The sequence below is a fragment of the Mesorhizobium sp. BR1-1-6 genome (assembly GCF_020165355.1).
Taxonomy (GTDB): Bacteria; Pseudomonadota; Alphaproteobacteria; order Rhizobiales; family Rhizobiaceae; genus Mesorhizobium.
In genome coordinates, this window is the sequence record NZ_JAIUHZ010000013.1 from 1 (window position 1) to 111,613 (window position 111,613).

At 63.9% G+C, this 111,613-nt stretch carries 113 protein-coding genes (1 of these 113 cut by a window edge); 55 read left to right on the top strand and 58 right to left on the bottom strand.

The annotated features are described in order from the left end of the window. Positions 1-925: nucleoside hydrolase (locus LB545_RS21540; protein WP_224705811.1), on the bottom strand; the 925-nt coding region annotated here is incomplete at its 3' end. 301 nt (positions 926-1,226) lie between these two features. Here LB545_RS21540 and LB545_RS21545 point away from each other — a divergent pair. Both LB545_RS21545 and LB545_RS21550 read left to right on the top strand, forming a co-directional pair. Next, complete coding sequence (locus tag LB545_RS21545) at positions 1,227-1,652, top strand: Hsp20 family protein (RefSeq protein ID WP_013893014.1); 426 nt, start codon at positions 1,227-1,229, stop codon at positions 1,650-1,652. A gap of 76 nt (positions 1,653-1,728) precedes the next feature. Then, complete coding sequence (locus LB545_RS21550; protein ID WP_140685808.1) at positions 1,729-1,986, top strand: DUF1150 family protein; 258 nt, start codon at positions 1,729-1,731, stop codon at positions 1,984-1,986. A 69-nt stretch (positions 1,987-2,055) separates the two neighbouring features. On the opposite strand, the gene ptsN is transcribed toward LB545_RS21550, so the two are convergent. From ptsN to lptC, 6 genes are all read right to left on the bottom strand, one after another. Continuing rightward, complete coding sequence (gene ptsN, locus LB545_RS21555) at positions 2,056-2,520, bottom strand: PTS IIA-like nitrogen regulatory protein PtsN (RefSeq protein WP_135898701.1); 465 nt, start codon at positions 2,518-2,520, stop codon at positions 2,056-2,058. Positions 2,521-2,578: 58 nt separating this feature from the next. Beyond that, positions 2,579-3,157, bottom strand: coding sequence for a ribosome hibernation-promoting factor, HPF/YfiA family (hpf, locus tag LB545_RS21560; RefSeq protein WP_140500197.1), 579 nt, complete (start codon positions 3,155-3,157; stop codon positions 2,579-2,581). A gap of 264 nt (positions 3,158-3,421) precedes the next feature. Further along, the gene (rpoN, locus tag LB545_RS21565) at positions 3,422-4,948 is read right to left on the bottom strand and encodes an RNA polymerase factor sigma-54 (protein ID WP_140558403.1); all 1,527 of its coding nucleotides are present in this window, start codon (positions 4,946-4,948) and stop codon (positions 3,422-3,424) included. A 195-nt stretch (positions 4,949-5,143) separates the two neighbouring features. Next, positions 5,144-5,962, bottom strand: coding sequence for an LPS export ABC transporter ATP-binding protein (gene lptB / locus LB545_RS21570; RefSeq protein ID WP_140500202.1), 819 nt, complete (start codon positions 5,960-5,962; stop codon positions 5,144-5,146). Next, complete coding sequence (locus tag LB545_RS21575) at positions 5,962-6,546, bottom strand: LptA/OstA family protein (protein WP_140560248.1); 585 nt, start codon at positions 6,544-6,546, stop codon at positions 5,962-5,964. The genes lptB and LB545_RS21575 overlap by 1 nt, the downstream gene beginning before the upstream one ends. Continuing rightward, positions 6,533-7,246, bottom strand: a complete 714-nt coding sequence (gene lptC, locus LB545_RS21580; RefSeq protein ID WP_140560247.1) for an LPS export ABC transporter periplasmic protein LptC — start codon at positions 7,244-7,246, stop codon at positions 6,533-6,535. Before lptC ends, LB545_RS21575 begins: the two co-directional genes overlap by 14 nt. A gap of 383 nt (positions 7,247-7,629) precedes the next feature. Here lptC and sppA point away from each other — a divergent pair, with 383 nt between their 5' ends. From sppA to LB545_RS21600, 4 genes are all read left to right on the top strand, one after another. Further along, the gene (gene sppA / locus LB545_RS21585) at positions 7,630-8,586 is read left to right on the top strand and encodes a signal peptide peptidase SppA (protein WP_140522514.1); all 957 of its coding nucleotides are present in this window, start codon (positions 7,630-7,632) and stop codon (positions 8,584-8,586) included. An 80-nt stretch (positions 8,587-8,666) separates the two neighbouring features. After that, a complete protein-coding gene (locus LB545_RS21590) occupies positions 8,667-8,951 on the top strand; it encodes an integration host factor subunit beta (RefSeq protein WP_006200394.1) in 285 nt (94 codons plus the stop codon). Between the two features lie 53 nt (positions 8,952-9,004). Further along, positions 9,005-9,337: a DUF1049 domain-containing protein gene (locus LB545_RS21595; protein WP_140500210.1), complete on the top strand. Its 333-nt coding sequence runs from the start codon at positions 9,005-9,007 to the stop codon at positions 9,335-9,337. A gap of 54 nt (positions 9,338-9,391) precedes the next feature. Further along, positions 9,392-10,357: an ornithine cyclodeaminase family protein gene (locus LB545_RS21600; RefSeq protein ID WP_224705813.1), complete on the top strand. Its 966-nt coding sequence runs from the start codon at positions 9,392-9,394 to the stop codon at positions 10,355-10,357. 1 nt (position 10,358) lies between these two features. Here the strand turns inward: LB545_RS21600 and LB545_RS21605 are convergent, their stop codons facing one another. From LB545_RS21605 to LB545_RS21615, 3 genes are all read right to left on the bottom strand, one after another. Continuing rightward, positions 10,359-10,790, bottom strand: coding sequence for an EVE domain-containing protein (locus LB545_RS21605; protein WP_140632940.1), 432 nt, complete (start codon positions 10,788-10,790; stop codon positions 10,359-10,361). Next, entirely contained in the window at positions 10,787-11,182 is a 396-nt protein-coding gene (locus LB545_RS21610) for a VOC family protein (RefSeq protein WP_224705816.1), read from the bottom strand. Before LB545_RS21610 ends, LB545_RS21605 begins: the two co-directional genes overlap by 4 nt. 92 nt (positions 11,183-11,274) lie before the next feature. Continuing rightward, positions 11,275-11,970, bottom strand: a complete 696-nt coding sequence (locus LB545_RS21615) for a helix-turn-helix transcriptional regulator (RefSeq protein ID WP_224705818.1) — start codon at positions 11,968-11,970, stop codon at positions 11,275-11,277. Positions 11,971-12,104: 134 nt separating this feature from the next. Here LB545_RS21615 and LB545_RS21620 point away from each other — a divergent pair, with 134 nt between their 5' ends. From LB545_RS21620 to LB545_RS21645, 6 genes are all read left to right on the top strand, one after another. After that, complete coding sequence (locus LB545_RS21620) at positions 12,105-13,178, top strand: class I SAM-dependent rRNA methyltransferase (RefSeq protein ID WP_140897255.1); 1,074 nt, start codon at positions 12,105-12,107, stop codon at positions 13,176-13,178. Next, positions 13,178-14,038, top strand: a complete 861-nt coding sequence (locus LB545_RS21625; RefSeq protein WP_140624417.1) for a TrmH family RNA methyltransferase — start codon at positions 13,178-13,180, stop codon at positions 14,036-14,038. The genes LB545_RS21620 and LB545_RS21625 overlap by 1 nt, the downstream gene beginning before the upstream one ends. A gap of 13 nt (positions 14,039-14,051) precedes the next feature. Further along, positions 14,052-14,540 (top strand): signal peptidase II, encoded by a 489-nt coding sequence (lspA, locus tag LB545_RS21630; protein ID WP_140500223.1) that lies wholly within the window; start codon positions 14,052-14,054, stop codon positions 14,538-14,540. Positions 14,541-14,602: 62 nt separating this feature from the next. Further along, positions 14,603-15,595: an MDR family oxidoreductase gene (locus LB545_RS21635; RefSeq protein WP_140513760.1), complete on the top strand. Its 993-nt coding sequence runs from the start codon at positions 14,603-14,605 to the stop codon at positions 15,593-15,595. Positions 15,596-15,680: 85 nt separating this feature from the next. Then, positions 15,681-17,990: a PAS domain-containing hybrid sensor histidine kinase/response regulator gene (locus tag LB545_RS21640; RefSeq protein ID WP_140657284.1), complete on the top strand. Its 2,310-nt coding sequence runs from the start codon at positions 15,681-15,683 to the stop codon at positions 17,988-17,990. 183 nt (positions 17,991-18,173) lie between these two features. Next, positions 18,174-19,061: a GNAT family N-acetyltransferase gene (locus LB545_RS21645; protein WP_140500229.1), complete on the top strand. Its 888-nt coding sequence runs from the start codon at positions 18,174-18,176 to the stop codon at positions 19,059-19,061. 110 nt (positions 19,062-19,171) lie between these two features. Here LB545_RS21645 and LB545_RS21650 read toward each other — a convergent pair whose 3' ends face one another. Both LB545_RS21650 and grpE read right to left on the bottom strand, forming a co-directional pair. Then, complete coding sequence (locus LB545_RS21650; protein WP_224705820.1) at positions 19,172-19,804, bottom strand: trimeric intracellular cation channel family protein; 633 nt, start codon at positions 19,802-19,804, stop codon at positions 19,172-19,174. A 135-nt stretch (positions 19,805-19,939) separates the two neighbouring features. Next, positions 19,940-20,575 carry a nucleotide exchange factor GrpE gene (gene grpE / locus LB545_RS21655; protein WP_140549492.1) on the bottom strand — a complete coding sequence of 212 codons (636 nt, stop codon included), beginning with the start codon at positions 20,573-20,575 and terminating at the stop codon, positions 19,940-19,942. A gap of 239 nt (positions 20,576-20,814) precedes the next feature. Here grpE and LB545_RS21660 point away from each other — a divergent pair, with 239 nt between their 5' ends. Further along, entirely contained in the window at positions 20,815-21,015 is a 201-nt protein-coding gene (locus tag LB545_RS21660) for a hypothetical protein (RefSeq protein ID WP_224705822.1), read from the top strand. Positions 21,016-21,180: 165 nt separating this feature from the next. After that, positions 21,181-22,203 carry a fatty acid desaturase gene (locus tag LB545_RS21665; protein WP_140500460.1) on the top strand — a complete coding sequence of 341 codons (1,023 nt, stop codon included), beginning with the start codon at positions 21,181-21,183 and terminating at the stop codon, positions 22,201-22,203. A 107-nt stretch (positions 22,204-22,310) separates the two neighbouring features. On the opposite strand, the gene LB545_RS21670 is transcribed toward LB545_RS21665, so the two are convergent. The 5 genes from LB545_RS21670 to cysG form a co-directional block, all read right to left on the bottom strand. Then, positions 22,311-22,844, bottom strand: a complete 534-nt coding sequence (locus LB545_RS21670; RefSeq protein ID WP_224705823.1) for a DUF934 domain-containing protein — start codon at positions 22,842-22,844, stop codon at positions 22,311-22,313. 161 nt (positions 22,845-23,005) lie between these two features. After that, on the bottom strand, positions 23,006-23,770 hold the full coding sequence (locus LB545_RS21675) for a phosphoadenylyl-sulfate reductase (protein ID WP_140500238.1): 765 nt from the start codon (positions 23,768-23,770) through the stop codon (positions 23,006-23,008). Further along, entirely contained in the window at positions 23,745-25,415 is a 1,671-nt protein-coding gene (locus LB545_RS21680) for a nitrite/sulfite reductase (protein WP_224705824.1), read from the bottom strand. Before LB545_RS21680 ends, LB545_RS21675 begins: the two co-directional genes overlap by 26 nt. 48 nt (positions 25,416-25,463) lie before the next feature. Continuing rightward, a complete protein-coding gene (locus tag LB545_RS21685; RefSeq protein WP_140500242.1) occupies positions 25,464-25,757 on the bottom strand; it encodes a DUF2849 domain-containing protein in 294 nt (97 codons plus the stop codon). Beyond that, positions 25,754-27,199 carry a siroheme synthase CysG gene (gene cysG, locus LB545_RS21690; protein WP_140500244.1) on the bottom strand — a complete coding sequence of 482 codons (1,446 nt, stop codon included), beginning with the start codon at positions 27,197-27,199 and terminating at the stop codon, positions 25,754-25,756. Before cysG ends, LB545_RS21685 begins: the two co-directional genes overlap by 4 nt. A gap of 432 nt (positions 27,200-27,631) precedes the next feature. Here cysG and LB545_RS21695 point away from each other — a divergent pair, with 432 nt between their 5' ends. Then, positions 27,632-28,081, top strand: a complete 450-nt coding sequence (locus LB545_RS21695; protein ID WP_140500246.1) for a host attachment protein — start codon at positions 27,632-27,634, stop codon at positions 28,079-28,081. A gap of 215 nt (positions 28,082-28,296) precedes the next feature. Continuing rightward, entirely contained in the window at positions 28,297-30,099 is a 1,803-nt protein-coding gene (locus tag LB545_RS21700; RefSeq protein WP_140500248.1) for a cation:proton antiporter, read from the top strand. A gap of 102 nt (positions 30,100-30,201) precedes the next feature. On the opposite strand, the gene LB545_RS21705 is transcribed toward LB545_RS21700, so the two are convergent. Both LB545_RS21705 and LB545_RS21710 read right to left on the bottom strand, forming a co-directional pair. After that, positions 30,202-30,639, bottom strand: coding sequence for a VOC family protein (locus LB545_RS21705; protein ID WP_140500250.1), 438 nt, complete (start codon positions 30,637-30,639; stop codon positions 30,202-30,204). A gap of 90 nt (positions 30,640-30,729) precedes the next feature. Beyond that, the gene (locus LB545_RS21710; protein ID WP_140558379.1) at positions 30,730-31,539 is read right to left on the bottom strand and encodes an AraC family transcriptional regulator; all 810 of its coding nucleotides are present in this window, start codon (positions 31,537-31,539) and stop codon (positions 30,730-30,732) included. Between the two features lie 143 nt (positions 31,540-31,682). Between LB545_RS21710 and LB545_RS21715 the strand changes: the two genes are divergently transcribed. Next, the gene (locus LB545_RS21715) at positions 31,683-32,603 is read left to right on the top strand and encodes a zinc-binding dehydrogenase (RefSeq protein ID WP_140566069.1); all 921 of its coding nucleotides are present in this window, start codon (positions 31,683-31,685) and stop codon (positions 32,601-32,603) included. A gap of 27 nt (positions 32,604-32,630) precedes the next feature. Here LB545_RS21715 and LB545_RS21720 read toward each other — a convergent pair whose 3' ends face one another. The 7 genes from LB545_RS21720 to LB545_RS21750 all read right to left on the bottom strand — a co-directional run bounded on the left by LB545_RS21720 (position 32,631) and on the right by LB545_RS21750 (position 38,808). Continuing rightward, positions 32,631-33,383 (bottom strand): SDR family NAD(P)-dependent oxidoreductase, encoded by a 753-nt coding sequence (locus tag LB545_RS21720; protein ID WP_140500256.1) that lies wholly within the window; start codon positions 33,381-33,383, stop codon positions 32,631-32,633. Positions 33,384-33,433: 50 nt separating this feature from the next. Then, positions 33,434-35,698 (bottom strand): transglycosylase domain-containing protein, encoded by a 2,265-nt coding sequence (locus LB545_RS21725; RefSeq protein ID WP_140522540.1) that lies wholly within the window; start codon positions 35,696-35,698, stop codon positions 33,434-33,436. 136 nt (positions 35,699-35,834) lie between these two features. Then, positions 35,835-35,981 (bottom strand): hypothetical protein, encoded by a 147-nt coding sequence (locus LB545_RS21730; RefSeq protein ID WP_140500260.1) that lies wholly within the window; start codon positions 35,979-35,981, stop codon positions 35,835-35,837. Positions 35,982-36,004: 23 nt separating this feature from the next. Next, positions 36,005-36,259 carry a GlsB/YeaQ/YmgE family stress response membrane protein gene (locus LB545_RS21735; RefSeq protein ID WP_140500262.1) on the bottom strand — a complete coding sequence of 85 codons (255 nt, stop codon included), beginning with the start codon at positions 36,257-36,259 and terminating at the stop codon, positions 36,005-36,007. A gap of 110 nt (positions 36,260-36,369) precedes the next feature. Then, positions 36,370-36,573 (bottom strand): hypothetical protein, encoded by a 204-nt coding sequence (locus tag LB545_RS21740; RefSeq protein ID WP_140522542.1) that lies wholly within the window; start codon positions 36,571-36,573, stop codon positions 36,370-36,372. Positions 36,574-36,656: 83 nt separating this feature from the next. Next, positions 36,657-37,277: a ribonuclease D gene (locus LB545_RS21745; RefSeq protein ID WP_140500266.1), complete on the bottom strand. Its 621-nt coding sequence runs from the start codon at positions 37,275-37,277 to the stop codon at positions 36,657-36,659. A gap of 148 nt (positions 37,278-37,425) precedes the next feature. Further along, complete coding sequence (locus LB545_RS21750) at positions 37,426-38,808, bottom strand: M20/M25/M40 family metallo-hydrolase (protein WP_140513772.1); 1,383 nt, start codon at positions 38,806-38,808, stop codon at positions 37,426-37,428. Between the two features lie 474 nt (positions 38,809-39,282). Between LB545_RS21750 and polA the strand changes: the two genes are divergently transcribed. Further along, on the top strand, positions 39,283-42,234 hold the full coding sequence (polA, locus tag LB545_RS21755) for a DNA polymerase I (RefSeq protein ID WP_224705858.1): 2,952 nt from the start codon (positions 39,283-39,285) through the stop codon (positions 42,232-42,234). A 44-nt stretch (positions 42,235-42,278) separates the two neighbouring features. On the opposite strand, the gene LB545_RS21760 is transcribed toward polA, so the two are convergent. The 8 genes from LB545_RS21760 to LB545_RS21795 form a co-directional block, all read right to left on the bottom strand. Beyond that, positions 42,279-42,683 (bottom strand): Fur family transcriptional regulator, encoded by a 405-nt coding sequence (locus LB545_RS21760; RefSeq protein ID WP_140500273.1) that lies wholly within the window; start codon positions 42,681-42,683, stop codon positions 42,279-42,281. Between the two features lie 166 nt (positions 42,684-42,849). Then, complete coding sequence (gene mgrA, locus LB545_RS21765; RefSeq protein WP_140558370.1) at positions 42,850-43,896, bottom strand: L-glyceraldehyde 3-phosphate reductase; 1,047 nt, start codon at positions 43,894-43,896, stop codon at positions 42,850-42,852. Positions 43,897-44,030: 134 nt separating this feature from the next. Next, positions 44,031-45,173: a Gfo/Idh/MocA family protein gene (locus LB545_RS21770; RefSeq protein ID WP_140558368.1), complete on the bottom strand. Its 1,143-nt coding sequence runs from the start codon at positions 45,171-45,173 to the stop codon at positions 44,031-44,033. An 11-nt stretch (positions 45,174-45,184) separates the two neighbouring features. Further along, entirely contained in the window at positions 45,185-45,931 is a 747-nt protein-coding gene (locus LB545_RS21775) for a sugar phosphate isomerase/epimerase family protein (RefSeq protein WP_140500279.1), read from the bottom strand. Between the two features lie 39 nt (positions 45,932-45,970). Continuing rightward, positions 45,971-47,065 carry an ABC transporter ATP-binding protein gene (locus tag LB545_RS21780; protein WP_140500461.1) on the bottom strand — a complete coding sequence of 365 codons (1,095 nt, stop codon included), beginning with the start codon at positions 47,063-47,065 and terminating at the stop codon, positions 45,971-45,973. 5 nt (positions 47,066-47,070) lie between these two features. Continuing rightward, positions 47,071-48,006 carry a carbohydrate ABC transporter permease gene (locus tag LB545_RS21785; protein ID WP_140513776.1) on the bottom strand — a complete coding sequence of 312 codons (936 nt, stop codon included), beginning with the start codon at positions 48,004-48,006 and terminating at the stop codon, positions 47,071-47,073. Then, positions 47,999-48,892 (bottom strand): carbohydrate ABC transporter permease, encoded by an 894-nt coding sequence (locus LB545_RS21790; protein ID WP_140558367.1) that lies wholly within the window; start codon positions 48,890-48,892, stop codon positions 47,999-48,001. Before LB545_RS21790 ends, LB545_RS21785 begins: the two co-directional genes overlap by 8 nt. Positions 48,893-48,991: 99 nt before the next feature. Continuing rightward, positions 48,992-50,230, bottom strand: coding sequence for an ABC transporter substrate-binding protein (locus LB545_RS21795; protein ID WP_140513777.1), 1,239 nt, complete (start codon positions 50,228-50,230; stop codon positions 48,992-48,994). A 403-nt stretch (positions 50,231-50,633) separates the two neighbouring features. Between LB545_RS21795 and LB545_RS21800 the strand changes: the two genes are divergently transcribed. Further along, positions 50,634-51,677 carry a LacI family transcriptional regulator gene (locus LB545_RS21800; RefSeq protein ID WP_224705825.1) on the top strand — a complete coding sequence of 348 codons (1,044 nt, stop codon included), beginning with the start codon at positions 50,634-50,636 and terminating at the stop codon, positions 51,675-51,677. Between the two features lie 102 nt (positions 51,678-51,779). On the opposite strand, the gene gndA is transcribed toward LB545_RS21800, so the two are convergent. The 6 genes from gndA to LB545_RS21830 form a co-directional block, all read right to left on the bottom strand. Then, positions 51,780-53,228, bottom strand: coding sequence for an NADP-dependent phosphogluconate dehydrogenase (gene gndA, locus LB545_RS21805; protein WP_281405859.1), 1,449 nt, complete (start codon positions 53,226-53,228; stop codon positions 51,780-51,782). Positions 53,229-53,343: 115 nt separating this feature from the next. After that, a complete protein-coding gene (locus LB545_RS21810; protein WP_224705826.1) occupies positions 53,344-54,978 on the bottom strand; it encodes a copper resistance CopC/CopD family protein in 1,635 nt (544 codons plus the stop codon). Between the two features lie 53 nt (positions 54,979-55,031). Beyond that, positions 55,032-55,550, bottom strand: coding sequence for a YcnI family protein (locus LB545_RS21815; protein WP_224705828.1), 519 nt, complete (start codon positions 55,548-55,550; stop codon positions 55,032-55,034). A 34-nt stretch (positions 55,551-55,584) separates the two neighbouring features. Further along, positions 55,585-56,127, bottom strand: a complete 543-nt coding sequence (locus LB545_RS21820) for a copper chaperone PCu(A)C (RefSeq protein ID WP_140522558.1) — start codon at positions 56,125-56,127, stop codon at positions 55,585-55,587. A 102-nt stretch (positions 56,128-56,229) separates the two neighbouring features. Further along, a complete protein-coding gene (locus LB545_RS21825) occupies positions 56,230-56,586 on the bottom strand; it encodes a DUF2946 family protein (protein WP_140549462.1) in 357 nt (118 codons plus the stop codon). A gap of 138 nt (positions 56,587-56,724) precedes the next feature. Further along, complete coding sequence (locus LB545_RS21830; RefSeq protein ID WP_140513783.1) at positions 56,725-57,627, bottom strand: GntR family transcriptional regulator; 903 nt, start codon at positions 57,625-57,627, stop codon at positions 56,725-56,727. A gap of 252 nt (positions 57,628-57,879) precedes the next feature. Here LB545_RS21830 and LB545_RS21835 point away from each other — a divergent pair, with 252 nt between their 5' ends. The 6 genes from LB545_RS21835 (at position 57,880) to LB545_RS21860 (ending at position 65,486) form a co-directional block, all read left to right on the top strand. Beyond that, positions 57,880-59,385 (top strand): UxaA family hydrolase, encoded by a 1,506-nt coding sequence (locus tag LB545_RS21835; protein ID WP_140500299.1) that lies wholly within the window; start codon positions 57,880-57,882, stop codon positions 59,383-59,385. A 110-nt stretch (positions 59,386-59,495) separates the two neighbouring features. Next, complete coding sequence (locus LB545_RS21840; protein WP_140522562.1) at positions 59,496-60,494, top strand: aldo/keto reductase; 999 nt, start codon at positions 59,496-59,498, stop codon at positions 60,492-60,494. A gap of 334 nt (positions 60,495-60,828) precedes the next feature. Further along, complete coding sequence (locus LB545_RS21845; protein WP_140500303.1) at positions 60,829-61,824, top strand: ABC transporter substrate-binding protein; 996 nt, start codon at positions 60,829-60,831, stop codon at positions 61,822-61,824. 62 nt (positions 61,825-61,886) lie between these two features. Next, entirely contained in the window at positions 61,887-63,440 is a 1,554-nt protein-coding gene (locus LB545_RS21850) for a sugar ABC transporter ATP-binding protein (RefSeq protein WP_140500305.1), read from the top strand. Continuing rightward, entirely contained in the window at positions 63,437-64,405 is a 969-nt protein-coding gene (locus tag LB545_RS21855; protein ID WP_140500307.1) for an ABC transporter permease, read from the top strand. Before LB545_RS21850 ends, LB545_RS21855 begins: the two co-directional genes overlap by 4 nt. 61 nt (positions 64,406-64,466) lie before the next feature. After that, positions 64,467-65,486 (top strand): zinc-binding alcohol dehydrogenase family protein, encoded by a 1,020-nt coding sequence (locus LB545_RS21860; protein ID WP_140676609.1) that lies wholly within the window; start codon positions 64,467-64,469, stop codon positions 65,484-65,486. Between the two features lie 119 nt (positions 65,487-65,605). Here LB545_RS21860 and phnF read toward each other — a convergent pair whose 3' ends face one another. Beyond that, positions 65,606-66,340 (bottom strand): phosphonate metabolism transcriptional regulator PhnF, encoded by a 735-nt coding sequence (gene phnF, locus LB545_RS21865; RefSeq protein ID WP_411971089.1) that lies wholly within the window; start codon positions 66,338-66,340, stop codon positions 65,606-65,608. A gap of 131 nt (positions 66,341-66,471) precedes the next feature. On the opposite strand from phnF, the gene phnG reads away from it, so the two are divergent. From phnG to phnE (LB545_RS21920), 11 genes are all read left to right on the top strand, one after another. Continuing rightward, positions 66,472-66,933, top strand: a complete 462-nt coding sequence (gene phnG / locus LB545_RS21870) for a phosphonate C-P lyase system protein PhnG (protein ID WP_140500313.1) — start codon at positions 66,472-66,474, stop codon at positions 66,931-66,933. After that, positions 66,933-67,544 (top strand): phosphonate C-P lyase system protein PhnH, encoded by a 612-nt coding sequence (phnH, locus tag LB545_RS21875; protein ID WP_140676612.1) that lies wholly within the window; start codon positions 66,933-66,935, stop codon positions 67,542-67,544. The genes phnG and phnH overlap by 1 nt, the downstream gene beginning before the upstream one ends. Before the next feature lies 1 nt (position 67,545). Continuing rightward, positions 67,546-68,658 (top strand): carbon-phosphorus lyase complex subunit PhnI, encoded by a 1,113-nt coding sequence (locus LB545_RS21880; protein ID WP_140676615.1) that lies wholly within the window; start codon positions 67,546-67,548, stop codon positions 68,656-68,658. Beyond that, on the top strand, positions 68,655-69,620 hold the full coding sequence (locus LB545_RS21885; RefSeq protein WP_224705830.1) for an alpha-D-ribose 1-methylphosphonate 5-phosphate C-P-lyase PhnJ: 966 nt from the start codon (positions 68,655-68,657) through the stop codon (positions 69,618-69,620). Before LB545_RS21880 ends, LB545_RS21885 begins: the two co-directional genes overlap by 4 nt. Beyond that, on the top strand, positions 69,617-70,393 hold the full coding sequence (gene phnK / locus LB545_RS21890; RefSeq protein WP_056577906.1) for a phosphonate C-P lyase system protein PhnK: 777 nt from the start codon (positions 69,617-69,619) through the stop codon (positions 70,391-70,393). The genes LB545_RS21885 and phnK overlap by 4 nt, the downstream gene beginning before the upstream one ends. A gap of 64 nt (positions 70,394-70,457) precedes the next feature. After that, entirely contained in the window at positions 70,458-71,165 is a 708-nt protein-coding gene (gene phnL / locus LB545_RS21895) for a phosphonate C-P lyase system protein PhnL (RefSeq protein WP_224705832.1), read from the top strand. Continuing rightward, positions 71,162-71,779 carry a DapH/DapD/GlmU-related protein gene (locus LB545_RS21900; protein ID WP_140500366.1) on the top strand — a complete coding sequence of 206 codons (618 nt, stop codon included), beginning with the start codon at positions 71,162-71,164 and terminating at the stop codon, positions 71,777-71,779. Before phnL ends, LB545_RS21900 begins: the two co-directional genes overlap by 4 nt. Before the next feature lie 261 nt (positions 71,780-72,040). Next, positions 72,041-72,889, top strand: a complete 849-nt coding sequence (phnC, locus tag LB545_RS21905; protein ID WP_140500368.1) for a phosphonate ABC transporter ATP-binding protein — start codon at positions 72,041-72,043, stop codon at positions 72,887-72,889. A gap of 91 nt (positions 72,890-72,980) precedes the next feature. Further along, a complete protein-coding gene (phnD, locus tag LB545_RS21910) occupies positions 72,981-73,889 on the top strand; it encodes a phosphonate ABC transporter substrate-binding protein (protein ID WP_224681368.1) in 909 nt (302 codons plus the stop codon). 58 nt (positions 73,890-73,947) lie between these two features. After that, positions 73,948-74,904, top strand: a complete 957-nt coding sequence (phnE, locus tag LB545_RS21915; protein WP_224705834.1) for a phosphonate ABC transporter, permease protein PhnE — start codon at positions 73,948-73,950, stop codon at positions 74,902-74,904. 2 nt (positions 74,905-74,906) lie between these two features. Then, positions 74,907-76,265 carry a phosphonate ABC transporter, permease protein PhnE gene (gene phnE / locus LB545_RS21920; protein WP_224705837.1) on the top strand — a complete coding sequence of 453 codons (1,359 nt, stop codon included), beginning with the start codon at positions 74,907-74,909 and terminating at the stop codon, positions 76,263-76,265. Positions 76,266-76,616: 351 nt separating this feature from the next. Here the strand turns inward: phnE (LB545_RS21920) and LB545_RS21925 are convergent, their stop codons facing one another. From LB545_RS21925 to LB545_RS21935, 3 genes are read right to left on the bottom strand one after another with little or no spacing between them, the layout of a single operon-like run. Next, a complete protein-coding gene (locus LB545_RS21925; RefSeq protein ID WP_140513798.1) occupies positions 76,617-77,468 on the bottom strand; it encodes a sugar phosphate isomerase/epimerase family protein in 852 nt (283 codons plus the stop codon). 40 nt (positions 77,469-77,508) lie between these two features. Then, entirely contained in the window at positions 77,509-78,696 is a 1,188-nt protein-coding gene (locus LB545_RS21930; protein WP_224705839.1) for a Gfo/Idh/MocA family protein, read from the bottom strand. Between the two features lie 55 nt (positions 78,697-78,751). After that, a complete protein-coding gene (locus tag LB545_RS21935; protein ID WP_224705841.1) occupies positions 78,752-79,807 on the bottom strand; it encodes a sugar phosphate isomerase/epimerase family protein in 1,056 nt (351 codons plus the stop codon). 399 nt (positions 79,808-80,206) lie between these two features. Between LB545_RS21935 and LB545_RS21940 the strand changes: the two genes are divergently transcribed. The 5 genes from LB545_RS21940 to LB545_RS21960 are packed head-to-tail and all read left to right on the top strand — an operon-like array spanning position 80,207 to position 84,456. After that, a complete protein-coding gene (locus LB545_RS21940; RefSeq protein ID WP_140513800.1) occupies positions 80,207-81,094 on the top strand; it encodes a sugar phosphate isomerase/epimerase family protein in 888 nt (295 codons plus the stop codon). Positions 81,095-81,150: 56 nt separating this feature from the next. Next, positions 81,151-82,320 (top strand): mandelate racemase/muconate lactonizing enzyme family protein, encoded by a 1,170-nt coding sequence (locus tag LB545_RS21945; protein WP_140500381.1) that lies wholly within the window; start codon positions 81,151-81,153, stop codon positions 82,318-82,320. A gap of 2 nt (positions 82,321-82,322) precedes the next feature. Continuing rightward, entirely contained in the window at positions 82,323-83,039 is a 717-nt protein-coding gene (locus tag LB545_RS21950; RefSeq protein WP_140500383.1) for a FadR/GntR family transcriptional regulator, read from the top strand. 5 nt (positions 83,040-83,044) lie between these two features. Then, positions 83,045-84,025 carry a hydroxyacid dehydrogenase gene (locus tag LB545_RS21955; protein WP_224705843.1) on the top strand — a complete coding sequence of 327 codons (981 nt, stop codon included), beginning with the start codon at positions 83,045-83,047 and terminating at the stop codon, positions 84,023-84,025. A 41-nt stretch (positions 84,026-84,066) separates the two neighbouring features. Further along, on the top strand, positions 84,067-84,456 hold the full coding sequence (locus LB545_RS21960) for a hypothetical protein (protein WP_140500387.1): 390 nt from the start codon (positions 84,067-84,069) through the stop codon (positions 84,454-84,456). An 18-nt stretch (positions 84,457-84,474) separates the two neighbouring features. On the opposite strand, the gene LB545_RS21965 is transcribed toward LB545_RS21960, so the two are convergent. Next, on the bottom strand, positions 84,475-85,770 hold the full coding sequence (locus tag LB545_RS21965; protein ID WP_140500389.1) for an amidase: 1,296 nt from the start codon (positions 85,768-85,770) through the stop codon (positions 84,475-84,477). Positions 85,771-85,890: 120 nt separating this feature from the next. Here LB545_RS21965 and LB545_RS21970 point away from each other — a divergent pair, with 120 nt between their 5' ends. Then, positions 85,891-86,238 carry a GFA family protein gene (locus LB545_RS21970; protein ID WP_140676627.1) on the top strand — a complete coding sequence of 116 codons (348 nt, stop codon included), beginning with the start codon at positions 85,891-85,893 and terminating at the stop codon, positions 86,236-86,238. Positions 86,239-86,358: 120 nt separating this feature from the next. On the opposite strand, the gene LB545_RS21975 is transcribed toward LB545_RS21970, so the two are convergent. Next, a complete protein-coding gene (locus tag LB545_RS21975) occupies positions 86,359-87,573 on the bottom strand; it encodes an MFS transporter (protein ID WP_224705845.1) in 1,215 nt (404 codons plus the stop codon). A 91-nt stretch (positions 87,574-87,664) separates the two neighbouring features. On the opposite strand from LB545_RS21975, the gene LB545_RS21980 reads away from it, so the two are divergent. The 3 genes from LB545_RS21980 to LB545_RS21990 all read left to right on the top strand — a co-directional run bounded on the left by LB545_RS21980 (position 87,665) and on the right by LB545_RS21990 (position 90,307). Continuing rightward, a complete protein-coding gene (locus LB545_RS21980) occupies positions 87,665-88,651 on the top strand; it encodes an AraC family transcriptional regulator (RefSeq protein WP_140500395.1) in 987 nt (328 codons plus the stop codon). A gap of 106 nt (positions 88,652-88,757) precedes the next feature. Continuing rightward, a complete protein-coding gene (locus LB545_RS21985; protein WP_140566001.1) occupies positions 88,758-89,729 on the top strand; it encodes an AraC family transcriptional regulator in 972 nt (323 codons plus the stop codon). 146 nt (positions 89,730-89,875) lie between these two features. Further along, complete coding sequence (locus LB545_RS21990) at positions 89,876-90,307, top strand: DUF4437 domain-containing protein (RefSeq protein WP_224705847.1); 432 nt, start codon at positions 89,876-89,878, stop codon at positions 90,305-90,307. Between the two features lie 328 nt (positions 90,308-90,635). On the opposite strand, the gene LB545_RS21995 is transcribed toward LB545_RS21990, so the two are convergent. From LB545_RS21995 to LB545_RS22025, 7 genes are all read right to left on the bottom strand, one after another. After that, on the bottom strand, positions 90,636-91,721 hold the full coding sequence (locus LB545_RS21995; protein ID WP_140500400.1) for an ABC transporter ATP-binding protein: 1,086 nt from the start codon (positions 91,719-91,721) through the stop codon (positions 90,636-90,638). After that, entirely contained in the window at positions 91,721-92,824 is a 1,104-nt protein-coding gene (locus tag LB545_RS22000; RefSeq protein WP_140500402.1) for an ABC transporter ATP-binding protein, read from the bottom strand. The genes LB545_RS21995 and LB545_RS22000 overlap by 1 nt, the downstream gene beginning before the upstream one ends. Continuing rightward, a complete protein-coding gene (locus tag LB545_RS22005) occupies positions 92,821-93,054 on the bottom strand; it encodes a hypothetical protein (protein WP_140513808.1) in 234 nt (77 codons plus the stop codon). Before LB545_RS22005 ends, LB545_RS22000 begins: the two co-directional genes overlap by 4 nt. Continuing rightward, on the bottom strand, positions 93,051-94,010 hold the full coding sequence (locus tag LB545_RS22010) for a carbohydrate ABC transporter permease (RefSeq protein WP_140500406.1): 960 nt from the start codon (positions 94,008-94,010) through the stop codon (positions 93,051-93,053). Before LB545_RS22010 ends, LB545_RS22005 begins: the two co-directional genes overlap by 4 nt. Position 94,011: 1 nt before the next feature. After that, positions 94,012-94,917: a carbohydrate ABC transporter permease gene (locus tag LB545_RS22015; RefSeq protein ID WP_140500408.1), complete on the bottom strand. Its 906-nt coding sequence runs from the start codon at positions 94,915-94,917 to the stop codon at positions 94,012-94,014. Between the two features lie 69 nt (positions 94,918-94,986). Next, positions 94,987-96,303, bottom strand: coding sequence for an ABC transporter substrate-binding protein (locus LB545_RS22020; RefSeq protein WP_140500410.1), 1,317 nt, complete (start codon positions 96,301-96,303; stop codon positions 94,987-94,989). 357 nt (positions 96,304-96,660) lie between these two features. Continuing rightward, positions 96,661-97,344, bottom strand: a complete 684-nt coding sequence (locus tag LB545_RS22025) for a TetR/AcrR family transcriptional regulator (RefSeq protein WP_140632865.1) — start codon at positions 97,342-97,344, stop codon at positions 96,661-96,663. Positions 97,345-97,465: 121 nt separating this feature from the next. Between LB545_RS22025 and LB545_RS22030 the strand changes: the two genes are divergently transcribed. From LB545_RS22030 to LB545_RS22045, 4 genes are read left to right on the top strand one after another with little or no spacing between them, the layout of a single operon-like run. Next, positions 97,466-98,662, top strand: a complete 1,197-nt coding sequence (locus tag LB545_RS22030) for a Tm-1-like ATP-binding domain-containing protein (protein WP_140558328.1) — start codon at positions 97,466-97,468, stop codon at positions 98,660-98,662. Positions 98,663-98,672: 10 nt separating this feature from the next. Further along, entirely contained in the window at positions 98,673-99,542 is an 870-nt protein-coding gene (locus tag LB545_RS22035; protein ID WP_140500416.1) for a phosphoenolpyruvate hydrolase family protein, read from the top strand. A gap of 2 nt (positions 99,543-99,544) precedes the next feature. After that, positions 99,545-99,979: a cupin domain-containing protein gene (locus tag LB545_RS22040; protein WP_140522601.1), complete on the top strand. Its 435-nt coding sequence runs from the start codon at positions 99,545-99,547 to the stop codon at positions 99,977-99,979. A 48-nt stretch (positions 99,980-100,027) separates the two neighbouring features. Then, the gene (locus tag LB545_RS22045; RefSeq protein ID WP_140500419.1) at positions 100,028-100,501 is read left to right on the top strand and encodes a hypothetical protein; all 474 of its coding nucleotides are present in this window, start codon (positions 100,028-100,030) and stop codon (positions 100,499-100,501) included. A 123-nt stretch (positions 100,502-100,624) separates the two neighbouring features. Here the strand turns inward: LB545_RS22045 and LB545_RS22050 are convergent, their stop codons facing one another. Then, positions 100,625-101,812 carry a M24 family metallopeptidase gene (locus tag LB545_RS22050; RefSeq protein WP_224705849.1) on the bottom strand — a complete coding sequence of 396 codons (1,188 nt, stop codon included), beginning with the start codon at positions 101,810-101,812 and terminating at the stop codon, positions 100,625-100,627. A gap of 367 nt (positions 101,813-102,179) precedes the next feature. Here LB545_RS22050 and LB545_RS22055 point away from each other — a divergent pair, with 367 nt between their 5' ends. From LB545_RS22055 to LB545_RS22080, 6 genes are all read left to right on the top strand, one after another. Continuing rightward, a complete protein-coding gene (locus tag LB545_RS22055) occupies positions 102,180-103,790 on the top strand; it encodes an ABC transporter substrate-binding protein (protein WP_224705851.1) in 1,611 nt (536 codons plus the stop codon). 258 nt (positions 103,791-104,048) lie between these two features. Next, positions 104,049-105,035, top strand: a complete 987-nt coding sequence (locus tag LB545_RS22060; protein WP_140650429.1) for an ABC transporter permease — start codon at positions 104,049-104,051, stop codon at positions 105,033-105,035. Beyond that, on the top strand, positions 105,032-105,862 hold the full coding sequence (locus LB545_RS22065) for an ABC transporter permease (RefSeq protein WP_140584095.1): 831 nt from the start codon (positions 105,032-105,034) through the stop codon (positions 105,860-105,862). The genes LB545_RS22060 and LB545_RS22065 overlap by 4 nt, the downstream gene beginning before the upstream one ends. Continuing rightward, positions 105,859-106,860 (top strand): ABC transporter ATP-binding protein, encoded by a 1,002-nt coding sequence (locus LB545_RS22070; protein WP_318012557.1) that lies wholly within the window; start codon positions 105,859-105,861, stop codon positions 106,858-106,860. The genes LB545_RS22065 and LB545_RS22070 overlap by 4 nt, the downstream gene beginning before the upstream one ends. After that, on the top strand, positions 106,857-107,648 hold the full coding sequence (locus LB545_RS22075) for an ATP-binding cassette domain-containing protein (protein ID WP_224705853.1): 792 nt from the start codon (positions 106,857-106,859) through the stop codon (positions 107,646-107,648). Before LB545_RS22070 ends, LB545_RS22075 begins: the two co-directional genes overlap by 4 nt. After that, on the top strand, positions 107,645-108,151 hold the full coding sequence (locus LB545_RS22080; RefSeq protein ID WP_140624445.1) for an L-2-amino-thiazoline-4-carboxylic acid hydrolase: 507 nt from the start codon (positions 107,645-107,647) through the stop codon (positions 108,149-108,151). The genes LB545_RS22075 and LB545_RS22080 overlap by 4 nt, the downstream gene beginning before the upstream one ends. 12 nt (positions 108,152-108,163) lie before the next feature. Here LB545_RS22080 and LB545_RS22085 read toward each other — a convergent pair whose 3' ends face one another. From LB545_RS22085 to LB545_RS22100, 4 genes are all read right to left on the bottom strand, one after another. Beyond that, positions 108,164-108,910: an ATP-binding cassette domain-containing protein gene (locus LB545_RS22085; RefSeq protein ID WP_140500435.1), complete on the bottom strand. Its 747-nt coding sequence runs from the start codon at positions 108,908-108,910 to the stop codon at positions 108,164-108,166. After that, positions 108,903-109,964 carry an ABC transporter permease subunit gene (locus tag LB545_RS22090; protein WP_140500436.1) on the bottom strand — a complete coding sequence of 354 codons (1,062 nt, stop codon included), beginning with the start codon at positions 109,962-109,964 and terminating at the stop codon, positions 108,903-108,905. The genes LB545_RS22085 and LB545_RS22090 overlap by 8 nt, the downstream gene beginning before the upstream one ends. A gap of 99 nt (positions 109,965-110,063) precedes the next feature. Continuing rightward, a complete protein-coding gene (locus tag LB545_RS22095) occupies positions 110,064-111,041 on the bottom strand; it encodes an ABC transporter substrate-binding protein (RefSeq protein ID WP_140584091.1) in 978 nt (325 codons plus the stop codon). 427 nt (positions 111,042-111,468) lie between these two features. Further along, positions 111,469-111,613, bottom strand: the 3' end of a protein-coding gene (locus LB545_RS22100; protein ID WP_140500440.1) for a sugar-binding transcriptional regulator. The gene runs 761 nt beyond the window's last position; the window shows 145 of its 906 coding nt (coding positions 762-906); the start codon falls outside the window, past its right edge; its stop codon occupies positions 111,469-111,471.

Genomic DNA, 111,613 nt, shown 5'->3' on the forward strand with positions numbered 1-111,613 from the left:
GTTCCAGCAACAGCGCGAAGAAGCCGTCATGGTCGATGTCGCCCATCACCTTGGCGTTCTTTTCCCGCTTGGTGACGCCCCACCAGTCGATCACGGTCATGCCCATAGTCAGTTCCGAGCTGGTTTCTACGCTGACATTGCAGTTGCGGCCTTTGAACAGCTCCGGTTTCAACAGGTAGGCGATGACGCAGGGGTCATGCAGCGGCCCACCATCGGTGCCGTATTTCTCCTCGTCGAAACGCTCGAAAAACTCCAGCATCTCGGCCGTTGCGGTACCGACCTTGGTGCCGAGCTTGCGAAAGGCCTGGGTGCGCTTGGCGGTGGTCAGCGCCTTGTGGGTGACGTCGAGCGGCATCAGCACGATCGGAATGCCGGATTTCAACACCACCTCGGCCGCGTGCGGATCGACATAAATGTTGAATTCGGCCGCCGGCGTGACATTGCCGCCTTCGAAGAAGCCACCGCCCATCAGGATGATTTCCTTGATGCGCGGCGCGATCCTCGGCTCGCGGATCAGCGCCAGCGCGATATTGGTGAGCGGCCCGAGAGCGCACAGCGTGATGCTGCCGCTCTCTTCCTTCATCAGCGTCTCGACGATGAAATCGACGGCGTACTTATCCTGCAGCTTCATCGTCGGTTCGGGCAATCGTGGCCCGTTGAGGCCAGTTTGGCCATGCACCGCCTCGGCCGTAACCAGTTCACGCGCCAGGGGACGGACGGCGCCGGCATAGACCTTGATGTCGGGTCGGCCGGCCAGTTCGCAGATCTTGCGGGCGTTCTTTTCGGTAAGGTTCAGCGGCACGTTGCCGGCTACGGCTGATATGCCGACGATCTCCAGCTCGGGGCTGCCAAGCGCCAGCAATATGGCGACGGCATCGTCCTGGCCAGGATCCGTGTCGATGATGATCTTGCGTGTTTGGGGCATTTCAATTCCTTGTTTGGCCATGAGCCCATGCGTCCGAGCGAGCATGCGAAACGCATCGAACCGGCCTTGAGCTGCCGAACCGCTCCGCCCGGGGGACGAATCCCGGCGCAGCGCTTCTCCTTGCATCTCACTGCCGTTTCAAGCGCCATGTCGATCATTCTTGTGAGTCCACGACGTGGTCTTTTTGGGCGGGTGTTTTGATGGCTTGAACTTGGTCGTGGGGCGGACCATATCAAGACCATCGGGAAAAATGCCATCTGGGTTTTTCCAGTTTATGTCGCTCTTGAGAGGACAATGTAACATGAGCCGAATGACGCCTTTCTCCAGTCCGCTTCTCCTGGGTTTCGACGCCATGGAAAAGACGCTGGAGCGCTTGGCGAAATCCGGTGACAGCTATCCTCCTTACAACATCGAGCGGCTCAGCGGCGCCGACGGCAAGGCCGAAAGGCTGCGCATCACGCTCGCTGTCGCCGGTTTCGCCGAAAGCGATCTCGATGTCACCACGGAGGAAAACCAGTTGGTCGTGCGCGGTCGTCAGACCGACGATACCGAGCGCGAATTTCTTCACCGCGGCATCGCCGCACGCCAATTCCAGCGCTGCTTCGTGCTGGCCGACGGCATGCGGGTGATCGCGGCGGAGCTGAAGAACGGCCTTTTGTCGATCGATCTCGATCGGCCCGAGTCCGAGCGGCTGGTACGGAAAATAAACATATCGGTGAAAGACTGATCTTTGCCGATGGCTCTCATGCGGGATGGCCTACTGCCCAGGACCAGGGCGGCGTCTCGCGCCAAGGAGGCTTGAAATGACCAGAACTGACCAAAATCCCACCATGACCAGCGGTGAATTCGCCCATCTCGGCGAGGGCTCGGTCGCTTATCTGCGCAAGGTAACGAGCGAGGAACTGCTCGGCCGTTTCCCGGGCATTGGCGAAATCGCGCCCGGCATGGAATTGTGGGCGCTGTTTGCCGCCAACGGCCAGCCGATCCTGCTTTCGGATGCGCGCGATCGCGCGCTGGCCGGCGCCATGGAAAACGACCTGACCACGGTCGCCATTCATTAAGGCGATTTTCCGCTGAAAACGAACGGGGCCGCCCGTGGCGGCCCTCGACCATCGTTTGTCCAGAAAACGTCAGGCCGCGTGCGAGGCCTGGGTGTCCGATAAAAGCGCGTGGATCGCCACGGCGTCGCGCGTTCCCCTGATCTTGGCCACCGTATCGGCGTCGCGCAGCACCCGCGCGATGCGCGACAGCGCCTTCAGATGATCGGCGCCGGCCCCTTCAGGGGCCAGCAGCAGGAACACCAGGTCGACCGGCTGGTCGTCGAGCGCCTCGAAATCGACCGGCGTCTCCAGGCGGGCGAACACGCCGGCGATGCGCTTCACGCCGGCCAGCTTGCCGTGCGGAATGGCGATGCCGTTGCCGACCCCGGTCGAGCCGAGCCGCTCGCGCTGCAGGATGGTGTCGAACACTTCCCGCTCCGGAATGCCGGAAATCGCGGCCGCCCTCTCCGACAGCAATTGCAGAAGCTGCTTCTTGGAGTTCGCCTTCAACGCCGGCAATATCGCCGGAACGTTGATGAGATCGCTCAGATCCATACTTGAAAATCCCTTGTTCGCCTGCCGTCACCAGTCCCCACCCCTCGTGCGGCCGGTTTTATCCCTGTGCGACCTTGGTCGTGGACGGATCGATCCAGCCGATGTTCCCATCCGGCCGGCGATAGACGATGTTGACGTGATTGTTTCCGGCGTTGCGGAAGACGAAGACCGGACTGTCCTTTGTGTCGAGTTCTATGACCGCCGACGCCACCGACATGGTCTTCAGCGTCATGGTCGATTCGGCGACGATGGCCGGCGCAAAATCCTCCGGAATGTCCTCGTCGTCATCGGCGAGTGGCGCCATCACCGTGTAGGCGATATCGGTGAGCTCGCCATTGCCCGAATTGTGCGATTTCAGCCGGCGCTTGTAGCGCCGAAGCCGGGTTTCCAGACGATCCGCCGCGGCCTCGAAAGCCAGCGTCGGGTCCTGGGCATCGCCGGTCGCCTGCAGCGAAGCGCCGGAATCCAGCCGGATCATGCAATCCGCCGAATAGCGCGAGCCCGATTTGATGACGGTGACATGTCCGGCAAAGCCGCGGTCGAAATATTTGCCGATCGCCTCGCCGACACGATCGTTGATGCGCGTACGGAACGCATCGCCGATATCCATGTGTTTTCCCGATATGCGCAGATTCATCTGAAAACTGACCTTCCTTGCTCAGGCTTCAAACTGGCCGGAGTTTATACTCGTGGTCCGTGCGCACAAGCTTTGCGGCGTCACTCGCGCCGATTTAAATCCAAACTTTCCGGTTGATCACAAGCCGCCTTCTTGACCATCCCTAGGCCATTGTCGTGACGGACCATCCGCTAGCGGGCGCCGAGCCCGTCTCATGCGGGCGGGCTTCTAGCCACTTCACCGCAGCTTGTCAATGAAGCACGAACCCTGTGGAAATCGCCGAACCTAGCGCCCGGCGCTGGCAAGGGCCCGCTTCTCGCGCCGGCGCTGCACCGAGGACGGGATATTCATGCCTTCCCTGTATTTGGCGACCGTACGCCTGGCGATATCGACGCCGCTTTCGCGCAACATGTCGACGATCGCGTCGTCGGACAGGACGTCGACGGTTTTTTCCTCGTCGATCAATTGCTTGATGCGGTCACGCACCGCTTCCGACGAATGCGCCTCGCCACCGCCCGACGAGGCGATCGAGGCGGTGAAGAAATAGCGCAGTTCGAACACGCCGCGCGGCGTCAGCATGTACTTGTTCGCGGTGACCCGGCTGACGGTCGATTCGTGCATGCCTATGGCGTCGGCCACCGTGCGCAGGTTGAGCGGCTTCAGCTGGCGCACGCCATGGACGAGGAAGGCATCCTGCTGGCGCACGATCTCCGATGCGACCTTGAGAATGGTCTTTGCCCTCTGATCGAGGCTGCGCGTCAGCCAATTGGCGTTCTGCAGGCACTCGGCCAGGAAATCCTTTTCGGCCTGGTTCTTGGCGTGCGGCGAAACCTGGGCGAAATAGATGTGGTCGACCAGCACGCGCGGCAGCGTTTCGGCGTTGAGCTCGACCGTCCAGCTGCCGTCATTGGCCGCGCGCACCTCGACATCGGCAATGACGGCGTCGCTGGCGCCCCCCGAAAATGCCATGCCCGGCCGCGGATCGAGCGCCCGGATCTCGGCCAGCATGTCCAGCAGGTCCTCTTCGTCGACGCCGCAGATCCGCTTCAGCGTGTGGAAATCGCGGCGCGCCAGGAGTTCGAGATTGGCAATCAGCGCCTTCATCGCCGGATCGAGCCTGTCGCGCACGGCAAGTTGCAGCGACAGGCATTCGGCAAGGTCGCGGGCGAACAGGCCGGCCGGCTCGAAGGTCTGGCACACCGACAGCACCTTGGCCACGGCGTCGGCGCCGCTACCAAGGCGCGAGGCTATCTCAGCCATATCGGCGCGCATATAGCCGGTCTCGTCGAGGCCGTCCGCGAGTTCGCCGGCGATCAGGCGCGCCGCCGGATCGGCGAAAGCGAGCGCGATCTGCTCGCTGACATGATCGCGCAGCGTGATCGCCGTCGCCGCCATGTCGCCGGCATCGAAGCCTTCGGACGAGGACGTGCCGCCATTGCCGGTCGCCGATTTCCACTGTGCCGTGAGGTCTGGTCCGAGCCGCTCGCTGGTGCCCGGGTCGTCCGGGAACAGGTTCTCCAGCGATGTGTCGAGCTTTTCCGAGATCGCCTCGGCGCTCCATCCCGCTTCGGTCTCGAACCAGTCGCCGTCGTCGGCCGTTTCCGGTGCCGCCTCGGTCCTCGGCGCCTGGTCGCTGGCGGCGTCGTCCTGCGGCTCGGCGCGCTCCAGCAACGGGTTGCGCTCGATCTCCTCGTCGATGAAGTGCTCGAGTTCGGCATGGGTGAACTGCAGCAGCCGGATCGACTGCATCAGCTGCGGCGTCATCACCAGCGACTGCGACTGTCGTAGCTGTAGTTTCGCCGCCAACGCCATGGTTCGGTTTCAAACGCCTCGTCTGCATCCGGACTGCCGGAAGGAATTTTCGCGAACCGATAGAAACTGGCCCGGCTTTTGCTTGTCAAGGCAAACGCTAGCAAAACCCGCTTACCGGAGCGTTATCCCGGAGCAAAATCGCGAGAAAGCGGCCCCTGACAGGAAAAAAATCGCGTCAGGAAACAAATTTCACGCTCAAAGCGTGAATCCCTCGCCCAGATAGAGCCGCCGCACGTCGGGATTTGCGACCACTTCATCGGCCCGGCCATGAGTGAGCACCTGGCCGGCATGGATGATGTAGGCGCGGTCGATCAGGCCGAGCGTCTCGCGCACATTGTGATCGGTGATGAGCACGCCGATGCCGCGCGCCGTCAAATGACGCACCAGTTGCTGGATGTCGGCGACGGCGATCGGGTCGATGCCGGCGAAAGGCTCGTCGAGCAGCATGTAGGCCGGGCGCGTGGCCAGCGCACGCGCGATCTCCAGGCGCCGACGTTCGCCGCCGGAAAGCGACATCGACGGCGCCTTGCGCAAATGGCTGATATGGAACTCCTCGAGCAGTTCGTCGAGGCTGCGCTCGCGCTCCTTGCGGCTCTTTTCGACCACTTCCAGCACGGCGCGAATGTTCTGCTCGACGCTGAGGCCGCGGAAGATCGAGGCCTCCTGCGGCAGATAGCCGATGCCCAGACGCGCACGCCGGTACATCGGCATGGAGGTGACATCGAAGCCGTCGATCTCGATCGTGCCCTCGTCCACCGGCACCAGGCCGGTGACCATGTAGAAACAGGTGGTCTTGCCGGCACCGTTCGGACCGAGCAGCCCGACGGCCTCGCCGGCACGCACCCCGAGCGTGACGCCGCTGACCACCTTGCGACCCTTGTAGCTCTTGGTCAGGCCCTTGGCGATCAAGGTTCCCTTGAACTTCGCCTTATCGGCGGTGACCGTGGCCGGAGCCGAAACCTTGCCGGCGGCCCGCCCCGGAAGACGCGCCGTCAGCGACGACAGGCTGGCCATCAGGGGTTCGTCGCTCCCGATTTCGGCGGTGGCGTCATCGACATGATGACACGTCCGCCGCAGCCGTCGACATTGGCGAGGCCGGTCTTCATCTGCACGGTGAGCTTGCAGCCCTTGAGGACATTGGGGCCTTGCGACAGCACCACTTCCTTGCCGGACAGGACCAGCACCTGCGTCTTCATGTCGAAGGTGCCATTGTCACCGGTCGCGATCTGGTCATTCGACTTGATGTAAACTTTTCCGCTGACTTCAAGGTGGTCGATGTTGGCGGAGCCGGTCATCGCCGCTCCCGCTGCTTCCGTCCCCTTTGCGGCCGCGTTCGGGTCCTTGACGTAGTAGACCATCATCTTGCCGGACTTGAGCAGGGTCGGTCCCTGCACGACCGTGACGTTGCCGGTGAACACGGCGACGTTGTCCGCCTGCCGGACCTCCAGCTTGTCGCTCTCGATCTGGATGGGCTTGTCGCCCGACAGTTTGAGCCCGGACGCGCTCTCGGCGCTGGATTGCGCCTGCGCCGGCGCAAGCCCCAGCAAGAGCAGCGCCGAAGCTGCGGCGGCAAGCCGTGTCGAACTAATGAGCCACATTCGCTTCTTCGCCCTTTGCCTCTGCCGCCTTCAGATTGGCGGGATCGATATTGACGCGCACCTTGTTCTCGAACACCAGAACCTTGCCATTGTCCTGCACCGACAAGGAATTCGCGGTGATCTGCGACCCGTCACGGCTGACGTCCACGGGGTCATCCGTCTTCATAGTGCCTTTGCCCATGTCGAGGAAGACCGATTTGAACTTGGCCTGAAGGCCGTCGGTCGTGGCGATCGTGACGTCGCTGGTCAGGTGCATCGTATTGCCGTCGCGATCGTAGGTGCCATGCGTGGCTTTGATCGCAGCGACATTGTCGGCCGCGATCGGCACCTTGGCGTCGATGCCGTCGAGTTCGATGATGCCTTGCGTGCTGACGTCCTGTATGGCGCGCAATGCCGTCATGGAATAGGGCAATTTCTGCTTGGTGAAGCCGTTGAGCTTGGGGTTGGCCATCACCAGCTTGCCGTTGGAAAAGGCGGTGCCTTCCGCCTGGACCGCGACGGACACCGGTGCGGCGAGGTAGGAATAGACCGGGAAGGCAATGGCGATCAACGCCGCCAGCACCGGCACGGCGAATTTGAGCACGCGCACCCGGCGCGAATGCCGCCGTGCGCGATCGAACGCGTCCCCCCTCGCCGGGCCGTCCGCCGGGGGAGCCAACTCCGTCTCGGTGCTGCTCGCTTCACTCGTTCGCGCTAACATAACTGCTTTCTTCTAAAACCCCTGCCCCGCCGGGCAACACCGCCTATAGGTGGGACGTCGGCGCTTTCAAGCAAGCACAAGCCGACGAAAACCGCGAAAATGTGACAGTTGCTGTCGTGCAGATCAGAACGGATCAACACCGACAGCCCTGCTTCATAGCAGAAATAGACGTCTGGCGTACATTTTTCGTTACCATCGGCTCTCCCCTTATCTGCCGTTCGTTTCACGGACCAATCACGAAACCGACGTCTTGGCGGACGCTGACGCGCACTTGCCTCGCGTGCGCCGCGCGCGGATTGCCGCGTCATGCGCAGACGGAACTGCTTCCAGACCGGGACGTCATGGTCTAAAAGCATCTCTTTCCATCGACCGTGAGGCTGACCATGGCATTGAGAGCCGACGACCTGATCGACCGCCGCCGCTTGCGGCGTAAGCTGACCTTCTGGCGCGCTGCGGCCATCGCCATCGTTGCGCTCGGCGTCATTGCGATCTCGGCCTGGTTCTATCGCGACGATTTCGGCGGCTCGGCCGTCGATCATATCGCCAAGGTCAGGATCGAAGGCACCATAACCGAGGACGACGAACTGATCGAGCGGCTGGAAGCCATCCGCAAGTCGCCGAGGGTGAAAGGCGTGATCCTCGCCATCGATTCCCCCGGCGGTACCACCGTCGGCGGTGAATCGATCTATGAGGAGGTGCGCAAGCTCGCCGCCGACAAGCCTGTCGCGGCCGAGGTCGGCACGCTCGCCGCGTCGGCCGGCTACATGATCGCGAGCGCCACCGATCACATCGTCGCCCGCAAGACCTCGATCGTCGGCTCGATCGGCGTGTTGATCCAGTATCCTGATGTCAGCGGCCTGATGGACAAGCTCGGCGTCAAGCTGGAGGAAGTGAAATCCTCGCCGCTCAAGGCCTCGCCCTCGCCTTTCAAGCCGACCAACGACGACGAGCGCGCCATGGTCCGCAAGCTCATCCTCGACAGCTACGACTGGTTCGTCGGCATCGTCGCCGAACGCCGCAAGATGACCCGCGAGCAAGCGCTGGCGCTCGCCGACGGATCGATCTTCACCGGTCGCCAAGGGGTCGCCAACGGCCTGATCGACGCCGTCGGCGGCGAGACCGAGGCGATCGACTGGCTGGCGACCAAGGGCGTCGACTCGAAACTCAAGGTGGTCGAATGGAAGGACACGGAGCGGCGCGGCGGCTTCCTGTTTTCCAAAGCGATGGTGCGCACGATCGCCGGCGCGCTCGGCCTGCCGGACTACAGCGGCGATATCATCCATGAACTTGGCGCCGACCGCTTGTTTCTTGACGGTCTCGTTTCCGTCTGGCACCCTTGAGATGCCGTTTGGGGTGGATGAAAAAGCAAACAAAATCATCCTCATAATTTCGACCGCACCGATTTCAGGGGACCCGTCCGATGATCAAGTCCGAACTTGTGCAGATTATTGCCACGCGCAATCCGCATCTTTTCCTGCGCGACGTTGAAAACATCGTCGGCGCGATTTTCGACGAGATCACCGACGCGCTCGCCGAAGGCAACCGGGTCGAATTGCGTGGCTTCGGCGCCTTTTCGGTGAAAAACCGCCCCGCCCGCACCGGCCGCAACCCGCGCACTGGTGAATCCGTCGAGGTCGAGGAGAAATGGGTGCCTTTCTTCAAGACCGGCAAGGAACTGCGCGAAAGGCTGAATGGCGGAAAGTAGGCGCGACGCCAGACCGGCCCTTCCCGGGAGGTCGGTTTCCGACGGAAAACATCATGCTCAATCGCTTCATGCTCATCGTGGTCTTCGTGCCCCTGGCGATCATCCTGATCGCGTTGGCCGTCGCCAATCGCGAACTCGTCGCCTTCACGCTGGATCCATTCAATCCCGGCAATCCGGCGCTGACGCTCACTTTGCCGCTGTTCATCTTCCTGTTCCTGGCCCTCGCCGTCGGCATGGTCGTCGGCAGCCTGGCGACCTGGGTCAAGCAGGGACGCTACCGCAAGCTGGCGCGCCAGCGCGGCGTCGAGGCCGAGAACCTGCGCCAGGCGATCGGCCGCACCCCGTCGACACCGCAGGGACCGGTGCTGCCGAAGCCGACCAACTGACCGCCGCACGGGCTGTGGGTTCTCGGGCCCGCGATTTTCTTCACGGAGTTTCCCATGCTGACCATTTCGGCCGCAGAGGTCGACCAGTCGTTGACCTTCCCGGGCCTAGTGGAGACGCTGCGCGTGGCTTTCCGTGACGGCGCGGTGCAACCTGTCCGGCACCATCACACGGTCGAACGGCCGGACGGTGCGGCCTCGACCTTGCTGCTGATGCCGGCCTGGACCGACTTCAACGCAGCCGGCATCTCGGCCGGGGGACACATCGGCGTCAAGATCGTTACCGTCTCGCCCGACAACAATGCCATCGGCAAACCGGCGGTGATGGGGGTCTATCTCCTGCTCAACGGCGCCACCGGCGAACCGGAGGCCCTGATCGACGGCCAGCGGCTGACGCAATGGCGCACGGCCTGCGCCTCGGCGCTCGCCGCATCCTATCTGGCGCGCGAAGACGCTTCCCGGCTGCTGGTGATCGGGGCCGGTGCGCTGTCGCCATTCCTCGCCAAGGCGCATTGCGCCGTGCGGCCGATCAGGACCATCCGCATCTGGAATCGCACCTTGGACAACGCCGAGAAGGTCGCCGCCGGACTGCGCGCCGAGGGCTTCGCGGCGAGCGCAGCGACCGATCTCGACGCCGAGCTCGGCCAGGCCGATATCGTCTCGTCGGCGACGATCGCCACCGATCCGCTGATCAAGGGCGCCCGCCTGAAGCCGGGAAGCCATGTCGACATGGTCGGCGGCTTCACCCCGACAATGCGCGAAAGCGACGACGAGGCGATAGGGCGCGCCCGGGTCTATGTCGACACCCGCGCCGGCGCCACCAAGGAAGCGGGCGACATCGTCATACCGCTCGCTTCCGGCGTGCTGAAATCGGAAGCCATCATAGCCGATTTGCACGAGCTGGCGCGCGGTCAGAAGCAAGGGCGCCGGAGCGCCGACGAGATCACGCTGTTCAAGTCGGTCGGCGCCGCGCTCGAGGACCTTGCCGCCGGCATTGCCGTCTACAAGGCGCTCAGGACCTAGCTTACTGTCCCGGCTGGTTAGCGCCCATAGCTTCGGCGATTACGGCGAAATCGGCCGCGCTTATCGAGAACAGGCCGAAGCGCAGTTGATACCCCCAATTCGGCTTGCCGGCCGTGAAGTCCAGCCTGTCGAGCAATGGCTTGATCGGCGCTTCCCCGGCCGCCGCCCAGTCGACGTCGCGGCGAAAGGGCGTGAAGCCGCCGCCCATGTCGCCTTGATAGGGTTCTCCCTCCCGTACCGTGCCGATCGCCGTGAACACCCGCAGCCCGTCTTTCTCGCCCAAAATCGTTGTCGGCGAATAATAAACAATGCCGTCCCCGGGCTGCATCCGCCGCAGCGGCGCCGCCTTGCCGTGGTTGACCTGCATAAAGCCGCCCTCGCGGCCGCGCCGGACGTGCTGCGCCGACGCCACCGCGATCCAATACGCGCTCATTCCTGCTCCCCGTCGGCCTGCTGCCCGTCCGACAGCCAGTAGACCCGCAGGCGATGGTTGTCGGGATCGAGCGCAACGAAGGTGCGGCCGAAATCCATGTCGGTCGGCGCCTGCAGGATTTTCAGCCCACGTCCGGACCAGTCGGCATGGGCGGCATCGACTGCCTCGGGCGTATCCAGGGCAAAGACGATCTCGGCGCCGCCACCGGTCGCTGCCGCCGCCGGTTCCACCGTATGCCTCGACCAGAGACCGAGTTTGAAACCGTTGGCGAGCACGAACAGCACGAATGTCGGCGCGCTTTCGACCGGCTCGCGGCCGAGCAGAGCGCTGTAGAAGGCGCCGCTACGCTGCGGCTGGTCGACGTAGAGGATGACGAAATTGGGGGTGACCATGTCTGTTCTCCAGGGGTTTCGACCAGGACAGACATAAAGCGCGCCACTGTCAGATTCTGGCAGTATGCGTAACGAGAGGCGCCGTAGACAGCTTACAACCGCTCCTGCCGTGGGGTGTCGAGCGTCGCCCGCCATTCCTTCAGCAGCGCCTGACGGCGGCGCGGATAGCGCAGATCCGTCGTCTTGAGCTCGGCTATGCGGTCGGCGCGAAAATGCCGGAAATCCTGCCGTATTTCGCACCACGCCACCACGACCCGCACCTTGTCGAAGAACCCAAGCGCGAACGGCCACACGATGCGCCGCGAGCCCGCGCCACCGGCATCGCGATAGAAGAAGTCCAGCTTGCGCTCGTTGCGGATCGCCTGCCGCACCAGGCCGAGATCGATGCCTTCGACAGTCCCGCTGGGCGGCCCGACCAGCAGTGCGGTGGCGTCGAGATCCTCGCGCAGATCATCCGGCAGCACCGACGCGATCTTGGCAAGCGCGTTGACGGCCGCTACCGAAAGCCGCGAATCCGGCTGCTTGGCGACCCAGCGCGAACCGAGCACAATTGCCTCGATCTCCTCGTCGCTGAACATCAACGGCGGCAGCATGAATCCGGGCTTCAGCACATAGCCGAGCCCCGCCTCGCCATCGATCGGCGCCCCCTGGCCCTGCAGCGTTGCGATGTCGCGGTAAAGCGTGCGAATTGAAATCCCGAGTTCGTCGGCGAGCGACTGCCCGCTCACCGGCATGCGATGCCGGCGTAATGTCTGGATCAGGTCGAGCAGGCGTTCGGAGCGGGACATATCGAAGATTTGCCTGTTTCTTTGACATTGGTCCATCGCAAGCCGACATGATCAGGCGACGCTTGCGCGGCGGACTTGGTTGCGAAGCCGGTTGCCCTATGTCAAAAGCGGCCACGCCTCGGAGATGCTCCTGCTTGAAATCTTTTCGCGACAAACGCCGCGACAGCCGTCCGCCCGCAAAAAGCGGTGCACAACGGGTGCGTCCGCATGAAGGCCGTGGAACGGCCAGGCCGCAGGAGCGGCCCGAGGCCAAGGTCGACGAGCGCCCCGAGCAGAAGTCGGCGCCCCGCATCCTGGCCCGTCGCGACGGCGCTCTTCCGGCCGAACAGCTTCCGCTGATCCTCGAAGTGGCGCCCAATGCCGATTATGCGCTGCTTGACAGCGGCGCCGGCCAGAAGCTCGAACAATACGGTCCTTATCGGATCGTCCGCCCCGAGGGCCAGGCGATCTGGCAGAAGGCGCTACCGGCAAGGGAATGGGACCGCGCCGACGCTGTCTTCACCGGCGATACCGACGAGGAAGGCATTGGCCGCTGGCGCTTCCCCGGGACGCCGCTCGGCGAGACCTGGCCTATGAAGCACGACGGCATCGACTATCTCGGCCGCTTCACCTCGTTTCGCCACGTCGGCGTGTTTCCCGAGCAGGCCTCGCACTGGGATCACATGGCCGGACTGATCGCGGCGGCCAGGCGGCCGGTCAAGGTGCTCAACCTGTTCGGCTATACCGGCCTTGCCTCGCTGGTGGCGGCGCGCGCCGGCGCCGAGGTCACTCATGTCGATGCCTCGAAAAAGGCGATCGGCTGGGCCCGCGAAAACCAGGAGATGGCCGGGCTTGGCAACAAGCCGATCCGCTGGATCGTCGAAGACGCGGTGAAATTCGCCGAGCGCGAGGAGCGCCGCGGCAGCCGCTATGACATCGTTCTGTTCGACCCGCCCGCCTATGGCCGCGGCCCCAAGGGCGAGGTCTGGCAGTTGTTCGAGGACCTGCCGGCATTGACCGATCTCTGCCGATCGATCCTGACCCCGAAACCGCTTGCCGTGGTGCTGACCGCTTATTCGATCCGCGCCTCCTTCTTCGCCATCCATGCCCTCATGCGCGACACCTTTGCCGGCATGGGCGGCAGGGTTGAATCGGGCGAATTGATCATCCGCGAAAAATCGGCGGGCCGCGCGCTGTCGACCTCGCTGTTCTCGCGCTGGGTGGCCTGATGAGTGGATATGACGGCGCCCGTCCGGTCGGGCAGGTGAAAGAGGTCACCAGCCTCGCCAATCCGCTGGTCAAGGACATCAAGGCGCTAGCCTTGAAAAAATTCCGCGACCAGCAGAACGCCTTCATGGCCGAGGGACTGAAGCTGGTCATCGATGCGCTCGACCTCGGCTGGCAGATCAGGACCCTGGTCTTCGCCAAGGCCGGACGCGGCAACGCGGCGGTTGAGAAGGTCGCTGCGCGCACGGTGGCTTCCGGCGGCACGGTGCTTGAAGTCTCGGAAAAAGTGCTTGTCGCCATAACCCGCCGCGACAATCCGCAAATGGTGATCGGCGTTTTCTCGCAGAAATTCCTGGCCCTGAAGGATATCCGCGCCGACAATGGCGATGTCTGGGTGGCGCTCGACCGGGTGCGCGATCCCGGCAATCTCGGCACCGTCATCCGCACGGTGGACGCCGTAGGCGCGAAGGGCGTGATCCTGGTCGGAGACACCACCGATCCCTTTTCGGTGGAGACGGTGCGCGCCACCATGGGCTCTATCTTCGCCGTTCCGGTGGCCAAGGCGACGACCGAGGCATTCCTCGCCTGGCGCGGCGGGTTTTCGGGCCTCGTCGCCGGCACGCACCTCAAAGGCGCGGTCGACTACCGCTCGGTGGATTTTTCCCGGGGGCCGGTGCTGCTGATGATGGGCAATGAACAGCAAGGCCTGCCCGAAAGCCTGGCGGCGAGTTGCGACAGGCTGCTCAGGATTCCGCAGGCAGGGCGTGCCGATTCGCTCAATCTTGCCGTCGCCACCGGCGTCATGCTGTTCGAGATCCGCCGCGGCGCGCTGAAACTGGACCCTATGGTGGATTCGCAATGAGGGTTGCCCAATCGTGAAATCATGGTCTCCCTATGCGCTGCTGGTCGTCGCGGCCATCGCGCTCGACCAGTGGATAAAACATTTGGTCGAGATCGGCCTTCCCTTTCAGGAAAAGCTCGATCTCCTGCCCTTCCTGGCGCTGTTTCGCACCTATAATACCGGCATCGCCTTCTCGATGTTCTCATCCTTCGGCGATACCGGGCTGGTGATCATCGCCGTTCTCGTCGTCGCCTTCGTGCTCTATCTGGCCACGCACACGCCAGCGGGCCATGTTATTGCCCGCACCGGCTTTGCCCTGATCATCGGTGGCGCGCTCGGCAATCTGATCGACCGCGCCGTCTACGGCCACGTCATCGACTACATCCTGTTCCACACTCCGGTCTGGTCCTTCGCCGTGTTCAATCTCGCCGATGCCTTCATTTCGGTCGGCGCCGCGCTGGTCGTGCTTGACGAAGTTTTGGGCTGGCGGCGCCAGCCCAAGCCCCAGGGTCCCGACGCCTGACCGATTGACCCGGCGCGGCCGCCGCAGCAGAGTCCAAACGTCGATAGATCGAGGAGAGAAAAATGCCCGAAACCTTCAAAGCCATCCTCGTTTCGCGCGACGCCGAAAAGAAACAGTCGGTGGCGGTGACCGACCTCACCGAAGCCGATCTCATGGACGGTGACGTCACCGTCGCAGTCGAAGCGACGACGGTGAACTACAAGGATGGGCTCGCAATATCAGGCAAGGCGCCGGTCATTCGCCGCTGGCCCTTGGTGCCAGGCATCGATTTCGCCGGAACGGTCTTATCCTCTTCCCATCCCGACTGGCGCAAGGGAGACAAGGTCATCCTGAACGGCTGGGGTGTCGGCGAGACGCATTTTGGCGCCTATGCCGGGCGCGCCCGCGTCAACGGCGACTGGCTGGTGCCGCTCCCCGACGGCATCAGCGCGCATGACGCGATGGCGGTCGGCACCGCCGGCTATACCGCAATGCTGTGCGTCATGGCACTGGAGCGGCACGGCATCGTGCCCGATCGCGGGCCCGTGGTGGTGACGGGCGCGGCCGGCGGCGTCGGCTCGGTCGCGGTCTCCATCCTGTCCAGCCTGGGCTATCACGTCATTGCCTCGACAGGGCGCAATGCCGAAAGCCCGTATCTCATCGATCTTGGCGCCGCGGAGGTGATATCGCGCGACGAACTCAGCCAGCCGACCAAGCCGCTCGCCAAGGAGCGTTGGGCGGGCGGCATCGATTCCGTCGGCAGCCACACACTGGCCAATGTGCTCTCTATGACCTCCTATGGCGGTGCCGTCGCGGCCTGCGGCCTGGCCGGCGGCATGGACCTGCCGTCGAGCGTGGCACCTTTCATCCTGCGCGGCGTTTCGCTGCTCGGCATCGATTCGGTGATGGCGCCGAAACCGGTGCGGCTCGAGGCCTGGCGCCGCATCGGCGCCGACCTGGATCTGCGCAAGCTCGCCAGCCTGTCCACGACCATCGGCTTCGACGACATCATCGACGCCGCGCGCGACATCGTCGACGGCAAGATCCGCGGCCGCGTCGTCGTAGACATGCAGTGAGTTCGCCGGGGTAAAACAACCTATCCGCTAAAATTCGAACGATCCCCCGTAGGCTTCCATAATTTCTGTCCGGTAGGGTTTTCGCATGGTCGCGGAATCCGGCATCCAGGAAGCGGAGACTGGCGAAGACGTCGATGCGGTACCCGCGCCGGCGTCGGCGCGGCGGTTCGTCGCCGCACCGCCGCTGGCGCCTGAGCCGCAACAGGCCAGGAATCAGCCGCGATTGGCCGGCCGCGAAGGCTTGCCGCTGTTGACCTTCGTCGCCATCATCATGCTGGCGGGGCTGACGCACCTGACCGGCGCACCGATCTTCATCAGCCTCGCTTTGCTGGCGACCGGCCTTGCCGGCTTCGGCCTGCACCTGCGCGCCAGAAGGAACGAATACCGCACCGCCGCGCTGCTTGATGAAACCACGGCTCGCAGCCGTGCCGAGATCGAGACGCTGGCCGATCGCATGTGGGAGATGCAGGAGAGCGAAGAGCGCTTTCGCGGCCTGATCGACGCGCTTGGCGATCTCGTCATTCATCGCGACCGCGACGGCTATATCGTCTATGCCAACAAGGTGTTCGCCGATCTCGTCGAGCTCGACCAGCGCGACCTCGCCGGCAAGACCCTGGCGGAACTTGGCATCGAAGTCGGTATCGTTCCCGACGCCGCCTTTTCCGACCATGAATGCCTGAGTTCCACCGACGTCGCCATCCGCACCCCTGGCGGTTCGCGCTGGTTCTCGTGGATCGAACTGTCGGTGCGCGACAAGGACAGCGGTTCTGTCTCGCATCGCGCCATCGCCCGCGACATCACCGCCCGCAAGCGTGCCGAATCCTCGCTGATCACCGCGCGCGAGCGGGCCGAATACGCAAGCCAGGCCAAATCGCGCTTCCTCGCCACTGTCAGCCATGAAATCCGCACGCCGATGAACGGCATCATGGGCATGGCCAGGCTGTTGGCCGATACCAGCCTGTCGCCGGAGCAGCAGACCTATGTCGGCGCCATTTCGACCTCGGCCAGCGCGCTGCTGGCCCTCATCGAGGACCTGCTCGACTATTCCAAGATCGAGGCGGGACGCTTCGATCCCGAACCGCAGCCAATGTCGGTGCGCGAGATCGCCGACAACGTTGTCGAGCTCCTCGCCGCGCGCGCCTTCTCCAAGGATATCGGCCTCGGCTGCCATGTCGAGCCCGACGTGCCGCAATTGATCACCGCAGATCCGGGCCGGGTCAGGCAGGTGCTGCTCAACCTGATCGGCAACGCCATCAAGTTCACCGACAGCGGCGGCGTGCTGGTGAGTATAGCGCGCGCCCGCACTGAAACCACCGACCGCATATGCTTCACCATCGCGGATACCGGGCCAGGCCTGCATGAAGACGACATGGAGCGCATTTTCGAGGAGTTCGAGCAGGCCGACGGTACCTCGACGCGCGCGCATGGCGGAGCCGGTCTCGGTCTTGCCATCTCCAAGCGCCTGGTGACCGCCATGGGCGGCACGATTTCCGTCTCCAGCCGGTTGGGTCAGGGTTCGGAATTCGTCTTCGATATCCCGGCCATCTCCGCGAGCGAGCCACCACCCGGCCGGGTGGACGCGCTTCAGGGCAGGCACGCGGTAATCCTGTCGAGAAATATCGTCGAGGCCGACGCCATCGCCCGCAGCATCCGCGCCAACGGCGGCGCGGTCGATATCGCCACCACCGTGGCGCAGGCGGCATCGTTCTCCGGCGATTGCGACGTGCTGCTGGTCGACGCGGCCATGGAAGAGGGCGACGGAAGACTGCTCAAGCGGCTGCGCCAAAGCGGTTTTTCCGATTGCGAAGCCATCACGCTGATCGCCCCGACCGATCGCGGCATGCTCGGCGAGTTCCGCGCCAGCGGCTACGCGACCTTCCTCGCCAGACCGGTGCGAGGCGGAACACTTTTGCGTGTGCTTCTGAGCAGTCATGCGCCGGCGCTTGCCCCGACACGGCCGGAAAAGCCCCACCCGCCGGCGCTTCGCGCCGCCAGTGATCGCCAGCGTGGCCTGTCGGTGCTGATCGCCGAGGACAATGACATCAACGCCATGCTCGCTCGCGCCACGCTGCTGAAGGCCGGTCATCGCGTCAAGGTTGTCGGCAACGGCAAGGCGGCGGTCGAGGCCGTTACCGGTGCCGGACACAAACACCGCTTCGACGTGGTGCTGATGGACCTGCACATGCCGGTGATGGATGGGATGGACGCCATCGCCGCCATCCGCCGTCATGAGGAGGAGACCGCCGTGCCGCCAGTGCCCATCATGGTGCTGTCGGCCGACAGCCAGGAAAAGACCCGCCATGCGGTGCTCGCCCACGGCGCCAGCGGCTTTGTCACCAAGCCGCTCGACCCCGATGCACTGGTCGACGCCATCGAGGGGCAGGTCGCCGCCTGAGACTTTTTTTCATCCATCTCCTGCCGAGCGGCGCCACCTTGCTTTTGCATAACGTAGCCGGTTGACCGTATTCGCCAGCCGACGAAGTATTGCCCGCGACGCCGTATCACGGTACTGTCACAATCCTGTTGCACCTACACCGTATCCCCGTGCCAAGAGGGATGGCTCGAAGGAGAATCACTCGTGCATACAGTTATGCCGGAATGTGACACTCGGCCGAACGCCGGCGGCGCCTTGCTTGCCGGGCGCAATGTCGATTCCGTCACAAAGGGCGCAGCGCTCGGCCGTATCGGCAACCTCGAAGTGCGGCTGGCCCGCAACGAGGCCGAGATCGCGGCCGCGCAGGAAGTGCGCTACCGGGTATTCTACGACGAGCTTGGCGCCAGGAAGAACCTGTTTCAGGTGCAGGACCGCCGTGATGCCGACCGCTTCGATCCGCACTGCGATCACCTGCTCGTCTTCGATACCTCGCTTTCCGGCCCCGAACATCGCCGCATCGTCGGGACCTACCGGCTGCTGCGGCAAGAAATCGCTGCGGCCGCCGGCGGCTTCTATTCCGAAGGCGAGTTCGAGCTGACCAAGCTCATCGCCCGTCACCCCGGCCAGCGCTTTCTCGAGCTCGGCCGCTCCTGCGTCCTGCCGGAATACCGTTCGAAGCGCACCATCGAGGCATTGTGGCAAGGCATCTGGGCCTACATCAACCACTACGGCATTGGCGTGATGACCGGCTGTGCGTCTTTCCAGGGCACGGTGCCGGCGGCCCATGCCGAGGCGCTCACCTATCTGGCGCATCACTGCCGCACGAATTCGGCCTGGGACGTGCGCGCCGTCGCCGGGCGCTATTGTTCCATGGACCTGATGCCGATCGAGGCGGTCAATGCCAAGGCAGCGATCGCTGCGATGCCGCCCTTGGTCAAGGGCTATCTCAGGGTCGGCGCCCGCATCGGCGACGGCTGCGTCATCGATCGTGAATTCTCGACGGTCGATGTGTTCGTGGTGATGCCGGTCAAGGAGATCGGCGCCCGCTACGTCAATTATTACGGCGGGGAAGCGCAGCGTTTTGCGGCGTGATCGGTAGTCAGTAGTCAGTAGTCAGTAGTGAAGACATCATAATTTACACCTACTGATTAACCCTAATCACTACTCACTACTCACTAATCACTAACCCCTAATCCCTTCTCTCACGAAATATCCTCCGGCCGCCTGCCGGGCCGGCTCTTGTAGGACGCAAACGACCAGCCGAATTTGAGCGCGCCGCCGCGCACGGCGAATGCCGCGGCGAAACCGGCCAAGCCTGACACGATCTGCGGCAGTCCGGCGACATCGCCCAATGTGAAGATCGACGCGCCAACCAGGGCGGCCGTAACATAGATTTCCGGCCTCAACAGCACCGAAGGCTCCCCTGCCAGCACGTCGCGCAGGATGCCGCCGAATGTGGCGGTCAGCACGCCGGTGATGACGGAAACGACCGGCGAACCGGTGATGGCCAACCCTTTGGCCGCACCCATCACCGAAAAAGCGGCCAGCCCGACGGCGTCGAGCCAGAGCAGCCACTTCCAGCGGGATTCGACACGGTGCGCGCTGAAAAAGACCAGCACCGCAACCGCCGCGCAGATCAGCACATAGCTGGAATTGGCGATCCAGAAAACCGGCAGGTTAAGGATGAGGTCGCGAAGAGTGCCGCCGCCGATGCCGGTGACGCACGCCAGGAAAAGGAAGCCGATAACGTCGAGCTGCTTGCGCGACGCGGCAAGCGCACCTGTCGCCGCGAAGACCGCAACGCCGGCATAGTCGAGAAGCGCGATGGGGTTCAAGGGCGGGACCAGGGAGTAAGGCAGCAGGGGAGTAGGGGAGTAGGGGAGTATGTTTAGCACGAAGCCGTACTGTTGATACGCCCCTTACTGCCTTACTGCCTTACTGCCTTACTGCCCTATTCCCTATTCCGCCAACTACGCATCCTTCTCCGCCTGCTCGTTGACGGGCCCCGGCTCGACCGGCGCTTCGCCAGCGGCGAGTTTCGGGCCGCCCTTGGCAACGCCGACCATGGCCGGGCGCAGCACCCGCTCCCCGATCGAATAGCCCGGCTGCACGACCTGCACCACCGTGTTGGCCGGCACATCGGGATTGGGCACTTCGAACATGGCCTGGTGGAAATTGGGATCGAACTTCTCGCCTTCCGGCGCGAGCTTCTTGACGCCGTGCCGCTCCAGTGCGGACAGCATGGCACGCTCGGTGAGATCGACGCCGTCGATCAGCGCCTTGAAACCCGCATCGCCGGACGCCTTGGCCTCGGCGGGAATAGCGTCCAGCGCGCGGCGCAGATTGTCCGAAACCGACAGCATGTCGCGGGCGAAGTTCGCGACCGCATAGGTACGCGCGTCATGCACGTCGCGCGCGGTGCGGCGACGCAGGTTCTCCATCTCGGCCGCAACGCGAAGCGCCCTGTCCTTCAGCTCTTCATTCTCCTTCAGGAGCCGCACAACCGCTTCATAATCGCCATCGACGCCACCTTCCGTGCGCTCGGCATTGGCTTCGGTCGCCTCAATTTCGTCGGGCGCGCGTTCGTCTTTTGCCTGGTCGCTCATCGCCGTTTCCCATCATCTCGAATAGTGTGGATTTTGAGCCCGATATCGAGGTTTGGTGGGCAAAAATCAAGGGGTAAGCGAAGGCACGCGCCCAGCCGTTCAAACCGAATGGCGATCAGTGCGATGCTTCGATTTTAATTCAAACTTTACCATAGCTTCCACCTTTGCTTGCCCCGGCGGCGCGATCGGGGAACCATTTGCTGGCTGGAGGATTTTCGAACCGACACAGGATTTTTGAAATGACACCCCGCGACAAGGGCGAAAAGAAAGATCGGATCGCCGCCGAAATCCGGCGCCAGCTAGGCACGGCGGCGGTGAGACGCTTTCTGCATGCGCTGCCGGCCTTTCGCGCCGAGAAAGACATTCCCGACCGCTTCCGGCACCAGCTCGAACGTCTCGACGGCCTGGAAAACAGCATGGCTGGCGGCGCGCGCCATTGATGCATGTGACCGGATGCGATCCGGGTTGGCAGAGTTGCAAGGGTTAGAACAGAACCTGAAGTCGCGGGCTGGATCGAGGATCCCGCGCCCCATCGCGACAATTACGCGCGGTAATTTCTCGTGATTAGCCTTGCGGGAGCCGGGCCCCTCCGCCTATGCTTCATGATGAACATGATTTCCCCTGAGACTGCCGCCAACAGTAAGCGCGCCTGGTTGAAGATCCTGGCGCGCTACAAGAAGCCGGACAGGCGGCGCAGCGCCGTCGAACTGGCGATCACCCTGATCCCTTTCGCAGCACTCTGGGCGCTGTCCTCGATCGCCTTTGCCTATGGCCATTGGTGGGGGCTGGTGCTGATCTTGCCGGCGGCGGGCTTCCTGGTGCGGATTTTCATGATCCAGCACGATTGCGGGCACGGATCTTTCTTCGCCAACCGCACCGCCGATGACTGGATAGGCCGCGTCCTGGGCGTGCTTACGCTGACGCCTTATGATTGCTGGCGGAGTGCTCATGCCACCCATCATGCCAGCGCGGGTAATCTCGACGAGCGCGGCGTTGGCGATATCAAGACGTTGACGGTCGCGGAGTACCGGCGGATGTCCTGGAGAGGTCGCCTCGCCTATCGTCTCTATCGCCATCCCTTGGTCATGTTCGGACTGGGGCCGATATGGCTCTTCATCTTCGAGCAAAGGCTGCCGGTCGGGATGATGCGCGGTGGCCTGAAGCCCTGGGTATCCTCGATGGCCACCAACCTCGCCATCGTTCTGGCAGCGTCGATCCTGATATGGTTCGTCGGTATTGGCGCTTTTCTGGTCGTCCACCTGCCGATCGTCATCCTTGCCGGATCCGCCGGCATCTGGCTGTTCTATGTCCAGCACCAGTTCGAGGAGACCGAATGGGCGAAGGACGATGAGTGGGAGTTCCAGCGTGCCGCCTTGCACGGATCCTCCTATTATGACCTGCCGCCGGTGCTGAACTGGTTCACCGGCAACATCGGTGTCCATCATGTCCATCACCTCTCCGCGAAGGTGCCAGGCTACCGCCTGCAGGAAGTGCTGCGCGATTATCCGGAACTGCGCGGCATAGGCCGCATCACCCTTCTTGAGAGCCTGCGCTGCGTCAAGCTGGCGCTGTGGGATGAAAACAGCGGCAAGCTGGTGTCGTTTCGCCAGGCACGGATGGCGGCGTAGCCATCTTCTGCCTGGCTCTGCTGTCCCCGATCCGCCGGCGGCACCTCCTGTCGTCGTGACGGGAGAGGACAGGCGGCCGCAAACCTGTCGCTGGAAGTGTCGTGACGTCAGCCGGCACGCAGCCGACGCCAGGAGTATTTTGGTCCCTTGGGCTTCGGCACGGCGGCAGGCTGGTAGTAGAGTCCCAATCCGCCGGTGCGGCCTTCGTCCAGCCGCTTCAAGAGCACGGGATTGGAGATTTCGAATTCATCGAAACCGAGCCGCAGCATATGCGGCAGTTGGTCGACCAGCACCTGGCCGGTGGCGCGCACGGCACCTTCGAAATGATGTCGGCTGCACAGCAATTCGCCCTTTGAGAAGGAGCGGCCATCGCTGAACGACGGAAAAGCCAGCGCCACCAGCGACAGTTGGTCGAGCAGGCCAGCAATCCTTTCGAGCTGATCGCCGGGTTGCAGCACGACACCGATCCTTTCCTTGGCCGACCGGCGCACCTCCGGATCGAGATCGAGAAACGCCTGCAGCGGCAGGATGAAGCGGCCATTGCCGGACAGCGCTTCCGCGCCTTCGGCATGAGCCCACTCATCCTCCCGAAAACCCGTCGGGGTCCAGAGGCGGGTCTCCGGTATCGTCGGTTCAGTCATCGAAATTTCCTAAAATTCAAAGAGCTCAAGGGGGTGTGGAGATTCAAGCAGGCCCGAGTCGAAAACGGTAGCTTCCGAGAGCCGGAGCGGAGCGTACTTGTAGTACGTGAGCCCCCGAAGCCGCCGTTTGCAGGCCGGCCTCACCTGAATATCAGCATACCCTATAACGATGCGTCGGTCAGCGACTTCTCCAGTCCCGACAGGTGAATGCCGCACTCGGTCTTGGCATGGCCGGCCCAGCGGCCGCTGCGCGCGTCCTCGCCCGGCTGCACCGGCTGGGTGCACGGGAAGCAGCCGATCGACAGATAGCCATAGGCGACCAGCGGATTTTCCCGCAGTGCATGCGCGCGCATGTAGTCCGCCTGGTCCGACGTCGTCCAGTGCGCCAGCGGATTGATGCGGATACGTGGGCCGACCGCCTCGAACACCGGAAGTGCTGCGCGCGTCGAGGCCTGGAAGCGTTTGCGGCCGGTGAACCAGGCGCGGAAAGGCGCCACGCCCCGTGCCAGCGGCTCGACCTTGCGCACGTCGCAGCAGGCGTCGGTGTTGGTCTGGTGCAGATTGCCGGTCGGATCGATCCGCTCGAGTGCTGCCTCGTCGGGCTTGATCACCTGGATGTTGGTCAACCCGAAATCGGCGACCAGGGCGTCGCGATAGCCGAGCGTCTCCTCGAAATGCTTGCCAGTATCGAGAAAGATGACCGGCAGCGAGCGATCGACTTCGGAAATCATGTGCAGTAGCACGGCCGAATCGGCACCGAAGGAAGACACCGCGGCAATCTCATCGTGAAACAGGTCGCCTGCCGCGCGTTCGATGATGTCGAGCGGATTCAGGTGGCCGTAAAGCGCGTCAAACCCCGCCGCTTTGGCGGCGATGCCGTCATCGGCGTCGACGATAGGGTCAAGCGGCCTTGGCTTCGCCAGCATAGAGCGCCTCCTTGAACGGCGCGGGACCGACACGGCGGTAGGCGTCGATGAATTTCTCTTGTGAGTTGAGCCGAAGGCCGAGATAGGTCTCGACGATCTGCTCGATGGCGTCGGTGATCTCTTCCGACGAGAAGCCGCGGCCGATGATCTCGCCCACCGAAGTGTTCTCGTCGGCCGAACCGCCAAGCGTCACCTGGTACAGCTCGGTGCCTTTCTTTTCGACTCCGAGAATGCCGATATGTCCGACATGGTGATGGCCGCAGGCATTGATGCAGCCGGAGATCTTCAGCTTCAACTCGCCGATCTCGCGCTGCCGCTCCAGCGAGGCGAAGCGACGCGAGATCTCCTGCGCGATCGGGATCGAACGCGCTGTGGCCAGCGCGCAATAGTCGAGGCCCGGGCACGAGATGATGTCCGATATCAGGTTCGAATTGGCGGTCGCCAGGCCGATATCGACCAGCGCGTCATAGACCGCCTTCAGGTCGGCGCGCGCCACATGCGGCAGGATCAGGTTCTGCTCGTGGCTGACGCGCAACTCGTCGTATCCATACTTCTCGGCGATATCGGCAATCGCTTCCATCTGGCTGTCGGTCGCATCGCCCGGCACTTCGCCGATACCCTTCAGCGAGATGGTCACCGCCGCATAGTCGGGGTGGCGATGCGTCACCACGTTCTGGTCGAGCCAATCCGAGAAGCCCTTGGAATCGAGGCGTGCCAGCTTTACAGCCTCGTCGCCGTCCGGCCGCGCGGTCAGCGCTGGTGGCGCGAAATAGGCGTCGATGGCGCGGATGTCTGCTTCCGGCAGCTTCAACTCGGCGTCCTTCAATTGCTGCCATTCCGCCTCGACCTGGCGCGTGATCTCCTCGACGCCGGTCTCGTGGACCAGGATCTTGATGCGCGCCTTGAACTTATTGTCGCGGCGGCCATGCAGGTTGTAAACGCGCAGGATCGCCGTGCAGTAGGACAAAAGGTCGGCTTCCGGCAGGAAATCGCGGATCTTCCTGGCGACCATCGGCGTGCGCCCCTGGCCGCCGCCGACATAGACGGCGAAGCCGAGCTCGCCGGCCGCGTTCTTCTTCAGGTGCAGGCCGATGTCGTGGGTCTGGATGGCGGCGCGGTCGCGCTCCGCGCCGGTTACCGCGATCTTGAACTTGCGCGGCAGGTAGGAAAACTCCGGATGAACAGATGACCACTGGCGCAGGATTTCCGCATAGGGACGCGGATCGGCGACCTCGTCGGCCGCCGCACCCGCGAAATGGTCCGCGGTGACGTTGCGGATACAATTGCCGCTGGTCTGGATGGCGTGCATCTCGACACTCGCCAGATCGGCCAGGATCGCAGGAATGTCGGACAGCGCCGGCCAGTGGAACTGGATGTTCTGGCGCGTGGTGAAATGGCCGTAGCCCTTGTCGTATTTGCGCGCGATGTGGCCGAGCATGCGCAACTGCTTGCTGTTCAGCGTGCCATAGGGCACCGCGATGCGCAGCATATAGGCGTGCAATTGCAGGTAGACGCCGTTCATCAGCCTGAGCGGCCGGAACTGGTCCTCGGTGATCTCGCCGGCGAGCCGGCGCTGGATCTGGTCGCTGAACTCGGCGACGCGGGCCTGGACAAAATCGTGATCGAACTCATCGTAGCGGTACATGCTTCGTCTTTCAGGGCGCGTCCGCCCGTGTTCACTTCTGGTCTGGGCTTACGCCGCCCGGGAGGCCTGCTTGCCAAGATCGTTGCGAATGGTCGGGCCCGCGGCGCGGATCTTCTCGCGCAACCGCACCGGCTCGACAACGCCGTTCACGATTTCGGCATCGATGAGGTTGACGTCGAGGACTTCGTTGTCGGCGTGGGCCTTGGCACCGATCGCTTCCAGGCGATCCTCGGCCGCCTTGTCATGGGCGAGGTCGGCATGGTCCGCCCTCTCGGCCCAGCCGCCGTCTGCGTACCAGACGGCGATGCCGTCGGCGAGCCGGTTGGCGGTCAGTATCTTCATTGCTGAACTCCCTCGGTGGCAGCTATGGGCGCACCTTCATGCCTGTGTGCCGCGAGCGGTTCGGACCGTTCGAAATTGGCGCCGGCGACCGCATCGCCGATGATGGTCATGACCGGACCTGAGAGATCGGCGCGCGCTTCCAACGACGGCAGGTCGGCAAGCGTGCCGTGGAAACGGCGGCGATTGCCGAGGCTGGCATTCTCGACCACGGCTACCGCCGTATCGGGCGAAAGCCCGGCCTCGATCAGCCGGCCGGCAATCTCCGCGGCCACCGAGCGGCCCATATAGACAGCAACGGTGGCACCCGAAATGGCAAGCTTGGCCCAGTCGGGCAGCGAATTGCCCTTGAGATCATGACCGGTGGTGAACACCATCGAGGAGGAAACCCCGCGCAGCGTCAGCGGCAATTCGAAATCGGCGGCGGCAGCGAAAGCAGCGGTAACGCCCGGAACCACCTCATAGGCGATGCCGGCATCACGCAGCGCCGCCATCTCCTCGCCGGCCCGGCCGAACACCAGGGGATCGCCCGACTTCAGCCGCACCACACGCTTGCCTTCGCGGCCAAGCTCGACCAGCAGCGCATTGATCTCGGCCTGGCTCTTGGTGTGACAGCCTTTGCGCTTGCCGACCGCCAGGCGCTCGGCGTCGCGTCGGCCCATGGCGACGACAGCCTCCGGCACCAGCGCGTCGTGGACGATGACATCGGCCTCCATCAGCAGGCGATGCGCACGCAGCGTCAAAAGGTCCTCGGCACCGGGGCCCGCGCCAACCAGGGCGATATGGCCTGAAGCGGATGCAGCCGAACGCAGAAGATCGGCGGCTGCGTCATGCGCCTGCGAAAGCTTGCCAGCTTCGACGGCGCGCGCCGGCGCACCGCCGAAGAACTCGCTCCAGAACCGGCGGCGCGAATTGCCCCTGGGCAGGCTTTCAGCGGCGGCCCGGAACGACGCGGCGAGAGCCGCCAGCCTGCCCAACGAAGGCGACAGCATGCGGTCGATGCGGGCACGCAGCATCTGCGCCAGCACCGGCCCAGCGCCTTCCGTGCCGATGGCGATCGCGACCGGTGCGCGATTGACCAGCGCCGGGGTGAAAAAATCGCAAAGCTCCGGCCGGTCCACCGCATTGACGGGGATGCCGAGCCGGCGCGCATCCTGGACAACGCGCCGGTCGAGCGCCTCATCGCCGCTGGCAGCGAACACCATCACCGAGCCTTCCAGCCGGCTCGCCTCATAGGCCGCGATGTGGGTGGCGCCACTCTGCGCGATGAAGCCGAGCATGTCCGGTGAGGCGCTCTCCGCGACGATGCGCAGCGTAGCGCTGGACTGCCCAAGCAATCGTGCCTTGGCCAACGCTTCGTCGCCGCCGCCGACGATCGTTACGGCTTCGTCCTCGACCCGTACGAAGACGGGGAAGGCATTGAGCTTGGGGGCGGGCTGCGGCATGGATACGAACGGAATCCTGATCTGGTCTTCACTTCTACGCGTGGGCGCGAAAAAGCTGAAGAAACCCACTCGCGCATCACCTTCCGGGATGCAATCGCTTTTTCTAAAGGGCCGCGGCCAAGAGAAAAATATTCCACCTTGTTGCGGAGACCGGCATCAAGCCGCTGTCGCGGGCCTTGATTTCTCCTCTTTTTTGGGCCGAACGCGCTTTATGACAAAACCGTTTTTTCTAAATTCTACTAATTTAGTAGATTAAAGCTGCCTGGCGGTCGTGCGCGCGCCTCCACCTCGACGGAGCGTCCGTATGACCTGGCTTTTTGGCTGGAACATTACCGGATCGAGGCGCGTTCCTTCCGCATGCGCAATTCAAAATCATACCTGGCCGCGGCGTGAAGCCAAGCGTGGCGGCAGCGAAGGAAGGAGCCCGGCGTCATGAGCGCGATCAAGTTGAAGCACGGCATCTGGATCATGGTGGCCGACGGAGAAAAAGCGCTCTTCCTCAGAAATGCAGGTGACACCAAATTTCCGAACCTCGAAGTGGTGCAGGAAGTGAGGCAGGACAACCCGCCAACGCGCGAGCAAGGCAGCGACAGTCCCGGTCGCTACAATGACGGTCCCTCGGTTCACCGCAGCGCGGTCGAGGAGACGGATTGGCATCGGATCGGCAAGGAGCGCTTTGCCGACGAACTCGCCGAACGGCTCTACAAGCTGGCTCATCGAGGCTCTTTTGACGAAATCATCCTCATCGCGCCGCCGCTCGTGCTCGGCGCGATGCGCAAGATCCTGCACAAGGAAGTCAGCGACAAGGTCAGCGCGGAAATTCCCAAGACGCTGACCAACCACGCGGTATTCGAGATCGAGGCTCTGTTGCGGGCAGCTTGATCGTTGCCTATCGAGCGCCGCCATTGCGGCGCATGATTTCGGCTGACCTCGGATTCCGGCTTGCTTGCCCACCGGCGAGGTATTTGTCGCTTCACCGGCAATTCCCGGTTTTGCGGGGTTGCGTGGCCGACACCCAATCCACCATATTGCAAACAGGCGGCGGCTTCGGGCGGCGCATATCCTGCATCGCTGGCTTGAAAGGCGCTCCATAGACAATGCCGCATGACACTCCCCTTATCGCCACCATCGTAGCCGGTCTGGGGCTCGCTTTCGTCTTCGGCGCTCTCGCCAACCGCTTCCGCATTCCGCCGCTGGTCGGCTATCTCGTGGCCGGCGTGCTGGTTGGGCCGAACACGCCCGGTTTCGTCGCTGACGCCGGCCTTGCCAATGAGCTCGCCGAAATCGGCGTCATCCTGTTGATGTTCGGCGTCGGCCTGCATTTTTCGCTGAAGGATCTCCTGTCGGTCCGCGCCATTGCCGTGCCCGGCGCCATCGTTCAGATCGGCTTTGCCACGGCACTCGGCGCGGGGCTTTCCTGGATGCTCGGCTGGTCTGCGGGAGCAGGACTGGTCTTCGGCCTGGCGCTGTCGGTGGCCTCGACCGTGGTGCTGCTGCGCGCCCTGCAGGAGCGCCGCCTGATCGAGACCGAGCGCGGCCGCATTGCCGTCGGCTGGCTGATCGTCGAGGACTTGGCCATGGTGCTGGCCCTGGTGCTTTTGCCAGCGCTTGCCGGCGTGCTTGGCGGCCAGGAGCAGGCGGATGCCCATGCGAGCGGCCTGCTGTCGCTGCCCGCGAGCTACGGCATCTGGGGTGTCGTCGGCATCACGCTGGCCAAGGTCGCCGCCTTCGTCATCGTCATGCTGGTGGTAGGCCGCCGCGTCATTCCCTGGATCCTGCACTATGTCGCCCATACCGGCTCGCGCGAGCTGTTTCGGCTTTCGGTGCTGGCGATAGCGCTTGGCGTCGCCTTCGGCGCGGCCAAGCTGTTCGGCGTCTCGCTGGCACTGGGCGCTTTCTTCGCCGGCATGATCATGAGCGAGTCCGAACTCAGCCACCGCGCCGCGGAGGAATCGCTGCCGTTGCGCGATGCCTTCTCGGTGCTGTTCTTCGTCTCGGTCGGTATGCTGTTCGACCCGTTCAGCCTGTTCAGCAACGGCTTGCCGATTCTGGCAACGCTCGCCATCATCGTCGTCGGCAAGTCGCTGGCGGCCTTCCTCATCGTCGTCGCCTTCGGTTATCCCCTGGCGACGGCGCTGATGATTTCGGCGAGCCTTGCCCAGATCGGCGAGTTCTCCTTCATCCTGGCCGAACTCGGCGTCGGGCTGAAACTGCTGCCCGAACAGGGGCGAGACCTCATCCTGGCGGGCGCCATCCTGTCGATCGTGCTCAACCCGGTGATGTTCCTGGTCATCGACTGGATGAAGCCATGGCTCGAGGCCCGCGCCGCCAGGACGGCGCCGCCTGTTGAGCCCAAACCGGTCGGCCCGGCGACGGAGCCCGGCCAGGTGGCTTCCGTCGCCTCGGCGGCGAAGCAGGAGGATGGGCCGCCGCCAAGAACGGCCCTCAGCGGCCACGCTATCCTGATTGGTTACGGCCGTGTCGGCAGTCTCGTCGGCGCTGCGTTGAAGGAAGCCGCCCTGCCCTTCCTGGTGGTCGAGGATGCCGACAAGACACTGGTGAAGCTCAGGGCCGAGGGCATCGAGACCGTGGCCGGCAACGCCGCCAATGCCGAAGTGTTTGCAGCCGCCAATCCCGAAGGCGCAAAACGGCTGATCCTGGCCATCCCCAATGCCTTCGAGGCCGGTCAGATCGTGCTGCGTGCGCGCGCCGCCAATCCCGCCATCAATGTCGTCGCCCGCGCCCATTCCGATGCCGAGGTCGAGCATCTCAAGGGGCTCGGCGCCGATACGGTGATCATGGGCGAACGCGAGATCGCGCGCGGCATCGTGGAAGAGGTGCTTGGTCACAAGCCGCGGGCGGCTGAACCGTCCGCCTACACGGAACTAGTCCGTGCTTAGCGAGAACGCGGCCGACCGTGGAGGGCTGGACCTCGAACAGGTGGGGCGGCCTTGGACGCGCCCGCTGACATCGGCCACTCCTGCCATTTCTTCGTATTGCGCTTAACCGAGTTCTTGGGCGAGTCCGATGAGCAACCCCTCAGGCCCACGGATGTAGCAGAGCCGATACACGTCTTTATACTGGACTACTTCGCCTACGAGCTGCGCGCCGCGCGTGCGGAGCCTTTCAAGCGTCTCGTCGATGTCATCCACGGTGAACATGACGCGCAGGTACCCTAGGGCGTTGACCGGGGCGTTCCGGTGATCTGCGACGACAGGCGGCCTGAGGAAGCGGGAGAGCTCGAGCCGGCTATGGCCGTCCGGTGTGCGCATCATGGCAATCTCGACATGCTGATCGCCCAGTCCGGTGACACGTCCGGCCCATTCTCCTTCGATCGTGGCCCGTCCTTCAAGCTCGAGGCCGAGTTCGCGAAAGAAATCAACCGCCTCTCCGAGGTCTTCGACGACGATTCCTACGTTGTCCATCCGCTTGAGCGCCATGTTTCCATCTCCAAGGTGTCGTTCGAATCTACAAGGCGTCGCCTGGTCTAACAATGGATGCTCGAGGTGCTCCGCCTGCAGCCAGGTTGATCACGCCACGAAGGCAGAGCCGCCATTTTGCGCGACGCTGCCGAGGTATTTTGCCGGCGGCTTGCCAAGCGCCTTTTTGAACATGGTGATGAAGGCGGTGACGGAATCATAGCCGAGATCGCCGGAGACCTGCTGCACGCTCGCACCGGAGGCAAGTTCTCGAATTGCGACGATCAGATGCAACTGCTGGCGCCAGCGTCCGAAGCTTAAGCCAGTCTCCTTCACGACGAGACGGGCGAGACTGCTCTCGCTGAGCGCAACCCGGCTGGCCCATTCCGACAATGTGCTGCGGTCGGCGGGATCCTGCGCCAACGCTTCGGCGATCCGCCTCAATCGCGGCTCGGATGAGATCGGCAGATGCAGCCGCTGGACAGGCATGCGCGGCAGCTCAGCAAGCAGCATCCTGATCAAAAGCGCATCCCTCGCCTCATCATCCCCCACGCCATCGGACAGTTCGATGATCAGTTCGCGCAGCAGCGGCGAGACCGAAAGGGTGCAGCACCGGTCCGGCAATTCGGCGGCTCCCGGCTCGATGTAGACGAAGAAGATCCGGGCGTTGGCGGTCGCGATATTGCTGTGCTCCATGTCGCCGGGAATCCACACCCCGCAATGCGGCGGCACCATCCACAGGCCGCTCGGGACGCGGCATGTGACGCCACCGCCGAGCGCGAAGACGAGTTGGCCTTTGCGATGCCGATGGGAGGGGACTTCGGCCCTGGTTTCGGTAACGTCGACGCGCACGGCGATTGCCGGTGCGAGGACGTCATCCACATTGAAATCGAGCCATGGGTAACGAAGAGGTTGTCTCATGATTGACGGCTTTTAGCGATTAAACGCCACGATAGCTAAATTCTTCAAGCTGGGAAGTCGATAGGTTCCAGCTTGCCCATGCACCCGGTTGATCAGGACGCCACCGCGCTTTGCATCCACAAACCAGCAGGAAGGTACGTCTCATGCTCGCCCTAGCCATATCTTCCGACAGCCCCGCCGGACTGACGCTTGCCGAGGTCGAGGACCCACGGCCTCTCGCAAACGAGGCGCTTGTCTCGGTCCACACAACCTCGTTGAATCGCGGCGAATTGCGCCTGCTCACCATACGCCCGGACGGCTGGATACCCGGCCAGGACATCGTCGGGATCGTCGAACGGCCAGCGGCCGACGGCTCCGGGCCAGCCGTGGGCGCCCGCGTCGCGGCCTTGGTCGACCAGGCCGGCTGGGCCGAACGCGTCGCGGTTTCGACCGACCGCCTCGCCGTCCTGCCGGATGAGGTCAGCTTCGTTTCCGCGGCCACGCTTCCGGTCGCGGGCACCACCGCGCTCAGGACTTTGCGCCATGGCGGCGACCTTGCCGGCCAACGGGTCCTGATCACCGGCGCAAGTGGAGCGGTCGGCCGTTTCCAGATCCAGATCGCGCGCGAACAGGGCGCGAGCGTGACCGCGGTCGCGGCCTCCCGGCATGGCGAGGATCTCCGCCGCCTGGGTGCCGGGCAAGTCGTCGAGTCGATCGAACTGGCCGTGGGGCCGTTTTCGCTGATTACCGAATCGGTCGGTGGCCAAAGCCTCGCCCACGCGATCGAACGCGTCGCTCCTGGCGGGACGATCGTCATGTTCGGCTCAAGCAGTGGCGAACTCACGCCAATTGGGTTCCGCCAGTTCGTTCCGGGTCACGAGGGGGCGAGGCTTCAGACTTTCGCCTACTACACGTCTGGCGCGGGCATTGGCTCGGACATCGCCTCGCTACTCGCTCTCGTTGCGGCCGGCCGGCTGGAAACCCGCGTCGCCCTGACCATGCCATGGACCGACATCGCCCAAGCCCTGGACGCTCTGCGACAGCGCAGCTTCAGCGGCAAGGCCGTTCTCACCATGACCGGATGAACGATCCCTAGCCTGAGATCAGTCCGCTCACACGTGCTGGCCGCCATTGATGTGGATTTCCGAACCGGTCACATAAGACGCCTGCCCGGAGCACAGGAAGAAGATGATGTCGGCGACCTCGGCCGTGGTACCCAGCCGCCTGAGCGGAATGGTCTCGACGATCTTGTCCGTGCCTGGCGACAGGATCGCGGTGTCGATTTCGCCCGGCGCAATGGCGTTGACGCGGATCCCGTGCGGCCCGAAATCATGCGCCATCTCGCGCGTCAGCGAGCCGAGCGCCGCCTTGGATGTCGCATAGGCGGTGCCGGCGAAGGGGTGCACCCGGGTGCCGGCGATCGAGGTGACGTTGACGATCGACCCTTTCGCCGATGCCAGTTCCTTGAACAGCCCGCGCGCCAGCATGATCGGCGCGAAGAAATTGACCTGGAACACGTCGCGCCAGACATGCATCGGCGTGTCGATGGAGTTCATGCGGCTGTTGCCGTCCTTGAGCTTTGGCGAAATGCCGGCGTTGTTGACCAGCGCGTGCAGCTGCCCGCCATGCGCCTCGAGCCGGTGGCGGATTTCGGAGACGGCGATGCCGACATCCTCCTGGTCGGCGAGATCGACCTTGATGTGGTCCTCGGGCCCGGCCGGCCACGGGCAATCCTCGGCAAACGCCTGGCGCGAGCAGGTGATGACGCGCCAGCCCTCGCGCGAGAAACGCTTGACCGTGGCATGGCCGATGCCACGGCTGGCGCCGGTCAGCACAATGGTCTTCCTGGTGTCGATCTCTGCCATGTCGGGAGGTGTAGCCGAACGGTGTGGCGCTGGCGAGAGGCGAGTTGCCGCTAGCCTCCGCCGAGAATGTCGAGGATCGACGTCTGCCGCTTCTTGAGCGGACCGCCGACACTGCCCGGCGGCACCGGATGTCCGACCGAGGCGGTGGTTCCGGAGTCGCCCGGCATATCGAAACCGTCGGCGTCGACCGTCTGGGCCGGGCGGGGCGCGCGAACCGGCGCTGGCTGCGCCGCGACGGCAGCGGGCGCCGACTGGCCGACAGGCGCTTGCGGCTTCGGAGCCGGCTGTGTCGCATCGGCCGACGGGATTTCGTCCGGCACGATCCTATCGGCCGGCGTCGATTTCCAGGTACCAGGCAGCGGCCGCACGGGCACGCCCTCATGCGCGGCGACCATGAACTCGTGCCAGGCCTGCGCCGGCAGCGCGCCGCCGGTGACCTTCTTCATCGGGCTGCCGTCGTCATTGCCGAACCATACGCCGGTGGTGAGATTGGCGGTGTAGCCGACGAACCAGGCGTCGCGCGAATTCTGGCTGGTGCCGGTCTTGCCGGCCGACGGCCAGGTGAAGGCCGCCTTCCTGGCCGTGCCGATCTCCACCGTCCCGGTCATCATCGAGTTCATCATGCCGACGATCTCGGGCTTCACCACGCGCGGCGCGCTGCCGCTGCCGGCGTCGTACAGCACCTTGCCCTCGGCTGATGTCACGCGGCGGATGAAATGGATGTCCGGCTTGTAGCCGCCATTGGCGAAAGGCACATAGGCCGAGGTCAGCTCCAGCGGCGTCACTTCCGACGTGCCTAGCGCGATCGAGGTGTTGGCCTGCAGATCGGACTGGATGCCCATGCGATGCGCCGCCTCGACCACTGCGTCCGGCCCCACTTCCATGGTCAGCTGGGCCGCCACCGAGTTCAGCGACTTCGCCAAGGCGGTTGCCAGCGTCACCTTCCCGAAATACTTGCCGCCGTAATTGTCGGGTGTCCATTTGCCGATCTTGATCGGCGCATCGTTGCGCACGCTGTCGGGCGTGCGGCCGGCCTCGAGGGCGGCCATGTAGACGAACGGCTTGAACGCCGAACCGGGCTGCCGGCGCGCTTCCGAGGCGCGGTCGAACTGGCTGGTCGAATAATCGTAGCCGCCGACCATGGCACGCACCGCGCCCGAATCGTCGATCGACACCAGCGCGCCCTGGGTGACGTTGAGCTTCTTGCCGCTTTCATCGATCAGCCGGCGGATCGATTGTTCCGCGAGCTTCTGCAGGTTCAGGTCGACGGTGGAATCGATGACGATGTCGCCGCGCACGTCGCCGATCAGATCGGGCAGCTCTTCCATGATGGTGTCGGCGACGTAGTTTTCCGAGCCTGTCCAGTAGGACGGCGCGCGCGTCGCCGGCGCGCTCATCGCCGTGGTCAGTTCCTTGGCGCTGATCTTGCCTTCGTCGCGCATAGCGGCGAGCACCAGCTGCGCGCGGTCCTCGGCGGCCTTGGGATCGCGCGCCGGCGACAGTCGCGACGGCGCCTTCAGGAGACCGGCAAGCAGCGCCGCCTCCGACAAGGTGACATCGCGCGCGCTCTTGCCGAAATAACGGCGCGAGGCCGCTTCGACGCCATAGGCGCCCGAGCCGAAATAGACCCGGTTGAGGTACATTTCGAGGATCTGGTCCTTGGTGTGCTTGTGCTCCAGCCACAGCGCCAGCAGCACCTCCTGCACCTTGCGCTCCAACGTCCGGTCCGGCGTCAGGAACAGGTTCTTGGCCAGTTGCTGCGTCAGCGTCGAACCGCCTTGCGAGAAATGCCCGCCGGCGAGATTGGCGACCATGGCGCGCGACAGGCCGATCGGGTCGACGCCGAAATGCGAATAGAAGCGGCGGTCCTCGATGGCGATGACCGCCTCGGGGATGTAGGGCGACATTTCGTGCAGGCCGACCGCCTCGCCGCCGCTCATGCCGCGATTGGCGAGCAGTTGGCCGTCGGCGGAGACGATCTTGATATTGGGCGCGCGATCGGGGATCGACCAGGTCGTGGCCGCCGGCATCTTGGCGCCGTAGTAGACGACGACTCCGGCCACCGCGATGCCGCCCCAGATGGCCAGCACGAAGCACCAGTAGACCAGCCGGCCGAGCACGCCGAACAGGCCGCGCCGGCTTCGGTCGCGCCTGGCACGCGACGATTTTGCCTTCGGCGGTTTGCGTTTGGCGGAGGCTTTGCGGTTGCTGGGCACGACGCGATCCTCCTCGCTCACCGAAAGACCTGTCTGGGATCTCGCTTGTGGCGGTCCCTCGAAACTGGGTTCGATGCGGCTGTCTCTGCGGTTCGCCATGCGCTGCGCTTGATATCCCGATGCCTATGGCGTCGGGTTGCAGAGTAGATGCGGCGGTTTAAAGGCGGGTTAAATCCGGCAGGCAGCGATAGTCAGGCGTGGGGAGCAATGCGGAGCCGGCAAGCCCGGGCTCCGTTCAGTTCTGCTGGATCGAGATGCCCTTGTCGTCGATCTTGAGCTCCACGCCTTTCGGCTTGGTCTGTTCGCGGTAGACGTAGACGCCGAGCGCGATGACCACGACGACGAGCGCGCCAATGACGAGATAAAGCGTATTCTGTTTCATGGCGCGCTCCTCGGTGCCCGGCCTCAGGCTCGCTTCAGGACCCTGACCAGGATCAACAGGATGATGGCGCCGATCGTGGCGTGGATGATCGAGGCGAGGATGCCGCCGCCGATGGACAAGCCGATCCGCGGGAACAGCCAGCCCGCGATGAACGCGCCGATGATGCCGACGATGATGTTGCCGATCAGGCCGAAGCCGAAACCGGAGACGATGAGACCGGCGAGCCAGCCGGCGATGGCACCGATGATGATGAAGACGAGCAGGCTTTCGACGCCCATGGCGATTTCCCTCCGAGCAAGAGGCGAGCGCGGAGCGGAAAGCCCCGAATCGGCCTCGATATCAACGGCTTCAGGCTATGCGAAAGCGGCCGGCCTCGCCAGCGGCCTGCTCATTGGTCGCCGTCGTCGCTCGCGGCGGGCCGCCAGCTCGTCGGCTCGACCTTCTTCTGCGTATCGCTGTCGATGTAGACCCACCAGCCGCCGTCCCGGTATTGCGCGATGGATTCGTTGAGCACGCCGTCGCCGTCCTTCCAGGTCACGGTGACCTTGGAACCGTCGGTGGGCGCGGTCGATATGGGCTTCCTGTCCGTCATGTCATCCCTCTTTTCGAGCCGACGGAACACGACGGCCGGCATCTGGTCCCGGACGGAACATCGGCGGCAGCGCCGCGACGCCGTCAGCTATGAGCGAAAATATCCTCTTCGTCCCAGCCCATGAGGTCAAGCTTGGCGCGTGTCGGCAGGAAGCGGAAACAGGCGTCGGCCTCTTTCGTGCGATCCTCGCGCGCCAGCCGCGCCGCCAGCACGTCGCGCAGCCGGTGCAGATAGAGCACGTCGGATGCGGCGTATTCGAGTTGTTCGGGCGACAGCGTTTCGGCCGCCCAGTCCGACGATTGCTGCGCCTTGGACAGGCCGACGCCCAGAAGCTCGAAGCAGATGTCTTTGAGCCCATGCCGGTCGGTGTAGGTGCGGGTCAGCCGCGAGGCGATCTTGGTGCAGAATACCGGCTCGGGCATCACACCGAATGCATGGTAGAGCACGGCAAGGTCGAAGCGCCCATAGTGGAACAGCTTGGTCACGCTGTGGTTTCCCAAAAGCTTGACGAGGTTCGGCGCTTCCTTTTGGCCCGGCGCGATCTGGATGACGTCGGCGCTGCCGTCGCCGGGTGAAATCTGCACCACGCACAACCGGTCGCGATGCGGGTTCAGTCCCAGCGTTTCCGTATCGATGGCAACCGCCCCGACATTGTAGCGGGACAGGTCGGGCAGATCGTTTTTGTGGAAACGGATATCGCTCATCGTCTTCTCCGGGGTCGCGCTTTCGGCATCGCGCATCCATCGAGCGGACGCGCGCGCTCCAGCACGTTGCGCTGGCAACCCGTCCTTGCCGTGATCGGTGGAAAAATCAACATAAACTTGATTTTCCCGCCTTTCGTGAGTTCCCGGCTCAGCGCGTCAGCGCGTCCAGAATGCGTGCCCAGGAGCGCTGGCCCTTGTGGAACGAACTCAACTCATACTTTTCGTTCGGCGAGTGGATGCGGTCGTCGTCGAGGCCGAAACCGACCAGCAGCGATTCCATGCCGAGATAGGTCTGGAAATCGCCGACCACGGGGATCGAGCCGCCGCTGCCGATCGTCACCGCCGGCTTCGGCCATTCGTCCGACAGCGCCGTCTTGGCCTTGGCCAGGAACGGCGAGTCGTAGGAAAGCTGGATCGCCGGCGAGCCACCATGCGGGTGGAACTCCACCGAACAGTCGGCCGGAATGCGCTCCCTGACGAATTGCTGGAAGGCGGCGCGGATCTTCCTGGGATCCTGCTTGTGGACGAGGCGGAAAGATACTTTCGCCGAGGCCTGCGCCGCAATCACCGTCTTGAAGCCCTTGCCGGTATAGCCGCCGGTGATGCCGTTGAACTCCGCCGTCGGCCGTGCCCAGGTGAGTTCCAGCAGCGAGCGGCCCTTTTCGCCCGACGGAATCGACAGGCCGACGGGGCCAAGGAACGTCTCGGCCGTTTCGCCCAGCGTTTCCCATGATTTCAGGATCTGCGACGGCGTTTCCTCGACGCCGTCATAGAAGCCCGGGATGGTGATATGGCCGTCCTTGTCGTGAATGTCGGCCAGCACCTTTGCCAGGATGCGGATCGGGTTGGCAGCGGCGCCGCCATAGAGACCCGAATGCAGGTCGCGGTCGGCGGCCTTCACGATGATCTCCTCGCCAACCAGCCCGCGCAGCCCCACGCAGATCGACGGCGTGTCGCGGTCCCACATGCTGGTATCGCAGACCAGCGCGAAATCGGCCTTGAGTTCATCGGCATTGGCTTCGAGGAAGGGCTTCAGCGACGGCGAGCCCGACTCCTCCTCCCCCTCGAACAGGATAGTAATGCGGCACGGCAGATTGCCATGCACCTGCTTCCAGGCCCGGCAAGCCTCGACGAAGGTCATCAACTGACCCTTGTCGTCGGCCGAGCCGCGCCCGGTGATCACCTTGTGGCCGGGCTCGATCTCCTTGACCGCCGGCGCGAACGGGTCGTTTTCCCAAAGCTCGATCGGATCGACCGGCTGTACGTCATAGTGGCCATAGAACAGCACATGCGGTGAACCGGCCGGCCCATCATGATGCGCAACCACCATCGGGTGGCCGGGCGTGTCGCGGACGCTGGCGTCGAAGCCGATCACCTTGAGTTCTTCCACCAGCCATTCGGCCGCCTTGCGGCAATCGGCGGCATAGGCCGGATCGGTGGAGATCGACCTGATCCGGAGCAGGCCGAACAGGCGCTCCAGGCTCTGGTCGAGATTCTTGTCGAGACGGTCGAGAACGGGGGAAATTGACATTGATGAGCCTTTCGATTCAGTGCCGGAACCCTAAAGGCAGAGCGGACAAACGAAAAGCCCGGGACCATTGGACCACGGGCTCCAAGCGCGTATTCGAACAAAAAAGACCGCCGTGGTGGAGGGGGAACCACGGCGGCCCTTCTACTCGAAACGATGCGGCAGCCCGGAGAGGGGGGATAGGCTGCCGCAGGTGTCCGGGATAGGCGGGGGACGGGCCTTGCTCCGGACGTCGGCGAAAATTGCCGATGCCATTTATCTGTGTCCTCGAACGTGGCGATTCAAGGGCACGAATATTACACTTTTGTAACATGGCCGTGAGCGGCCGTTGGACGGACGGAGCCAGGCAGTCCCGCGGACGAAAATAATGCCGATTTCACCTCTTTCCAACCAACCTGTCGCCTGCCTGTCAGGGTGTTGCTGGAAGCGCTGCCTTTGGCATGGACCAAGCCGCCGCGCCGCGCTATCCCTGCCGGCATGAAAAAAGGCGATCATCTCTTTCTTGTCGACGGCTCCGGCTACATCTTCCGTGCCTATCATGCGCTGCCGCCGCTGACCCGCAAGTCCGACGGCCTGCCGGTCGGCGCCGTGTCCGGCTTCTGCAACATGCTTTGGAAGCTGATGCAGGATGCCCGCAACACCGATGTCGGCATCGTGCCGACGCATTTCGCCGTCATTTTCGACTATTCGTCGAAGACGTTCCGCAACGACCTCTATCCCGAATACAAGGCCAACCGTTCGGCGCCGCCGGAAGACCTGATCCCGCAATTCGGCCTCATCCGCCAGGCGACCAGGGCGTTCAACCTGCCCTGCCTCGAGATGGAAGGGTTCGAGGCCGACGACCTCATCGCCACCTATTGCCGTCTGGCCTGCGAGGCCGGCGGCGACACCACCATCATCTCCTCCGACAAGGACCTGATGCAGTTGGTCGGCCCGACGGTGAGCATGTACGATCCGATGAAGGATCGCCAGATCGGCATTCCCGAGGTCATCGAGAAATGGGGCGTGCCGCCGGAGAAGATGATCGACCTGCAGGCATTGACCGGCGATTCCGTCGACAATGTTCCCGGCGTGCCGGGTATCGGGCCGAAGACCGCGGCGCAACTGCTCGAACAGTTCGGCGACCTCGACGGACTGCTTGAGCGCGCCGGCGAGATCAAGCAGGAGAAACGACGCGAATCCATCATCGCCAATGCCGACAAGGCGCGCATCTCGCGCCAGCTGGTGGCGTTGAAGAACGATGTGCCGGTGGCCGAGGGGCTGGACGAGTTCGTCCTGCACGCGCCGGACGGGCCGAAGCTGATCGGCTTCCTCAAGACCATGGAATTCTCTTCGCTGACCCGCCGCGTGGCGGAAACGACGGGAACCGAGGCAAGCGACGTCCAGGCGATCGCTGTGACGGTCGAACGCGCCGACTCCGCGCATGGGCCGGATGTCGGCGCCGGCGCGCTGGTCGCGCCCAGCGCCGAGGCGAAGCAGGACGGCGAGACGGCCCTGGCCGCAGCCGGCGGCACCAAGGAGGGCAACACCCCCTCGCTTCTGTCGGCGCTTCGCCTGGAGGCCGCCACCGCCCGCAAGATCGACATTTCGGCCTATCAGTGCATCCGCGACGTCGCCAACCTGAAGGCCTGGGTCGCCGAGGCGCTGGAGACCGGCATCGTCGCCTTCGATGCCCGCGCGACGTCGCCCGATCCGATGCAGGCCGAACTGATCGGCTTGTCGCTGGCGACGGCGCCAGGTCGCGCCGCCTATGTGCCGTTCGCCCACAGGAGCGGAAATGGCGACCTGCTCGGCGGTGGTCCGATCGACAACCAGATCCCGCTGCGCGAGGCGCTGGCCGTGCTGAAACCGCTGCTCGAGGACAAGTCTGTCCTCAAGATCGCGCAGAACCTGAAATACGATCTCGTCATCATGAGCCGCTACGGTATCGACGTAGGCCCCTTCGACGACACCATGCTGATCTCCTACGTGCTCGATGCCGGCACCTCGCATGGCCACGGCATGGACGCGCTTGCCGAGAAATGGCTGGGCCATAGTCCGCTTCAGCTCAAGGACGTGACCGGCTCCGGGAAAAATTCCGTCGGCTTCGACCAGGTCGACGTCGACAAGGCGACCGCCCACGCGGCCGAGGACGCCGATGTGACGCTCAGGCTCTGGCTGGTGCTGAAGCCGCGGCTCGCCGCCAAGGGCCTGGTGTCGGTCTATGAGCGGCTGGAACGGCCGCTGGTGCCGGTGCTGGCGCGCATGGAACAGCGCGGCATCTCGGTCGACCGGCAGATCCTGTCGCGGCTGTCGGGCGAACTGGCCCAGGGCGCAGCCCGGCTCGAGGAAGAAATCTACCAGCTCGTCGGCGAGCGCATCAACATCGGCTCGCCCAAGCAGCTCGGCGATATCCTGTTCGGCCGCATGGGTCTGCCCGGCGGCTCCAAGACCAAGACCGGCCAATGGTCGACCTCGGCGCAGCTTCTGGAAGACCTCGCCGCCGAAGGCCACGAACTGCCGCGCAAGATCGTCGACTGGCGCCAGCTGACCAAGCTGAAATCGACCTACACCGATGCGCTGCCCGGCTTCGTCAACCCGGACACCAAGCGGGTCCACACCTCTTACGCGCTCGCCGCGACGACGACGGGGCGCCTGTCATCCTCCGACCCGAACCTGCAGAACATCCCGGTGCGCACCGCCGAAGGCCGCAGGATCAGAACGGCCTTCATCGCCGACAAGGGCAACCGCCTGGTTTCGGCCGACTACAGCCAGATCGAATTGCGCGTGCTCGCCCATGTCGCCGAGATCCCGCAATTGCGGCAGGCCTTCGCCGACGGCGCCGACATCCACGCCATCACCGCCTCGGAAATGTTCAACGTGCCCGTGGAAGGCATGCCTTCGGAAGTGCGCCGCCGCGCCAAGGCGATCAACTTCGGCATCATCTACGGCATCTCGGCTTTCGGCCTTGCCAACCAGCTGTCGATCCCGCGCGAGGAAGCCAGCAACTACATCAAGAAATATTTCGAGCGCTTCCCCGGCATCCGCGACTATATCGAAGAGACCAAGGCCTATGCCCGCGAGCACGGTTTCGTCGAAACCATCTTCGGCCGCCGCATCCACTACCCCGAGATCCGGTCTTCCAATCCCTCGATCCGCGCCTTCAACGAGCGCGCCTCGATCAACGCGCGCCTGCAAGGCACCGCCGCCGACATCATCCGCCGCGCCATGGTGCGCATGGACGAGGCGCTGGAGAAGGCCAGGCTTTCGGCCCGCATGCTCTTGCAGGTGCATGACGAGCTGATCTTCGAGACGATCGAGGCGGAAGTGGAGGCGACGATCCCCGTCGTGCGCCATGTCATGGAGAACGCGGCCATGCCGGCCGTGTCGATGTCGGTGCCGCTGCATGTGGACGCTCGAGCGGCGAACAATTGGGACGAGGCGCACTAGTCTAGCGCCAGGCCGGCATCACCTGAATATCGACACACCTTAGATTAGGCAGCTTGCGCCCGGCACTTGGCACATGTCCCGCGGAACTCGATCACCGCCTTCTTGGCGGCAAAGCCGGTGGAGCGCACCCATTCGTCCAGCCGGTGACCGACATCATGGTCGGACATTTCGCTCACCTGGCCACATGTGTCGCAGATGGCGAAAGCGGTCATGGAATGGCTGTGATCGTGCGGTTCGACGCAGGCGACGAAGGAATTGAGGCTTTCCAGCCGATGCACGAAGCCGGACTTCACCAGCGTGTCGAGCGCGCGGTAGACCTGCAGGGGCGCGCGGAAACCCCGCTCGCGGAGCTGGTCAAGCAAGGTGTAGGCGCTGAGCGGCCCGCTGGCGGCCTCGAGTTTCTCGAGCACGCACAGCTGGTTCTTCGTCAGCACATCCCTTGCCGCCATGATCCTGTTTCCGACCTGCCTTGTGTCACATACAAACGGCCCGTCCCATTCAGATAGCGACGAACCGCTGTCTTTGCTACTCCTCTGTTGAAACGCGCTAGCGCGGCATTCCGCAAACGACAACGGCGGGAGGGCTCCCACCGTTGTCGTTTGCCGGCTCCGATGCCTACTTCCTCGGCGGGCCGTTGCGCTCGGCCGAGGCTGCCCACAGATTGATGTCGGACTCGCGCGCATAATTGTCGATCTCGGCAAGCTCGGCGTCGCTGAAGTCGGGCGCCTCCAGCGCGCCGACACAGTCCTCCACCTGCTCCGGCCGGCTGGCGCCGATCAGCGCCGATGTCACCTTGCCCTTGCGCAGCACCCACGCCAGCGCCATCTGCGCCAGCGTCTGGCCACGGCGGCCCGCGATCGCGTTCAACGCCTGTATGTTGGCGATGGTGTTGTCGTTGATGAAGGCCGGCCGCAGCGACTTGCCCTGGGAGGCACGGCTGCCCTCGGGGATGCCGCCGAGATATTTGTCGGTCAGCATGCCCTGTGCCAGCGGCGAGAACACGATCGAGCCGACGCCCAGCCCATCAAGCGTATCGAGCAGGCCATCGTCCTCGACCCAGCGGTTCAGCATCGAATAACTCGGCTGATGGATTACGCAAGGCGTGCCGAGCCGCTTCAGTATATCGGCCGCCTCGCGCGTGCGCTGCGAATTGTAGGATGAGATGCCGACATAGAGCGCCTTGCCCGCGCGCACCGCATGGTCGAGCGCGCCCATCGTCTCCTCCAGCGGCGTATCCGGATCGAAGCGGTGCGAATAGAAGATGTCGACATAGTCGAGCCCCATCCGCTTCAGGCTCTGGTCGAGGCTGGCCAGCAAATATTTGCGTCCGCCCCATTGGCCGTAGGGCCCCGCCCACATCTCGTAGCCGGCCTTGGTCGAGATGATGAGTTCGTCGCGGTAGGCGGCGAAGTCGGTGCGCAGTATCTCACCGAAGGCAATCTCGGCCGAGCCGGGCGGCGGCCCGTAATTGTTGGCGAGGTCGAAATGCGTGATGCCGAGGTCGAAGGCCTTGCGCGCGATCGCCTGCTTGGTCCTGTGCGGCGTGTCGTTGCCGAAATTGTGCCACAGCCCCAGCGAGATCGCCGGCAGCTTCAGGCCGGACCGCCCGCAGCGGTTATGGACCATTTTTTCATAGCGGTTTTCGGCGGCGACATAGGGCATGGGGAAAATCCTCGAAGCTGGATGGACTGGGCACTGTCATCGCGAACGCGACGCGCAGGCCCTGCGCCCCAACCCTTACCCTCTCCCCGCGAAAACGGGGAGAGGGTTCATCAAAATTATCGATAATCCGCGATCTAGCTCTTCTTCGCCATCAGCGCCTTGGCTTCCTTGATGCCGAGCGCGGCTGGACGTTCGCAGGTGGTCTGCATGGCGACGAACTTGCCGGTTTCGCCCGAGCGCAGGATTCCCGTCATGACGTCGACGGCGTGCAGCGCCAGCTCCATCGAGCAGCGGTGCGGCCTGCCCTCGGAGATCGCAATCGCCATGTCGGCGAGGCCGGCGGTGCGATAATTGGCCATCATGCCCTGCGAATGCATCTCGTTGGGCACGCCGAACGGATGCTGCCATCTCGGCAGCTTCTTGACCGGCTTGGCCGCTTCGGTGAAGCGCACGTCGCCGCCGAAGAAGTTCGGATCCGGCACGAACACGCTCCCCATCTCGCCATAGAGCTCCATCGGCGCATGGCCGTGGCTCCAGACGTCCCAGCTGGTGTTGAGCGTGATCACGGCTCCGTTCTCGAACTCCAGCAGGCCGTGGATGGTGGTCGGCGTGTTGACCGGGATCCTTTCGCCCGCGCGCGGCTTCGAACTGATCGTGCGTTCCTTGGCCGGGGTTGTGGCGAAGGCCGCCACCTGCTTCACCGGTCCGATCAGCTGGATCAGATTGGTGATGTAATACGGCCCGATGTCGAGCACGGGGCCGGCGCCCGGCTGGAAGAAGAAGTCCGGATTGGGGTGCCAGTGCTCCATGCCGTGCCCCATGACATGGCAAGTGCCGCTGGTGATCCTGCCGAGCTTGCCGGTATCGATCAGGTTGCGCACCAACTGATGCGCGCCGCCGAAGAAGGTGTCGGGTGCCGAGCCGATGCGAAGTCCCTTCTTCTCCGCCCGCTTCTTCAAGTCGAGCCCCTCCTTGACCGAAAGCACGAAGGGCTTTTCCGAATAGACATGCTTGCCCGCGTCGAGCACCTGTTTCGACACTTCGTAGTGCACGGCCGGAATGGTCAGGTTGACGATGATGTCGATGTCGTCGGCCTTGAGCAGGTCCTCGACCGTCTCGGCGCGCAGCTTGAACTCCTTCGCCCGCGCTTTCGCGGCGTCCATGTTGATATCGGCGCAAGCCCGCATCTTGATGCCGCGAAACAGCGGCGCCAGCGAGAAATATGCCTTCGAGATGTTGCCGCAGCCGATGACGCCGACGCCAAGTTTGTTTGCCATGATGCTTGTTCCTAATAGGCCGTTACGGTTGCGATCGAACGGCGGGCGAAGCGCTCGATGTCATTGGGATTGTCCTGTTCCATGATGAAATATTTGGCCGCGCTCTTGGCCCGCAGCGCCTCGATCAGGCCGGCCCAGTCGATCGTGCCGTGGCCGACATCCGACCAGCCGTCCTCGTCCAGCCCCTCGCCCGGCCTTGCCATGTCCTTGACGTGAACGGCAACGATGCGCTTGCCGTGCCTTTCGATCCAGGGCAGCGGATCGGCGCCGCCGCGCACCACCCAGGCGACATCCATCTCCCAGCCGATGTCGGGCGCTGAAGCCAGGATGTGATCCTGTGGCAGCGAGCCGTCGGCGAGTTTTTTGAACTCGAAATCATGATTGTGCCAGGCAAAGCCGTAGCCGCCCTTCTTCGCCGTCTCGCCGACCTTGGCCAGGCGCTCGCCGAAGCCGCGCCAGCCGGCAGCGTCCGAAGGCCTGGACTCAGGCATGAGAAAGGGGCAGATCAAAAGCTTGATGCCGAGCGCTTCAGCTATCCTGCGCACGCCGTCGAAATCCTTCTCCAGCGCATCGATGGAGAAATGCCCGGTCGGCATGGCAAGGCCGTTTTTGTCGAGTTGAGCGCGGAAGGCCTTGGGATCGTCATAGACGCCGCCGAAGCCTTCAACCTCTGTGTAGCCGAGCTTGCCGAGCATCTCGAGCACGCCTTCCCAGGGCTGGAAATTGCGCGCGCTGTAAAGTTGGAATGACCAGTTCATCGTCTTTGTCCGTTCTGCTTGGGGGATGGTTATCGGGCTTTAGATGCGGCTGCCGGTTTGGGCATCGAAGAGCGAGGCGCGCATCGGGTCGAAGCCCACCGTCACCGCCTCATCGTTCTTGGGCGTCCGTTCCGAGGTGACCCGGACGCTGAAATTCTGCTTTGCAAGCTTCAGCCACACCAGCGTGTCGGACCCCATCGGTTCGACCACCTCGACATTGGCCGCCGTCGAGAATGGCCAGCCCGTGCCGCTGTTCAGGCTGACATGCTCGGGCCTGATGCCGAACACGGCAGGGCCGGCTTCCGGTTGCTTGTCGAAATGATAGGTGCCGAGTGGAACCTTGAGATTGTCGGCCACGAAAAACCAGTTGCCAGCGTCTTTCTCGAGCCTGCCGTCAATGAAGTTCATCGCCGGCGAACCGAGGAAGCCGGCGACGAAGCGGTTGACCGGTTTGTTATAGATGGTCTGCGGCGCGTCGAGTTGTTGGATGACGCCGCCGCGCATGACCGCGATACGGTCGGCCAGCGTCATCGCCTCGATCTGGTCATGCGTGACGTAGATCATGGTGTTCTGCAATTTGCGGTGCAAAAGCTTGATCTCGACGCGCAGTTCGGAGCGCAGCTTGGCGTCCAGGTTCGACAGCGGCTCGTCGAACAGGAACACGTCGACGTCGCGCACCAGCGCGCGCCCGATCGCCACGCGTTGGCGCTGGCCGCCGGAGAGCGCTGCGGGCTTGCGCTGCAACAGCGGCTCGATCTGCAGGATCTCGGCGGCGCGCGCTATGCGCTTCGCGATCTCGTCCTTGGGCACGCCAGCGACGCGCAGCCCGAAGGATAAGTTCTTCTCCACCGTCATCTGCGGATAGAGTGCGTAGGACTGGAACACCATGCCGATGCCGCGGTCCTTGGGCTCTTCCCAGGTGACGTTCTTGCCCTTGATGAAGATGCGGCCGTCCGAAATGTCGAGCAGTCCGGCGATGCAGTTGAGCAAGGTCGACTTGCCGCAACCCGAGGGTCCGAGCAGCACTATGAACTCGCCCTCGGCGACGTCGAGGTTGAGCGTCTGCAGCACCGAGACCAAGCCGAAGTTCAGCGACAGGTCCTGGATCGAAACGCTGGTGCCGTTTGCCGCCATCGACATCACCCTTTCACCGCGCCGGCGGCAATGCCGCGCACGAACAATTTGCCGGAAATGAAGTAGACGACCAGCGGCACCAGCCCGGTCAGGATGGTGGCGGCCATGTTGACATTGTATTCCTTCACCCCCTGCACCGAGTTGACGATGTTGTTGAGCTGCACCGTCATCGGATAGGTGTCGGGGCGCGTATAGACGACGCCGAACAGGAAGTCGTTCCAGATGCCGGTCACCTGCAGGATGACGGCGACGACGAAGATCGGCAGCGACATCGGCAACATGATGCGCAGATAAATGCCCCAGAAGCCGGCGCCGTCGACGCGCGCAGCCCTGAACAGTTCCTCCGGCATGGAGGTGAAATAGTTGCGGAACAAGAGCGTCAGGATTGGCATGCCGAAAATGGAATGCACGATCACCAGGCCGCTCAGGCTGCCATAGAGGCCGATCTCGCGCAGGATGATGACGATCGGATAGATCATCACCTGATAGGGGATAAAGGCCCCGACGATCAGGATGACGAAGAACGTGTCGGCGCCCTTGAAGCGCCAATTGGCCAGCGCGTAGCCGTTCACCGAGGCGATTGCGATCGACAGGATCACCGAGGGGACGGTGATGCGCACCGAGTTCCAGAAGCCGCGAGAGAGACCGTCGCAGTTGAGACCGGTGCAGGCCTGCGACCATGCCTTGACCCACGGCTCGAACGTGATCTCGACCGGCGGCGAGAAGATGTTGCCGAGACGAATTTCCGGCATGCCCTTGAGCGAGGTGACAACCATCACATAGAGCGGCAGCAGGTAATAGAGCGCCACCACGATGAGCGTGCCGTACAGGAAGATGTTGCGGCGCGACAGCATGTGCCGGGGCTTCGGTCCGCTCGGTCCCGAGGCATCGGCGCGGATGGCGGCTTGGGATGCGGCCAGGGAGACGGCATGATCAGACACGCTTGCGGCCTCCGAATTCGAGATAGGCCCACGGCACGATGACGATCATCACCGACAGGAGCATCATGGTCGAGGCGGCAAAACCCTGGCCGAGGTTCTGGGCGAAGAACATGTAGTCGTAGACATATTTGGCTGGCACTTCAGAGGAAATGCCGGGACCGCCGCTGGTCTGCGCTACGACGAGGTCGTAGACTTTGACGATGCCCGACGCGATGATCACCAGCGTGGTTATGAAGACCGGCCGCATCATCGGGATGATGATGAAGAGATAGGTCTTCCAGGTGGAGATGCCGTCCACCCGCGCGGCCTTCCAGATGTCCTCGTCGATGCCGCGCAGGCCGGCCAGCATCAGGCACATGATCAGCCCGGTGCCTTGCCACAGCGCGGCGATCAATATGCCGTAGATGACGATGCTCGAATTGTAGAGCGGATCGAAATTGAAGCTTGTCCAGCCGAGGTCGCGAACCACTCCTTGAACGCCGAAATCGGGATTGAGCAGCCATTGCCAGACGAGGCCGGTGACGATGAAGGAAAGCGCGAAGGGATAGAGAAAGATGGTGCGGAACGTGTCCTCGAAACGGATCTTCTGGTCGAGCAGGGCGGCGAGCAGGAAGCCGATTACCAGCGAGAAGACGAGCGACAGCACGCCGTAGATCAAGAGATTCTCGATCGAGACGAGCCAGCGCGGCGTCGCCCACAGCCGGTAGTACTGGTCGAGCCCGACGAAATGCAGCCGCGGCAGAAGCTTCGAATTGGTGAAGGAATAAAGCACCGTCCAGGCCGTGCCGCCGACAAACACCACCAGCGCGGTGAGGATCATCGGGATCGAGGCGACCTTCGCGTTGAGATTGCGGAAGAGTTGGCTCGGGCGTTCGCTCTTGCTCATCGGTGCAGCCATGCTGGATCGGGTAAGGGCGGCAAGGTCGGCACGTCTCGCTCCCGGCCCTGCGGTGGCCGGATCGGGAGCGAGACGGCTCGTCGGCGGTCAATCGGCCGAGGCGATGATGTCGGCGAAGCGCTTCTGCGCCTCTTCAAGCGTCATGTCGGGCTTGGCGAAGAACTCCGAGAACAGGTCCTCCTTCTGCTTCTGGCTGTCCTGCGAGAGCAGTTGGTCCGTCCAGGGCATGACAGCGCCCTTGGCCAGGATGTCGAGCCCCTTCTTCATGCAATCATTGGCAGCGTTGAGGTCGACGTCGCCGCGCACCGGCAGCGAGCCTTTCTTGAGATTGAAGGCGACCTGGGTCTTGGGATCGAGCAAGGTCTCGGCCAGCACTTCCTGCGCCTTGGACTTGTCGGCGTCCTTGAGCAGCGGGAAGTAGAAGGCGTCGCCGCCGGTGGCGATGACCTCGTTCAGGCCAAGCCCGGGAAGGCAGGTATAGTCCTTGCCGGCGGTCTTGCCGGCGACCTGGAATTCGCCCTGCGCCCAGTCGCCCATGATCTGGCCGCCGGCCTTGCCGGTGATGACCATGTTGGTCGCCTGGTTCCAGTCCTGCACATTGGTGTTCTTGGCCATCTTGCGCGCATCGTCGGCCGCCTTGAAGACCTTGGCGACTTCGGGACCGGCGGCGAACGTCGCATCCTTGTCCTTGTAGACCTTGAGGAAGGTGTCCGTGCCGCCCACTGCGGCGAGCAGCACGTCGAATGCGCCCGATGCCTGCCAGGCCTGCCCGCCGACCGCGAGCGGGACGATGCCGGCCTTTTCCAGCGCCGGGGCGGCGGCGACATATTCGTTCCAGTTCTTCGGCACCGGCACGCCCGCCTTCTCGAAGGCCGCGTTCGACAGCCACAGCCACTGCCAGGAGTGAATATTGACCGGCACGCAATAGATCTTGCCGTCGATGGTACAACCGTCGAGCAGGCTCTTCGGCCGCACGACCTCGGTCCACTTGCCCTTGGTGGCGACATCGGTGAGGTCGCGCATCAGGCCTGCCTGCACCAGCTCTTCCGCCTGCCGGCCGTGATTGAACTGGGTGGCGCCCATCGGGTCGCCGCCGGTGATGCGGCTGATCATGATCGGCCGCGCCGTGCCGCCGGACCCGGCGATGGCGCCGTCGACCCAGTGGTTGCCGGTTGCGTCGAAGGCCTTGGCGAGTTCGGCGACCGCCGCGGCCTCGCCGCCGGATGTCCACCAATGGGTGACTTCCAGATCGGTTGCGGCCGCCGGCCCGGCAAAATTCAACGCCACCGTCGCCGCAAGCGCGGCGGTCAGGAATTTGTATCGCATTTCGGTTTCCTCCCAGAATCTGAAACGTTACAGATTTTCGATACGGCAATTGCAAGATATGCGCAACCCTTCCCTTGAAAGTCAGTTCGATATTTTTCGAGGCGCGAACAAAATCCTTTCGGGATGGAGCCCGTTGTGCAGCGCAATACGCAAAATCCCACATGGCAAGACAGAAAGCTCGCAAGAAGCTTGCTCCCAATGCCTTTCCTGCTGATTCCCAACGCTTTTCGGCGGCGAGCCCATGCGGACTTTCGACCTCGGCCACAGCCTGGTCGAACACCGGTCGTGACAATCTGTAACGTTTCAGTATAGGCTTGTTCAGCTAAGGAGACGCGCCATGGGAGCGACGGCGGCGATTGCCGGCCTGGCCGGCGGCTGCTAAGCGCCTGACGGGGCGGGACGAATGGACAGACTGCGCACGGACAGCGATGACGAGACGTCGGCCAGGGAGCGGCCGACGCTGAAGACGCTTGCCTTCATGACCGGGCTCGGCGTCACCACCGTGTCGCGGGCGCTGAAGGACGCGCCGGAGATCGGCGCCGAGACCAAGCGCCGCGTCCAGCTCGTGGCCAAGCAGATCGGTTACCGGCCGAACCGCGCCGGCGTGCGCCTGCGAACCGGCAAGACCAACGTCATCAGCCTCGTGCTCAACACCGAGCACGAGATCATGAGCTTTGTCTCAGACATCATCTACGGCGTCACCGAAGTCATCGCCGATACGCCCTACCATCTGATCGTCACGCCCTACTCGCGCTCGCAGGATCCGCTGGATCCGGTGCGTTATCTGGTGGAGACCGGCTCCGCCGATGGCGTCATCATTTCGCGCACCCAGCCCAACGATCCAAGGGCCCGCTACATGCTGGAGCGCGGCATACCCTTTGCAACGCACGGCCGCACCGATATGGGGCTCGTGCACCCCTATCATGATTTCGACAATTACGCCTTCGCGGCCGAGGCGGTGCGCCATCTGGCCGGCTTGGGCCGGCGTCGGCTGGCTCTGGTGACGCCGCCGGTCGGCCTGACCTATCACGGCCACACCGTGAACGGCTTTGCCGACGCGCTGAGCGAAGTCGGCGCCTCGGAGGTGCCGTTCAACACCGTTTCGATCGACCACTCGATCGAGCAGATCAGGATGAGGACCGCGCAGCTGATGCGGCGCGACATCAGGCCGGACGGCATCGTCAGCAGCGCCGCGGCCGCCACGCTTGCCATTGTTGCCGGCATCGAGGACGCCGGGTTGAAACTCGGCCGCGACATCGACGTGGTGTCGAAGCAGTCGTCGGAACTGCTGCATCTGTTCCGCCGGGAACTGCTGATCGTCAACGAGAACTTCCGGCTGGCCGGCTCCGAGCTCGCCCGCGCCGTGCTCGGCTGGATCGGCGGCGCGGCGCCCGGCTCGCTGCAGTCACTCAGCGCGCCGGGCGAAGTTGTGGCCTATCGCGGCTGATTGAAGCCCCGCCGCCAGAGCAATTCCCGCGTAGCTTTCCTAAGGCATTGCCCAAAAAACAAAGAGATAGAGCGGTACGCCGTTCCGCGAAACGCTGAACCGCTAGCCGGCGGCGCCGCTCCCCCAGGGTCCATGGAAGGCGCCCTTGTCATCGATACGCTCGAAGCCATGCGCACCGAAGAAATCACGCTGTGCCTGGATCAGGTTCGAGGTCCCGCGGCCCTGGCGATAGCTGTCGAAATAGGCAAGGGCCGAAGACAGCGCCGGCACCGGCGATCCGGCTTCGGAAGCCCTGGCCACGACGCGCCGCAGTGACGGATGCGCCTCCTGCATCATGGTGATGAAGGCCGGCGCCATCAGGAGATTGGTCGAAGCGCCGCCGCGGCCGAAGGCTTCGGCCATGGTGTCGAGCATCTGCGATCGGATGATGCAGCCGGCACGCCAGATCTTGGCGATGGTCGGCATCGGCAGGTTCCAGTTGAACGCCTTCGAAGCGCCGCTCATCACGGCGAAGCCTTGCGCGTAGGCTGATATCTTGCCGGCGAACAGCGCCAGTTCCAGATCCTTGAGCAGGTCTGCCTTGTCGCCCGAAATCCTGGTGACGCCGATGTTGCCATAGGCTTTTTCCGCCGCAAGCCGCTCGTCCTTGATCGATGACAGGACGCGTGCCGCCACCGCCGCCTCGATGGCGGTCGCCGGAATGCCGAGTTGCTGTGCCTCGATAACGGACCATTTGCCGGTACCCTTCTGGCCGGCGCGGTCGAGGATGATGTCGACCACCGGCTTGCCGGTCTTGGGATCATCTGACGCCAGCACCTTGGCGGTGATCTCGATCAGGTAGGAGTTGAGCCGGCCCTTGTTCCAGCCGGCGAATACGGCGCCGATCTCCTTCGGCGCCATGCCCAGGCCATCGCGCAGGATCCCGTAGATCTCGCCGATCATCTGCATGTCGGCATATTCGATGCCGTTGTGGATGGTCTTGACGAAATGGCCGGCGCCGTCGGTGCCGAGCCAGGCCGCGCATGGCTCGTCCTTGAACTTGGCGGAGATTGCCGTCAGCACCTTCTCGACGCGCTTCCAGGACTCCTCGGTGCCGCCGACCATGATCGACGGCCCGTGGCGCGCACCCTCCTCGCCGCCGGACACGCCCATGCCGATGAAGGTGAGGCCGGAGCCCGCCAGCTCGGAAAAGCGCCGCATCGTGTCGCGGAAATTGGCGTTGCCGGCATCGATGACGATGTCGTTATGGGACAGCACGCCGCGCAATGCGGCGATCTGTTCATCGACCGGCTTGCCGGCCAGCACCATGATGATGATCGGACGCGGCGGCCGGATCGCGGCGGCGAGTTCTTCCAGGCTGTAGCAGGGGACAACCATATCCCTGAGCGCGCCGGCATTCTCGACAAAGGCATCCGTACGCGCCTTGGTGCGATTGAAAACGGCGATGCGGTGCCCGTGCTCGGCGATGTTGAGCGCCAGGTTGGAGCCCATCGTGCCAAGGCCGATCAGGCCGATTTCGGCTTTTTCCATGTTTCTTCCCTGCTTTCGGATCTTGTTTGTTCGAGCCCGCGATTGCCGGGGTTTCGCCAAGATGCATCCTGCCAGGGATGATTGACGGGCCTTCAGGCTCGCGTCAACCGCCTCGCCGAATTGTGTTGGAGAGCCATCACGGCCTGATGTCTACCGGCGCCTCGATCTTCACCATCTCGAAGTCGGAGACCAGTATGTCGATGCGCGCCGTCCACCGGCCAGGGACCGGGATGACGAGATCGTCGACACGCCAGCTGCCGTCGCCGGGCTTTGTCGCGGCCCGCTTCAGCGGCTCGATGCCGGAGTCCGGCTTCGACAGCACCAGCGTCACCTCCTTGGCGTCGAGCGGCCCGAAATCGCCGGTCATGATGATCATCGAGGCGGCGACCGGCCCGACATGGCCGGGCGTGATGCTGAGGTCCGCCATCGCCTTCAACGCGTGGATATGAACCGACACCGGCTGCGCCGCGGCAATCGCCAGCGCCCGTGGCGGCGGCGTGAAGCGCCAGCCGGCGGCAACACCGAAGATGGCGAGTACGATCAGTATTTCGACGCCGATCGAACGGGTGAGCCTGCGCCGCACTTCCGTCGCCCCGGCCTCGGCCATTGCCGTCAATCTCCAGCGGTTGACGGCGGCGAGCGTGAACAGGAAGACCAGCAGCGCGAGCTTGACCAGCAGCAGCCGGCCATAGGCGGTGTTGACCAGCGCTGCGGGTGTTTGCACCTGGATGACGGCCAGCACCACGCCGGCGGCGGCAAGCAAGGCCACCACCGGCATGATAGTGGCGGAGAACCGGCGAAGGAACGTGACGGCTTCGGCATCCTGCCGTTTCAGCGCGAGTCCGAGCGGCGCCAGCGCACCGGCCCAGAAGGCAATGCCGGCGCCGTGCAGGAACACCATCGGCCGCGTCAGCCATTGTGGCTCGGCGGCACTTGCGTGGCCGCTGGCCGCGAGCGCGAGGCCCGTTCCGGCCAGGCCGGCGAGCGCGAGGGGCCTGGCGGCCGCGCGCGGTCCGGCCAGCGACAAAAGGCCGAGCCCCAGCGCGATCAACGCGATCAACACCGTCCAGCCGAAGCTGGTGCCGAGACCGGCGGTCCAGATGGCCGGCTGCGCCATATGCGAGAGCGGCGCGCCGAGCGCATCCAGCCCTTGAAAGCCAAGCGACATGGGTGCCGCGACCAGCCCGCACAGGATTGCGGCGGCAACGAAGCGCTGTCCGGCGCGGCCACCCCGCGCCAGCCAGGCAAGAGCGAAGGCGCCGCCGACGCCGAGGAACAGGCCGATATAGAGGCAGACCTTGCCGATCCAGATCGCCGAGCGCAATTGCCAGTCGACGGCTTCGGAAACAGCCGGCGGCTCGCTCGCCGCGCCGATGGAAAACAGCAGAGAGCCGCCGACCGGATGACCGTCGGCGGAAATGACTCGCCAGCTCAGCACATGCGTGCCCGATCCAAGTGCCTGCGGATCGTCGATCACGACGGTCTGGTCGCTGAGGCGGAAGGACGTCAGCGGAACGGGCGTGCCGTCGGGCTTCACCAGCGTCAGCACCAGTGGCGAGACCGGTTCGCTGAAAGTCAGCGCGAATTGCGCCGGGGCCTGCGACAGCACGGCGCCGTCGGCCGGATCGGTCTTGATCAGCGCGGCGTGCGCAAAGGCCTGATTTGTCGTGGCCACGGCAATCAGCATGGCCAAGGTCAGCAGCCCTATGGCAGCTCGGCCGATGAGCTTGCCGGTCGCGCGAACCGTCCTGGAAGGGAATATCACCGTCATGTCATTGCCATGAAATGCGGCGCGCTCCTGACAATGGAGCGCATCGCGAGAGCTTACTTTTTCGGCGTGAGCTCGATGCCGGGCGCGGGGTTCTCCAGGGCGTCTTCGTCCTGCCCGGCCGCCGGGATTTCGATCCAGCGGTCGGCGGCGCCACCGCACTCCTGCACCACCGGGAAATAGAGTTTCTGACCCGCCGGGAGGTCTGCCGTCAGCATCGCACGGAAGACGAACTCGTCGTAGAATTCGTCCGGCAGATTGCCGCCGCTCCAATCGACCTCCTTGACGCCGTCGGCCACCGCCTGGCCGTAGAGCTGGTAGGATTTCTCGTACTTGCCCTTCTTGGTCTGCAGCGTCCAGCCGGGCTTCGGCATCGGCTTCACCGCGATCACCCCTTCCGGGATCTGCACGCGCACGGCGGTCGTCGCCTTGCCGTCACAGCCATGCGGCACCCGCAGGATGGCCTTGTAGGTCGAACCGACCGCCGCTTCCTGTGTTTCGAGCGTGATATGCGCGAAGGCGGCACTGGTTCCCAGCGCCAGAAGCGCGCCGGCCGACAAAAGATACTTGTTCATGATGGTCCCTCTGAATTCAATATGGATGGCGCGGTCAATTGGCGTGGTCGTCCATGCCACCGCCCATGCCTTCGACAGCGAACTCGACGTTGACGGCGCCAGCCTTTTCGAAGGTCAGCGTGGCTGCGAATTCTTCGCCCTGCTTGGGTTGCCGCTTCAGGCCGATGAACATCAGGTGATAGCCGCCGGGCGCCAGCGCCACCTTGCCGCCGGCCGGGATTTCCAGGCCTCCCGTCACCGGCCGCATGGTCATGACGCCGTCCTTGACGCCCATTTCATGCAGCTCTGCTTTTTCGGAGACGTCGGAGGAAATCGACAGCAGCCGGTCGGGTGCATTGCCCTTGTTGGTGATGGTGAAATAGCCGCCGGCCACCTTGGCGCCTGTAGGTGTCGCGCGCGACCAGGGATGCTCGATTTCGAGATCGCCGGCCTTGAATTCATGCGCGCAGACGGCCTGGGCACCGAAGAACAAGAGGACAAACGCCAGCACGGCAAGGCCGACACGTTCATTGAAACGGCGCAGGAACTTGGTGCGGCCGCCCGAAGGAGGCGCCGCGATATGAAAAGCTTGGGACATGGTTTGCTCCATGAATAGGGGATCGCGCCGATGGCCGGTCGCGAAAGATCCGTTCTTTGGATGAAAGCACCGGCGGAAGGTTCCGCCGGGCGTAGAGCAGGCTCAGGCCGACAGCGGCGGCGCGCGCGGGTTCGACGGCGACCGCTGGCGCGCGAAATCGAGATGCGTGGCCGCCGGAAAGATGAAAACGACGGCTTCGAACGAAAGCGAGGCCAGCGCAAGCCCGGCATCGGGTGGCGGCGCAAAGGCCGCTGAAACCATGCTGCAGCCCAGCATGCAGCATGCCGGCAGATGCGACGGATGCGGGCCGCCATCGGGAAGCTGGGCAGTGCCCTCGTGGGTGCAGATGACGTTGCCGAAGGCGTCGATTTGCGAGGCGGCCGGTCCGGTGGCGAAGGCGAATGCGCTCAGCGTCGACTGAAGCAGCAGCAGGTAGGCCGCGACAAGCGCGACCGGAATGCTCCACCGTCTCCCCTTTTTGGTCAAATGACTTGCCTGTTCAAACCATCTGCATCTTCAAGCGATCACCGGAAGATGTCTACCACGGCAGCAAGAGACGGAAAATCGGCAAATCGGTGCTGCGGCAACGCGGCGCGATCAGGGCCTCTGTGGATGCCGGCTCTCGGGGATCGAGGTCAGCAGCGTCTGGCGCGCCGACTTCAAATGCTTGCGGCAGGCGGCATCGACCTTGCCCAGGTCGCGTGATTTGAGCGCCGCGATATAGGCCAGATGCTCGCCGATCGCGATTTCGTTGCGCTCGCGCTCCTGCGCCTTGTTCCACTGGTAGTGGTAATGGAAGATCATGGCGATGACATCATAGAAATCGACGATGAAGCGGTTGTGCGAGGCGCGGTGGATCAGCCGATGGAAGCGCTCGTCGAGCTCCGAGAACTCGTTGAAGCGCGTGGCGATGTCACGGGCGAGGCCGCGGTGTTCCTCTTCGAGATTGTCGAGATCGACCCACACCGCGCTGTCCTGCGGCAGTGCGGTGAACGCCGATGCCGAGCGCAGCTCGAACATCTCGCGGATTTCCGTCAACTCCAGCGCGAAGGCGCGGGTGAAACCCTTCAGCACCCAATGGCTGTTACGGCGCTTCTCGATCAGGCCGAAGCGGGAGAAGCGGATCAGGAACTCGCGCACGCTGGTGGTGCCGACGCCGATCTCGCGCGCCAGTTCGAGCTCGTTGATCTGCATGCCGGCCTCGGCGCCGCCGGCGAGCAGCCTGCGCATGAACGACCGCTCGATGATCTCGGCCAGCGTGTCGGTCTCTTCCTCGGGAAAGAAATCATCGGGGCGCGTTTCACGCAGCACCGTCTTGGCGCGCTTGTTCCAGGCGATCAGTCCGGTTTCTTCCATGCGCCCAAGGATGCTGCGCACCGTGGTGCGGCTGACGCCGAGCAGCGTACCCAGTTCCGGTTCCGAAGGCAGGCTGCGCGTCTCGTCGAGCAGCCTGAGGCACCTGTTATAGGCATCCTTGTAAACGTTGTTGCTCTTCGACATGCCCTGACCCATCGCTGGCCGGCGCTTGCGGCGGCCGGCTTGAAGCGCAATATGATGTTCCTATCGCCTTCGAAAGCGGAATCGCTTTGCCGAGGGGCTCGCTTACCGGTTGCAGCGCCGCTACTCATCCAGCCGCACAGGAACTGCCGGAAAAAACAATTGACGCAAAACTGTTTTTTCACGATAAAAGACATTAACTCTTAACAAGCGCGTGTCAATCCGCGCCTCCCAGGATCACCCCAGGAAACGCCCGTGAACGCCTCCAACTCAATTCTTCTGTCCCCAGCCGACAATGTCGCGGTCGCCAACGGCCGCATCGAGACCGGCACCGCGCTGCCCGGCGGCGCGCTTGCCGCCGCCGTCATCGAGCCCGGCCACAAGGTGGCGATCAAGCCGATTCCCGCCGGGTCCGCCGTGGTCAAATATGCCCAGGCGATCGGCCGCGCCACGCAGGACATCGCGCCCGGCGAGCATGTCCATTCGCACAATCTGGTGTTCGAGGCCGGCCGCCTGCCGGTGGTGCCGCCAAGCGAGGCCGAGCATGCGACCGAGGCCGACCGCGCCCGCACCTTCATGGGTTATCGCCGCGCCGACGGCCGCGCCGGCACGCGCAACTTCATCGGCATCATCGCCAGCGTCAACTGTTCGGCCACCGTCTGCCACGCCATCGCCGACGCAGCCAACCGCACGCTGCTGCCAAAATATCCCGGCATCGACGGCTTCGTCCCGATCGTCCACGGCCAGGGCTGCGGCATGAGCGCCACCGGCGACGGGATGATGGTGCTGCACCGCACATTGGCCGGCTATGCCCGCCATCCCAATTTCGGCGGTGTGCTGATGGTCGGGCTCGGCTGCGAGGTCAACCAGCTCACGCTGTACGGCCAGAAGGGTGCGGCCGCCGGTAAACGCCATTTCAACATCCAGGATGCCGGCGGGTCGCGCAAATCGGTCGAAAAGGCGATGGGCGTGCTGGCCGAGATCGCCGAGGAAGTCGGCCAGCTCAAGCGCGAACCCATCCCGGTCAGCGAGATCGTCGTCGGCCTGCAATGCGGCGGCTCCGATGGCATGTCAGGCATCACAGCCAATCCGGCGCTGGGCGCTGCCGTAGACATCCTGGCCGGCGTCGGCGGCATCGGTATTCTCTCCGAGACGACGGAAATCTACGGCGCCGAACATCTGCTCGCCTATCGCGCCGCGACGCCCGAGATCGCCAAGAAGCTCGACGGCTACGTCAAGTGGTGGGAGGACCACGTCGCCAAGCACGGCGCCTCGATCGACAACAACCCCTCGCCCGGCAACAAGCGCGGCGGCCTCACCACCATCCTGGAGAAATCGCTGGGCGCGGTCGCCAAGGGCGGCCAGACGCCGCTCAACGGCGTCTTCGGCTATGCCGAAAAGGTCACCGGCAGCGGGCTGGTGTTCATGGACACGCCCGGCTACGACCCGGTGTCCGCCACCGGCCAGGTGGCGGGCGGCGCCAACATCATCGTCTTCACCACCGGCCGCGGCTCCTGCTTCGGCTGCCGGCCGACGCCGTCGATCAAGGTCGCCACCAACTCGACCATGTATCATCAGATGGAAGAGGACATGGACGTCAATTGCGGCGTCATCGCCTCCGGCGAGAAGACCATCGCCGGCATGGGCCGCGAGATCTTCGAACTGATCGTCGAGACGGCCTCCGGCCGCAAGACCAAGAGCGAGGATTTCGGCTACGGCGACAACGAGTTCGTGCCCTGGCATCTCGGCGCGACGCTCTAGCTCTTTGAAGTCGCGCAGTCCGGAAAGTGGCCACGAGCTTTCCTGGAATGCTGCGGCTTGAGGTCTTGGAATCTGCCGCGCCGGATAATGGCGGGCAACGGAGGTTGTGCATGGAAAAACGCCGCATCGGCCAGACGGCGCTCGAGGTCACCGAAGTAAGCTTCGGCGGTGCCGCGATCGGCGGGCTCTACCGCGCCTGTTCGCGCGAGGCGGCGATGGAAACGTTGCAAGGCGCGTGGGAGGCGGGCCTGCGCTATTTCGACACCGCGCCCTTCTATGGTTTCGGCCTGTCGGAGCGGCGTTTCGGCGACTTCCTGCGCTATAAGCCGCGCGATTCCTATGTGCTGTCGACCAAGGTCGGGCGCCTGTTCCGGCCCGTTCCGGAGGATCAGGTTCCCGATCACTCCTATGTCGATCCGCTGCCCTTCGCGCTCGACTACGACTATTCCTATGACGGCATCATGCGCTCGGTCGACTTCAGCTATGCGCGGCTTGGTCTAAACAGGATAGACATCCTGTTTGTGCACGACATCGGCGTGTACACGCATGGCGTCGAGAAGACCAAAATGCACTTTCGCCAGTTGATGGACGGTGGGCTCAAGGCGCTCGAAGAACTGAAAAACTCCGGCGTCATTTCCGCCTACGGGCTCGGCGTCAACGAAGTCCGGATATGTCTCGACGTGATGCGTCGCGCGCCGCTCGATTGTATCCTGCTCGCCAGCCGCTATTCCTTGCTCGATCGCAGCGCCGAGGCCGAACTTTTGCCGCTCTGCCGCGCCCGACAGACTTCGCTGGTCATCGGCGGTGTGTTCAACTCCGGCATATTGGCGACCGGACCGGTGCAGGGCGCCCATTTCGACTACAAGCCCGCCAGCGGTGACGTGCTCGACCGCGTCGGCGCGATGGAGCGGATCGCGGCCGAAGGTGGTTACCCGCTCGCCGCCGCCGCGTTCCAGTTCCCTCTCCAGGAATCCTCGGTCGCCACCGTGCTGACCGGCACCGCCAAGCTGGCGAACCTGACCCGCAACCTCGAACTGCTCGATGTCGACGTGCCTCAGGCGGACTACGCCAGGTATCGCCCCTACACCGTGGTGCAGGAATTGGCATGAAGCCGCCGGCCCGCCCGGGTGAAGGTGCGATCGCGGGGCTTCACGATCCCGCGAACCGGAGAAGGAACGGGCATTCTATATTGACTAATTTATGGAATTAATATTCCATAAATTAGTCACGCGAAACGGAAGCGTCGGGCAGCGTGGGGAGAGCAAGGCGCCAGTGCGGTCATGACCGCCATGCCCCGAGGATGGCATAAACACCGCTTGCATCGACCGGATTGATGCACTATCAAAATATTGCAACTGTTTTTTATTGATAAAGTTCTGTTTGGCTACGCCTATCCGAACCGAGCTTCCATATCGTTCACCGGGCGACCTAGGGAGGAATTCCATGAAATTCGTGACCAGCATTCTCAATCGCCGCGCAGTCATGGCGCTGGCGGCCGCGTCGATGCTTGCCGGCGTCATGCACCCGGCGCCGGTTTCGGCGGCGGACGTGACCATTCCGATCATCGTCAAGGACACCACGTCCTTCTACTGGCAGATCGTCCTGGCCGGGGCCCGCAAGGCCGGCAAGGATCTCGGCGTCAACGTGCCGGAGCTCGGCGCCCAGGCAGAAACTGACGTCAACGGCCAGATCTCGATCCTCGAAAACGCCGTTGCCAGCAATCCGGCGGCGATCGTCATCTCGCCGACCGAGTTCAAGGCGCTCGGCAAGCCGATCGACGAAGCCGCAGCCAAGGTCAAGGTTATCGGCATCGATTCCGGCGCCGACTCCAAGGCCTTCACCTCCTTCCTGACCACCGACAACGTCCAGGGCGGCCGCGTTGCCGCTGACGGCCTCGCAGCGGCCATCGGCGAAGCCAATGGCGGCAAGATCGAGGGCGACGTTGCCCTGATCACCAACACGCCTGGCGCCGGCTCGCTCGAACAGCGCAAGCAGGGCTTCATCGAGCAGCTCAAGGCGAAATATCCGGGCCTGAAGCTGGTCGCCGACAAATATGCCGACGGCCAGGCCACCACCGGCCTCAACATCGCCACCGACCTGATCACGGCCAATCCGAACCTCAAGGGAATTTTCGCTTCCAACCTGATCATGGCGCAGGGCGTTGGGCAGGCTGTCGCCGAAAACAGCCTCGGCGGCAAGCTGGCGCTGGTTGGCTTCGACAGCGACGAGAAGCTGATCAAGTTCCTCAACGATGGCGTCATTTCCGCCCTCGTCGTCCAGGATCCCTACCGGATGGGCTATGACGGCATCAAGACCGCACTTGCCGCCTCCAAGGGTGAAAAGGTCGAGACCAATGTCGACACCGGCGCCAACCTGGTCACCAAGGCCAACATGAAGGATCCCAAGATCGACGCGCTGCTCAACCCGAAGCTCAACTGAGTATCGGCACGCGCAACCGTTTCCGGGGCCTCTGCGCCCCGGAAACAACAGGGAGGATTGCCATGACGTCGACCGCGCAGGAACTGCATCCGGCCCCCGTGCTGGAGCCCGGCAGGACGATCCTCGAGCTGCAGGGTCTGGAAAAGCGCTATCCCGGCACGCATGCGCTGAAGCCTGTGACCCTGGCCTTCAAGGCGGGAGAGATCCACGCCATCGTCGGCGAGAACGGTGCCGGCAAATCGACCCTGATCAAGCTCCTGACCGGCGTCATCCCGCGCACCTCCGGAGAGGTTGTGTGGGAAGGCAAGCCGGCTGCCCTGGCGACGCCGCACGAAGCCATGGCGCTCGGCATCAACGCCGTGCACCAGGAAGTCGTGCTCTGCCGTCACCTGACCGTCGCCGCCAACATGTTCCTCGGCGAGGAGAACTCGCGCTTCGGCATCCTCCAGCAGCGAGCCATGGTCAGGGAAGCGCAGAAGATCATCGACGGTCTCGGCTTCGACCTGCCGGCGCATGTCGTGCTCGGCGATCTCACCATCGGCCAGCAGCAGCTGATCGCCGCCGCCCGCGCCACCGTGCGCGGCACCAAATTCCTGATTTTCGACGAGCCCACCGCGTACCTCACCCGCAAGGAGGCCGACCAGCTGTTCACGCTGATCCGCCGCCTGAAGGGTGAAGGCGTCACCATCATCTACATCAGCCATCGCATGGAGGAGGTGTTCGAGCTCGCCGACCGCGTCTCGGTGCTGCGTGACGGCACGCTGGTCGGCACCCGCAACATCGCCGAGACCAATGAGCCGGAGCTGGTCAAGCTGATGATCAACCGCTCGATCGAGCAGATCTATCACAAGGAGCATTTCACGCCGGGCGCCGTCATCGCCGAGGCGCGGAACCTGTCCGGCAAGGGTTTCGAGAATGTCTCTCTGTCGGTGCGCGCGGGCGAGATCGTCGGGCTCTACGGCCTGATCGGAGCCGGCCGCAGCGAATTCGTCACCACCCTCTACGGCCGCCACCGCAAATCGGCCGGCCAGGTGTTGTGGGAAGGCAAGGAGGTGCAGGTCAACTCCGAGCACGACGCCATCAAGCTCGGCATGGCGCTGGCACCGGAAAGCCGCCGCGACCAGGGCCTGTGCCTCAACCTGCCGGTTGCATTGAATCTCAACCTGCCGATCTACAAGCGCATATCGAAAAATCTGCTGATCTCGTCTGCGCAGGAGAAGGCCGAGGCGGACCGGCAGATCGCCGACCTCAGGATCAAGACGCCGACGCGCGGCGCGCTGGCCTCCAGCCTGTCGGGCGGCAACCAGCAGAAGATCGTCATCGGCAAGTGGCTGGCGCACGGCGCCAAACTGTTCATCTTCGACGAGCCGACGGTCGGCGTCGATGTAGGCACCAAGGCCGAGATCTACCGGCTGTTCAGTGTGCTGTTGTCCAAGGGCGCGGGCATCATCCTGATCTCGTCCTATCTGCCTGAGGTCTACGAACTGGCTGACACGCTGCATGTGTTCAGGCGCGGCAAGCTGGTGGCCACGCATGGTTTCCGCACCGCCGATCACGAGGACATTCTGAGCCAGGCCCTGGCCGAGAAACAAGAAAAGACGGGAGGACAGACATGAGCACCGAGGCGATCCCTGCCGAAAAGCCGAAGCGCAACTACAATGCCCTGTTCGGGCTGACGCTGCTTGGCCTGCTGCTTCTGATGTGGGTCATCCTGGCGGTCGCGACGCCGTCCTTCGCCTCGGCGCTCAACATCACCAACCTGCTGCGCCAGGGTTCCCTGATCGCCATCCTGGCCGTCGGCCAGACCTTCGTCATCATCACCGGCGGCATCGACCTTTCCGTCGGCGCCATCGTCGGCTTCGCCACCGTCATCGTCGCGCTGCTGATCAATGCCGGCTGGCCGGTCTGGATCGCGGTTCTGGCGACGCTGCTGGTGGGGGTCGCCATCGGCCTGTTCCACGGTTTCGGCATCGTCAGGATGGGCCTGCCGCCCTTCATCATCACGCTGGCGACCATGACCTCGCTGCGCGGCATCGGTCTCCTGATGACCAATGGCAATTCGATATCGATCAACAGCGACGCGTTCCAGGCGTTTTCGCGCGGCTCGCTGCTGGGGATCCCCTATCTGTTCTGGATGGTAATCGTGGTTGCCCTGCCCTCCTACGTCTTCCTGCACCACACGCGATGGGGACGCTATCTCTTCTCCGTCGGCTCGAACGCGGAAGCCGCGCGCCTCTCCGGCGTCAACGTGCCGCGCACGATCTACATGGCCTATGTGCTGTCCGGCCTGTGCGCGGCCTTCGTCGGCGTGCTGCTCGCGTCCCGCATCGGCATCGGCAATCCGACGCAGGGCGACACCTACGAGCTGCAAGCCATCGCCTCGTCGGTGATCGGCGGCACGTCGTTGTTCGGCGCCATCGGTTCGGTGCACGGGCCGCTGATCGGCTCGTTCATCCTCTCCACCATCAACAACGGCGCCAACCTGCTCAACGTCAACACGTTCTGGCAGCGCGTCATCACCGGCATGTTGATCATCGTCATCGTCTACTTCGACGGCCTGCGCCGCCGAGGTGGCAAGTAAAATCGATCGCCGGCCGGGTCGAAAATCGGCCGACGATTCCATGAACCGACTGGATTGAAGCATGAAAGCCGTTGTCTGCCGTTCGCCCGGCGACCTTGTCGTGGAAGACCGTCCCGCGGCTGGCTCGCCGCCTCCCGGCTGGGCGCTGGTGGCGGTCAGCCATGTCGGCATCTGCGGCACCGACTACCACATCTTCGAGGGCAAGCATCCCTTCCTCGCCTACCCCCGCATCATGGGCCATGAAGTGTCGGGGACCATCGTCGAGGCGGGCGAAGGCGTTGGTCTTGCCACGGGCGAGCCGGTCATCATCAATCCCTATCTGGCGTGCGGCAAATGCATCGCCTGCCGGCACGGTAAACCCAATTGCTGTGTCCGGATCGAAGTGCTCGGCGTGCATCGCGACGGCGCCATGTGCGAACAGATCCTTGTCCCGGAACAAAACCTCTATCCAGCCAACGGCCTGTCGTTGGCCGATGCCGCGGCCGTCGAATTCCTGGCCATCGGCGCCCATGCGGTGCGGCGCTCGCGTGCCGATCCCGGCGCACGGACGCTCGTCATCGGCGCCGGACCGATCGGGCTCGGCACCGCCATCTTCGCCCGCATCGCCGGGCTCGACGTGACGCTGCTCGACATGAGCAGCGAAAGGCTCGGCTTCGCCGCCAATGAACTCGGCTTCAAGACCCTCGACGGGTCGCGCGGCGCGGCATCCGATCTGGTCAGCGAAGCGACATCAGGCGAAGGCTTCGACGTGGTCTTCGACGCCACCGGGAACACCGGCTCGGTGCAGTCGGCCTTCGCTCATGTCGCGCATGGCGGGACATTGGTGCTGGTCAGCGTCGTGAAGGACGACATCGCCTTTTCCGACCCCGAGTTCCACAAGCGCGAGATGACGCTTGTCGGCAGCCGCAATGCCTTGAGGGCCGATTTCGACCACGTCGCCGCTTCGATCCGCGATGGCGCGGTGCCGCTGGCCAAGCTCGTCACCCACCGCACCACGCTTGCCGACACGCCACGTGACCTCGCCCGCTGGGCGCATGAGAAATCCGGCCTGATCAAGGCCGTGATCGAGGTGGGGGCATAAGATGGCAGGCGGTGAACCCGGCCTGAGTTGACGACGCCCCGCGCAGGTCGACCCCCAAACGCCAAGCCGCTGACAACCGAGCTGGTCTGGTACCAGCGTTAGTATAAGGCCGACACGCCCTACAGCGCCGACAGTTTCAGCTCCACCCGCTCCGCCGGGAAGCGCGCCTCGGCGAATTGGATCGGCCGGCCGTCCGGCGTCATGTTGACGGCCACCGTGACCAGCACGATGCCGCCCGGCTGCAGATCGAGGTCGGCGAGGTCGGAAGCATCGGCGTGACGCGCCGACAGCACCGTCGATTGCCTGAGATAATCGTCTATGCCGAAACGCTTGAGCGATGCGGTGATCGACCCGGTCTCGGCCATGGCCACATCGATGCCGGCGAAGCGCCTGGCGTCGAACCAGCCGGAAGCGCGCGACACCGGCTTCCCATCGGCCTCGCCGCGCGTCTCCAGGCGAATCACATCCGATCCCCTGGCAAGGCCCAGGGCTTCGGCGACGCGCCGGCTGGCCGGCTCGACCGATGAGGACAGGAGCACGATATGCCGCTCCGACGCCTGGCCCTGCAAGCCGGTTGAAAATCGCGTGCGCGCGCCGATCGGATAGGACAGCCGCTTGCGCGACAGCACGAAAGTGCCGCGCCCCTGCTCGGCCCGCAGTACCCCGTCTTGCACGAGCGCCGCGATGGCGCTGCGCACCGTGTGACGGTTGACGCCATAGCGCTCGGCCAGCGCCACCTCCGGCGGCAGCGCGGCATTCTCCGCGAAATCGCCGGCAGCGATCGATTGCAGGATTCGGTCGGCGATCTGGCGCCACAACGAGACGCCGCTGCGCCGCTCGATACCGTCAGCCACGTGTTTTCCGTTCACGGTTTCGCCCCTGGCCGGCCCCTGTCACGCACCCGTCATGGACTCGCGTTAGGTAATGGGTATAATTCGTATGGTTGTCTATATCAATAGACAAATTAGAAGCAAGGATGTTGCTCATGCGAGGACAGGAAGCGCGCGACCAGGCCGAACGCAAGGCGGCCATGGCAACCCTGGCGCAGTCCAGCGGCGACGACATCGTTCGCCTCTGGAACGAATCCGGCCTGCCTGCCGAGGCCGAACTGCTGCGCGGTCCCGAGACCGGCCTGGTCACCATGCGCGGCCGCATCGGCGGCGGCGGCGCGCCGTTCAATGTCGGCGAGGCCACCGTGACCCGCGCCACAGTGCGCCTGCCGTCCGGACAGGTCGGCCATTGCTATGCGCTCGGCCGCGACAAGCAGAAGGCGAAGCTGGCGGCCATCGCCGACGCGCTGTGGCAGGACCCCGCCCACCGAGAGGCGGTCGAAACGGGCCTTCTCGCGCCGCTGCGGGCTGCCTTGACCACGGCACGAGAAAGGCGCCGCGCCGAAACGGCGGCAACGAAGGTGGATTTCTTCACCATGGTTCGCGGAGAAGATTGATGGATATCGCAGCGCAATCGATCGAGGGCGGGTTCGCCGATCCGGTGTTCAACGCCCAGACGGTGTTTCGCGCCGTCATGGACGCAATGGCGCGGCCGGGCAGCGTGCAACCCTTGCCGGCCCTGGCCCGCCCGCCGGCGCCGCTTTCGGCGACATCGGGCGCGGTTGCGCTGGCATTGTGCGACAATGACACGCCGCTCTGGCTCGACCCGGCCCTGCATGCCTCGGCAGCGGTCATGTCCTGGCTCGGCTTTCACAGCGGCGCGCCGCTGGCCAACACCCCGGCCGACGCGCATTTCGCCTTTGTGGCCTCGCCGGCCGAGATGATGGCGCTCGACGGTTTCTCGCAAGGCACGCAGGACTATCCCGACCGCTCGACCACATTGATCCTGCAGGTCGGCGATCTCACGTCAGGCACGCCGCTGCTGCTCGAAGGTCCTGGCATCGAGAAGACGGCGACGATCGCGCCGGCCCTCATGCCGCGTCATTTCATCGAGCAGTGGAAGCAGAACATCAACCGCTTTCCGCGCGGCGTCGACATCATCCTGGCGGCACATGACAGCCTCGCCTGCCTGCCGCGTACGACACGCATCAAGACGACGGAGGCCTAGCATGTATGTCGCGGTAAAAGGCGGCGAAGCTGCAATCGCCAACGCCCACAGCCTGCTCGCCGACCGTCGGCGCGGTGACCGCTCGGTACCGGCACTGCGCCTCGACCAGATCGTCGAACAGCTGGCGCTCGGCGTCGACCGGGTGATGAGCGAAGGCTCGCTTTACGATCGCGAACTCGCCGCACTCGCCATCGTGCAGGCGCGCGGCGACATGATCGAGGCGATCTTCCTGGTGCGGGCCTACCGCACCACGCTGCCGCGCTTTGGCTATACAAATGCCATCGACACCGCCACCATGCTGGTCGAACGCCGCGTTTCGGCGACCTACAAGGACCTGCCCGGCGGCCAGTTGCTTGGGCCCACCTTCGACTACACGCACCGGCTGCTCGATCCCGAGCTTGCCGCCGGCGCCGATGTCGCCGCGCCCTTGCGGCGCGAGACGGAAGCGCAGGCAATGCCGCGCGTCTCGGCGATCCTTGCCCGCGAAGGGCTGATCGAGCCGGACGGAGACATGCCTCAGGACCATGTCCCCGGCGACATCACCCGCGAGCCGCTGGAGTTCCCGATGGCTCGCGACATCCGCCTGCAGGCGCTGTCGCGCGGCGACGAGGGGTTCCTGCTGGCGCTCGGCTATTCCACGCAGCGCGGCTATGCCCGCAACCATCCCTTCGTCGGCGAGATCCGCATCGGCGAGGTCGAGCTGGAGCTCGACGTGCCCGAACTGCCTTTCGCCGTGCCGCTCGGCACGGTGCGCGTTACCGAATGCCAGATGGTCAATCAGTTCAAGGGCTCGGCAAAGGCACCACCGCAATTCACCCGCGGCTATGGCCTGGTCTTCGGCCAGAGCGAGCGCAAGGCGATGGCCATGGCACTCTGCGACCGCGCTCTTCGTGCAAGCGAACTCGGCGAGGACATTGTCGCCGCCGCCCAGGACGAGGAATTCGTCATCTCGCACTCCGACAACGTCCAGGCGACCGGCTTCGTCGAACATCTGAAGCTGCCGCATTATGTCGACTTCCAGGCCGAACTCGACCTCGTGCGCCGCATGCGCGCCGAGTACGACGCCCGCGAAAATCCCAGCAAGATTGAAGAGAAGAAAGAGGCCGCGGAATGAGCGCGCAACCGACCGACATCGCCGCCTATAACTTCGCTTATCTCGACGAACAGACCAAGCGGATGATCCGTCGCGCGATCCTCAAGGGCATCGCCATTCCCGGCTATCAGGTGCCGTTCGCCTCGCGCGAAATGCCGATGCCCTATGGCTGGGGCACCGGCGGCGTCCAGGTTACCGCTTCGATCATCGGCCCCGACGATGTGCTGAAGGTCATCGACCAGGGCGCCGACGACACCACCAATGCGGTCTCGATCCGCGCCTTCTTCAAGAAGGTCGCCAATGTCGCGGTGACGACCGACACGGCCAGCGCCAGCATCATCCAGACCCGCCATCGCATTCCCGAACATCCGCTCGCCGCGGGCCAGGTGCTGGTCTACCAGGTGCCGATCCCCGAGCCCCTGCGCTTTCTCGAGCCGCGCGAGACCGAAACGCGCAAGATGCATGCGCTGGAGGAATACGGCCTCATGCATGTGAAGCTCTACGAGGACATCGCCAAGCACGGCCGCATCGCCACCACCTACGCCTATCCGGTGAAGGTCGAGGGCCGCTATGTGATGGACCCGTCGCCGACGCCGAAATTCGACAATCCCAAGATGCACCGCTCGCCGGCTTTGCAGCTGTTCGGCGCCGGCCGCGAGAAGCGCATCTATGCGCTGCCGCCCTTCACTGATGTGGTCAGCCTCGACTTCGAGGATCATCCGTTCGAGGTGCAGACCTTCGACCAGCCCTGCGCGTTGTGCGGCGCCGAGAACGTTTATCTCGACGAGGTCATCCTCGACGACCACGGCGGCCACATGTTCGTCTGCTCCGACACCGACCACTGCGAGAAGCGGCGCAGCACCCCTACCTCCCCCTTGTGGGGAGGTCGCGCCGAAGGTGGGGGTAGCGACCCATCGGCAGCCCCCACCCCGGCGCTGCGCGCCGACCCTCCCCACAAGGGGGAGGGTAAGGAGATACAATGACCGACGAACCCTTGCTGCGCGTTTCGGCGCTCTCGAAATTCTACGGCTCGCGCGTCGGCTGCGACAACGTCACCTTCGATCTGTGGCCGGGCGAAGTCCTGGCTGTCGTGGGCGAATCCGGCTCCGGCAAGACGACATTGCTCAACTGCCTGTCGACGCGGCTGCTGCCCTCATCCGGCACCGCCAGCTACCGCATGCGCGACGGCCAGTTCCGCGAACTCTACCGCATGAGCGAGGCCGAGCGCCGCTTCCTGATGCGCACCGACTGGGGCTTTGTCCACCAGAATCCGGCCGACGGCCTGCGCATGACGGTGTCGGCCGGCGCCAATGTCGGCGAACGCTTGATGGCGGTGGGCGACCGCCACTACGGCAAGATCCGCGCCACCGCCGTCGACTGGCTGTCGCGCGTCGAGATCGAGGAAGACCGCATCGACGACGAGCCGCGCGCCTTTTCCGGCGGCATGCGCCAGCGCCTGCAGATCGCCCGCAACCTCGTCACCGGCCCGCGGCTGGTGTTCATGGATGAACCGACAGGCGGCCTCGACGTCTCGGTGCAGGCGCGCCTGCTCGACCTCTTGCGCGGCCTCGTCACCGATCTCGGCCTCGCCGCCATCGTCGTCACCCATGACCTCGCGGTGGCGCGGCTTTTGTCGCAGCGCATGATGGTGATGAAGGACGGCCGCGTCGTCGAAAGCGGCCTCACCGACCGCGTGCTCGACGACCCGCGCGCGCCGTACACGCAATTACTTGTTTCCTCGATTCTGCAGGTTTGACGATGGCGCCAAGTCACCCCCCTCTGTCCTGCCCGCAAACGAATAACGATTGGAGTACCTTCTGATGCCGACGCCTCTCGTTGTTTCCGACGTCGCCAAGAGCTTCACCATGCATCTGCGCGACGGCATCAAACTGCCTGTCGTCGCCGGTGTCTCCTTCTCGATCCGCGCCGGTGAATGCACCGTGCTCGGCGGCCCGTCCGGGGCCGGCAAGAGCTCGATCCTGAAGATGCTCTACGGCAATTACGCCGTCGACGAAGGCCAGATCATCGTCACGCACGAAGACGGGCTGATCGACCTTGCCAGCGCCAGCCCGCGCACCGTGCTTGCCGTGCGCCGCCAGACCATCGGCTATGTCAGCCAGTTCCTGCGCACCGTGCCCCGCGTATCGGCGCTCGACGTCGTCGCCGAGCCGCTCGTAGAGCGCGGTGAGGATCGCGAAGCAGCAAGAAGCAAGGCGCGCGCCCTGCTGGCGCAGCTTAACCTGCCGGAAAAACTCTGGGCATTGCCGCCGGCGACCTTCTCCGGCGGCGAGCAGCAGCGCGTCAACATCGCGCGTGGCTTCATCACCGAGCACCCGATCCTGCTGCTCGACGAGCCGACCGCTTCGCTCGACGCAAGGAACCGCGATGTGGTGATCGGACTCATCGCCGCCAAGAAAACGGCAGGCGTCGCCCTGCTCGGCATCTTCCACGACCATGATGTGCGCGAAGCGGTTGCCGACCGCATCATCGACGTCACCGCCTTCGCCCCGGGAAAGCTCGCCGCATGAGCAGGAAATTGTCGGAGACGCCGCTGGTCCACCCGACGGCGGACGTGGAGAATTCGACGCTCGGCCGCTGGACCGAAATCGCCGACCGCTGTCGGGTTTCGGAAAGCGAACTCGGCGACTATTCCTACATGATGCAGGACTGCGCCGTCTGGTGTGCGACGATCGGCAAATTCTCCAACATCGCGGCAAGCGTGCGCATCAACGCCACCAACCACCCGACCTGGCGACCGACGCTGCACCACTTCACCTACCGCGCATCGGACTATTGGGACGATGCCGAACACGAGAGCGAATTTTTCGCTGAGCGCCGCGCCAGGCGCGTCACAATCGGCCACGACACATGGCTTGGCCATGGCTCGACAGTCCTGCCCGGCATCACCGTCGGCGATGGCGCCGCCGTCGGCGCCGGAGCGGTGGTATCGAAGGATGTCGCTCCCTACACCATCGTCGCCGGCGTGCCGGCAAAGCCGATCCGCGAGCGCTTCGACCGCCGCACCGCCGAGCGCTACCAGGCGCTTGCCTGGTGGGATTGGGACCATGCGAGGCTGCGCGCCGCACTCGACGATTTCCGTCAGCTCGAGGCCGAAGCTTTCCTGGAAAAATACGGTGGATGACGGTGGTGAATGGAATAGGGCTGCTCACTATTCGCATCCCTTACATGGAGTTCGGGCAGGGGGCTGTCTTCTCGAGCCGCCTGCCTTCCGCAGCTTCAGGGACATGGAAGCACTTCGAGGAACTGATTGGTCCTGGCCTGATCGCGCACGACACGGCTGTGGGTGGTAACAAAACTGACATCAATCCGACACCGCAGGTTCATGGCGCTGCGCTAGCGAGGGTCAACAGGACCTTCAACCGCGACTGGACGGGAACGCACCATGTCAGCCACGCTCGAAATCCGCGGCGTCACCCGACGATTTGGCAAGAACACCGCCGTTAACGATGTCAGCATCTCGATCCCGCAGGGTCAGATGGTCGGCGTCATCGGCCGTTCCGGCGCCGGCAAGTCGACCCTTCTGCGTATGATCAACCGCCTCATCGATCCCAGCCATGGATCGATTTTCTTCGACGGAGCCGAGGTCTCGCAATTGCGCGGTTCGCCGCTCAGGCGCTGGCAGCGCGACTGCGCCATGATCTTCCAGCAATTCAACCTTGTGCCGCGCCTCGACGTGCTGACCAATGTGCTGCTCGGCCGGCTGAACCATCGTCCGACCCTGTCGAACCTTTTCGGCATGTTCTCGCGAACCGAATGTGCGCAGGCGGTCGCGGCCCTCGAGCGGCTCGACATCGCCCGTACCGCGCTGCAGCCCGCCGGCACCTTGTCGGGCGGCCAGCAGCAGCGTGTCGCCATTGCCCGCGCCATGATGCAGCAGCCCCGGGTGATCCTGGCCGACGAACCGATCGCTTCGCTCGACCCGCTCAACGCCAAGGTGGTGATGGATTCGCTGCAGGACATCAATTTGCGCGAAGGCATCACCGTGGTCACCAACCTGCACACGCTGGACACCGCCCGTACCTATTGCAACCGCATCATCGGCATGGCCGCGGGCAAGGTCGTGTTCGACGGGCCGCCGGAGGAGCTTAACCGCGAGGCCGTCCGTCTCGTCTATGGCGCCGACAGCAATGGCGGCGAAATCTCCGAGGCCATCACCTCGACCAGCGTTGCCTTCAAGCAAAAAATCGCCGCATCCGCCGGACCGCTCGAACCCGCGTTCCCGGGTTACTGAGAGCGACCTGGATCGCCAGCCCGCGTCAGGGCACCCGTCAAAATCACCAACGCCGCCGGCGCGGGGCCGGAACCTACAGGAGAGAAATCAGATGTTCAGGAAAATGGTTTTTGGCGCCGTTTCGGTGCTTGCAATGGCCACCGGCGCGGCGCATGCCGCCGATATGAAGGAATTCCGCGTCGGCATCCTCGGCGGCGAGAACGAAACCGACCGGCTGCGCAACTACCAGTGCCTGGCCGATCACCTGAAGGCCGAATTCGGCTTCGAGAAGGTCTCGCTGTTCCCGGCCGCCGACTATGACGGCGTCATCCAGGGACTTCTCGGCGGCACGCTCGACTTCGCCGAACTCGGCGCTTCCGGCTACGCCAGCGTCGTCCTCAAGGATCCCAAGGCGGTAACCCCGATTCTCACAACCCAGCAGACCGACGGCGCGACCGGCTACTATTCGATCGGCCTGGCGCTGAAGTCCTCCGGCATCACCGACATCAAGTCGGCCAAGGGCAAGAAGCTCGGTTACGCCGATCCGGATTCGACCTCCGGCTACCTGATCCCGCTGACGCAGATTCCGAAGGACACGGGCGCGTCGAACGAGACCTTCTTCGCCTCGACCCAGTTCAATGGCGGCCATGAGAACAATGTGCTCGCCGTGCGAGACGGCAAGGTCGACGTGGCCGTGGACGATTCCTCCGGCATCGGCGACTTCAAGGACGGCTACACCTCCGGCACCTTCCACAAGGAAGTCGCCAAGGGCGCCGTCGACCCCAACGACTTCGTCGAGGTCTGGCGCTCGGGCCTGATCCCGAACGGTCCGCTGGTCGTGCGCACGGCGCTCGGCGACGAGATGACGGCCAAGCTGGCGGCCTTCTTCACCGACCTGCCCAAGAAGGACAAGGCTTGCTTCGAAGGCGTCGAAGGCGGTGATTTTACCGGCTACGTTCCGGTGAAGGCGGATTTCTATAACGTCATCGTCGAAGCCCGTAAGGCAGCCATCGGCGGCTAAAGGCAGAAGTCAGGAAGGGCGGCGTCGAGAAAACGCCGCCCTTCTTGCATCTCCGACCATGACCCTTTCCCTGACAGCTCCTTCCGGCGCCACGCACCAGATGGCCGACGCCTGGCGTCGCCAGACCTCCTTGCGCCGGCTCTACACCGCCATCGGCGTCGGCCTGCTGTTGGTCGCACTCGGCGGCACCATGTGGTTCGCCGACGATGCCAATGCCGGACACTTCTTCGACCGGCTTCCGCACATACTGGATTTCCTGAGCTGGCTCGTTCCCAAGGACTGGAACGATGTCTGGCGGGCGCTGTTCGACATCGCCTCCCCCCATGACACGGGCACGCAGGAATTCAACTTTCCGCTCGGCCGCGCCCATGTCTGGGGCGGCTTCTACATCCCCGAATATTTCGAGCTGATGCTGACCACGCTTAACGTGGCGCTGGTCTCGACATTTATCGGTTTCGTCTTCGCCGTGCCGTTCTCCTTCATCGCGGCGCGCAACCTGACGCCGCATCCGCTGCTGCGGCTTGTCGTCAAGCGCTTCATGGAACTGCTGCGGGCTTTTCCCGAGATCGTCATCGCCGGCCTGTTCGCGGCCATCGTTTCGATAGGTCCGATCGCCGCCATCATCGCCATCGGCCTGCATTCGATCGGCGCGTTGGGCAAGCTGTTCTATGAGATCAACGAGAACATCGACATGCGCGCCGAGGAAGGCCTGCGGGCCGTCGGCGCCAACTGGTTCGAACGGGTACGCTTTGCCGGCCTGCCGCAGGTGCTGCCCAATTTCATGTCCTATACGCTGCTCAGGATCGAGATCAACGTGCGCATCTCCACCATCATGGGCGCGGTCGGCGGCGGCGGCATCGGCGAGGAGCTGAAGCTGTCGATCTCGCGCGGCTTCGGCGCCAAGACGATAGCCTTGGTGCTGCTCCTGTTCACGACCATCTTCATCGTCGACCAGTTCTCCGCCTGGCTGCGCCGCAAGCTGGTCGGCGAACAGGCCTTTGTGATGAGCGCTTGATCATGACCGCCACTGAGATCCAGTCGATCGAGGAACGCTTCCCGCAAGTGTTCCGCCGGCCGTTCCACAAGCGTTTCGGGCCGCTGCTGCTGCTTGGCGGCATCTTGCTCTACCTGCTCTACGCGCTGTGGTTCTTCAATCTGCCGCAAGTGCTGCGGGAATCGCATTGGGAGCGGCTGCCGCTGTTCCTGACCCAGTGGATCAGTTACGACGTGCAGCCGATCTTCCGCCTCGACGAGCCCGAGATAACGGCCAAATACCCCCGCTTTTCTGTACTCGGCCCCAATCCCCACCCGGATTGGGTCAAGACCAACGCCGACGGTTCGGTGACGGTCCTGATCGACGGCACGGCGAAGTCGGTCACCTTCGACAAGGCACGAGCAACGATCGTCGCCGCTGGGACGAGCGTGGCGGTGGCGCTGGACAGCGGCAAGCCGCTGGTCTCGGGACCTGTTCCCGACTGGGTCACCGTGCATGAGGATGAGGTCGTCGCCGACATGGGCTTCGCCGGCGAGGTCCGCGTCGCCCCCGATCGCGTCAGGATCCGCAAGCGCTTTCTCGGCTGGGCGAACTTCGTCTTCGACACACACTCGCCCTTCTTCGGAAAATCCGCCGGCGAGGTGGTGTCACTGATCACGTCGGGCCCCGAGCTGAAAGCGGGCACCTCCAATCTGGCGCTCGCCGGCAACAACATCTGGAACAATGCGCAGTGGCAGCATGGCGATGTCTGGACAAAGCTGTTGCAGACCATCGTCATGGCCTTTCTCGGCACCGCGCTCGGCGGCATCGTCGCCTTCCCGCTCGCCTTCTTCGCCGCCCGCAACATCATCCCCAACCGGCTGGTCAACCAGCTGCTCAAGCGCTTCTTCGACTTCATGCGCTCCATCGATATGCTGATCTGGGCACTGTTCTTCACGCGCGCCTTCGGACCGGGTCCGCTGGCCGGCAGCGCCGCGATCTTCTTCACCGAGATCGGCACGCTCGGCAAAACCTATTCCGAGGCGCTGGAGAACATCGATGACAAGCCGCGCGAAGGTGTTGTGTCGACAGGCGCCAACCGTCTTCTGGTGCAGCGCTACGGCGTACTGCCGGAAGTGGTGCCGGTGTTCATCAGCCAGACGCTCTATCAGTGGGAATCCAACACCAGGGGCGCAACCATTATCGGCGCCGTCGGCGCCGGCGGCATCGGCCTGAAACTGTGGGAAGCGATGCGCACCAATTCGAACTGGGCCAACGTCTTCTACATGGTGCTGCTGACGCTGGTCGTGGTCTTCATCTTCGACAACATTTCCAATTTCCTGCGCCGCAGGCTGAGCCGGACGATTCATGACTACAACAGGTTGCAGGCCGAACTGGGCTAACCTTGTGACGCATAAGCGCGGGCATCGTATAGTGCCGCGCCAAGGGTCGACCCCCACTCCGTCGAGCTTCGCTCGACACCTCTCCCCCGATCGACGGGGGAGAGGAAAGCGCCAGGGCGTCCTGGCCGATCCTAGGCGGAGGCTCCTTTCTATCCCGAGCCACCGGGGCCCTTTCCTCTCCCTCCGGAGGGGGGAGAGGTGGCTCGGCGAAGCCGAGACGGAGTGGGGGAACCACCTGGAAACCGCCGCGAACGCAACTGGAAAATGGGCCAGGCGCAATCAACGCCTCGCCTTGCGCCAAAGGTCGCCGACGCAGGTCTTGTTCGCGTCACTATCGCCCGACCAAGGCACCTAGGCGGCCTTCTTCCACCCGTTCTTGATATGCTTATATCCATCCCGATAAACCGCTTCCGGGCTCTCGGAAAAATCGCGCCACACCTTGGTCGCCGCCGCGAGATCCTTCAGCGAACGTCCAAACGCCTCGATCGTCAGCCAGTCGTCGTAGCCGCTCTTGCGGATGGCCGAGAATGTTTCCTTCCAGGGGATGTTGCCGCGCCCCGGCACGCCGCGATCGTTCTCCGATATATGGATATGCACGACATTCCTGCGATGCTTCGTATAGGCGCCGATCGGGTCTGCCTCCTCGATATTGGCGTGGAAGGTGTCGTACATCGCCTTGATGTGCGGCCGGTCGATGGCATCGATATGCTCCGACAGGTCGGCCATCGTGTTGAGGAGATAGCATTCGAAGCGGTTGAGCGCCTCGAGCCCGATGGTGACGTTCCTCTTGCCTGCATGATCGCCGATGGCGCGCTGCGAGGTGACGGAGCGTTTCTTCTCGGCCGCGGTCGGCCCGGAACCGGAAAAGGCGCCGAGCGTCGAATGCAATGGGCCGCTCAGCGTTCTGGCGCCGAGCGCGTCTGCGCAATCGATCGCCCATTTCATGTAGTCGACACCGGCCTTGCGCGTTGCCGCATCGGCCGAGATCAGGTTCATCGCCGGATCGCCCATCGCTGAAACGGCGGTCCGTTCAAGCCCTATGCGATCGAGCAGCTCGCCCAATTTCCTGTAGTCGTCCGGCATGCCGGCAAAGATCGGTATCTCGACGCCGTCGAAGCCGGTGGCCTTGATGTCGCGAAGCAATGGCTCGTGCTTCTTCGATACGGCCGTCGTCCACAAGAACATGCACATGCCGATTTTCATCGACGCCCCTCCCCCAAATGATCCCCCCGCGAGATCAAATTTAAAGTTTCGTCCACACTCCATTCTTTTTCGACGATTTCACGCAGGCCTCGATGAAGGCCATGCCCTCGACGCCGTCCTGAATGGTCGGGAACACGACGTCCTTGGCAGGTTTGCCGCCCTTGCGCCGCGCGGCGCGGATGGCGCGTGCGGCCTCCTGGTAGATGTTGGCGAAGCCTTCGAGATAGCCTTCGGGATGGCCGGAGGGAACGCGGCTGACACGGCCCGCCACCGGCAGCGCGCCGGCGCCGTTGCGGGTGATCAGCTGCTTGGGCTGGCCGAACGGCGTATACCAGAGATAGTTCGGGTCGGCCTGCACCCATTCCAGCCCGCCCTTCGAGCCATAGATGCGCAGCTTCAGCCCGTTCTCATGGCCGGGCGCCACCTGGCTTGCCCAGATCATGCCTTTTGCCGCATGCGTCTTGCCGGCCGGCTTGAAGCGCAGCATGACGTTGACATTGTCGTCGAGCTGCCGTCCCGGCACGAAGGCGTCGAGATCGGCCGACAGAGTGTCGAGTTCCAGCCCGGAGACAAAGCGGGCAAGATTGTAGGCATGCGTGCCGATGTCGCCGAGCGCGCCGCCCGCGCCGGCCTGTTTCGGGTCGGAACGCCACGCCGCTTGCTTCTGGCCGGTGGCGGCAAGGTCCTCCGTCAGCCAGTCCTGCGGATATTCCGACTGCACGATGCGGATGTCGCCGAGCACGCCCTTGGCCACCATCTCGCGCGCCTGGCGGATCATCGGATAGGCGGTGTAATTGTGGGTCAGCACGAACACCTTGCCGGTCTTCTCGACGATCGCCGCGAGCTTCTTTGCCTCGGCCAGCGTCGTCGCCAGCGGCTTGTCGCAGATGACATGGATGCCGGCTTCAAGAAACGCCCTGGCCGCCGGCACATGCACATTGTTCGGAGTGACGATGGCCACCGCCTCGATGCCATCCGGGCGCTTTGCCTCGGCCTTGGCCATCTCGGCATAGGACGTGTAGCTGCGCGAAGGGTCGAGCCCGAGCTCGGCGGCAGAGGCCTTGGCGCGCGCCGGATCGGACGACAGCGCGCCGGCGACCAGCACGAACTCATTGTCCATGCGCGCCGCGATCCGGTGCACCGCGCCGATGAAAGCGCCTTGCCCGCCACCGACCATGCCATAGCGGATCGGGCCGCCTCCCGTTTCCGACTTCGATGCACCGACCATGTCGTCTCCCTCGTGTCTGAGATACCTCCCCCTCGAGGGAGAGGGAAAACCCGCGCTAGATTCCCATCATGGCGCGCAGCACCTTCTTATCCGTGGCACCGCCGGCGAAATCGTCGAACGCCTTCTCCGTCACCCGGATGATGTGGTGCTGGATGAAGGGCGCGCCTTCGGCCGCGCCATCTTCCGGATGCTTCAGGCAGCACTCCCACTCCAGCACCGCCCAGGAATCATAGTTGTACTGCGTCAGCTTGGAGAAGATGCCGCCGAAATCCACTTGTCCGTCGCCGAGCGAGCGGAAGCGGCCGGCGCGGTTCGTCCAGCTCTGGTAGCCGGAATAAGCGCCTTGCCGCCCGGTCGGATTGAACTCGGCGTCCTTGACGTGGAAGGCCTTGATGCGCTCGTGGTAGATGTCGATGAATTCGAGATAGTCGAGCTGCTGCAACAGGAAGTGCGACGGATCGTAATTGATGTTGCAGCGCTTGTGGCCGCCGACCGCGTCGAGGAACATCTCGAACGTCGCCCCGTCGAACACATCCTCGCCGGGATGGATTTCGTAGCCGACGTCGACGCCATTGTCCTCATAGACATCGAGGATCGGCTTCCAGCGCTTGCCTAGTTCTGCGAACGCCTCTTCGATCAATCCGGCCGGCCGCTGTGGCCAGGGATAGAGGTAGGGGAAAGCCAGAGCGCCGCTGAAGCTCACCGAGACGTCGAGCCCGAGATTGCGCGACGCCTTGGCCCCGAACTGCATCTGTTCGACCGCCCATTGTTGCCGCGCTTTGGGGTTGTTGTGCACCGAAGCCGGCGCAAAGCCGTCGAACTGCGCGTCATAGGCCGGATGCACCGCCACCAATTGCCCCTGCAGATGCGTCGATAGTTCGGTGATCTCGACGCCGGCGTCGGCACAGATGCCCTTCACCTCGTCGCAATAGGCCTTGGAAGACGCAGCCTTCTGGAGGTCGAACAAGCGCGCGTCCCAGGTCGGGATCTGCACGCCCTTATAGCCGAGGCCGGCCGCCCATTTTGTGATCGATGCAAGCGAATTGAACGGCGCTGCATCGCCCGCGAACTGCGCCAGGAACAGTCCAGGGCCCTTCATCGTCGTAGGCATCGGCATCCTCCCTCATTGTTGTCGCGCCCGAGCATAGCGCCGATTGAAGACAGGGCCAGCCACTTTGGTCTGTTCTCAACGGTCACTTGCATGCATTGTCATTCTGGTATTACCAAACGTGGCGATTTGGTCAAGCCTTGCCACTCACATTCAGAGCCCTCCACCGTGCCACGGGAGGGCAGCATAGCCCAATATAATCAATGGAGTAATCCAGACATCAAGTTGCCATCGCACAGTTCTTGCCGCGCGTGGGAAATTGCTGTAGACCTCGTCTTGGGCCCAATTGGTCGAACCAGTTTGCGAAGAAATGCTGGAACGCCTTGGGGAGGAACCGTCCGTCACATCCGGTGACGGCATGTTGCAGGCGAACCATTAGGGACGATCCGGGAAGGACAGACCATGCATCTTTCGACGCACAACTGGATGCGCGCGGAACCGTTGGAGACGACGCTCAAGCGCATCAAGAAATTCGGCTATGAGTCGATCGAGATTTCCGGCGAGCCCGACCAATACAAGACCAAGGAGACGCGCGCGCTCCTGAAGGAGCACGGCATACGCTGCTGGGGCGCCGTGACCTTGATGCTGGGCGAACGCAACCTTGCCGCCCGGGACCAGGGCCAGCGCGAGCGCTCCGTGCAATACGTCAAGGACGTGTTGACCATGGTCAGCGAACTCGACGGCGAGATCATCACGCTGGTTCCCGCGACCGTCGGCAAGGTCGTGCCGGACGGCACCGAGGAAGAGGAATGGAAGTGGGTGGTCGATGCCACCAGGGAGTGCTTCACCCACGCCAAGAAGGTCGGCGTCAAGATCGCGGTCGAGCCACTCAACCGTTTCGAGACCTACCTGTTCAATCGCGGCGCCCAGGCCTTGGCGCTGGCCGACGCGGTCAGCCCGGAATGTGGCGTCTGCCTGGACGCCTACCACATCCATATGGAGGAATTTAACGTTTACGACGCGATCCGTAAGGTCGGAAAGCGCCTGTTCGACTTCCATGTCGCCGACAACAACCGCTTCGCCGCAGGCCTCGGCCAGATCGACTGGCCGAAGATCGTGGCGACCTTGCGGGAGGTCGGCTATGACGGGGCGCTGACTAACGAGTTCGTCGCGCCTGTCGACCGCACACCGGCCGCGCCCTACCCCGACATGGTCGAACGCCACCCGGTCGACATCTCGCCCGAGCAGCTCAAATTCATCCAGGATCACGGCTCCAGCGTGCTGACGGAAAAGTTCTACACCGACCAGATGCGGATCACTGCCGAAACGTTGCTGCCGCTGATCAAGTAGCCGATCCGATTGGGAATGAGCCCTCCCGCCATCCGGCGGCAGGGCCGGGGAAGACCATGCGCATCAAAAGCGTCCAGGCCTGGTGGATTCGCATACCGATCGAGGCGGCCAAGCAGCACCGCAGCGATTTCGGTCAGGTGACGACCTTCGACGCCGCCATCCTGCGCATCGAAACCGATGACGGGCTGGTCGGCTGGGGCGAAGGCAAGAACGCCGCCGGCAGCGCCGGCAGCTATGGTGCGCTCGTCCATATGCTGAACCGCGAGGTCGGGCCGCAGCTCGTCGGCCGCGATCCGGCCGATATCGGCATCATCTGGGAAATGCTCTACAACGGCGTGCGCCACGACAGCGCGGCGCGCGCCGGCCATGCCATGCCGCAGCTGGCGCGGCGCGGCATGAGCGTGGCAGCCATCAGCGCCGTCGACATCGCGCTCTGGGACATACTGGGCAAATCGCTCGGGCAGCCGGTCTGGCGGCTGATCGGTGGGCGCAAGCTCGATCGCATGCCGGCCTACGCCTCGGGTGGCTGGGCGTCCGCCGACGCGATCGGCGACCAGCTCAAATCCTATGTCGCCAGGGGCGGCTTCAAGGCGCTGAAGATGCGCATCGGCGCCATGGATGGCGCCGCGCATGTGTCGGCCGCTCGCGTTCGCGCCGCCCGTGAGGCGCTCGGCCCCGACGTCGAGTTGATGGTCGACGCCCATGGCACCTATACGGTGGCGGAGGCCAAGCGTTTCATCCATCTCGCCGGCGATCTCGACCTTGCCTGGTTCGAGGAGCCGGTGATTGCCGACGACAAGTCCGGCCTTGCCGAAGTCCGTGCCTCCGGCGCCATACCGATCGCCACCGGCGAAAGCGATGCGACCCGCTATGCCTTCCGCGACCTCGCCGTGCTCAAGGCCGCCGACATCTTCCAGCCCGATCCCGCCTTCTGCGGCGGCATCAGCGAGGCCATGAAGATCGGAACCATCGCCAGCGCCTTCAACCTGCGCTTTGCGCCGCATCTATGGGCCGGCGCGCCCTGCTTCTTCGCCGGGCTGCATGTCTGCGCCGCCTCGCCGTCGAGCTTCACCGTCGAATATTCGCTCGGTGCCAATCCGATGATCCACGACCTTGTCGAAGAGACTGTCGAAGCCAGGGACGGTATGATAGCGATCCCCGAAAAACCCGGATTGGGATTCACCATTTCGGAGCGATTCCTGGAGGCGCACGCGCAACGCAATTGACGATGAAAGAAAACAACCTTCTCGCGGAGCTTGCCGCCTATCTGTTCTCCCATTCCGACAAGGAAACGGGCCGAACCCCGTCGGAACGCGAACTGGCGGAGCATTTCGGCGTCAGCCGCGGCCAGATCCGCGAAGCGCTGGCCATTCTCGAGGCCATGCGCATCGTCGAGCGCAGGGCCAAGTCCGGCATCTATATCGACACCAAGCAGGCCAGCGTCGAGGCGCTGGCGCTGTTCGCGCGCGCCGGCCTGCCGCTCGATCCCTTGCAGATCTACGAGACGGTCGAATTGCGCAAGATCCATGAGATCAAGGCCGCCGAACTTGCATGCTCGCGTGCCACCGAGGAGAATTTCGAACGGCTGCGCGAGATCCTGAAGGCCTCGGAAGAACGCATCGCGGCAGGCGAAGGCCTCGCCAAGGAGGACCGCGAATTCCATCTCGAGATCGTGCGCGCCACCAAGAATGGCGTCTTCCACAACATCTGCAGCGTTTACTATTTGATGGGCGAGCAGCGCCTACCGATCTACTTCAACGATCCGGAGCGCAGCGTGCGCTCGCATGCCGAACACATCCAGATATACGAGGCGCTGCTGCGGCGCGACGGCAATCTCGCCCAGGCGCTGATGAGCGCCCACCTGCAGGGCGCGGAAAGCTACTGGAAGGGGCTGATCGAAGGCCTCGGGGCGGCGTCGCAAAACCCGACGCTCGAACAGGCCTGACGGGGATGACGCGCATCCTGTCGACGCACAGACTGCATCCGCGCGCCGCGGCCATGCTGGCGGGGGCGGGTGAGCTTGTCGTCGCCTCGGCCATCGATCCGGGCACGCTGGCCGCCGAGGCGAGGAATGCCGACATCGTCATTGTGCGCGCGCCCCTGCCGCCACTGTTGTTCGAGGGTGCCACCATGTTGCGGGCAGCGATCCGCCATGGCGCCGGGCTCGACATGATCCCGATGGAAGCAGCGACCGCGGCAGGTGTGCTGGTCGCCAACGTGCCGGCGGTCAACGCACGCTCGGTGGCCGAGCATGTGATGTTTGCAGCCCTCGCCCTGCTTCGGCAGTTTCGTGTCGTCGACCGCGACCTGCGCGCCAAGGGCTGGCTTGCCGGTCGCGAGCACGCCAATTCCAACATCGAGCTCGCCGGCAAGACGATCGGCATCGTCGGTCTCGGCGCCGTCGGACAGGCCGTTGGCCATATCGCCGCGCATGGGTTCGACCTGAAAGTGGTCGCAACGACCCGCAGCATGCAGCCGGCGCCGGACAAGGTCGGCTTCCTGTCGATCGACGCGCTGGTCGAGCAGAGCGACATCATCGTCCTGTGCTGTCCGCTGACGCCGGAAACGCGCGGCCTGATCAGCCGCGAACGCATATCGCGCATGAAACCCAACGCGCTGCTGATCAACGTGTCGCGCGGGCCCGTCGTCGATGACGACGCGCTGATCGAGGCCTTGCGGGAGCGCCGCATCGGCGGTGCCGCGCTCGACGTGTTCTCGACGCAGCCGCTGCCACCGGATCATCCCTATTTCAGCTTCGACAATGTCGTCATCACCCCGCACATGGCCGGCATCACCGAGGAATCGATGATGCGCATGGGCGTTGGCGCGGCCGGCGAGGCCCTGCTGGTCCTGGCAGGCAAATTGCCGGTCAATCTGCGCAACCCGGAAGTGGTCGGGCATTATCGGCGACGGTTTCCCGCCGACAGCTAGACCATCGCCGTTTCGCCCCAATTCTTCGCGACGCTGGAGCCATGTCCGTTCTCCGCCTCGCATTCCTGTGCCTTGCCACCACTTCAGCGGGCCTGCTGCCCTCGCTCGCCGCGGCCGAAAGCAGCTATGTCTATTGCGACAACGGGCTGCGCTGCTTCAAGGCTCCCTGCCCATCGAACAGCGTGCTCGACCTCGCCACCGGCAAGATCATCAAAGGCGTGTCGATCGACACCGGCGGATTGCCGACGAAGGACAAGGCGATGGTCGAGGCGTCGGATGCGCTCTCTGCCGGCAAGATTGTCGTCAGGGGATCGATCGAGCGACGCACCCAGACCATCACCGGCAAGCAATACAGCCTGCCGTGGCTGATCGCGACGGCCGTCGAGCGCGCCGCCAAGGACAGCGAACGCAAGCACTGCTCTTCACACTGACATTCGGTTCAGTCCCGATCAGCCGCCCAGCAATCTCTCCACTTCAGCGGCGATGCTCAGCAGACGGCGGTCGTGGCCGTGGCGCGCCACCAGCATCAAGCCGGCCGGCAGCGCCATGCCTGGTATCGGCAGCGAGATCGCGCAGAGATCGAACTGGTTGGCCACCTGCGTGTTGCGCAGCAGCAGGCCCTCCGTGCGATCGCGCAGACCGGCATCTTGCGCCAGGGAGACGATGGTCGGCGCTGTCACCGGCGTGGTTGGCAGGGCCAGCACATCGACCGACGTCAGCCGCTCATCCATGGCGGCGGCCAGCACGGCACGGCGACGCAGTGCCCTGATGTAAACCGGGGTCGGCAGCATTGCCGCCCGCGACAAGGGTCCGCTCACATGCGGGTCAACCGGCACCGGAGAGCCCGCCGCCAGCCAGTCTGCATGCACTTCGGCCCCTTCCATCGCGGCGATCGAACCGCGTTTTGTGACCGCGCGAAGGTCGGCGATCAGGTCGTCGATCGACAGGTCCGCGACCCGTGCGCCGGCCTGCTCGATCTTGCCGAGGCAGCGCTCGAACGCTGCTGCCACCGCGCCTTCAGTCTCTCCGAAAAGCACGCCGCGCGGGAGACCGATGCGCAGCCCCGCAAGGGCGAGTGGCGCAGGCAGCGCCAAGTCCTCGCCCGCCATCACCGCATCGGCTGCGGCGCATTGCGCCACGGTGCGGGCGAGCGGGCCGACCGAGTCCAGCGTGGCCGACAGTGGAAAGGCGCCTGTGAGCGGCACCCGCCGCGCCGTCGGCTTGAAGCCGACGACGCCGTTAAGTGCCGCCGGAATACGGATCGATCCGCCAGTGTCGGAACCGATGGAGATTTCGCTCGTCCCCTCGCCGACGGAAACGCCGGCGCCGGAGGAAGAGCCGCCGGGAATGCGGTCGGCATCGGTCGCGTTGCCAGGCGTGCCATAGTGCTGGTTGTCGCCGATGGCGGTAAAGGCGAACTCGGTCATGTTGGTCTTGCCGATGATCACCGCGCCGGCTTGCCGCAGCCGGCGCACAATCATGGCGTCGCCAATTGCCGGCGCAGCATCCTTGAGCAGCAGTGATCCGGCCGTGGTCGCCTCGCCGCAGACATCGAACAGGTCCTTGATCGAAATGATCGTTCCGTCGAGCGGTCCGAGCCTCACGCCGGCCCTCCGCCGCGCGTCGGCGGCATCGGCTGCGGCTCGCGCGGCTTCGATATAGAGTTTCGTGAACACACGTTCTTCACCGGCACGGGCGGCGAGACGCGCAAGGGTAGTTTCCAGGTGATCGCGGACGGATTGCATCTTCGGTGTCGGACTCCGGACCTCTGGGACGTCTTAAGCTTAGCAGCCGGCGCGTGGCGTGCCGAGACTTAACCCGGCGCGGGCGGTTTTGCACCCCTGGCGGACGCAAGGAAGAGAACGATGCTCTACAAAGGCAGCTGTCATTGCGGCAAGGTCGCCTTCGAGTTCGAGGCGGAACTGACCGGAGCCGTGCGGTGCAATTGCTCGATCTGCTCGCGCAAGGGCGCCTTGCTGTGCGCCGTTCCGCATCAGGCGCTGCGGGTGCTGGCCTGGAGCGACGAGATCGGCACCTACACATTCGGCAACCACGCCATCGCGCACCGCTTCTGTCGCACCTGCGGCATCCATCCTTTCGCCGAGGATGTGCGCGAGGGGAGTGAACGCAGCGCCTACATCAACGTCAACTGTGTCACCGATGTCGATCCGTCCGCCTTGTCGATCTTCGACTTCGATGGGCGTTCAGCCTGAGTTTCGCCGGCAGCCTGCCGCGTCTGCCTGTCAGCGACGCCGCCATCGCAAAGGCAACGGCCCGAGAACCATGATGGTTCTCGGGCCGTTGCGCAAGTCAGGGATGCTTGTCGGGAGAGCCTACTCGGCGCGTTTTGGGCCGAGCAGAAACACCACGACTGCCGCCAGCAAAGTCGCCACGCCGCAATAGGCGAAGGCACTGGCGACGCCGGCATGATCGACCAGCAGGCCGCCAAAGACGGCGCCGAGCGCAATCGCCACCTGGAAGGTGGAGACCATCAGGCCGCCGGCGCTCTCGGCTTGATCGGGCGCGGCCCGCACCAGCCATGTCTGCAGCCCGACCGGCACCGCGCCGAAGGCAAAGCCCCAGGCCGCCACGGCGGCGGCGGCGATCGCCGGCGAGGCGCCGAAGACCAGCATCAAGGCGGCGGCCACTGCGATCAGCAGGGGTGCCAGCGCGACGGCGGCCTTGAGATTGCGTTCGGCCAGGATGCCGCCGGCGATATTGCCGAAGAAGCCGCCTATGCCATAGGCCAGGAGCACCAGCGAGATTGTCTCGATGCCGAGCATCGGGATCTTCTCGAGGAAGGGGCGCACATAGGTGAAGCCGGCAAAGTGCCCCGAAGCGACCAGCAGCACGACCAGCAGCGCCACCCTGATCGACGGGCGCTCCAGCACCTCGAGCAAGGTGCGGAAACTTGCCACGCCCATCGGCGGCAGTTTCGGAATGGTGGCCACCTGCACCAACAACGCCAGCGCGGCGACGACCGTGGCGATCATGAAAGCCGTGCGCCAGCCCCAGATATCACCGACATAGGCGCCGACAGGGGCGGCGGTGACGGTGGCCAGCGAAACGCCGGTCAGGATGATCGACATGGCGCGTGGCATCAACGGCATCGGCACCAGCCGCAACGCCATGGCCGCCGACATAGCCCAGAAGCCGCCGAGCGCAACGCCGAGCACGACGCGGGCAAGCAGAAGCATGGGCAGCGATGAGGCAAAGGCGGCCAAAAGGTTCGAGGCGATCAGAAACGCGGTCAGCATCCACATCACCAGCCTGCGATCCATGCGCCGTGTCATGATCGCCATTGTGGGGGCGGCAATGGCGCCGACGATCGCGGTCGCGGTGACCGCTTGTCCCGCAACGCCTTCGCTGACGCCGAGATCGCTCGCCATCGGCGTCAACAGGCTGGCGGGCAGGAATTCCGCCGTAACGAGACCGAAAACACCAAGCGCCAGCGAGACGACGGCGCCCCATGCCGGCTCTGTTCGTTCCTCCTGATCGACAGTGTTCAATAGGGCGGCGTCGACGACGCCCGTCGCGGGTTCGGCCATGGTCAGTCTCCGATGAAGTTGCAGCGCAACATTTGGCTGCACTGCAACATAGGGAGTGACGGCCTGGAGTTTCCATGCTAGAAACACCATTATGTTTGACCGTTCGTCCAAAATTCCGACCACTGGCGATCCGCTGACCGACATATTGCGCGGGCTGCGTCTCGACGGCGTCGACTACGCCCGTTGCGAAATGCGGGAGCCTTGGGGCATCCAGTTTCCGGCCCAGGCAGCGGCGCGATTCCACTTCATCGGCCGCAAGGGCTGCTGGCTGATGCAGCCCTCGGGCGAGTGGGTCGAGCTCAAGGCGGGCGACGCGGCGCTGCTGCCGCGTGGCGCAGCGCATGTGCTGGCAAGCGAACCGGGCACCAAGGCTTGGCCGATCCAGGGCTACGCGGCCGAAGAAGTCTGCAAGAACGTCTATTGCATGTCCAATGAAGCCATGTGCCCCGATGGTCGCTGTCCGGGCACGCTGCTGTTTTTCGGCAGCATGTACTTCAACATCGATGGCCTGCATCCCCTGCTCGGCATGATGCCTGATGTCATGCGCGCGCATGAACTCGAAGCTTATGAGCCGGGTATTCCGCATCTCCTGGACTCGATGGCGCGTGAAGTGACGATGGAGCGCGTCGGCTCCGGCGGCATTCTGGCGCGGCTCGCCGACGTCCTTGCCGCCACCGTGATCCGCTCATGGGTCGAGCGCGGCTGCGGCGATTCAAGCGGTTGGATCGCGGCGGTCAGGGATCCCGACATCGGGCGCGTTCTGGCCGCCATCCATCTCGAACCGGACCGCGACTGGACCGTCGAGGCGCTCGCCAGGATGATGGGCGCCTCGCGATCGGGCTTTGCCGAGCGTTTTGCCACCATTGTCGGCGAGACGCCGGCCAGGTACGTCACCCAGGTGCGCATGCACCAGGCCCGACAATGGCTGGTGCGCGATCGCCAGAAGATTTCCGTCGTCGCCACACGCCTGGGTTATGAGTCGGACGCCGCCTTCAGCCGGGCCTTCAAGCGCGTCATCGGCTCGGCTCCCAGCCACCTGCGTGCCGAGGAACATGCTGAGATCCGCCAGGCCGGCTGAAGCGCCAGGCCGTGACTCCAGGCTGGAGCAATTCCGTCCGGAATTGCCCGAAGAGGTACAGCAGTTCAGCGTTTCCGTGGGACGCTGAACTGCTGTAGGAATCGGCATGGACTTGACCTCGCCCAACGACACTGTGCCGGCCCCGGGGGGTGCGTTGACCGAGATGTTGCGCGCGCTGCGCCTCGAGGGCGTCGACTATGGCCGCTGCGAACTGGGCGCGCCTTGGGCCGTGCTCTTTCCGGTGCAGAAGGCGGCGCGGTTTCACTTCATCGGCCGTGCCGGATGCTGGCTGCTTTCGCCACTAGGCGAATGGATGGAACTGAAAGCCGGCGATGCATTGCTGTTGCCGCGCGGCGCCGAGCATATCCTTGCCAGCGCACCCGGTGTACAAGCCGAACCGCTCGAAAGCTACAGCGTCGAGCCCCTGCAGGACAATGTCTACGCCGTCTCGAACGGCGGCCATGGTGCAAAAACGCTGCTGTTCTGCGGCAGCATGCACTTCAACCACGATGGCTCGCATCCACTGCTGGCCATGATGCCGGATATGCTGCGCGCGAAGGAGCTGATGGCCGGCGAGCCAGGCATCCCGCATTTGCTGGAAGCCATGGCCGACGAGGCGACGAGGAACCGGGCCGGCTCCGGCATGATGCTGGCGCGGCTGGCCGATGTATTGGCCGCAGCCATCATCCGCTCCTGGGTGGAGAACAGCGCCGGTGACATCACGGGTTGGATCGCGGCGATCAAGGATCGGGACATCGGCCGCGTGCTGGTCGCCATTCATCGGCAGCCTGACAGGAACTGGACCGTCGAAGCGCTGGCCCGCGAGATGGGCGCCTCACGGTCGGCTTTTGCCGAACGTTTCACGGCCGTCGTCGGAGAGACGCCCGCAAAATATGTCGCCGGGGTGCGCATGCATCAGGCAAGACGGTGGCTCGAGGAAGAAGGGATGCGGGTGTCGGTGATCGCCGCCAGATTGGGCTATGATTCGGAAGCGTCGTTCAGCCGGGCCTTCAAGCGCATCGTCGGCAGCGCGCCCAGCCATTTGCGCGCCGCGGGCGGCGGCTCGGGAAAAGGCTAAATCAACGCTGTTTGCAGTGGCGATTTCCGGCCTGGATGAATTGCCAAGTGTTCCGGACAGAATGCCATTCCCGGTTTGGCCATTTGCAATAGCTTGTCATCCAACAGACGAGCGCCGGCGGCAAGTCGGCCCGAAGAGGAGAAGCGATGCCAAATCACTTAAAAATCCTGACGCTGGCTGCAATGCTCACTATCCCCGGCCGTGCCTTCGCCCTTGAGGACAGCTATCTGCCGGCCAGCAAGATTCCCTATGTTTCCGAGGCGCCGGACCAGCCGCAGCGCCTCGGTCCGCTATGGGGAGAAAGGGCCAAGGGCCCCGCGGGAACCTTGCTGAAAATCCCGGGCAACTGGCGCGCTCCTGTTCACGCGCACACCGCCGATTATCGCGCCGTGGTGATCCAGGGCCTATGGGCGCACTGGCAGATGGAAGGCGGCGAGGCGAGCAAGGTCGAACTGCCTCCCGGATCCTACTGGACCCAGAAGGCCAATGAGATGCATGACGACGCCTGCCTCTCGGACACGGAATGCGTGATCCTGCTGATCAACACCGAGCCCTATGAGACCTACCTGCCGAAGTAGAGGTGCGGGACGGCTGTCCGGCCGACATTGCTGCGGGGGCTTAGAACTCGGGTTGACAAGACCTGACCACAGCCGGTCCCGCTGTGCCAGTTTCCCATGATAGGAATTTTTTCTTGACTGGGTGAAGGCAACTATGGTAGATATTTGGTTATGGTGCTGAGTTGCGCCAGGGACCCGCCGCACAGGCGGGTTTTTCCGTTCAATGCTTCATCAACAGCGCACCGACGAAGGCTCCGGAGGGACCCGTTAACCCGGATTCCTTGCCCTGCCGCAAGGCGGGCTTTTTGTTTAGGGCGCTGTCCGGAACATCGCATTCGCGATATTCGCCTCATCCGGCGTGCCGCAAACTCACGCCGCTGCCCTTGTCGAACAGCACCACCTTGTCCGGATTCCAGGCAAAGCGCACCGGCTGCTCGATCGCGACATCGGTCCGCGCCGGCACCGTGGCGCGCAGCGTGGTCTCGCCCACGCGCAGCGTCAGGATCTTTTCCACGCCATGGTTTTCGACGTCGTGGACGCGCGCCTCGACCGGCGCACCGCTCTCGAGATAGACGTCCTCGGGGCGGATGCCGAAGACGAGCGGGCGACCGTCGGTCGCCGCACTCGCCTTGGCTCCCCCTGAAAGCGGCAATTCGAAATTCAGCGGCGCCATGACCGCACGATCGTTGACCACCCTGCCGTCGATGAGGTTCATCGGCGGCGAGCCCACGAAGCTCGCCACATAGGTGTCGCGCGGATTGTTGTAGATCTCATGCGGCGTGCCGGTCTGGACGATGCGGCCATGGTTGAGCACGCCCACCTTGTCGCCCATGGACATCGCCTCGATCTGGTCGTGGGTGACGAACAGGAAGGTGGCGCCGAGCTGCATCTGCAGGTTCTTCAGTTCCGTGCGCAGCGCCTCGCGCAGCTTGGCGTCGAGCGCCGACAGCGGCTCGTCCATCAGGAACACGCGCGGCTTGCGCACGATGGCCCGGCCGATCGAGACGCGCTGCATCTCGCCGCCCGACAGCCGGTCGGTCTTGCGGTCGAGCAGATGCTCGATCCTGAGCGTCCGCGCCGCGCGATCGACGCGGTCCTTGATTTCGGCGTCGGGCAGCCGCCGGATCTTCGGCTTCAGCGGGAATTCGAGGTTTTCGCGCACCGTATAGCGCGGGTAGAGCGAATATTGCTGTAGCACCAGCGCCACGTCGCGCTCCGCGGCGCCCCAGTCGGCAACGTCGATCCCGTCGATGAAGACCTGGCCCTCGCTCGGCCTTTCCAGTCCGGCGATCAGCCGCAGCGTCGTTGTCTTGCCCGCGCCCGTCTCGCCGAGCAGGACGAAGAACTCGCCATCGGCGATGTCGAGGTCGAGCCCGGTCAGGGCCGTGTGATTGCCGAACGTCTTGGAGATGTTCTTGAGCTGGATATGGGCCATCAGAGTCTCACTCCGAGCGACTTGCCGCTCGCCGCGTCGAAGAAATGCGCCTGTGTCGGATCGATCCTGGCGAACACCCTCTCGCCGGGACCTGAAATGAAGCCGCTCTTGGTGCGGGCGCGCAGCATCTTGGAGCCGACTTTCAGGTCGACGATGTCGAACGAGCCGAGCGGCTCGACGATCTGCGTCTCGACCGCCATGAAGCCCTCCGCCGCCTCACGGCTGATGAGGACGCCTTCCGGCCTGATGCCGAGTGCCAGCCGGCCGCCCGCATGGCCGTTCAGCTTCGACAGGAGCGCGCGCGGGAATTCGAAACCGGTTGGCGCATCGCCCACCGTCACCGAGGCCGACGAGGCTTTTTCGGCCACCGCCGCGTCGGCCACGTTCATCACCGGACTGCCGACGAATTGCGCGACGAAGAGGTTGGCCGGGTGCGAATAGACCTCGTCGGGGGAGCCGACCTGCTGGAGAACCCCCTCATGCATGATGACGATGCGATCGGCGAGGCTCATCGCCTCGATCTGGTCATGGGTGACGTAGATGGTGGTCGAGCCTTGCTTGATGTGCAGCCGCTTGATCTCGGCCCGCATCTCCTCGCGCAGCTTGGCGTCGAGCGCGCCGATCGGCTCGTCCATCAGCATCGCTTTCGGCCGCCGCACCAGTGCCCGGCCGATCGCCACGCGCTGCATGTCGCCGCCCGACAGCGCCGACGGTTTCTTGCCGAGCAGGTCCGTGATTTGCAGCGTCTTGGCGACCGAGCGAACTTCCTGGTCGATTTCGCTCTTGCTCTTTCGCGTGGCGCGCAAGGGAAAGGCGATGTTCTCGTAGACGCTCATATGCGGGTACAGCGAGAACGACTGGAAGACCATGGCGATGTCGCGATCGGCGGCCTTCAGATGCTGGATGGGCTTGCCGTCGATGAGGATGTCGCCCTCGTCGATCGTCTCCAGCCCGGCAATGGCGCGCAGCGTCGTCGTCTTGCCGCAGCCCGACTGGCCGAGCAGCACGATGAACTCGTTGTCTTCGATCTTGAGGTTGAGGTCCTTGATGACCTGGACGGCGCCGAAGAACTTCTGGACGCCGCGAAGCTCGATCTGGGTCAATGCTGCGCTCCCGGATTTCGCTGCGGATCGCCTGACTGGCCGGTTCCGGCTTCCTCTTGCGGTGCGATCTTGGAGGTGATGTTGAAGCCGATCAGGCCGATCAGGATGATGGTCAGCCCATAGCTGTGCAGCAGCAAGTTCCAGGGCTGGCAGAGCGCAACGATGCCGAGCACCATCAGCACCTGGCTGCCTGGTTCCAGATATTTCTGGTTGATGGCGCGAAAGCTCATTTGCGGATCGCTCCGAAGGACATGCCGCGCAACAGGTGATTACGAAGCAGGAAGGTGAAGATGGCGACAGGAAGCAGGAACAGGAAAGTGCCGGCGGCGATCACCGTCCAGTCCGGCAGGCCGGAGCCGACCTGGCTCGGGATGAACGGCGGTGCCGTCTGGGCGCGGCGATTGGTCATGATCAGCGCGAAGGCATATTCGTTCCATGCCGTGATGAAGCAGAATACGGCCGTGGCGGCGATGCCGGTGGCGGCTTCGGGCAGCACGATCTTGAAGAAGGCTTCCATGCGCGTATAGCCGTCGACGAGCGCCGCTTCCTCGTACTCCTTCGGGATCTCGTCCATAAAACCCTTCATCAGCCAAACCGAGAAGGACAGGTTGAAGGCGGTGTAGAGGATGATCAGCCCGATATGGGAATCGTTGAGGCCGACCGCCCGGTACATCAGGAACATCGGGATCGCCACCACCACGGGCGGCAGCATGCGGGTCGACAGGATGAAGAACAAAAGGTCCGCCTCGCCTTTGACCCTGAAGCGCGAGAAGCCATAGGCGGTGAATGTACCCATGCCGACCGCCAGCACCGTCGAGGTGATCGCGACGATCAGCGAATTCATGAAACGGTTCGGATAGCCCGACCATTGCACCTGGCCCTTGCCGTCGCGCACGATCTTTTCGCCGCCGTCGAAGACGACGCGTTCCCACCAGGGCGCCGCCGCGTATTCTTCCGGCGAAGGCGGGCTGCGCAATTGCGAGCGCTTGGTGAACAGCTTCACGAAGGGCGATATCTCCGGCTGGAACACGACCGTCGGCGGGATGGTGGTGGCGAGATTGCGCGGCTTGAACGCCGTCGAGGCGATCCAGTAAATCGGCGCCAGGAAGATCACTGTCGCCACCAGCACGGCGACGATTGCGACGCGGTTGAGGGCGATCTCGGAAGAAGTGCGGACGGCGGCCATCTCAGCGCTCCTTCACTTTGTTGAGATATTTGACGTAGATGTTGGTGATGGCCAGCACCATGATCAGCACGATGTAGGCGAGCGCGCAGGAGCGCCCGGTCTGCCATTCCTGGAACGCCATCTTGTAGAGCCGGATCGAGATCAGTTCAGCCGTCGGCTGGGTGGTCAGGATGTAGGCCAGATCGAAGGTCTTGAACGCTTCCATGGTGCGGAAGATGACGGCGATCATCAGGATCGGCGCGACCAGCGGCAAGGTGATGCGGAAGAAGGTGTAGAACGGACCGGCGCGGTCGATAGCGGCGGCTTCGTAGAGGTGCTTCGGCACCGCCGAGAGGCCGGCCAGCGACAGCAGCATGACGAAGGGCGACCACATCCAGATGTCGGTCAGCGCCACCGCGTAGAGTGCCATCTTGGGGTCGGCCAGCCACTCGAAATTGCCAAGCCCAAGCGCATAGTTGATGACGCCCCATGACGGATCGTAGAGCAGTTTCCAGAACAGGCCGACGACGGCCATCGACAGCATCATCGGCAGCAGCAGCAGGGTCGTCAGCAGCCCCTTCAGCGGGATGTCGCGGTTGAGCAGCATCGCCACGCCGAAGCCGACCAGCAACTGTCCGGCGACCGAGATGATCACGTATTTGGCGGTGATCGCGAAGTTGGACCAGACATAGGGGTCGCTGAGCAGGTCGCGGTAGTTCTGCAACCCGACGAAATTCGCCGGCGCGTTGGTCGAGGCGCGGAAATCGGTGAAGGAATAGCCGAGCGAATAGATCAGCGGAAAGATGTTGAAGACGATCAGGAACAGGATCGTCGGGATGATGAAAAGATTGCGGATCGAAATATCGCTAAGGCCACGCGCGGCCGCGCGTGAAGATCTGTCCAGCGTGGTGATCATCGTGGTCGCCAAGACCCTGCTCCCGCTTGAAGAAAAAGAAACGGAGGAGGCATGAGCGCCCCCTCCGTGGGACATGAACGATTATTGGCCGCGACCGTATTTCTTAAAAGTCGCGTTCCAGTCGGCGGCCAGTGCGTCGAGCGTTTCCTTGGCGGTGCCTTCGCCGCCGATCATGTAGGGATAGACGCGCTGGTTGAGCTGCTGGAGCAGTTCGGCATATTCCGGCACCGCCCAGAAATCCTTCACCTTGAACATGGTCTCGTAGAAGGCCTTGTTGTAGGGCGTCGCATTCTGGAACTCTTCGGACTTGAGCACGGCTGCGCTGCAGGTGTAGCCGCCGAGTGCCGCCCACTTCTTCTGGGTCTCGTCCTTGATGAACCATTCGAGGAACTTCATCGCCTCGTCCTGCTTCTGCGAGTAGGAGACGACGGAGATGCCCTGGCCACCGAGTGCGGCGAACTGGTCGCCGTTCGGCCCGGGAGGATTGGCGAAGAAGCCGGTGTTCTTGGCGTTCGGGTTCGACGCCTCGTTGATCAGCGAGGGGAAGAACGCGAAGTAGTTCATGCTCATCGCGGCCAGGTTTTCGGTGATCGCCTGGTTGTCCTCGACGAAGAACGACTTGGCCCAGCCCGGAGGCGTGAACTTGTAGAGCTCCTTATAGGCGTCGAGTGCGGCGACAGCCTTATCGGAGTTGATGAAACCGTCGACCTTGTAGGTCGAATAGTCACCCAGTTCGCCGCCATAGGAGAACAGCGCGTTCTCGAAGCCCATCGCCATCGCGTCATAGGAATTGTCGGTGTAGATGGCGATGCCGTATCTCTTCTGGTCCGGCCGGTGGAAGAATTCGGCGATGTCGCGCAGTGCCTTGAAATCCTTCGGCACGTCGAGGTCGTAGCCGTATTTGGCCTTGAAGGCTTCCTTCTCCTTCGGATCCTCGAACCAGTCCTTGCGATAGGACCAGCCGACGGCGTCGCCTTCGAGCGGGATGGCCCAGTACTTGCCGCTGTTGCCGGGATATTCGGCGTAGTACTTCACTGTCGCCGGCGCCATCACCTCGCCGAGCTTGTGCTTGTTGAAGAAGTCGGTGAGGTCGACATAGTGGCCACCGGTCGAGCCGGCGCCGAGCCACTGCGAGTCGCCGACGACCAGGTCGTAGGCATCGCCATGAGCGTTGAACTCGGTGAAGGCCTTGGTCTGGAAGTCGGCCCAAGGCGTGGTCTCCACCGTGATCTTGACGCCGGTTTCCTTCTCGTACTCGTTGCCGAGTTCCTGGAGGTAGTTGGCAGGATCCCATTCCGCCCAGAAGATGGTGAGCGATTTGTCCTGGGCGTAGACGGATGTTCCGCAGGCAAGTGTCAAGCCGATACCAGCAAGCAAGCTGGTCACTATCTTGCGCATGATGTTTCCTCCCTTGTGCGCATTCTACCGTATCAAGCGAACCGGCAAACGGGGCCGGCCCTGGTAGTTCCTCCCTTGGTCGCGCCTTCCGGTTTGGAGCCTCCTCGCCCGTCCGGAAATGGATCGCAGCCCTCACTTTCGATCCGCTTTTCTCCTTTGATCTGGTATTACCAATTTTGAAGCTCCGTCAAGCCCTTTCTTGAGCAATGGTGACAGCTCGAAGTCTCGAATTCCAGCCTTATCTGCCTGTTTTTCCTAAATTTTCCTACTCATTGATAGACATCGGCCTTGTTCATGCTTCAGCATTGCGGTTAATATCGGCAACCAGTATGCAAATCTGGTAGAACCAGATACCTGCTATTTCGTGACCCTTGTTGGTTCGATCGCTTGTGCTTCGGACACTGATTCCGCGATCGCCGCGCGCACCAGGGCGACCGCCGCCCACTGGGCAACGGACATCGTCCGGCGACCGTCCAGTCCCCAGATGTCCTTCAGCACGATAAGCACCTCGACGCCGAAGATCAGCGACAGCGCCTGCGCCAGCCGCTGAAGGTCGCGCGGCGGCAGCCGGCCCTTGAGCGGAGCGAGCGCGTCCTGAAGCAACTCGACGCGGTGGCCGCGCTTGAAGGTCGGTTCGCTGCCCAAAGTGCCGGCCTGGCGCCGCGCCCACTGATCGAGCGACAGTTTCAACGCCGCCTTGAATGTGGCCTCGAAAGCCTCGATGCGCGGCATGGCCGTATCGAAGAGCTCGGCGACGCGGCGCTCGGCATCGGCAGAGGTGGATTTCCAGGTGAGGATCGGCCCGAGCCCCTCGTTAACCACTGCCTGCACCAGTGCCGCCTGGCTCGGAAAATACCGGTAGGCGGTGGCGCGGGACACCTGCGCCGCCTCGGCAACCTCGCTGACCGAAGGTGTTGCGCCTGCCTGCATCAGCTTCGTCGCCGTCTCCAGCATCAGCCGTTTCGTGCGCGCGCGCGGTCCACGCTCTGGTCCCCCGGCGGTGTCGTCGCTTGCTGCGGCGTGTTGACGTGAGACATCCATACCAATATGATACGCGCGTCTCAAAAAATTGCAATGACCTCCTCGTTTTCGGAATGGCTAGGTTGACGCTCTGTAGAGCACTGAGCCTCTGGGTGACTTGGACCGGCAGAGGGAGGCATCGATGAAGCGCATTTATGTGGTGGGCACCGCGGACACCAAGGGTGAGGAACTCGCCTTCCTGGCCGACGCGATCGCCGCCACGGGTGCCGCTGTCTGCCGGGTCGACGTCGGAACGCGCGGCGCGAGCGTGCCGGTCGACATTGCCGCTGAGGATGTGGCAGGCCACCATCCCGGCGGGCGAGACGCGGTGCTCGCCGGCGATGACCGCGGCACCGCGGTCGCCGCGATGGGCATTGCCTTCGCTCGCTTTGTCCAATCGCGAAACGACATTGCCGCCATGATCGGCATCGGCGGCGGCGGCGGCACGTCGATCATTAGCGCAGGCATGCGCGCGCTGCCGCTCGGCCTGCCCAAGATCATGGTCTCGACGCTCGCTTCCGGCGACACCGCGCCCTATGTCGACATCTCGGACATCGTCATGATGCCGTCGGTGACCGACATGGCCGGGCTGAACCAGCTCTCGCGTGTCGTTCTGCACAATGCGGCCCAGGCGATATCGGGCATGGCCGCCAGACCGCCGCCGCCGCCCGAGGGGAAGCCGTCGATCGGCCTCACCATGTTCGGCGTCACCACGCCGTGCGTGACGGCAATCGCGGATCAGCTCCGTTCGACCTATGACTGCATGGTCTTTCACGCGACCGGCACCGGCGGCCGCAGCATGGAGAAACTGGCCGACAGCGGCCTGCTGTCCGGCGCCATCGACATCACCACCACTGAGGTCTGCGATCTCCTGTTCGGCGGCGTGCTGCCGGCGACGGAGGATCGTTTCGGTGCCGTTGCCCGCACCGGCCTGCCTTATGTCGGCTCGGTCGGCGCGCTCGACATGGTCAATTTCTGGGCGCCTGCGACCATTCCGGACCATTATCGCGGGCGGCTGTTCTACGAGCACAACCCGAACGTCACGCTGATGCGCACGACGGCGCAGGAATGCCGCAAGATCGGCGAGTGGATCGGCACAAGGCTCGCCCACTGCAAGGGGCCCGTGCATTTCCTTGTCCCGGAGAAAGGCGTCTCGGCGCTCGACATCGAAGGCGGCGCCTTCTTCGACCCGCAAGCCGATGCCGCCCTGTTCGAAGCCATTGAGCGCAGGATTAAGCCGAACGCGACGCGCCGGCTGACACGCCTGCCGCTGCACATCAATGATCCCCGATTCGCCAAGGCCGCGGTCGCGGCTTTCCTCGAAATCGCCAGACAGTGAGATCCAAGACATGCCGGCAATACCGCGCAAGGACATACTGAAGAAATTCAGGGGGATGATCGACAAGGGCGTGCCGATCGTCGGCGGCGGCGCTGGCACCGGCCTGTCGGCCAAGGCCGAAGAGGCCGGCGGCATCGACCTCATCATCATCTACAATTCCGGCCGCTACCGCATGGCCGGTCGCGGCTCGGCCGCCGGCCTGCTTGCCTATGGCAATGCCAATGAGATCGTCAAGGAGATGGCCTACGAGGTGCTGCCGGTGGTCAGGAAGACGCCGGTGCTGGCTGGTGTCAACGGCACCGATCCGTTCGTCATCATGCCGCTGCTGCTCTCCGAACTGAAGACGATGGGTTTTTCCGGGGTGCAGAATTTCCCCACCATCGGCCTGTTCGACGGCAGCATGCGACAGAGCTTCGAGGAGACCGGCATGGGTTTTGGGCTCGAGGTCGACATGATCGCCGAAGCCCGCAAGCTCGACCTTCTGACCACGCCCTATGTCTTCAACCCGGACGAGGCGCGCGCCATGACCAGGGCCGGCGCCGATATCGTCGTGGCTCATATGGGCGTGACGACGGGGGGCTCGATCGGCGCCACCTCTGCCAAGTCGCTCGACGATTGCGTGGTCGCCATCGACGCGATCGCCGAAGCGGCCCGTTCGGTGCGCAAGGATGTCATCCTGCTTTGCCATGGCGGACCGATCTCGATGCCGGACGACGCCCGCTACATCCTCGAACGCTGCAAGGGCCTGCACGGCTTTTATGGCGCGAGCTCGATGGAGCGGCTGCCGGCGGAAGCGGCGATCGCCCGGCAGACCGCCGATTTCAAGGCCGTTACGCTTGGCGGCCTGAAGACGACCACGAAGAAAAAGAAGGGATCATGAGAATGACCGACAAGAGCAAGGTGTTCGTCTACCCGAAGGATGTCAGCGCCTTCGGATTCGACTGGGGAAAATTGTCGCTGACGGTCGCTCCGGAAGTGAACGGCGCGACCCGCTTTTCCGGCGGCGTCGTCGACCTGCCTTCCGGCAAGGGCCATACCCGTCATAACCATCCGGGCGCGGAAGAAATCATCTTTGTCATTTCGGGCCATGGCGAGCAGATGGTCGAGGACGAGCAAGGCAATCCGGTGGTCGAGAAGGTCGGCCCCGGCTGCACCATTTACGTGCCGGAGAGCCGCTTCCACTCGACGCTCAACACCGGCGACGGGCCGATGCAGCTGTTCGTCGTCTATTCGCCGGCAGGGCCGGAACTGGGATTGCGCGAACTGCCGGATTTCAGGTTGCTGCCGGCCGGGAACTCCCCTCCCTCGCGACTTTGAGGCGCCCTTCCGATATGCTATCCAGCATGCCTCCTTGAGAGAGAAGCGATGACGCGTTTCAGTCCCCAGGAATTCGTGGAAAAGCTCGCAACGGGCAGCCTGCCGGATGGCAACCCGGCCATGACGGTTGGCGGTATTGTCAAGGCCAACGACGCCGACCCGTCAACGCTTCTCTTTTCGACCGATTTGTCCTGCGAATCCTGGATACCCGTGCCGCTGAGCTTGATCCAGACGGTCGAGCAGGTACGGACGGTCAACTGCAAAGACCATAAGCATCCGCTGGTCAAGATCGCTTTTACACCGCCCTCGCCGGATCAACGTGACATCAATGCCCTGCTTATGATCATGGCCGGGCTTCAGAGCCAACTCTCCTGGTTCCATCGCAACGCCAAGTCCGGCAGTCCGTGGGCGTCAACGTTTGCATCCGATTGCGCCGTCGTCTCCGCATCCGAGGGGCTTACCATATGCTGCACCCAGACGATCGACGGAAGATTGGAAGTCGTCTGCACTGGAATGGTTTAGTGCCTGTCGCGCAAAAGTGACTTCTGTTTAGCGGCAACGGCAAAGCGCCGCGCATGAATTCGTTTCGACGCGACGCGCCTTAGAGACAATCGAGACCGGCACGCTCATTTGTAACGTGGCAGGTTACATGCCACCCCGGTTCCATGCCCGACCCCGATCCCCGAACATCACATAGCCGGTATCGGTAACCGCCACCGTATCCTCCAGCTTGATGAAGCCGCGCGTCGGGTGAAGCATGGTCGTCTCCACCGATAGCACCATGTTCCTCTCCAGCGGCTTGCCCGCATAGGTGCCTTCATAGGTCACCGGATGGTTGGTCATCAGGAACGGCGCCTCATGCGTGATCAGCCCCATGCCGTGAGCGAAGAAATCCGTGTAGGGCGCGACCTTGGATTTTTTCAGCACGCCTTCGGCATGGGAAATCATGTCACCACCCAGCGTACCCGCCTTTACCTTCGAGAACGCCGCCTGCTGCACCGCCTCGACTTCGGCCAGCAGGTCCTCCAGCTCGGCATCCGGGTCTCCGAGAACCCCCATGCGGCAGAGGTCGCCGATATAGCCATGATAATTGCCGCCGGAATCGATCGACAGCACTTCACCCTTTTTCCACGCCTGCGGCGACGCCGCGCGGTTGTGGCTGGAGCCCAGCGTCAGCAGGCAATATTCGAAATGCGCGCCGCGATTGGTCTCCTCGCGGCGAAGCTGTTCGATCATCTCGCTCTTGGTCGTGCCTTCGCGCGCCCATTGGATGGTGGCCAGCATGGAATCGGTGATCAGTTCGGAGGCGATCCGCAGTTTCTCCAGCTCGGCCTCGGTCTTGATGGCGCGCATGCGCTCCAGCATGTCGGTGGCATCGACCAGCTTGGCGTCGGGGAGCGCTTTGCGGATCAGGGCATAGGCGTCCGACGGCAGGAAACCCGGCTCGATGCCGATGCGAGCGTCGCCCTTGCCGATCTTGCGCACATGCTCGACAGCGAGATTGGCGGCATCGAGCGTGCCCCAGCAGGCGGCATGCAGCGTCGGCGTCCAGAACGGGTGGTTCTGGTGTTCGCCACCCTCCATGCGGTTGCCGATATAGGCGGCGTGGTCCGGTCCGCCTTTTTCGTAGATCACGATCGGCAGGTACCGGCTGTGGCCGATCGCATCCATGGCGGCGAAGAAGATGAACTTGTAGCCGCCGAGCAGATATTGGGTGTTGTGCTTGGAGGTCGCGAGCAGGACGTCGATATCAGCCTCTTCCATCAGGCCATCGACCCTGGCGTGGTCGAATGGGATGTCGCCGACGGCACTCTTCTCCGGAGCTATGTTCATTGTCTCTCTCCCTGAATGTCCGCGCGGATCGGCTGGATCGCCGGCTGCCCGATCCCGATAGGTCTTCCGACTTCGGGTCAAATCTGCACCATTTTCGCCCATCTGGTCCAGCCAGAAACAGGCTCGCACAGCTGAATGGCCGTCGCCGGTGCCCATAATGTGAGGTGCATCGGATGACCTGGTCTTACCAGGTCAGGTTTATCGACCACTCTCCCGTAACTGGTCCAGCGAACAAAAATTTCAAAGCCACGCCACGATGCGCCAATTCCGTCTCTGGCGAAAGCCACGGCAAGGCCCATAATCAAACGTGCATGGAAACGCCCGAAAGGCCTCCGTGCAAGATATGAGATAGAGGGGGAATAGGATGATGTCGGAGTTCAGGATTTCACGCCGCACGGTGCTTGCGGGCTCTGCCGTGCTTCTGGCCTCCACCGCGATGCCGGCCTTGAGCTGGGCGCAGACGCCGAAGAAGGGTGGCCGCCTGGTGCTCGCCGCCGATTCCGAGCCGCGCAACCTCAACCCGGCCATCGTCGCCTCGAATGGCGTCTTCTTCATCTCCAGCAAGATCGTCGAAACGCTGGCCGAAGCCTCCTTCGATGGCAAGGACGGGCTTGCACCACGCCTGGCGGTCAGTTGGGAAGGCGCCGCCGACGGGCTGTCGGCGACCTTCAAACTGCGCGAAGGGGTCAAATGGCATGACGGCAAGCCGTTCACCTCGGCCGACGTCGCCTTCTCGGCGCTGCAGATCTGGAAACCGCTGCAGAATCTCGGCCGCACCGTGTTCAAGGATCTGGCCGCGGTAGATACCCCTGATGAATTGACCGCCGTGTTCAAATTCGCCAAGCCGACGCCCTTCCAGCTGATCCGCAACGCTCTGCCGGCGCTGAGCAGCGTGGTGCCGAAGCACGTTTACGAAGTTGGCAAGATCGAGGACAACCCGGCCAACAACGCGCCCATCGGCACCGGCCCGTTCAAGTTCGCCGAATACAAGGCCGGCCAATACTACCGGCTGACGAAGAACACGGATTATTGGGGCAAGGGCGAGCCCTATCTCGATGAGATCATCTACCAGGTGCTGCCCGACCGCACTTCGGCGGCGAGCGCGCTGGAAGCAGGAGAGATCCAGCTCGCCGCCTTCTCCGCCGTGCCGCTGGCCGATCTTGACCGCATCTCGAAAGTGCCGGGCCTGAAGGTGATCACCAAGGGCTATGAGGGACTGACCTACCAGCTCGTCGTCGAGATCAATCATCGTCGCAAGGAGCTCGCCGACCTGAAGGTGCGCCAGGCGATCGCGCATGCCATCGACAAGGATTTCGTCGTCAAGACGGTGTTCCTCGGCTATGCCGCCACCGCCACCGGCCCGGTGCCGAAGAACGACCCGCAGTTCTATACCGCCGACGTCCCGACCTATGCCTTCGACGTCGCCAAGGCCAATGCGCTGCTCGAAGAGGCCGGGTACAAGAAGGGCGCCGACGGCAAGCGTTTTTCGCTGAAACTGTTGCCGGCTCCTTATTTCAACGAGACCAAGCAGTTCGGCGACTATCTGCGCCAGGCGCTCGCCGCCATCGGCATCGACGCCGAGCTCGTCAACAACGATTCCGCCGCGCACATCAAGGCCGTCTACACCGACCACGCTTTCGACCTCGCCGTCGGCCCGCCGGTGTTCCGCGGCGACCCGGCGATCTCCACCACCATCCTGGTGCAGAGCGGCATTCCGGACGGCGTGCCGTTCTCCAACCAGGGCGGCTACAAGAACGATGCGCTGGACGCGCTCATCGCCAAGGCGTCCGAGACGCTCGATACATCGGCCCGCACCAATCTTTACAAGGAGTTCCAGAAAGAGGTGGCCGCCGACCTGCCGCTGATCAATGTCGCCGAATGGAGCTTCATCAGCGTCGCGCGCGAGACGGTCGGCAACATCGCCAACAATCCGCGCTGGGCGGTATCGAACTGGGCGGACACATATCTGGAATCGTGACAGTATTTCGCGGATGAACGTTCGCGAAATCATCGTAGGCGTTGAGTTCTACGAGGCCCCCCTCTGTCCTGCCGGACATCTCCCCCTCAAGGGGGGAGATTGGCAACTTGTCTGTCCCGCGAATTTTCCGACGTTGGGTATTGGCGAAGCCAAAAATGACAGCCAATCTCCCCCCTTGCGGGGGAGATGTCCGGCAGGACAGAGGGGGGTGCCCAGGCGCGGTCCTAACCAACGTATCGCCAACCCATCGAGGGCCGCATGAACCGCGCCCTCGCGCTCCTCCGCCGTCGCCTCGTCGGCAGCGTCTTCGTGCTTTTGATCGTCGTCATCGGCACGTTCCTGCTGCTCGAGGCCGCCCCGGGCGACGCGGTCGATGCCTATATCGTCTCTACCGGCGGCGATGCCGGCATGATCGAGCTGTTGCGCCATCGCTGGGGCCTCGACCAGTCGGAGCTGACGCGGCTCGCCAACTATCTCTGGGCGCTGCTGCATCTCGATCTCGGCCAGTCCGTCACCTTTTCGCGGCCGATCCGCGACGTGATCCTCGAGCGCCTGCCGACCACGCTGTGGTTGATGGGCAGCGCCACCGCGCTTTCCTTCGGCCTCGGCTCGGCGCTGGGCATCTATGCCGGCGCCAGGCCGGGCAGTTTTCGCGACCGTTTTCTCTCCATCGGTTCGCTGGCGCTCTACGCGGTGCCGGGTTTCTGGCTCGGCCTGGTGCTGATCGTCGTCTTCGCTGTCGACCTGCGCTGGCTGCCGATCGGCGGCATCGAGACCATCGCCTCCGGCAAGGCCGGCCTCGACCGCGCCGCCGACATCGCCATCCATCTCGTCCTGCCGGTCTCAGCCCTCGGCTTCATCTACCTGGCGCTCTATTTGCGGATGATGCGTGCCGGCATGACCGAGGTCTGGCGGCAGGATTTTGTGCTGGCCGCCCGCGCCAGGGGCTTGTCGCTCCCCCGCATCGTGCTTGCCCATGTCGCCCGCAATGCGCTGCTGCCATTGGTCACGATGCTCGGCCTGCAGTCGGCGCAGATGCTGGGCGGTAGCGTCGTCATCGAGAGTGTTTTTGCCGTGCCCGGTCTGGGTCGGCTGGCGCAGGAGGCAGTGGCCGCGCGCGACACGCCCTTGCTGCTTGGCATCATTCTCGTCAGCGCCGTCCTGGTCATCGTCATCAATCTTCTCGTCGATGTCGCCTATGCCTTTCTCGACCCGCGCGTCGGCGCCAACGAGGCCGGCACATGAGCACGCTCCGCCGCTTTCTGCGCACGCCGGAGGCGGTCGCCGGCGCCATCCTCCTGGCGGCATTGTGCGTCACGGCCCTGTCAGCGCCGCTGCTGTTTCCGGGCGACCCGCAAGCCATCGCCGGCCCGGCGCTGCTGCCGCCCTTCCAGGACTGGTCGCTGCCGCTCGGCACGGATCGCCTCGGCCGCGACGTGCTGGCCGAGCTTTTCCACGGCGCCCGCACATCGCTTGCCGTCGGCCTTGCGGCAGCCGCCGCCGCACTGGCCATCGGCTCGATGGTGGGCACGGTGGCCGGGTTTGCCGGCGGCCTCACCGACGAGGTGCTGATGCGCGTCACCGATGCCTTCCAGACCGTGCCGGGCTTTTTGCTGGCTCTGGCCTTCGTCAGCGTCGTCGGCCCTTCGCTCGGCGTCGTCGTGGCGGCAATAGCGCTCGGCACCTGGACCGGGCCCGCGCGCGTGGCCCGCGCGGAAGTGCTGTCGATCCGCGAGCGCGACTACGTTGCCGGCGCGCGCGTCATCGGCATGCATCCGCTGGAAATCGCCTTTCGCGAGGTGCTGCCCAATGCCTTGCCGCCGGTGCTGGCGCTGTCCTCGGTGATCGTGGCAGCGGCGATCCTCACCGAGGCGGCTTTGTCGTTCCTCGGCCTTGGCGACCCCAATCGGGTCACCTGGGGCGGCATGATAGCTGAGGGCCGCGCCGTGCTGCGCACCGCGCCCTTCCTGTCGATCGTACCCGGCATAGCACTGGTCCTGACGGTGCTCGGCGTCTATCTCGCCGGTGAAGGCATCGTTGAAACCACGGCGGTCCGAAGAGGCCTGTCGTGACCGCGCTGGCTTCGATCCGCAACCTCGCGGTGACCTACCGCCGTGACGACGGCGAGGTGGTGGCGCTGAGAGACATCAGCCTCGACATCAAGGCTGGCGAGCGGCTGGCCGTCATCGGCGAAAGCGGTTCGGGCAAAAGTACGCTGGCTTTGGCGATTGCGGGGTTGTTGCCGGCGAGCGCCAGGATTGACGGACGTATCGATTGGGTTTTGCCAGCGTTGGGTGCGAAGGCACCCCCCTCTGTCCTGCCGGACATCTCCCCCTCAAGGGGGGAGATTGGCAGCTTCGCCGATGGCTCCCCTACACCATTGGGGATTGGCGAAGGCCGAGATGAAGGTGCAATCTCCCCCCTTGAGGGGGAGATGTCCGGCAGGACAGAGGGGGGCCTCATAGAACGCAGCGTCCAAAAGACCACTTCCAAACCAAGCCCCACACCCCTCCTCGGCCGCGATATCGGCTTCATCTTTCAAGACCCGTCCGCCAGCCTCGATCCTGTCATGACCGTCGGCAAACAGATCGCCGAAGTCTCCCGAACCCATCTCGGTCTCACATGGCCTCAGGCATACGCCAAGGCGAAGGATCTGCTCGAACGCGTCCGTCTGCCCGACCCGGACTCCGCCCTGCGCGCCTATCCGCATCAGCTGTCCGGCGGCCAGAAGCAGCGTGTGGCGATTGCAGCCGCGATCGCAGCCGGCCCAAGACTTTTGATCGCCGACGAGGCGACCAGCGCGCTCGACACCATCGTGCAGGCCGAGATCGTCGCACTGATCCGGCGGCTGGTGGAAGAAGACGGCATGACGCTGCTGTTCATCAGTCACGACATTGCGCTGGCCGCCGAGCTGGCGGACCGCATTGCCGTGTTCCGGCATGGCGAATTGATCGAACTTGGCGCCACGCAACAGATCGTCAGTGCGCCAACTGAAGCCTACACGCGCGCGCTGCTCGAGGCCCATATCGGCCTCGACGCCGAACCGCTGCACCACGGCATGATCGCATGAGCGTCCCCGTGCTTGCAGTTTCCAACCTTACCAGGCACTACCGCCGTGGCGGCAAGACGGTTACCGGGGTCGACGACGTTTCTTTCGAAATCGGGCCCGGCGAGACGCTGGCGCTGGCCGGACCCTCCGGCAGCGGCAAGTCGACGATCGCCCGGCTGGTGCTGCGGCTGATCGAGCCGGATGCCGGCCGGATCGAGTTTGAAGGCCATGATTTCCTGGCTCTGGGCGGCGCCAGCTTGCGTGCGCGTCGCGCTCGCTTGCAGATGGTGTTCCAGGATCCGCTTGCCGCCTTCAATCCGCGCGCCACGGTGGCGCGCGTGCTTGACGATCCTTTGCGCATCCACGGCGTCGCCTCCCGTTCCGAGCGCCCGCGCCGTATCGCCGCCCTGCTGGAGCGCGTCGGGCTTGCGGCGGAGCTCGCCTCTCGCGCCATCCACGAAATCTCGGGCGGCCAGCGGCAGCGGGTGGCGATTGCCCGCGCCATGGCCACGAAACCCTCGCTGATCGTGCTCGACGAAGCGGTGTCGGCACTCGATGTTTCGGTGCGCGGACAGATCCTTGATCTTTTGCTCGACCTGCAACGCCAGGAACGGATCGCTTATCTCTTCATTTCGCATGATCTCGGCGTCGTCAGGGCCGTCGCCCACCGCGTCATCCTTCTCGACGGCGGGCGGATTGCCGAGAGCGGCGATGCCCGCGCCGTCATCGATGCGCCGCGATCGGCTATCGGCAAGGCACTCGTGGCAGCCGCACCAAAGCTCAGAAGAACCACGCAGGAAGCATCATGATCGACCCCGAAGCCAGAGCCGAGAAACTGTCGCGCGAACTAGATTCCGCATTCCGCAACCGGGCCGACCTCTATCGCCTGTTCCTGGATCAGTTGACCGGAGAGCTGGGCGCCGAAAGAGCCGAGGCGATAATGACCCGGACCATCGAGCAGCGCGGCAAGGAAGTGGCCGCAGCCGCCTTCGCCGCATTCGGTCCCAACGACGCGCGCTCAATCGGCGAAGCTTTCCTGTCGGTCAGCCCGGATGACGGCCGGATGTATCCGACCGATGTCGAACGAGGGCCCGACCGCATCGCCTTCAAGGTGAAACGCTGCCCTCTCAAGGATGCCTGGGTCGAGGCCGGCGTCGGCGAGGAAAAACTCGCGACGCTCTGCCGCATCGCCGGCGCCTTCGACCGTGGCCTGTTCGAGGCGACCGGCGTGCGTTTCGACAATGTCACCTGGACGCCCGGCCACGGCAGCGGCTGCTGCCACATCGCGCTGACCAACCGCGATGCCGGCTAGCAATCGACGGCCTTAGCCGCCGACCATCAGCCTGACGACCTCGTCATGGTTGGTCTCGGAAATCTTGCGCTCGCCGGCCTGGATCCCACGCCGCAGCACGACGATGCGATCGGAAACGGCGAAGATGTCCTGCAGATTATGCGAGATGAAGATCACGCCGCGCCCTTGCGCCTTGAGCTGATGGATGAGCGAAATCACCTTGCGCTGCTCCGGCACGCCGAGCGCGGCCGTCGGTTCATCCATGATCAGGATCTGCGCGTCCCAGTAGACGGCGCGGCCGATGGCCACGGCCTGGCGCTGGCCGCCGGAGAAATTGCTGACCGGCGCGTTCAATCGGCTGACGTGGAAGTCCAGCCGCTTCATCGTCTCCCTGGCGGCCTCGGCCATGGCCTTGCGGTCGAGCACCGGCAGGAAGCCGAACGCCTTGCGCATCGGTTCGCGGCCGAGGAAGATGTTGGCACCGATCGACAGATTGTCGGCCAGCGCGAGATCCTGGTAGATCGTCTCGATGCCCTTTTCGCGCGCCTCCTGCGGCGTGGCGAAAGCCACCGGCTGACCTCTGAGCAGGATTTCTCCGCCCGTCGGCTGGAACACGCCCGATATTGCCTTGATCAGGGTCGTCTTGCCGGCGCCATTGTCGCCGGCAAGCGCCACCACTTCGCCCGGCCGCACGGCCATGGAGAAATCGTTGAGCGCCCGTACCGCACCGAAGTGCTTGGAAAGGTTCCGGACTTCGAGGAGGGGCTCGGTGCTATTCATCCTGACGGGCTCCACTGAACCGGCGCTGCGCCTGGTCGATGAGAACGGAAATGATGATGACGACGCCGACGGCGATGAACTGCCAGAACGGCTCCACATTGACGAAGACCAGCCCGTATTGGATGACCGCGATCACCAGCGCGCCGGCGACGGTGCCGAAGATCGTGCCGGAGCCGCCGAACAGGCTGGCGCCGCCGATCACCACCGCCGCGACGCTGTCGAGCAGCAGCGGTTCGCCGGCCTGCGCTGCCCCCGCCGTGAAGCGCGCGGCATAGAGCGCGCCGCCAAGGCCGGCGCACATTGCCGACAGCACGTAGAGCCGCAGGATGTGGCCCCTGATGTCGATGCCGGCGCGGCGCGCCGCCTGCACATTGGCGCCGATGGCGTAATTGTGCTGGCCGAACCGGGTCTGGCTGAGCAGATAGTGCATCACGACGACGAAGACAGCGGCGATCATCACCAGATAGGGCACGCCATGGAACTTGCCGTTGCCGAGCAGTGCGAACCAGGAGTTCTGTACCGGCACCGTCGTGCCGCCGGCAAGCAGGAAGGCGACACCGCGGGCGACGCCGAACATGCCGAGCGTGCCGATGAAGGGCGGAACCCTGAGCCGCGAGATCAGCAAGCCGTTGATGACGCCGGGCACGCCGGCCACGATCACCGCGGCAAGGATGCCGGCCAGCATGGCCAACGGCAACGGAATGGCGGCGCCCGCCATGTTGGTGGCATGCGCGGCGATGACCGCGGCAAGGCCCATGATGAAGCCCAGCGAAAGGTCGATGCCGCCTGATATGATGACAAAGGTCTGCCCGGTCGCCAAAAGCAGCGGCGCCACGGCGAAAATCGCGATGGATTGAAGATTGAACGGATTGAGCACGAAAGTGGCGCCGAAGGCGCTCCGCGACCAGATCTCGAAACAGATGATCAGGCCGGCGAGAAACAGCCAGGCGCGCCCCTCGGCGATGCGTGCGATCCAGCTCCTGGCGGGATCGCCGTGGTCAGCCTGGGGGGCGACATGCTTCTCGGCTGGCTGTGCTGGTGATGTCGAGGTCATGAGTACTCCGCGGCGCGGCTGCCTTCAAACAGGTCCCGCCCTGGCGGGACCGGCACAGGCTCCTCCCGGCGCACCGGGAAGAGCCAAGCTGGTCCGGACTTACTCGGAATAGAGATACTTCGAGATGTTCGGATCGGCGATGTTGGACTTGTCCATGATCGTGAAGCCGGTGCCGATCATGACCGGGATGGATTGGCCGGTCAGGTGGGCATAGGCCGAGACGACGCCGAAATAGCCGATCTCTGCGGGATGCTGGGCGATCGCCACATCCACAAGGCCGGTGTTGATGTTGTCGACGATGCTGGTCGGAGCATCGAAGGCAACCACTTTGACGGTGCCCGTCTGCCCTGCCTGCTTGACGCCATTGGCGGCGCCCAGCGCCGAGAACAGATTGGCGCCGAACACGCCGACGAGGTCGGGGTTGCGCGCGAACACCGCCTGCAGCTGCGAGGCCGCCTTGTTGGCGTCGTCGTCATTGAACTGGGTCTCGAGAACGGTGATGCCGGGATGGTTGGCCATCTCCTTCTTGAAGCCTTCCTCGCGCTGGTCGGTGGTCGAGATGCCGGGCTTGACGTTGGAGACGTAGACCTTGCCCTTGTCGCCGACGGCCTTGGCAAGCGCCCGCGCCGCGATTTCGCCGCCCAGCACATTGTCCGAAGCGATGTAGGCCAGCGGGAAATCGGCGTCACCCGCTCCGGTCTGATAGGCGCCGGTGCCGATGAACGTATCCACGGTGATGACCGGAATGCCTGCGTCATTGGCCTTGCGCAGCGGCTCGACCAGCTGGACCTTGTCGGTAGGCGCGATCAGGATCGCGTCCGGCTTCTTGGCGATGACCGCGTCGAGCACCGGCACCTGGGTGACCGGATTGAACTCAGGAGCGCCCTGGAAGACCAGATTCACGCCAAGGGCGTCGGCCGCGGCCTGGGCGCCCTTGCGCATGGTGATGTAGAAACCGTCGGTGGTCAGGCCCGGAACGAGCGCGATGGTGTATTTCTTGTCCTGCGCCTGCGCGGGCGCGATAAGCACCGTCGCGCTGACGGCGAGAGCCGCAAGCGCGGCAACGATCTTCTTCATGACATCCTCCTCATTGTGTTGGCAGATCTGCCGTTGCAAGTGACATCGAATGGCCGTCGTCCGCTTGGGACAAGACGGCCGGGAACGCCTGTTTGCTTTTCGCGGGCAGCTCCTCCCAAGCGCCCTCCAGTCGATATGTCAGCCGGTCCAGCCGACCGGCACGATAGCCACGGTCACTTCCTCGCCTCCGCGAGGTCAGAGAACCACAGCACCCGGCATGCATTGCACGCCAAGTTCACAAACTTGTAACACTTTGCAGAAATAAATTGCAACTCGGTTTTCCGGGTCGCAACGCCGGATTTTTCACGCAACATCCGACTGCTCCACAAAGTCCCGCCGAACTATTGCCTCGACTTCTCGGCGGCACAACCGATTTCGTAAAATCGCCCTCGCGAACTGGAATGCGGCGGCGGGGCGGCGGGCGGCACTATCGCGGCGGCAGGGTAGCGAGGATGGCTTGCGCCGTCTTCGTATCCGTTATCACGGCGTTGATCAGCTGAGCGCGAGCGGCGCCGATGATGGCCGTCGCCTTTTCCGGCGACGCCGCGACACCGATCACCAGCGGCACGGCG

What these genes read in the sequence shown, in the direction of transcription:
- LB545_RS21990 (WP_224705847.1), top strand. Translation starts at nt 89,876, where the DNA reads ATGCCAAATCACTTAAAAATCCTGACGCTGGCTGCAATGCTCACTATC.
- LB545_RS21850 (WP_140500305.1), top strand. Translation starts at nt 61,887, where the DNA reads ATGACGTCGACCGCGCAGGAACTGCATCCGGCCCCCGTGCTGGAGCCC.
- LB545_RS22050 (WP_224705849.1), bottom strand. Translation starts at nt 101,812, where the DNA reads ATGAACATAGCTCCGGAGAAGAGTGCCGTCGGCGACATCCCATTCGAC.
- LB545_RS22030 (WP_140558328.1), top strand. Translation starts at nt 97,466, where the DNA reads ATGAAGCGCATTTATGTGGTGGGCACCGCGGACACCAAGGGTGAGGAA.
- LB545_RS21950 (WP_140500383.1), top strand. Translation starts at nt 82,323, where the DNA reads ATGAAAGAAAACAACCTTCTCGCGGAGCTTGCCGCCTATCTGTTCTCC.
- LB545_RS21955 (WP_224705843.1), top strand. Translation starts at nt 83,045, where the DNA reads ATGACGCGCATCCTGTCGACGCACAGACTGCATCCGCGCGCCGCGGCC.
- LB545_RS22065 (WP_140584095.1), top strand. Translation starts at nt 105,032, where the DNA reads ATGAGCACGCTCCGCCGCTTTCTGCGCACGCCGGAGGCGGTCGCCGGC.
- LB545_RS21815 (WP_224705828.1), bottom strand. Translation starts at nt 55,550, where the DNA reads ATGAACAAGTATCTTTTGTCGGCCGGCGCGCTTCTGGCGCTGGGAACC.
- LB545_RS21845 (WP_140500303.1), top strand. Translation starts at nt 60,829, where the DNA reads ATGAAATTCGTGACCAGCATTCTCAATCGCCGCGCAGTCATGGCGCTG.
- LB545_RS21545 (WP_013893014.1), top strand. Translation starts at nt 1,227, where the DNA reads ATGAGCCGAATGACGCCTTTCTCCAGTCCGCTTCTCCTGGGTTTCGAC.
- LB545_RS21775 (WP_140500279.1), bottom strand. Translation starts at nt 45,931, where the DNA reads ATGAACTGGTCATTCCAACTTTACAGCGCGCGCAATTTCCAGCCCTGG.
- LB545_RS21800 (WP_224705825.1), top strand. Translation starts at nt 50,634, where the DNA reads ATGGACAGACTGCGCACGGACAGCGATGACGAGACGTCGGCCAGGGAG.
- LB545_RS22055 (WP_224705851.1), top strand. Translation starts at nt 102,180, where the DNA reads ATGTCGGAGTTCAGGATTTCACGCCGCACGGTGCTTGCGGGCTCTGCC.
- hpf (WP_140500197.1), bottom strand. Translation starts at nt 3,157, where the DNA reads ATGAATCTGCGCATATCGGGAAAACACATGGATATCGGCGATGCGTTC.
- ptsN (WP_135898701.1), bottom strand. Translation starts at nt 2,520, where the DNA reads ATGGATCTGAGCGATCTCATCAACGTTCCGGCGATATTGCCGGCGTTG.
- LB545_RS21830 (WP_140513783.1), bottom strand. Translation starts at nt 57,627, where the DNA reads ATGTCGAAGAGCAACAACGTTTACAAGGATGCCTATAACAGGTGCCTC.
- LB545_RS21975 (WP_224705845.1), bottom strand. Translation starts at nt 87,573, where the DNA reads ATGGCCGAACCCGCGACGGGCGTCGTCGACGCCGCCCTATTGAACACT.
- LB545_RS21965 (WP_140500389.1), bottom strand. Translation starts at nt 85,770, where the DNA reads ATGCAATCCGTCCGCGATCACCTGGAAACTACCCTTGCGCGTCTCGCC.
- LB545_RS21930 (WP_224705839.1), bottom strand. Translation starts at nt 78,696, where the DNA reads ATGGTCGGTGCATCGAAGTCGGAAACGGGAGGCGGCCCGATCCGCTAT.
- LB545_RS21760 (WP_140500273.1), bottom strand. Translation starts at nt 42,683, where the DNA reads ATGGCGGCAAGGGATGTGCTGACGAAGAACCAGCTGTGCGTGCTCGAG.
- LB545_RS21615 (WP_224705818.1), bottom strand. Translation starts at nt 11,970, where the DNA reads ATGTCCCGCTCCGAACGCCTGCTCGACCTGATCCAGACATTACGCCGG.
- LB545_RS21900 (WP_140500366.1), top strand. Translation starts at nt 71,162, where the DNA reads ATGAGCAGGAAATTGTCGGAGACGCCGCTGGTCCACCCGACGGCGGAC.
- phnC (WP_140500368.1), top strand. Translation starts at nt 72,041, where the DNA reads ATGTCAGCCACGCTCGAAATCCGCGGCGTCACCCGACGATTTGGCAAG.
- LB545_RS22090 (WP_140500436.1), bottom strand. Translation starts at nt 109,964, where the DNA reads ATGACCTCGACATCACCAGCACAGCCAGCCGAGAAGCATGTCGCCCCC.
- LB545_RS21960 (WP_140500387.1), top strand. Translation starts at nt 84,067, where the DNA reads ATGTCCGTTCTCCGCCTCGCATTCCTGTGCCTTGCCACCACTTCAGCG.
- lptC (WP_140560247.1), bottom strand. Translation starts at nt 7,246, where the DNA reads ATGTTAGCGCGAACGAGTGAAGCGAGCAGCACCGAGACGGAGTTGGCT.
- LB545_RS22080 (WP_140624445.1), top strand. Translation starts at nt 107,645, where the DNA reads ATGATCGACCCCGAAGCCAGAGCCGAGAAACTGTCGCGCGAACTAGAT.
- LB545_RS21680 (WP_224705824.1), bottom strand. Translation starts at nt 25,415, where the DNA reads ATGTACCGCTACGATGAGTTCGATCACGATTTTGTCCAGGCCCGCGTC.
- phnE (WP_224705834.1), top strand. Translation starts at nt 73,948, where the DNA reads ATGACCCTTTCCCTGACAGCTCCTTCCGGCGCCACGCACCAGATGGCC.
- LB545_RS21625 (WP_140624417.1), top strand. Translation starts at nt 13,178, where the DNA reads ATGAGTGGATATGACGGCGCCCGTCCGGTCGGGCAGGTGAAAGAGGTC.
- LB545_RS21780 (WP_140500461.1), bottom strand. Translation starts at nt 47,065, where the DNA reads ATGGCGGCAAACGGCACCAGCGTTTCGATCCAGGACCTGTCGCTGAAC.
- sppA (WP_140522514.1), top strand. Translation starts at nt 7,630, where the DNA reads ATGGCATTGAGAGCCGACGACCTGATCGACCGCCGCCGCTTGCGGCGT.
- LB545_RS21820 (WP_140522558.1), bottom strand. Translation starts at nt 56,127, where the DNA reads ATGTCCCAAGCTTTTCATATCGCGGCGCCTCCTTCGGGCGGCCGCACC.
- LB545_RS21715 (WP_140566069.1), top strand. Translation starts at nt 31,683, where the DNA reads ATGCTCGCCCTAGCCATATCTTCCGACAGCCCCGCCGGACTGACGCTT.
- LB545_RS21980 (WP_140500395.1), top strand. Translation starts at nt 87,665, where the DNA reads ATGTTTGACCGTTCGTCCAAAATTCCGACCACTGGCGATCCGCTGACC.
- LB545_RS21885 (WP_224705830.1), top strand. Translation starts at nt 68,655, where the DNA reads ATGAGCGCGCAACCGACCGACATCGCCGCCTATAACTTCGCTTATCTC.
- LB545_RS21860 (WP_140676609.1), top strand. Translation starts at nt 64,467, where the DNA reads ATGAAAGCCGTTGTCTGCCGTTCGCCCGGCGACCTTGTCGTGGAAGAC.
- LB545_RS21640 (WP_140657284.1), top strand. Translation starts at nt 15,681, where the DNA reads ATGGTCGCGGAATCCGGCATCCAGGAAGCGGAGACTGGCGAAGACGTC.
- LB545_RS21945 (WP_140500381.1), top strand. Translation starts at nt 81,151, where the DNA reads ATGCGCATCAAAAGCGTCCAGGCCTGGTGGATTCGCATACCGATCGAG.
- polA (WP_224705858.1), top strand. Translation starts at nt 39,283, where the DNA reads ATGAAAAAAGGCGATCATCTCTTTCTTGTCGACGGCTCCGGCTACATC.
- LB545_RS21790 (WP_140558367.1), bottom strand. Translation starts at nt 48,892, where the DNA reads ATGAGCAAGAGCGAACGCCCGAGCCAACTCTTCCGCAATCTCAACGCG.
- LB545_RS21750 (WP_140513772.1), bottom strand. Translation starts at nt 38,808, where the DNA reads ATGTCAATTTCCCCCGTTCTCGACCGTCTCGACAAGAATCTCGACCAG.
- LB545_RS21840 (WP_140522562.1), top strand. Translation starts at nt 59,496, where the DNA reads ATGGAAAAACGCCGCATCGGCCAGACGGCGCTCGAGGTCACCGAAGTA.
- LB545_RS21795 (WP_140513777.1), bottom strand. Translation starts at nt 50,230, where the DNA reads ATGCGATACAAATTCCTGACCGCCGCGCTTGCGGCGACGGTGGCGTTG.
- LB545_RS22035 (WP_140500416.1), top strand. Translation starts at nt 98,673, where the DNA reads ATGCCGGCAATACCGCGCAAGGACATACTGAAGAAATTCAGGGGGATG.
- LB545_RS22060 (WP_140650429.1), top strand. Translation starts at nt 104,049, where the DNA reads ATGAACCGCGCCCTCGCGCTCCTCCGCCGTCGCCTCGTCGGCAGCGTC.
- LB545_RS21605 (WP_140632940.1), bottom strand. Translation starts at nt 10,790, where the DNA reads ATGAGCGCGTATTGGATCGCGGTGGCGTCGGCGCAGCACGTCCGGCGC.
- LB545_RS21665 (WP_140500460.1), top strand. Translation starts at nt 21,181, where the DNA reads ATGAACATGATTTCCCCTGAGACTGCCGCCAACAGTAAGCGCGCCTGG.
- lptB (WP_140500202.1), bottom strand. Translation starts at nt 5,962, where the DNA reads ATGGCCAGCCTGTCGTCGCTGACGGCGCGTCTTCCGGGGCGGGCCGCC.
- LB545_RS21995 (WP_140500400.1), bottom strand. Translation starts at nt 91,721, where the DNA reads ATGGCCCATATCCAGCTCAAGAACATCTCCAAGACGTTCGGCAATCAC.
- phnL (WP_224705832.1), top strand. Translation starts at nt 70,458, where the DNA reads ATGCCGACGCCTCTCGTTGTTTCCGACGTCGCCAAGAGCTTCACCATG.
- LB545_RS21660 (WP_224705822.1), top strand. Translation starts at nt 20,815, where the DNA reads ATGACACCCCGCGACAAGGGCGAAAAGAAAGATCGGATCGCCGCCGAA.
- LB545_RS21735 (WP_140500262.1), bottom strand. Translation starts at nt 36,259, where the DNA reads ATGGGCGTCGAAAGCCTGCTCGTCTTCATCATCATCGGTGCCATCGCC.
- LB545_RS22095 (WP_140584091.1), bottom strand. Translation starts at nt 111,041, where the DNA reads ATGAAGAAGATCGTTGCCGCGCTTGCGGCTCTCGCCGTCAGCGCGACG.
- LB545_RS21935 (WP_224705841.1), bottom strand. Translation starts at nt 79,807, where the DNA reads ATGCCTACGACGATGAAGGGCCCTGGACTGTTCCTGGCGCAGTTCGCG.
- LB545_RS21720 (WP_140500256.1), bottom strand. Translation starts at nt 33,383, where the DNA reads ATGGCAGAGATCGACACCAGGAAGACCATTGTGCTGACCGGCGCCAGC.
- LB545_RS21600 (WP_224705813.1), top strand. Translation starts at nt 9,392, where the DNA reads ATGCTGACCATTTCGGCCGCAGAGGTCGACCAGTCGTTGACCTTCCCG.
- LB545_RS21595 (WP_140500210.1), top strand. Translation starts at nt 9,005, where the DNA reads ATGCTCAATCGCTTCATGCTCATCGTGGTCTTCGTGCCCCTGGCGATC.
- LB545_RS21880 (WP_140676615.1), top strand. Translation starts at nt 67,546, where the DNA reads ATGTATGTCGCGGTAAAAGGCGGCGAAGCTGCAATCGCCAACGCCCAC.
- phnE (WP_224705837.1), top strand. Translation starts at nt 74,907, where the DNA reads ATGACCGCCACTGAGATCCAGTCGATCGAGGAACGCTTCCCGCAAGTG.
- LB545_RS21925 (WP_140513798.1), bottom strand. Translation starts at nt 77,468, where the DNA reads ATGAAAATCGGCATGTGCATGTTCTTGTGGACGACGGCCGTATCGAAG.
- LB545_RS21940 (WP_140513800.1), top strand. Translation starts at nt 80,207, where the DNA reads ATGCATCTTTCGACGCACAACTGGATGCGCGCGGAACCGTTGGAGACG.
- LB545_RS21725 (WP_140522540.1), bottom strand. Translation starts at nt 35,698, where the DNA reads ATGGCGAACCGCAGAGACAGCCGCATCGAACCCAGTTTCGAGGGACCG.
- phnK (WP_056577906.1), top strand. Translation starts at nt 69,617, where the DNA reads ATGACCGACGAACCCTTGCTGCGCGTTTCGGCGCTCTCGAAATTCTAC.
- LB545_RS21705 (WP_140500250.1), bottom strand. Translation starts at nt 30,639, where the DNA reads ATGGCGCTCAAGCGGATGGACAACGTAGGAATCGTCGTCGAAGACCTC.
- LB545_RS21635 (WP_140513760.1), top strand. Translation starts at nt 14,603, where the DNA reads ATGCCCGAAACCTTCAAAGCCATCCTCGTTTCGCGCGACGCCGAAAAG.
- cysG (WP_140500244.1), bottom strand. Translation starts at nt 27,199, where the DNA reads ATGCCGCAGCCCGCCCCCAAGCTCAATGCCTTCCCCGTCTTCGTACGG.
- LB545_RS21730 (WP_140500260.1), bottom strand. Translation starts at nt 35,981, where the DNA reads ATGAAACAGAATACGCTTTATCTCGTCATTGGCGCGCTCGTCGTCGTG.
- rpoN (WP_140558403.1), bottom strand. Translation starts at nt 4,948, where the DNA reads ATGGCGTTGGCGGCGAAACTACAGCTACGACAGTCGCAGTCGCTGGTG.
- LB545_RS21710 (WP_140558379.1), bottom strand. Translation starts at nt 31,539, where the DNA reads ATGAGACAACCTCTTCGTTACCCATGGCTCGATTTCAATGTGGATGAC.
- LB545_RS22020 (WP_140500410.1), bottom strand. Translation starts at nt 96,303, where the DNA reads ATGCGCAAGATAGTGACCAGCTTGCTTGCTGGTATCGGCTTGACACTT.
- LB545_RS21685 (WP_140500242.1), bottom strand. Translation starts at nt 25,757, where the DNA reads ATGAAGATACTGACCGCCAACCGGCTCGCCGACGGCATCGCCGTCTGG.
- LB545_RS21550 (WP_140685808.1), top strand. Translation starts at nt 1,729, where the DNA reads ATGACCAGAACTGACCAAAATCCCACCATGACCAGCGGTGAATTCGCC.
- LB545_RS21590 (WP_006200394.1), top strand. Translation starts at nt 8,667, where the DNA reads ATGATCAAGTCCGAACTTGTGCAGATTATTGCCACGCGCAATCCGCAT.
- LB545_RS22025 (WP_140632865.1), bottom strand. Translation starts at nt 97,344, where the DNA reads ATGGATGTCTCACGTCAACACGCCGCAGCAAGCGACGACACCGCCGGG.
- LB545_RS21575 (WP_140560248.1), bottom strand. Translation starts at nt 6,546, where the DNA reads ATGTGGCTCATTAGTTCGACACGGCTTGCCGCCGCAGCTTCGGCGCTG.
- LB545_RS22085 (WP_140500435.1), bottom strand. Translation starts at nt 108,910, where the DNA reads ATGAATAGCACCGAGCCCCTCCTCGAAGTCCGGAACCTTTCCAAGCAC.
- LB545_RS21740 (WP_140522542.1), bottom strand. Translation starts at nt 36,573, where the DNA reads ATGACGGACAGGAAGCCCATATCGACCGCGCCCACCGACGGTTCCAAG.
- LB545_RS21855 (WP_140500307.1), top strand. Translation starts at nt 63,437, where the DNA reads ATGAGCACCGAGGCGATCCCTGCCGAAAAGCCGAAGCGCAACTACAAT.
- mgrA (WP_140558370.1), bottom strand. Translation starts at nt 43,896, where the DNA reads ATGCCCTATGTCGCCGCCGAAAACCGCTATGAAAAAATGGTCCATAAC.
- LB545_RS21770 (WP_140558368.1), bottom strand. Translation starts at nt 45,173, where the DNA reads ATGGCAAACAAACTTGGCGTCGGCGTCATCGGCTGCGGCAACATCTCG.
- LB545_RS22075 (WP_224705853.1), top strand. Translation starts at nt 106,857, where the DNA reads ATGAGCGTCCCCGTGCTTGCAGTTTCCAACCTTACCAGGCACTACCGC.
- phnD (WP_224681368.1), top strand. Translation starts at nt 72,981, where the DNA reads ATGTTCAGGAAAATGGTTTTTGGCGCCGTTTCGGTGCTTGCAATGGCC.
- LB545_RS21675 (WP_140500238.1), bottom strand. Translation starts at nt 23,770, where the DNA reads ATGCTGGCGAAGCCAAGGCCGCTTGACCCTATCGTCGACGCCGATGAC.
- LB545_RS22010 (WP_140500406.1), bottom strand. Translation starts at nt 94,010, where the DNA reads ATGGCCGCCGTCCGCACTTCTTCCGAGATCGCCCTCAACCGCGTCGCA.
- LB545_RS21695 (WP_140500246.1), top strand. Translation starts at nt 27,632, where the DNA reads ATGAGCGCGATCAAGTTGAAGCACGGCATCTGGATCATGGTGGCCGAC.
- LB545_RS22005 (WP_140513808.1), bottom strand. Translation starts at nt 93,054, where the DNA reads ATGAGCTTTCGCGCCATCAACCAGAAATATCTGGAACCAGGCAGCCAG.
- LB545_RS22045 (WP_140500419.1), top strand. Translation starts at nt 100,028, where the DNA reads ATGACGCGTTTCAGTCCCCAGGAATTCGTGGAAAAGCTCGCAACGGGC.
- LB545_RS21670 (WP_224705823.1), bottom strand. Translation starts at nt 22,844, where the DNA reads ATGACTGAACCGACGATACCGGAGACCCGCCTCTGGACCCCGACGGGT.
- phnG (WP_140500313.1), top strand. Translation starts at nt 66,472, where the DNA reads ATGCGAGGACAGGAAGCGCGCGACCAGGCCGAACGCAAGGCGGCCATG.
- LB545_RS21700 (WP_140500248.1), top strand. Translation starts at nt 28,297, where the DNA reads ATGCCGCATGACACTCCCCTTATCGCCACCATCGTAGCCGGTCTGGGG.
- LB545_RS21970 (WP_140676627.1), top strand. Translation starts at nt 85,891, where the DNA reads ATGCTCTACAAAGGCAGCTGTCATTGCGGCAAGGTCGCCTTCGAGTTC.
- LB545_RS21610 (WP_224705816.1), bottom strand. Translation starts at nt 11,182, where the DNA reads ATGGTCACCCCCAATTTCGTCATCCTCTACGTCGACCAGCCGCAGCGT.
- LB545_RS21810 (WP_224705826.1), bottom strand. Translation starts at nt 54,978, where the DNA reads ATGACGGTGATATTCCCTTCCAGGACGGTTCGCGCGACCGGCAAGCTC.
- LB545_RS22040 (WP_140522601.1), top strand. Translation starts at nt 99,545, where the DNA reads ATGACCGACAAGAGCAAGGTGTTCGTCTACCCGAAGGATGTCAGCGCC.
- phnH (WP_140676612.1), top strand. Translation starts at nt 66,933, where the DNA reads ATGGATATCGCAGCGCAATCGATCGAGGGCGGGTTCGCCGATCCGGTG.
- LB545_RS21745 (WP_140500266.1), bottom strand. Translation starts at nt 37,277, where the DNA reads ATGAGCGATATCCGTTTCCACAAAAACGATCTGCCCGACCTGTCCCGC.
- grpE (WP_140549492.1), bottom strand. Translation starts at nt 20,575, where the DNA reads ATGAGCGACCAGGCAAAAGACGAACGCGCGCCCGACGAAATTGAGGCG.
- LB545_RS21985 (WP_140566001.1), top strand. Translation starts at nt 88,758, where the DNA reads ATGGACTTGACCTCGCCCAACGACACTGTGCCGGCCCCGGGGGGTGCG.